Annotated in this window: 116 protein-coding genes; 66 read left to right on the top strand and 50 right to left on the bottom strand. The window is 41.4% G+C overall.

The window, feature by feature from the left end; translation table 11 throughout:
* Positions 1-30: 30 nt before the first annotated feature.
* From FUA25_RS08310 to FUA25_RS08290, 5 genes are all read left to right on the top strand, one after another.
* A complete protein-coding gene (locus FUA25_RS08310) occupies positions 31-477 on the top strand; it encodes an energy transducer TonB (RefSeq protein ID WP_228411677.1) in 447 nt (148 codons plus the stop codon).
* A 112-nt stretch (positions 478-589) separates the two neighbouring features.
* Positions 590-2,038, top strand: a complete 1,449-nt coding sequence (miaB, locus tag FUA25_RS08305) for a tRNA (N6-isopentenyl adenosine(37)-C2)-methylthiotransferase MiaB (RefSeq protein WP_147756456.1) — start codon at positions 590-592, stop codon at positions 2,036-2,038.
* 64 nt (positions 2,039-2,102) lie between these two features.
* Positions 2,103-3,380 carry a sigma-54 interaction domain-containing protein gene (locus tag FUA25_RS08300; protein ID WP_147756455.1) on the top strand — a complete coding sequence of 426 codons (1,278 nt, stop codon included), beginning with the start codon at positions 2,103-2,105 and terminating at the stop codon, positions 3,378-3,380.
* A 1-nt stretch (position 3,381) separates the two neighbouring features.
* Complete coding sequence (locus FUA25_RS08295) at positions 3,382-3,918, top strand: LptE family protein (protein ID WP_147756454.1); 537 nt, start codon at positions 3,382-3,384, stop codon at positions 3,916-3,918.
* Between the two features lies 1 nt (position 3,919).
* On the top strand, positions 3,920-5,641 hold the full coding sequence (locus FUA25_RS08290; RefSeq protein WP_147756453.1) for a hypothetical protein: 1,722 nt from the start codon (positions 3,920-3,922) through the stop codon (positions 5,639-5,641).
* Positions 5,642-5,675: 34 nt separating this feature from the next.
* Here FUA25_RS08290 and FUA25_RS08285 read toward each other — a convergent pair whose 3' ends face one another.
* From FUA25_RS08285 to FUA25_RS08270, 4 genes are all read right to left on the bottom strand, one after another.
* The gene (locus FUA25_RS08285) at positions 5,676-6,290 is read right to left on the bottom strand and encodes a DUF4126 domain-containing protein (protein ID WP_147756452.1); all 615 of its coding nucleotides are present in this window, start codon (positions 6,288-6,290) and stop codon (positions 5,676-5,678) included.
* 61 nt (positions 6,291-6,351) lie between these two features.
* Positions 6,352-6,732, bottom strand: coding sequence for a ribonuclease P protein component (rnpA, locus tag FUA25_RS08280; RefSeq protein ID WP_147756451.1), 381 nt, complete (start codon positions 6,730-6,732; stop codon positions 6,352-6,354).
* The gene (locus FUA25_RS08275; protein ID WP_147756450.1) at positions 6,725-7,453 is read right to left on the bottom strand and encodes a ThiF family adenylyltransferase; all 729 of its coding nucleotides are present in this window, start codon (positions 7,451-7,453) and stop codon (positions 6,725-6,727) included. The genes rnpA and FUA25_RS08275 overlap by 8 nt, the downstream gene beginning before the upstream one ends.
* A gap of 1 nt (position 7,454) precedes the next feature.
* Positions 7,455-8,084, bottom strand: a complete 630-nt coding sequence (locus FUA25_RS08270; RefSeq protein ID WP_147756449.1) for a TatD family hydrolase — start codon at positions 8,082-8,084, stop codon at positions 7,455-7,457.
* An 87-nt stretch (positions 8,085-8,171) separates the two neighbouring features.
* On the opposite strand from FUA25_RS08270, the gene FUA25_RS08265 reads away from it, so the two are divergent.
* From FUA25_RS08265 to FUA25_RS08240, 6 genes are all read left to right on the top strand, one after another.
* Positions 8,172-8,801 (top strand): TetR/AcrR family transcriptional regulator, encoded by a 630-nt coding sequence (locus FUA25_RS08265; protein WP_147756448.1) that lies wholly within the window; start codon positions 8,172-8,174, stop codon positions 8,799-8,801.
* 103 nt (positions 8,802-8,904) lie between these two features.
* Positions 8,905-9,900: an outer membrane protein assembly factor BamD gene (locus FUA25_RS08260; protein ID WP_147756447.1), complete on the top strand. Its 996-nt coding sequence runs from the start codon at positions 8,905-8,907 to the stop codon at positions 9,898-9,900.
* Positions 9,901-9,939: 39 nt separating this feature from the next.
* On the top strand, positions 9,940-10,263 hold the full coding sequence (locus tag FUA25_RS08255) for a DNA-directed RNA polymerase subunit omega (protein ID WP_147756446.1): 324 nt from the start codon (positions 9,940-9,942) through the stop codon (positions 10,261-10,263).
* A 114-nt stretch (positions 10,264-10,377) separates the two neighbouring features.
* Positions 10,378-11,580 carry a bifunctional phosphopantothenoylcysteine decarboxylase/phosphopantothenate--cysteine ligase CoaBC gene (gene coaBC, locus FUA25_RS08250; protein ID WP_147756445.1) on the top strand — a complete coding sequence of 401 codons (1,203 nt, stop codon included), beginning with the start codon at positions 10,378-10,380 and terminating at the stop codon, positions 11,578-11,580.
* A 37-nt stretch (positions 11,581-11,617) separates the two neighbouring features.
* Positions 11,618-12,520 carry a DUF4835 family protein gene (locus tag FUA25_RS08245; RefSeq protein ID WP_147756444.1) on the top strand — a complete coding sequence of 301 codons (903 nt, stop codon included), beginning with the start codon at positions 11,618-11,620 and terminating at the stop codon, positions 12,518-12,520.
* 124 nt (positions 12,521-12,644) lie between these two features.
* On the top strand, positions 12,645-14,297 hold the full coding sequence (locus FUA25_RS08240) for a DNA repair protein RecN (RefSeq protein ID WP_147756443.1): 1,653 nt from the start codon (positions 12,645-12,647) through the stop codon (positions 14,295-14,297).
* Here FUA25_RS08240 and mnmA read toward each other — a convergent pair.
* Positions 14,294-15,481: a tRNA 2-thiouridine(34) synthase MnmA gene (mnmA, locus tag FUA25_RS08235; protein ID WP_147756442.1), complete on the bottom strand. Its 1,188-nt coding sequence runs from the start codon at positions 15,479-15,481 to the stop codon at positions 14,294-14,296. The two genes, FUA25_RS08240 and mnmA, sit on opposite strands and share 4 nt — an antisense overlap.
* A gap of 131 nt (positions 15,482-15,612) precedes the next feature.
* On the bottom strand, positions 15,613-16,821 hold the full coding sequence (locus FUA25_RS08230; protein WP_147756441.1) for an NAD(P)/FAD-dependent oxidoreductase: 1,209 nt from the start codon (positions 16,819-16,821) through the stop codon (positions 15,613-15,615).
* Positions 16,822-16,894: 73 nt separating this feature from the next.
* On the opposite strand from FUA25_RS08230, the gene FUA25_RS08225 reads away from it, so the two are divergent.
* The gene (locus FUA25_RS08225) at positions 16,895-17,389 is read left to right on the top strand and encodes an acyl-CoA thioesterase (protein WP_147756440.1); all 495 of its coding nucleotides are present in this window, start codon (positions 16,895-16,897) and stop codon (positions 17,387-17,389) included.
* Between the two features lie 42 nt (positions 17,390-17,431).
* A complete protein-coding gene (thiL, locus tag FUA25_RS08220) occupies positions 17,432-18,484 on the top strand; it encodes a thiamine-phosphate kinase (protein WP_147756439.1) in 1,053 nt (350 codons plus the stop codon).
* Positions 18,485-18,492: 8 nt separating this feature from the next.
* Here thiL and FUA25_RS08215 read toward each other — a convergent pair whose 3' ends face one another.
* Both FUA25_RS08215 and pepT read right to left on the bottom strand, forming a co-directional pair.
* The gene (locus FUA25_RS08215; RefSeq protein WP_147756438.1) at positions 18,493-19,338 is read right to left on the bottom strand and encodes a UDP-2,3-diacylglucosamine diphosphatase; all 846 of its coding nucleotides are present in this window, start codon (positions 19,336-19,338) and stop codon (positions 18,493-18,495) included.
* Between the two features lie 174 nt (positions 19,339-19,512).
* Positions 19,513-20,769 carry a peptidase T gene (pepT, locus tag FUA25_RS08210; protein WP_147756437.1) on the bottom strand — a complete coding sequence of 419 codons (1,257 nt, stop codon included), beginning with the start codon at positions 20,767-20,769 and terminating at the stop codon, positions 19,513-19,515.
* 179 nt (positions 20,770-20,948) lie between these two features.
* Here pepT and FUA25_RS08205 point away from each other — a divergent pair, with 179 nt between their 5' ends.
* Both FUA25_RS08205 and FUA25_RS08200 read left to right on the top strand, forming a co-directional pair.
* The gene (locus FUA25_RS08205) at positions 20,949-21,797 is read left to right on the top strand and encodes a hydroxymethylglutaryl-CoA lyase (RefSeq protein ID WP_147756436.1); all 849 of its coding nucleotides are present in this window, start codon (positions 20,949-20,951) and stop codon (positions 21,795-21,797) included.
* Between the two features lie 9 nt (positions 21,798-21,806).
* Positions 21,807-22,208, top strand: coding sequence for an OsmC family protein (locus FUA25_RS08200; protein WP_147756435.1), 402 nt, complete (start codon positions 21,807-21,809; stop codon positions 22,206-22,208).
* Positions 22,209-22,213: 5 nt separating this feature from the next.
* Here the strand turns inward: FUA25_RS08200 and FUA25_RS08195 are convergent, their stop codons facing one another.
* The 4 genes from FUA25_RS08195 to FUA25_RS08180 are packed head-to-tail and all read right to left on the bottom strand — an operon-like array spanning position 22,214 to position 24,186.
* On the bottom strand, positions 22,214-22,540 hold the full coding sequence (locus FUA25_RS08195; protein WP_147756434.1) for an SUF system Fe-S cluster assembly protein: 327 nt from the start codon (positions 22,538-22,540) through the stop codon (positions 22,214-22,216).
* A 55-nt stretch (positions 22,541-22,595) separates the two neighbouring features.
* Entirely contained in the window at positions 22,596-23,294 is a 699-nt protein-coding gene (locus tag FUA25_RS08190) for a 3'-5' exonuclease (protein ID WP_147756433.1), read from the bottom strand.
* Positions 23,295-23,335: 41 nt separating this feature from the next.
* Entirely contained in the window at positions 23,336-23,677 is a 342-nt protein-coding gene (locus FUA25_RS08185; protein ID WP_147756432.1) for a tRNA-binding protein, read from the bottom strand.
* A complete protein-coding gene (locus tag FUA25_RS08180) occupies positions 23,674-24,186 on the bottom strand; it encodes a hypothetical protein (protein WP_147756431.1) in 513 nt (170 codons plus the stop codon). Before FUA25_RS08180 ends, FUA25_RS08185 begins: the two co-directional genes overlap by 4 nt.
* Before the next feature lie 94 nt (positions 24,187-24,280).
* On the opposite strand from FUA25_RS08180, the gene FUA25_RS08175 reads away from it, so the two are divergent.
* Positions 24,281-25,816: a YifB family Mg chelatase-like AAA ATPase gene (locus FUA25_RS08175; RefSeq protein ID WP_147756430.1), complete on the top strand. Its 1,536-nt coding sequence runs from the start codon at positions 24,281-24,283 to the stop codon at positions 25,814-25,816.
* A 275-nt stretch (positions 25,817-26,091) separates the two neighbouring features.
* Here the strand turns inward: FUA25_RS08175 and FUA25_RS08170 are convergent, their stop codons facing one another.
* Positions 26,092-26,382 (bottom strand): cytochrome C, encoded by a 291-nt coding sequence (locus FUA25_RS08170; protein ID WP_147756429.1) that lies wholly within the window; start codon positions 26,380-26,382, stop codon positions 26,092-26,094.
* A 235-nt stretch (positions 26,383-26,617) separates the two neighbouring features.
* On the opposite strand from FUA25_RS08170, the gene trpS reads away from it, so the two are divergent.
* Genes trpS through FUA25_RS08155 form a run of 3 tightly spaced genes read left to right on the top strand, consistent with a single transcriptional unit; the run spans position 26,618 to position 28,468 of the window.
* Positions 26,618-27,586, top strand: a complete 969-nt coding sequence (trpS, locus tag FUA25_RS08165; RefSeq protein WP_147756428.1) for a tryptophan--tRNA ligase — start codon at positions 26,618-26,620, stop codon at positions 27,584-27,586.
* Positions 27,587-27,617: 31 nt separating this feature from the next.
* Positions 27,618-27,986, top strand: coding sequence for a 3-hydroxyacyl-ACP dehydratase (locus FUA25_RS08160; RefSeq protein WP_147756427.1), 369 nt, complete (start codon positions 27,618-27,620; stop codon positions 27,984-27,986).
* Complete coding sequence (locus FUA25_RS08155; protein WP_147756426.1) at positions 27,986-28,468, top strand: hypothetical protein; 483 nt, start codon at positions 27,986-27,988, stop codon at positions 28,466-28,468. Before FUA25_RS08160 ends, FUA25_RS08155 begins: the two co-directional genes overlap by 1 nt.
* Here FUA25_RS08155 and fabG read toward each other — a convergent pair whose 3' ends face one another.
* Both fabG and hutH read right to left on the bottom strand, forming a co-directional pair.
* The gene (gene fabG, locus FUA25_RS08150; protein WP_147756425.1) at positions 28,469-29,203 is read right to left on the bottom strand and encodes a 3-oxoacyl-ACP reductase FabG; all 735 of its coding nucleotides are present in this window, start codon (positions 29,201-29,203) and stop codon (positions 28,469-28,471) included.
* 4 nt (positions 29,204-29,207) lie between these two features.
* The gene (gene hutH / locus FUA25_RS08145) at positions 29,208-30,731 is read right to left on the bottom strand and encodes a histidine ammonia-lyase (protein ID WP_147756424.1); all 1,524 of its coding nucleotides are present in this window, start codon (positions 30,729-30,731) and stop codon (positions 29,208-29,210) included.
* A 76-nt stretch (positions 30,732-30,807) separates the two neighbouring features.
* Here hutH and FUA25_RS08140 point away from each other — a divergent pair, with 76 nt between their 5' ends.
* Entirely contained in the window at positions 30,808-32,034 is a 1,227-nt protein-coding gene (locus tag FUA25_RS08140; RefSeq protein ID WP_147756423.1) for an NAD(P)/FAD-dependent oxidoreductase, read from the top strand.
* A gap of 61 nt (positions 32,035-32,095) precedes the next feature.
* Here FUA25_RS08140 and FUA25_RS08135 read toward each other — a convergent pair whose 3' ends face one another.
* Both FUA25_RS08135 and FUA25_RS08130 read right to left on the bottom strand, forming a co-directional pair.
* A complete protein-coding gene (locus FUA25_RS08135; RefSeq protein ID WP_147756422.1) occupies positions 32,096-32,404 on the bottom strand; it encodes a lipopolysaccharide assembly protein LapA domain-containing protein in 309 nt (102 codons plus the stop codon).
* A gap of 70 nt (positions 32,405-32,474) precedes the next feature.
* Positions 32,475-33,281 (bottom strand): M48 family metallopeptidase, encoded by an 807-nt coding sequence (locus FUA25_RS08130; RefSeq protein ID WP_147756421.1) that lies wholly within the window; start codon positions 33,279-33,281, stop codon positions 32,475-32,477.
* Positions 33,282-33,388: 107 nt separating this feature from the next.
* On the opposite strand from FUA25_RS08130, the gene FUA25_RS08125 reads away from it, so the two are divergent.
* On the top strand, positions 33,389-33,913 hold the full coding sequence (locus tag FUA25_RS08125; RefSeq protein ID WP_147756420.1) for a DUF4251 domain-containing protein: 525 nt from the start codon (positions 33,389-33,391) through the stop codon (positions 33,911-33,913).
* Here FUA25_RS08125 and meaB read toward each other — a convergent pair.
* The 6 genes from meaB to ileS form a co-directional block, all read right to left on the bottom strand.
* The gene (gene meaB, locus FUA25_RS08120) at positions 33,906-34,889 is read right to left on the bottom strand and encodes a methylmalonyl Co-A mutase-associated GTPase MeaB (RefSeq protein ID WP_147756419.1); all 984 of its coding nucleotides are present in this window, start codon (positions 34,887-34,889) and stop codon (positions 33,906-33,908) included. The genes FUA25_RS08125 and meaB overlap by 8 nt on opposite strands.
* A 55-nt stretch (positions 34,890-34,944) precedes the next feature.
* Positions 34,945-35,583: a lipoprotein signal peptidase gene (locus FUA25_RS08115; protein WP_147756418.1), complete on the bottom strand. Its 639-nt coding sequence runs from the start codon at positions 35,581-35,583 to the stop codon at positions 34,945-34,947.
* Positions 35,583-35,783, bottom strand: coding sequence for a DUF2683 family protein (locus FUA25_RS08110; RefSeq protein ID WP_147756417.1), 201 nt, complete (start codon positions 35,781-35,783; stop codon positions 35,583-35,585). Before FUA25_RS08110 ends, FUA25_RS08115 begins: the two co-directional genes overlap by 1 nt.
* Positions 35,784-35,809: 26 nt before the next feature.
* Entirely contained in the window at positions 35,810-36,043 is a 234-nt protein-coding gene (locus tag FUA25_RS08105; RefSeq protein WP_228411688.1) for a DUF6576 domain-containing protein, read from the bottom strand.
* Positions 36,044-36,141: 98 nt separating this feature from the next.
* Positions 36,142-36,522 (bottom strand): TraR/DksA family transcriptional regulator, encoded by a 381-nt coding sequence (locus FUA25_RS08100; protein WP_147756415.1) that lies wholly within the window; start codon positions 36,520-36,522, stop codon positions 36,142-36,144.
* 81 nt (positions 36,523-36,603) lie between these two features.
* On the bottom strand, positions 36,604-40,026 hold the full coding sequence (gene ileS / locus FUA25_RS08095; protein WP_147756414.1) for an isoleucine--tRNA ligase: 3,423 nt from the start codon (positions 40,024-40,026) through the stop codon (positions 36,604-36,606).
* Positions 40,027-40,198: 172 nt separating this feature from the next.
* On the opposite strand from ileS, the gene FUA25_RS08090 reads away from it, so the two are divergent.
* The 3 genes from FUA25_RS08090 to FUA25_RS08080 all read left to right on the top strand — a co-directional run bounded on the left by FUA25_RS08090 (position 40,199) and on the right by FUA25_RS08080 (position 44,237).
* Positions 40,199-41,494 carry a phenylacetate--CoA ligase family protein gene (locus FUA25_RS08090; protein ID WP_147756945.1) on the top strand — a complete coding sequence of 432 codons (1,296 nt, stop codon included), beginning with the start codon at positions 40,199-40,201 and terminating at the stop codon, positions 41,492-41,494.
* Between the two features lie 70 nt (positions 41,495-41,564).
* Positions 41,565-43,409, top strand: a complete 1,845-nt coding sequence (locus FUA25_RS08085) for a M1 family metallopeptidase (RefSeq protein ID WP_147756413.1) — start codon at positions 41,565-41,567, stop codon at positions 43,407-43,409.
* Positions 43,410-43,478: 69 nt separating this feature from the next.
* Positions 43,479-44,237, top strand: a complete 759-nt coding sequence (locus FUA25_RS08080; RefSeq protein WP_147756412.1) for a type III pantothenate kinase — start codon at positions 43,479-43,481, stop codon at positions 44,235-44,237.
* 40 nt (positions 44,238-44,277) lie between these two features.
* On the opposite strand, the gene FUA25_RS08075 is transcribed toward FUA25_RS08080, so the two are convergent.
* The 6 genes from FUA25_RS08075 to FUA25_RS08050 all read right to left on the bottom strand — a co-directional run bounded on the left by FUA25_RS08075 (position 44,278) and on the right by FUA25_RS08050 (position 49,409).
* Positions 44,278-44,709 (bottom strand): nucleoside deaminase, encoded by a 432-nt coding sequence (locus FUA25_RS08075; RefSeq protein WP_147756411.1) that lies wholly within the window; start codon positions 44,707-44,709, stop codon positions 44,278-44,280.
* Between the two features lie 61 nt (positions 44,710-44,770).
* The gene (locus FUA25_RS08070; protein WP_147756410.1) at positions 44,771-45,316 is read right to left on the bottom strand and encodes a DUF3575 domain-containing protein; all 546 of its coding nucleotides are present in this window, start codon (positions 45,314-45,316) and stop codon (positions 44,771-44,773) included.
* Positions 45,317-45,660: 344 nt separating this feature from the next.
* A complete protein-coding gene (locus FUA25_RS08065) occupies positions 45,661-46,251 on the bottom strand; it encodes an RNA polymerase sigma factor (protein WP_147756409.1) in 591 nt (196 codons plus the stop codon).
* A 178-nt stretch (positions 46,252-46,429) separates the two neighbouring features.
* Positions 46,430-46,915, bottom strand: a complete 486-nt coding sequence (locus tag FUA25_RS08060; RefSeq protein ID WP_147756408.1) for a hypothetical protein — start codon at positions 46,913-46,915, stop codon at positions 46,430-46,432.
* 83 nt (positions 46,916-46,998) lie between these two features.
* Positions 46,999-48,279 (bottom strand): methionine adenosyltransferase, encoded by a 1,281-nt coding sequence (metK, locus tag FUA25_RS08055; RefSeq protein ID WP_147756407.1) that lies wholly within the window; start codon positions 48,277-48,279, stop codon positions 46,999-47,001.
* Positions 48,280-48,461: 182 nt separating this feature from the next.
* Positions 48,462-49,409 (bottom strand): hydrogen peroxide-inducible genes activator, encoded by a 948-nt coding sequence (locus tag FUA25_RS08050; protein WP_147756406.1) that lies wholly within the window; start codon positions 49,407-49,409, stop codon positions 48,462-48,464.
* A gap of 112 nt (positions 49,410-49,521) precedes the next feature.
* Between FUA25_RS08050 and FUA25_RS08045 the strand changes: the two genes are divergently transcribed.
* From FUA25_RS08045 to FUA25_RS08025, 5 genes are all read left to right on the top strand, one after another.
* Complete coding sequence (locus FUA25_RS08045) at positions 49,522-51,009, top strand: catalase (RefSeq protein WP_147756405.1); 1,488 nt, start codon at positions 49,522-49,524, stop codon at positions 51,007-51,009.
* Positions 51,010-51,107: 98 nt separating this feature from the next.
* Positions 51,108-51,875 (top strand): enoyl-CoA hydratase/isomerase family protein, encoded by a 768-nt coding sequence (locus tag FUA25_RS08040; RefSeq protein ID WP_147756404.1) that lies wholly within the window; start codon positions 51,108-51,110, stop codon positions 51,873-51,875.
* 2 nt (positions 51,876-51,877) lie between these two features.
* The gene (locus FUA25_RS08035) at positions 51,878-52,309 is read left to right on the top strand and encodes a deoxycytidylate deaminase (protein WP_147756403.1); all 432 of its coding nucleotides are present in this window, start codon (positions 51,878-51,880) and stop codon (positions 52,307-52,309) included.
* Positions 52,310-52,338: 29 nt separating this feature from the next.
* Positions 52,339-53,250, top strand: coding sequence for a site-specific tyrosine recombinase XerD (gene xerD, locus FUA25_RS08030; RefSeq protein WP_147756402.1), 912 nt, complete (start codon positions 52,339-52,341; stop codon positions 53,248-53,250).
* 3 nt (positions 53,251-53,253) lie between these two features.
* Positions 53,254-53,763 (top strand): NUDIX hydrolase, encoded by a 510-nt coding sequence (locus tag FUA25_RS08025; RefSeq protein WP_147756401.1) that lies wholly within the window; start codon positions 53,254-53,256, stop codon positions 53,761-53,763.
* 7 nt (positions 53,764-53,770) lie between these two features.
* Here FUA25_RS08025 and FUA25_RS08020 read toward each other — a convergent pair whose 3' ends face one another.
* From FUA25_RS08020 to FUA25_RS08010, 3 genes are all read right to left on the bottom strand, one after another.
* A complete protein-coding gene (locus FUA25_RS08020; protein ID WP_147756400.1) occupies positions 53,771-54,484 on the bottom strand; it encodes a YjjG family noncanonical pyrimidine nucleotidase in 714 nt (237 codons plus the stop codon).
* A gap of 97 nt (positions 54,485-54,581) precedes the next feature.
* Entirely contained in the window at positions 54,582-56,033 is a 1,452-nt protein-coding gene (locus tag FUA25_RS08015) for an SGNH/GDSL hydrolase family protein (RefSeq protein ID WP_147756399.1), read from the bottom strand.
* Between the two features lie 14 nt (positions 56,034-56,047).
* On the bottom strand, positions 56,048-57,286 hold the full coding sequence (locus FUA25_RS08010; protein ID WP_147756398.1) for an OmpP1/FadL family transporter: 1,239 nt from the start codon (positions 57,284-57,286) through the stop codon (positions 56,048-56,050).
* Positions 57,287-57,602: 316 nt separating this feature from the next.
* Between FUA25_RS08010 and FUA25_RS08005 the strand changes: the two genes are divergently transcribed.
* The 5 genes from FUA25_RS08005 to FUA25_RS07985 all read left to right on the top strand — a co-directional run bounded on the left by FUA25_RS08005 (position 57,603) and on the right by FUA25_RS07985 (position 64,665).
* Positions 57,603-58,898: a stage 0 sporulation family protein gene (locus FUA25_RS08005; protein ID WP_147756397.1), complete on the top strand. Its 1,296-nt coding sequence runs from the start codon at positions 57,603-57,605 to the stop codon at positions 58,896-58,898.
* Positions 58,891-59,355, top strand: a complete 465-nt coding sequence (locus tag FUA25_RS08000) for a gliding motility lipoprotein GldH (RefSeq protein ID WP_147756396.1) — start codon at positions 58,891-58,893, stop codon at positions 59,353-59,355. The genes FUA25_RS08005 and FUA25_RS08000 overlap by 8 nt, the downstream gene beginning before the upstream one ends.
* Before the next feature lie 6 nt (positions 59,356-59,361).
* Positions 59,362-61,734 (top strand): transglycosylase domain-containing protein, encoded by a 2,373-nt coding sequence (locus FUA25_RS07995; protein ID WP_147756395.1) that lies wholly within the window; start codon positions 59,362-59,364, stop codon positions 61,732-61,734.
* An 84-nt stretch (positions 61,735-61,818) separates the two neighbouring features.
* Entirely contained in the window at positions 61,819-63,360 is a 1,542-nt protein-coding gene (locus tag FUA25_RS07990) for a protein adenylyltransferase SelO (RefSeq protein ID WP_147756394.1), read from the top strand.
* 30 nt (positions 63,361-63,390) lie between these two features.
* The gene (locus FUA25_RS07985) at positions 63,391-64,665 is read left to right on the top strand and encodes a DUF6080 domain-containing protein (RefSeq protein WP_147756393.1); all 1,275 of its coding nucleotides are present in this window, start codon (positions 63,391-63,393) and stop codon (positions 64,663-64,665) included.
* A 45-nt stretch (positions 64,666-64,710) separates the two neighbouring features.
* On the opposite strand, the gene FUA25_RS07980 is transcribed toward FUA25_RS07985, so the two are convergent.
* Positions 64,711-65,238, bottom strand: a complete 528-nt coding sequence (locus FUA25_RS07980; protein WP_147756392.1) for an SPOR domain-containing protein — start codon at positions 65,236-65,238, stop codon at positions 64,711-64,713.
* A 186-nt stretch (positions 65,239-65,424) separates the two neighbouring features.
* On the opposite strand from FUA25_RS07980, the gene FUA25_RS07975 reads away from it, so the two are divergent.
* The 12 genes from FUA25_RS07975 to FUA25_RS07920 all read left to right on the top strand — a co-directional run bounded on the left by FUA25_RS07975 (position 65,425) and on the right by FUA25_RS07920 (position 80,134).
* The gene (locus tag FUA25_RS07975; protein ID WP_147756391.1) at positions 65,425-66,792 is read left to right on the top strand and encodes a c-type cytochrome; all 1,368 of its coding nucleotides are present in this window, start codon (positions 65,425-65,427) and stop codon (positions 66,790-66,792) included.
* Between the two features lie 22 nt (positions 66,793-66,814).
* The gene (locus tag FUA25_RS07970) at positions 66,815-69,871 is read left to right on the top strand and encodes a TAT-variant-translocated molybdopterin oxidoreductase (RefSeq protein ID WP_147756390.1); all 3,057 of its coding nucleotides are present in this window, start codon (positions 66,815-66,817) and stop codon (positions 69,869-69,871) included.
* An 18-nt stretch (positions 69,872-69,889) separates the two neighbouring features.
* Positions 69,890-71,284, top strand: a complete 1,395-nt coding sequence (gene nrfD / locus FUA25_RS07965; RefSeq protein ID WP_147756389.1) for an NrfD/PsrC family molybdoenzyme membrane anchor subunit — start codon at positions 69,890-69,892, stop codon at positions 71,282-71,284.
* The gene (locus FUA25_RS07960; RefSeq protein WP_147756388.1) at positions 71,271-71,801 is read left to right on the top strand and encodes a DUF3341 domain-containing protein; all 531 of its coding nucleotides are present in this window, start codon (positions 71,271-71,273) and stop codon (positions 71,799-71,801) included. Before nrfD ends, FUA25_RS07960 begins: the two co-directional genes overlap by 14 nt.
* Positions 71,794-72,492, top strand: coding sequence for a c-type cytochrome (locus FUA25_RS07955; RefSeq protein ID WP_147756387.1), 699 nt, complete (start codon positions 71,794-71,796; stop codon positions 72,490-72,492). Before FUA25_RS07960 ends, FUA25_RS07955 begins: the two co-directional genes overlap by 8 nt.
* An 11-nt stretch (positions 72,493-72,503) precedes the next feature.
* Positions 72,504-73,838 carry a quinol:cytochrome C oxidoreductase gene (locus FUA25_RS07950; RefSeq protein WP_147756386.1) on the top strand — a complete coding sequence of 445 codons (1,335 nt, stop codon included), beginning with the start codon at positions 72,504-72,506 and terminating at the stop codon, positions 73,836-73,838.
* 70 nt (positions 73,839-73,908) lie between these two features.
* A complete protein-coding gene (locus FUA25_RS07945; protein ID WP_147756385.1) occupies positions 73,909-74,931 on the top strand; it encodes a hypothetical protein in 1,023 nt (340 codons plus the stop codon).
* 63 nt (positions 74,932-74,994) lie between these two features.
* Positions 74,995-76,149 carry a hypothetical protein gene (locus FUA25_RS07940; protein ID WP_147756384.1) on the top strand — a complete coding sequence of 385 codons (1,155 nt, stop codon included), beginning with the start codon at positions 74,995-74,997 and terminating at the stop codon, positions 76,147-76,149.
* Positions 76,150-76,686, top strand: a complete 537-nt coding sequence (locus FUA25_RS07935; protein ID WP_147756383.1) for an adenine phosphoribosyltransferase — start codon at positions 76,150-76,152, stop codon at positions 76,684-76,686.
* A gap of 104 nt (positions 76,687-76,790) precedes the next feature.
* Entirely contained in the window at positions 76,791-77,498 is a 708-nt protein-coding gene (locus FUA25_RS07930) for a tetratricopeptide repeat protein (protein WP_147756382.1), read from the top strand.
* 4 nt (positions 77,499-77,502) lie between these two features.
* Entirely contained in the window at positions 77,503-78,021 is a 519-nt protein-coding gene (ribH, locus tag FUA25_RS07925; protein WP_147756381.1) for a 6,7-dimethyl-8-ribityllumazine synthase, read from the top strand.
* A 34-nt stretch (positions 78,022-78,055) separates the two neighbouring features.
* Positions 78,056-80,134, top strand: coding sequence for an LTA synthase family protein (locus FUA25_RS07920; protein ID WP_147756380.1), 2,079 nt, complete (start codon positions 78,056-78,058; stop codon positions 80,132-80,134).
* A 1-nt stretch (position 80,135) separates the two neighbouring features.
* Here FUA25_RS07920 and FUA25_RS07915 read toward each other — a convergent pair whose 3' ends face one another.
* From FUA25_RS07915 to FUA25_RS07905, 3 genes are read right to left on the bottom strand one after another with little or no spacing between them, the layout of a single operon-like run.
* Positions 80,136-81,263 (bottom strand): glutathionylspermidine synthase family protein, encoded by a 1,128-nt coding sequence (locus tag FUA25_RS07915; RefSeq protein WP_147756379.1) that lies wholly within the window; start codon positions 81,261-81,263, stop codon positions 80,136-80,138.
* A 1-nt stretch (position 81,264) separates the two neighbouring features.
* Complete coding sequence (locus tag FUA25_RS07910; protein WP_147756378.1) at positions 81,265-81,594, bottom strand: hypothetical protein; 330 nt, start codon at positions 81,592-81,594, stop codon at positions 81,265-81,267.
* Between the two features lie 8 nt (positions 81,595-81,602).
* Positions 81,603-81,932 carry a hypothetical protein gene (locus FUA25_RS07905; RefSeq protein WP_147756377.1) on the bottom strand — a complete coding sequence of 110 codons (330 nt, stop codon included), beginning with the start codon at positions 81,930-81,932 and terminating at the stop codon, positions 81,603-81,605.
* A 150-nt stretch (positions 81,933-82,082) separates the two neighbouring features.
* Here FUA25_RS07905 and FUA25_RS07900 point away from each other — a divergent pair, with 150 nt between their 5' ends.
* Positions 82,083-82,937, top strand: coding sequence for a neutral zinc metallopeptidase (locus tag FUA25_RS07900; protein WP_147756376.1), 855 nt, complete (start codon positions 82,083-82,085; stop codon positions 82,935-82,937).
* 89 nt (positions 82,938-83,026) lie between these two features.
* Positions 83,027-83,560, top strand: a complete 534-nt coding sequence (locus FUA25_RS07895; protein ID WP_147756375.1) for a 2'-5' RNA ligase family protein — start codon at positions 83,027-83,029, stop codon at positions 83,558-83,560.
* Positions 83,561-83,580: 20 nt separating this feature from the next.
* On the opposite strand, the gene FUA25_RS07890 is transcribed toward FUA25_RS07895, so the two are convergent.
* On the bottom strand, positions 83,581-84,423 hold the full coding sequence (locus FUA25_RS07890; protein ID WP_147756374.1) for a GLPGLI family protein: 843 nt from the start codon (positions 84,421-84,423) through the stop codon (positions 83,581-83,583).
* Positions 84,424-84,574: 151 nt separating this feature from the next.
* Here FUA25_RS07890 and FUA25_RS07885 point away from each other — a divergent pair, with 151 nt between their 5' ends.
* The 4 genes from FUA25_RS07885 (at position 84,575) to sufD (ending at position 88,567) form a co-directional block, all read left to right on the top strand.
* Positions 84,575-84,904 carry a HesB/IscA family protein gene (locus FUA25_RS07885; RefSeq protein ID WP_147756373.1) on the top strand — a complete coding sequence of 110 codons (330 nt, stop codon included), beginning with the start codon at positions 84,575-84,577 and terminating at the stop codon, positions 84,902-84,904.
* A 3-nt stretch (positions 84,905-84,907) separates the two neighbouring features.
* Positions 84,908-86,356, top strand: coding sequence for a Fe-S cluster assembly protein SufB (gene sufB / locus FUA25_RS07880; protein ID WP_147756372.1), 1,449 nt, complete (start codon positions 84,908-84,910; stop codon positions 86,354-86,356).
* Positions 86,357-86,431: 75 nt separating this feature from the next.
* Positions 86,432-87,175, top strand: a complete 744-nt coding sequence (sufC, locus tag FUA25_RS07875) for a Fe-S cluster assembly ATPase SufC (protein WP_147756371.1) — start codon at positions 86,432-86,434, stop codon at positions 87,173-87,175.
* A gap of 87 nt (positions 87,176-87,262) precedes the next feature.
* Complete coding sequence (gene sufD, locus FUA25_RS07870) at positions 87,263-88,567, top strand: Fe-S cluster assembly protein SufD (RefSeq protein ID WP_147756370.1); 1,305 nt, start codon at positions 87,263-87,265, stop codon at positions 88,565-88,567.
* Positions 88,568-88,645: 78 nt separating this feature from the next.
* On the opposite strand, the gene FUA25_RS07865 is transcribed toward sufD, so the two are convergent.
* From FUA25_RS07865 to FUA25_RS07855, 3 genes are read right to left on the bottom strand one after another with little or no spacing between them, the layout of a single operon-like run.
* Entirely contained in the window at positions 88,646-89,707 is a 1,062-nt protein-coding gene (locus tag FUA25_RS07865; protein ID WP_147756369.1) for a beta-ketoacyl synthase chain length factor, read from the bottom strand.
* Positions 89,704-90,903: a beta-ketoacyl-[acyl-carrier-protein] synthase family protein gene (locus tag FUA25_RS07860; RefSeq protein WP_147756368.1), complete on the bottom strand. Its 1,200-nt coding sequence runs from the start codon at positions 90,901-90,903 to the stop codon at positions 89,704-89,706. Before FUA25_RS07860 ends, FUA25_RS07865 begins: the two co-directional genes overlap by 4 nt.
* A 3-nt stretch (positions 90,904-90,906) precedes the next feature.
* Complete coding sequence (locus tag FUA25_RS07855; RefSeq protein WP_147756367.1) at positions 90,907-91,164, bottom strand: phosphopantetheine-binding protein; 258 nt, start codon at positions 91,162-91,164, stop codon at positions 90,907-90,909.
* Positions 91,165-91,639: 475 nt separating this feature from the next.
* On the opposite strand from FUA25_RS07855, the gene FUA25_RS07850 reads away from it, so the two are divergent.
* The 4 genes from FUA25_RS07850 to FUA25_RS07835 all read left to right on the top strand — a co-directional run bounded on the left by FUA25_RS07850 (position 91,640) and on the right by FUA25_RS07835 (position 94,789).
* Positions 91,640-92,338, top strand: coding sequence for a hypothetical protein (locus FUA25_RS07850; RefSeq protein ID WP_147756366.1), 699 nt, complete (start codon positions 91,640-91,642; stop codon positions 92,336-92,338).
* 71 nt (positions 92,339-92,409) lie between these two features.
* The gene (locus FUA25_RS07845; protein ID WP_147756365.1) at positions 92,410-92,928 is read left to right on the top strand and encodes a hypothetical protein; all 519 of its coding nucleotides are present in this window, start codon (positions 92,410-92,412) and stop codon (positions 92,926-92,928) included.
* Positions 92,929-93,326: 398 nt separating this feature from the next.
* A complete protein-coding gene (locus FUA25_RS07840; RefSeq protein ID WP_147756364.1) occupies positions 93,327-93,866 on the top strand; it encodes a hypothetical protein in 540 nt (179 codons plus the stop codon).
* 59 nt (positions 93,867-93,925) lie between these two features.
* A complete protein-coding gene (locus tag FUA25_RS07835) occupies positions 93,926-94,789 on the top strand; it encodes a GLPGLI family protein (RefSeq protein ID WP_147756363.1) in 864 nt (287 codons plus the stop codon).
* 15 nt (positions 94,790-94,804) lie between these two features.
* Here FUA25_RS07835 and FUA25_RS07830 read toward each other — a convergent pair whose 3' ends face one another.
* Genes FUA25_RS07830 through FUA25_RS07785 form a run of 10 tightly spaced genes read right to left on the bottom strand, consistent with a single transcriptional unit; the run spans position 94,805 to position 102,867 of the window.
* Positions 94,805-95,347 (bottom strand): 3-oxoacyl-ACP synthase, encoded by a 543-nt coding sequence (locus FUA25_RS07830; protein ID WP_147756362.1) that lies wholly within the window; start codon positions 95,345-95,347, stop codon positions 94,805-94,807.
* Positions 95,344-96,507 carry a beta-ketoacyl synthase N-terminal-like domain-containing protein gene (locus FUA25_RS07825; RefSeq protein ID WP_228411676.1) on the bottom strand — a complete coding sequence of 388 codons (1,164 nt, stop codon included), beginning with the start codon at positions 96,505-96,507 and terminating at the stop codon, positions 95,344-95,346. Before FUA25_RS07825 ends, FUA25_RS07830 begins: the two co-directional genes overlap by 4 nt.
* On the bottom strand, positions 96,483-96,920 hold the full coding sequence (locus FUA25_RS07820; RefSeq protein ID WP_228411675.1) for an acyl-CoA thioesterase: 438 nt from the start codon (positions 96,918-96,920) through the stop codon (positions 96,483-96,485). Before FUA25_RS07820 ends, FUA25_RS07825 begins: the two co-directional genes overlap by 25 nt.
* Positions 96,895-98,166: an ABC transporter permease gene (locus FUA25_RS07815; protein WP_185146679.1), complete on the bottom strand. Its 1,272-nt coding sequence runs from the start codon at positions 98,164-98,166 to the stop codon at positions 96,895-96,897. Before FUA25_RS07815 ends, FUA25_RS07820 begins: the two co-directional genes overlap by 26 nt.
* Entirely contained in the window at positions 98,156-98,911 is a 756-nt protein-coding gene (locus FUA25_RS07810; RefSeq protein WP_147756360.1) for an ABC transporter ATP-binding protein, read from the bottom strand. The genes FUA25_RS07815 and FUA25_RS07810 overlap by 11 nt, the downstream gene beginning before the upstream one ends.
* The gene (locus FUA25_RS07805) at positions 98,911-99,906 is read right to left on the bottom strand and encodes a BtrH N-terminal domain-containing protein (protein WP_147756359.1); all 996 of its coding nucleotides are present in this window, start codon (positions 99,904-99,906) and stop codon (positions 98,911-98,913) included. The genes FUA25_RS07810 and FUA25_RS07805 overlap by 1 nt, the downstream gene beginning before the upstream one ends.
* Positions 99,903-100,310: a hypothetical protein gene (locus FUA25_RS07800; RefSeq protein ID WP_147756358.1), complete on the bottom strand. Its 408-nt coding sequence runs from the start codon at positions 100,308-100,310 to the stop codon at positions 99,903-99,905. The genes FUA25_RS07805 and FUA25_RS07800 overlap by 4 nt, the downstream gene beginning before the upstream one ends.
* Before the next feature lie 48 nt (positions 100,311-100,358).
* On the bottom strand, positions 100,359-100,781 hold the full coding sequence (locus tag FUA25_RS07795; protein ID WP_228411674.1) for a hypothetical protein: 423 nt from the start codon (positions 100,779-100,781) through the stop codon (positions 100,359-100,361).
* 11 nt (positions 100,782-100,792) lie between these two features.
* Positions 100,793-101,932 carry a beta-ketoacyl-ACP synthase III gene (locus FUA25_RS07790; protein WP_147756357.1) on the bottom strand — a complete coding sequence of 380 codons (1,140 nt, stop codon included), beginning with the start codon at positions 101,930-101,932 and terminating at the stop codon, positions 100,793-100,795.
* A gap of 17 nt (positions 101,933-101,949) precedes the next feature.
* Positions 101,950-102,867, bottom strand: a complete 918-nt coding sequence (locus FUA25_RS07785) for a dialkylrecorsinol condensing enzyme DarA (RefSeq protein ID WP_147756356.1) — start codon at positions 102,865-102,867, stop codon at positions 101,950-101,952.
* 221 nt (positions 102,868-103,088) lie between these two features.
* On the opposite strand from FUA25_RS07785, the gene topA reads away from it, so the two are divergent.
* The 10 genes from topA to FUA25_RS07735 all read left to right on the top strand — a co-directional run bounded on the left by topA (position 103,089) and on the right by FUA25_RS07735 (position 114,473).
* Entirely contained in the window at positions 103,089-105,668 is a 2,580-nt protein-coding gene (topA, locus tag FUA25_RS07780) for a type I DNA topoisomerase (protein WP_147756355.1), read from the top strand.
* Between the two features lie 95 nt (positions 105,669-105,763).
* Complete coding sequence (locus tag FUA25_RS07775) at positions 105,764-106,840, top strand: formimidoylglutamase (protein ID WP_147756354.1); 1,077 nt, start codon at positions 105,764-105,766, stop codon at positions 106,838-106,840.
* A gap of 221 nt (positions 106,841-107,061) precedes the next feature.
* Entirely contained in the window at positions 107,062-107,949 is an 888-nt protein-coding gene (locus tag FUA25_RS07770) for a DUF6089 family protein (RefSeq protein WP_147756353.1), read from the top strand.
* A 1-nt stretch (position 107,950) separates the two neighbouring features.
* Positions 107,951-108,706: a polyprenyl diphosphate synthase gene (gene uppS, locus FUA25_RS07765; protein WP_147756352.1), complete on the top strand. Its 756-nt coding sequence runs from the start codon at positions 107,951-107,953 to the stop codon at positions 108,704-108,706.
* A 21-nt stretch (positions 108,707-108,727) separates the two neighbouring features.
* Entirely contained in the window at positions 108,728-111,256 is a 2,529-nt protein-coding gene (gene bamA / locus FUA25_RS07760) for an outer membrane protein assembly factor BamA (RefSeq protein WP_147756351.1), read from the top strand.
* Positions 111,257-111,267: 11 nt separating this feature from the next.
* Positions 111,268-111,810, top strand: coding sequence for an OmpH family outer membrane protein (locus FUA25_RS07755; RefSeq protein ID WP_147756941.1), 543 nt, complete (start codon positions 111,268-111,270; stop codon positions 111,808-111,810).
* A 75-nt stretch (positions 111,811-111,885) separates the two neighbouring features.
* Positions 111,886-112,380 (top strand): OmpH family outer membrane protein, encoded by a 495-nt coding sequence (locus FUA25_RS07750; protein ID WP_147756350.1) that lies wholly within the window; start codon positions 111,886-111,888, stop codon positions 112,378-112,380.
* A gap of 75 nt (positions 112,381-112,455) precedes the next feature.
* Positions 112,456-112,926, top strand: a complete 471-nt coding sequence (locus tag FUA25_RS07745; protein ID WP_147756349.1) for an acyl-CoA thioesterase — start codon at positions 112,456-112,458, stop codon at positions 112,924-112,926.
* A 4-nt stretch (positions 112,927-112,930) separates the two neighbouring features.
* On the top strand, positions 112,931-113,800 hold the full coding sequence (gene rfbD / locus FUA25_RS07740) for a dTDP-4-dehydrorhamnose reductase (RefSeq protein ID WP_147756348.1): 870 nt from the start codon (positions 112,931-112,933) through the stop codon (positions 113,798-113,800).
* Positions 113,793-114,473, top strand: coding sequence for a hypothetical protein (locus FUA25_RS07735; protein WP_147756347.1), 681 nt, complete (start codon positions 113,793-113,795; stop codon positions 114,471-114,473). Before rfbD ends, FUA25_RS07735 begins: the two co-directional genes overlap by 8 nt.
* The last annotated feature ends 235 nt before the right edge of the window (positions 114,474-114,708 follow it).

Genomic DNA, 114,708 nt, shown 5'->3' with positions numbered 1-114,708 from the left:
TCTTCACAGGATAACAAATGTTCTTACGAGATGACAAAAGAAGTGATAAAAGATATGGATAAATGGATTCCTGCGAAAATTGATGGAAAACCAACCGCCTCCATTGCACGAATATTACTTTATCCCGATGACCTATTTGAAAATTACAAAAAGGATTATGTGCTTACAGATTACATGAAACCTTCTACATTTGATATTGAAAATTTTCGTAAGGAAGTTGTAAAAAAGATTGATTTTTCTGATTTTGGATTTAAAGGCAAAGGCACATTAAAAATTCAGACGACGTTTTATATTAACCAGTTAGGGGAATTGGAAAATCTGGAAATGGTGGAGAGTTCGGGACTGAAAGAATTTGATGAAATGATTTTAGGTGCAATAAAACGGACAATCAAAAAAACTAAGGTGGAACCTGCCAGAATTCACGACTATCCTATCAGGGCAAAATTTAGATTTCCAATTGCCATACCAATACCCTAAGACTCTCTTCCGTTGCCTGCCATTCTGTCATAAAAATTCTTATCTTTGCACTTTAAAAATTGCGGTGATTTTATTAAATTATTTCGCTTAATCACCCATAAAAACTTACAGCGTGCAGGACAAATATATAGACGAGACCAAACAGGGTGAAGCCTTTGCCATCGCAGAGAAACCCGCCAATTCCAAAAAACTTTTTCTGGAAAGCTACGGCTGCCAGATGAATTTCTCCGATTCCGAAATCGTGGCGTCCATCCTTAACGAACAGGGCTACAACACGACGTTAAAGCCGGAAGAAGCAGATCTTATTCTTTTAAATACCTGCTCAATCCGCGAAAAAGCAGAACAGACTGTAAGGATGAGGCTTTCCCAATTTAAAAATCTGAAAAAAGAAAGACCCAACCTTACTGTTGGAGTACTCGGATGCATGGCCGAACGACTCAAAACAAAATTTCTTGAAGAAGAACAGCTTGTGGATCTCGTGGTTGGTCCAGATGCGTACAGAGATTTGCCGAATTTATTAAAAGAAACCGACGACGGAAGAGATGCCATCAACGTTATTCTTTCGAAGGAAGAAACTTATGCTGACATCAATCCTGTCCGTTTGGGCGGAAACGGCGTTACTGCTTTTGTAACGATCACGCGTGGCTGCGACAATATGTGCACATTCTGCGTGGTTCCTTTTACGCGCGGCCGGGAGCGAAGCCGCGATCCACATTCGATTATTGAAGAATGTAAAGGATTGTGGAACAGTGGTTACAAAGAAATTACACTTCTCGGACAGAACGTAGATTCGTATCTATGGTACGGTGGCGGTGCGAAAAAAGATTTTAAAAACGCCACGGAAATGCAGAAACTTACCGCAGTGAGTTTTGCAAAACTCCTTGAAATGGTTGCTGTTGCGGTTCCAGAGATGCGCATCCGTTTTTCAACATCGAATCCGCATGATATGACGACAGAGGTGTTTAAAGTAATGGCAGAACACGCCAATATCTGCAAATACATTCACCTTCCTGTGCAAAGCGGAAGCAATACGATGCTCGAAAAAATGAACAGACAACATACGCGCGAGGAATACCTCAGTTTGATCAGTAAAGCCAAAGAACTGGTTCCTGATATTTCATTTTCCCAGGATATGATCATCGGATTTTGTGGCGAAACCGAAGAAGATCATCAGCTCACCTTATCTTTAATGAGAGAAGTGGAATATGATTACGGTTATATGTTTGCCTATTCTGAAAGACCCGGAACTCCGGCCCATAAAAAAATGGAAGATGATATTCCGGCCGATGTGAAACAGAGAAGATTAGCCGAAGTAATCGCGCTGCAGGGCGAACTTTCCCGGAAAAGAATGGAGGGTTATGTAGGCAGAAGCCACGAAATCCTTATTGAAGGCACTTCCAGAAAAAATGAAAACCAGTGGAAAGGCAGGAATTCCCAGAACGCCGTCTGTGTTTTTGATAAACAGGTAGGCCAGAAATTAGGCGACATGGTGTCAGTTTTTGTGTACGGAAATACCCAGGGCACACTTTTGGGGACGCAAGCTACTTCAGCCGTGGTTTAAATATTCTGCTTTAAAGGAAATTGAACCTCTTAAACGTCTTCGGAATCATAGAAAATTTAGAAAAATGACAGATTTACAATCCATTAAAACCCGTTTCGGCATCATCGGAAATTTCCCGGCACTTAACCGCGCCCTTGAAAAAGCCAATCAGGTGGCTCCAACCGATATTTCTGTTTTAGTAATGGGGGAATCGGGTGTTGGAAAAGAATTTATTCCGAAAATCATCCATTCCGAATCGCGCAGAAAACACCAGCCGTATATTGTCGTAAACTGTGGTGCAATTCCTGAAGGAACCATTGATTCTGAACTTTTCGGACACGAAAAAGGAGCATTTACAGGGGCAACTTCTACCAGAAAAGGATATTTTGAAGTGGCAGATGGCGGAACCATTTTTCTGGATGAGGTGGGCGAACTGCCTTTGCAGACTCAGGTCAGACTGCTCCGCGTTCTGGAAAGCGGCGAATTTATGAAAGTGGGATCTTCCCAGATTCAGAAAACCAATGTGAGAATTGTCGCGGCCACCAACGTGAATATGCTGAAGGCGATTGATGACAGCCGCTTCCGTGAGGATTTATATTACCGGTTGAATACGGTACAGATTGATATGCCGCCTTTGCGCGAAAGAAAAGGAGATATTCACTTGCTTTTCCGGAAATTTGCCATTGATTTTGCCGAAAAATACAGGATGCCGGAACTGGTTTTAACTGAAGATGCTGTAACATATCTTGAAAATTACCCATTTCCCGGAAATATCCGTCAGTTGCGAAACCTCGTGGAACAGATGACGGTGGTTGAACAAAACAGAACCGTAAATTCTGTAAAACTTAGTGAATATATTCCGATGCAGGCTCAGCTTCCTGCTGTTATTCAAAGGGGAAATGCAGTCTCTTCAAATGAATTTCATTCGGAAAGGGAAATCATGTACAAGATCCTTTTCGACATGCGCAATGACCTTAATGATTTAAAATCCCTAACTTCCGAACTTATTAAAAACCGCGGCAACGGGGACTTGAGCAATCAGGAAAAAAACCTTATCAACAGGGTCTTCACGCCCGAAACGCAGTCCCAGAATCCGAATTCGCTGCTGTATTTTGAAAACAACAAACCTCAGGTGCACAATCCGGCTATTTTTTCCGATACCAATGAGGAATATGATGATGTGGAAGACATTGAAATGGAGGAGGCAAAGCCCGACTCACTTTCGCTTCAGAATAATGAAAGGGAACTTATTGTGAAGGCACTCGAAAAACATAAAGGACGCAGAAACAAAGCAGCCGACGAACTCGGAATTTCACAGCGGACCCTTTACCGAAAAATCAAACAGTATAATCTTGACGATTAATATGAATTTTAACATCAGAAAATTTACAGCTTTCACGGGATTCTTATTCCTTTTTACCATTCTTTTCCAGTCGTGTTACAGTTTCACGGGTTCATCACTCAGTCCGGAAACCAAAACCATTCAGATCAGCGATTTTCCCAATAATGCAGCTCTGGTAAACCCGAGTCTGGCGCAGCAGTTTTCAACCGATATCCAAAACCGTTTTCTGCAACGAACCACCTTAAAGGGAACCAAGGAAAATCCGGATATCTTAATTGAAGGGGAAATTTCCGATTATATCATTTCGCCGACTACTATTTCAAGTCCCGTAGATTCTCCGGGCGGGAATATTCAGGCGGCCCAGAACAAACTTACCATAACCGTGAAAGTGCATTACGAAAATAAAATTGAGCCGGAAAAAAGTTTCGACCGGACTTATTCTGATGAAGCGGTGTTCAGCAGCGATCTCGACATCAATCAGATAGAAGTTTCACAGGTTAAATTAGTGAATGAAAGAATCATCAACAAAATTTTTAACGATATTGTAGCCAATTGGTAACATGATAAATACCAGAATTTTAGAAGTAATCAGAAATCCCGAAAACCTCCGTTCCGAAGATATAAACACCTTCGAACAGGAAATCGGTAAGTTTCCATATATCCAGAATATCAGGGCCCTGCATTTATTCGCAACCCGGAAATTCAGTCCTGAAAATTATCAGGCAGAACTTTCCAGGACAGCGGCTTACACCACCGATAAAAAAATACTGTATCAGTTCATCACGAAAAACTTCCAGGAGAAAAACATTCCGGAAGAAAGCGTTATTCAAAAATCCGAAGCAAAGACATCGGGAATTATAGAAGAGCAAAGCGAAGAGCAGCCGAAAACAGTTTACGAAGAGATTAAAGCTGTACCCGTTATTGCGCCGGAACCTGTATTTGTTAAAGGCGCCCTGAACCGGATTTTATTTGAAGGGGAAGAAGATTTTATGGAAAGGGAGAATGAAGTAATTGATATCGAATCCACAAAAGAATCCGGACAGATTGTTACACAAAATCCAACTGCAGCGAAGATTCCGGAAGCGGAAAAACCTTTTGTTGAAGAAGTCTCGCAGGAAATCAAAAGCGAACCTCTTCAGGTGCAGCCTGATCAGAGTTCAGAAGTGGTAAAGCCTGAAACTTTTTCAACTGAAACGGTTATTCATCCGGGTACAATTTCTGCTGTCGTAGGAACGGTTGAGAATGCTGCTGAACTGAGTTTTCATGGTCTCGACGAATTTCTGCCGGAAATTAAAATTTCTGCCGGTTCAAATTCGGAGACGTATAAAATTCCGAAACCTCAAACGGATAAAAATGATGAGGAAATGAAGCGCCTGATTGCAGAGGTGGAAGCAAAAGTCCAGCGCACTAAAAAAGAACCGGCTAAGAAAGAAGAAGAACCTGTTCAGAATACCGATGTGAATTTCTCCGACATCCAAAGTTTCGAAATTACGACTCCAAAGGCGGCGGTATCTGAAAGTGAAGGGAAAGACAGCCTAAAAGTTCCTGAAAAACCGGAAAATTCTGATGAAAATAACCTCATTAAAACAGAAAAACCTGCTGAAACCAATATTAATACTGTTGATTCTGAAAAACCAGTCTGGAAACCGATGCAATTTTCCAATAACATTCCGGATTCATTAATCAGTAAAGCTCAGGTTTCAGAAGACAAACCTGTCGAAAAACCGGTCATTTCCGCACCAATTAACACTAAATCGGAGCCACAAATCGCTCCTCCAGCGGAAGCCAAATCCGATGAAAGACCTGTTTTCAATGTATCTTTTTTCACGCAGAACGTCTCGGCAATTGATTCAAAAAAAGAAGATAACGAGGATAAGAAGGAAGCAAAAGCAGTTTCAGAACCTGCTGCACTTCCTGATAGCAATGTTCCCACTTTCATCAATACCTGGCAAAACTGGCTGAAAATCGACAGGAATTCTTCAAAAAATGAAGAAAAGGGGGAGGTTTCAAGAGAAGAGATCAAAACTAAAGTGATCGAAAACTTTATTGAGAAAGAACCGAGAATCTCTCAGCTGAAAGAAGAATCTACTTTTGTGGTTAAGGAAAAAGGAGATGATATTTCCCATCTCATGACTGAAACGCTGGCGAAAATTTATACAGACCAGAAACTCTTTTCGAAAGCCATCAAAGCATACGGAATCTTATCTGAAAAACATCCGGAAAAGAAAGTGATTTTCGATACCCGGATTCAGGAAATCAAAGAATTGAGAAAAAATCAATAAAAAAACGCTCAGCAATGGGCGTTTTTTTTATCTACTATGTTGGATTCGGAGCATTATCCTTACCAGTACGGCGCAGACGTCGCCAAATTTTTTTGCCTAAAACAAATACAGTAATCAGCAGAAGTAACGTTGCAACAAATGCGATCACCGGTGCTGCCAATGCTAAAAACGACATGATTCCGGCTCCCGCGGTCTCTGTTGTCGCCACCACCGAATTCCCCAAACCTCCTGTGGTAGCGGTCGACGCAGCGCGCGTTCCTGCGAACCCCGAACTGATGACCGCTGCGGTACCACCACCAGCAATCAAAGCCAAAGCCCATTGCGGAAAAGTTCCGATATCCGCAAACTGACTCGCAAACATCACCGAACCTGCAATGGTCGCCAACGGAACCGACATCGTATCTAAAAGATGATCTACAAATGGAATGTAATATGCCAGAATTTCCACGACCGTCGCAATTCCTGTCGTGATCAGTATAGGAAGTCCTGCCAACCAGTCAAAATTTTCATGCATCGGGATCCAGCCCATAAATGAAGCCAGACTCACGGCGAACATGGGAAGAAAAACCCTGAAGCCGGTTGCTGCGGCCAAACCAATGCCGATGAAAGCGCTGATTGCGTAAGGTAAATAGGGAATATTTTCCAGCATTTGCGTAAATTTAATGGTTAAGTCTAACCAAATTTACAAAAAGCAGGTGAGTCTCTGGAAATTATTTTTTTGATTTACAGAGGTTTACAAAATTATCTTCAAGAGATTTTAGATCGGATGGCTTTTCGCCGGAAACCCAGAAAAGCATGGAAACAGAATGAAGACCAAAATGTTCCAGAAACAGATCTTTGTTATGGCGGTAAACTTCGCGCAACAGTCTTTTGATGCGGTTCCGGTCAGTGGCTCTTTTGAAATATTTTTTTGAAACCGATACTCCAAATTTTTGATTGGCAATTTCAAAATCTTCCTGCGGATTTTTGTCCAGATCAATCGAAATGATCCTCAGATTTTCAAGGGAAAGCCACTTTCCTTTCGCAAAAAGCAAATCGATTTCCCTTTTTTGTTTCAGTTTTTCTGCTTTGGGAAATTTAAAATCAGTCATGCTTTTTAATTAGATGATTAATGACTTCCGCAGCTGCATAAAGTCCGAAAATGGCAGGCATAAAGCTCACGGTACCGTAAAAAGAACGTTTATAATTGGTTCCGTCGGTCATTTTCAGGCTTTCCTCATCCTGAATTTCATTTGAAAAAACGCAGCGTATTCCCTTATTGATATTGTCTTTTTTCAATCGTTTCCGGACATTTTTTGCCAGATAACAATTGTATGTTTTGCTGATGTCACGAACCATGACCTTTGCCGGATCCATTTTCCCACCCGCTCCCATACAGCTTACGATTTTGATTTTTTTACGCTTTGCGGTCTTGATGAGTGTGATTTTCGGCGTCACACTGTCGATACAGTCTAATATATAATCGAATTTCTGGGAATCAATGATTTCTTCCATGCGTTCCGGATTCAGGAATTCATTGATTTTTGTTAAACTTAACCGGGGATTGATGTCAAGAATCCTTTCGGCAACAATTTCAACTTTTGCCTTTCCAACCGTTGAATGAAGAGCGGGAAGCTGACGGTTAATATTCGTAATATCGACGGTATCTCCATCCACAATCGTCATAAATCCGACTCCCGCTCTTGCCAGAAATTCTGCCGCGAAAGACCCAACTCCGCCTAAACCGATGACAAGCAGGTTAGCATTCTGAAGTTTCTCAAGACCTTTTTCTTTAATGAGGAGTTCGGTTCGTTCGAGCCAGATGTTTTGCATTTTATATGGTAATTTTTAAAAACTCAAGGTTGTCTTTTATTTTTTTACTCAGTTCTTCCGGAGTTGTGTTTTTCAAACGGGCGGTGAGTTCATATAATTCCCTGAGGTCGAAGTCAGCGGTATCGGTTTCCAGGAATAATTTTTCAGTTGGGACTTCGCTTAAAAAATCCTGCAAATTTACATTATACAAAGCAGATTTTCCGAAACTCAAAAAAAAATCATTTTTCAGCAGTTCCAGACCAATCGTTTTTCTTTTGTTGAAACCGTGTACGATCATGGGTACATTAGCTTTTTTTTTCAAACGAATAAGATCTGAAAACATTTTCACACAGTGAATGATGAGCGGTTTCTTGATTTCATTGGCCCATTCGATCTGTTTTACAAAAACCTCTTCCTGAATTTGACGGTCAGGTTTTATTATTCCGTCAAGCCCGCATTCACCGATGGCGACACATTTATCATTTTTTGAAACTTCTTTTAACCACCTAAATTTTTCCTCCATATTTTCTGCAGTTTCACTGGGATGAATTCCTGCCGAAAAAAGAGCGGGGGGTAATTCTTCGCCACAGCCCAGATTATAAATGCCTGAAACGCTATTGAAATAGTGATGATGGAAATCAAATAAAAGCATTCCCAAATTTAAGAAAATTTGGCTTTAATGCTTTAAACGCTTGTTTATCTGTTAAAAAAACGTTAATTTTACTTCAACGGAAACAATATGGGTAAGAAATTTACAGATAAACAGATACATATACTAGAGGTAGCGGAAGAACTGATTGCCCAAAAAAGTTTTGAAGGCACATCGGTACGGGATATTTCGGCGAAAGCGGGCATTAATGTGGCGATGATTTCCTATTATTTCGGTTCCAAGGAAAAAATGATGGTGTATCTGTATCAGTACAGGGTTCAGAAAACGCGCGCGAATTTTTCAGAGTTTACCGAAACCATCAAAGACGGGAAACCAGAAATGCAAATGAAAGAAATTCTGAAATACATTGTTTCTCAGCTTTTTAAGTATAATTATTTTCACGGTTTTGTCACGCAGGAATTCCGGCATACAGATCATCTGAAAGATGAACTCCTGGATTTTTATCAGCTTGCAGTCATGAAAATTGATGAAGTCATTAAAAAAGGAGTGGCATCGGGCGTTTTCACATTTGCCGTTAAGCCTGAAGATGTCCTGACAAATGTAATGGGAGCCACACTTTTTGTTATCCGGAATCCGAAGTTCTACGAAATTTATCTTCCCAATTCTAAAGATTCTAATTATCTAAAAGAGGCAGAAAAAAAAGTGAAAGCCAATATTCTGATATCCGTTTTTATGAATTTGGGGTTCACACAGGAATAAAAAGAGTTAAATATTCATAAAACAAAAGCAATTGGCAAAAAAGTTATATTTTTGCAGGCGGAGAACTTAAAATTTTTTAAAAGGTCTCTTTACAGTGAAGTCTATGAAAAAGTATATATTGATTCTTGTTGCTGTTATAGTAGTTTCAGCCTGCAGATCGCAACAGGATATGGCTATGAAAAGTGCCGACAAGAATTTTATTCTGAAAGTTGCCAACGAAAAATTTGCGAACAAGAAATGGGCCGACGCCCTAGCTCTTTATGAGCGCGTTACCAATCTGGTTGCTGGTACTGATGATTTGGCAAATGTTATATTTAACTCAGCGTACGCGAATTATTACGACAAAAATTATAAATTGGCGGGGCATCAGTTCAAAAATTTTGCGGTGAGTTTTCCTAAAGAACCCCGAAAAGAAGAAGCTGCATACATGTCTGCACTCTGCTATTACGAAGGTTCCATGGATTATAACCTGGATCAGACGAGTACAGAACTGGCTATTAATGAGCTCCAGGATTTTCTGAATAATTATCCCGATTCCGAAAGGTCTAAGAACATTGGTCAGTTAATTGACGAATTGACGTATAAACTTGAATTTAAAGCATACCAAAACGCCAGTCAGTATTATAAAATGGGATCTTATAAAGCGGCAAATGTTGCTTTGGAGAATGTGCTGAACGATTTTCCAAGCACGAAACTTCGTCCGAAGATTTATGATTATATAATGAAGTCGCGGTATGAACTTGCCGTAAATTCAGTGTATGAACTAAAAAAAGAAAGACTGGAGAATGCCGTGGCCTTTACAAAAACGGTTGAAAAAGAATTGCCGGATAGTGAATATTCGAAAACAGCTTTGGACTTAAGAGACAAACTGGTTAAAGAACAGGCAAATTTTGCAAAACTTCAACAGGATATAGAAGCTAGAAGAACTGCGTTTACAGCAAAACAGAAACGTGAGGAAGAGCGGTTAGCAGAGAAAAATATGACTCAGCAACAGCTAAACAAACAGGAAGATGATCAGAAAGCCGCAGAACAAATCCAGAGAGACAGTGCTGCCCTTGCAACGCCGCCACCTGCTGCCGTTTTCGATATCAAAAAATAATTTGTATTTTTGCAGATTAAATTAAGTAAAATACTGAAGATGAACATAAAAGAAAGTAAGGCAGAGTTAAGCACGATCACTTACGACAAAGATAAGATTGAGGAAAAAGTGGATTCTATCTATGAAGCCATCGTAATAATGGGTAAAAGAGCAGAACAGATCAATGCGGAAATCCGCAGCGAACTGCACGGAAAACTCGACGAATTTGCGGTACACAATTCAACTCTGGAAGAAGTTTTTGAAAACAGAGAGCAGATTGAAATCTCCAAGCATTATGAAAAGCTTCCGAAACCTACTTCCATTGCTATTGATGAATTTCTGAATGATGAAATTTATTTCAGAAAAACAGAGGAAAAAATTTAATACTATTAAATATCTGCAAAAGTCACAAACGGGTTTTCTCTTTTGTGACTTTTGTTTTTTATGACCTCAGAGGTTTTAAATAAAATAAGTAAATTCGTAACATAAAATTCTAAAATGAATCTTTCCGGGAAAAAGATACTGATTGCCGTTTCGGGCGGAATCGCTGCCTATAAGATTAATCTCCTGATCCGCGATCTTGTTAAAAAAGGTGCAGAAGTTCAGATCCTGATGACTCCTTCAGCAGAGCAGTTTGTGTCGAAACTCACCCTTTCTGTGCTTTCAAAAAATCCGGTATACTCTGATTTTTATGATCAAAACGGGACTTGGAACAATCATGTGGAATTTGCACTTTGGGCAGATGTCATAATAATGGCTCCCTGCACCGCAAACACCCTGGGAAAGATGGTTCATGGGATTTGTGACAACCTGGTCATCGCAACGTATATGTCGGCGAGATGTCCAGTATTCATTGTGCCGGCAATGGATCTTGAAATGTACCAGCATCCGTCCACCAAACAGAATCTTGAAATTGCTGAAGATTTCGGACATTTTATTATTCCTGCCGAAAGCGGTGAATTGGCAAGCGGTCTTGTCGGACAGGGAAGGATGGCAGAACCCGAAACAATTGCCCGAACTATTGAAGATTTCTTCACTACAAGTAGCAGTAAAAATTTAGTTGGAAAAACGGTTCTTATAACCGCGGGTCCAACGTATGAAGCCATTGATCCTGTTCGTTTTATCGGAAATCATTCTTCCGGAAAAATGGGGTTTGCATTGGCTGAAGAAGCGGCAAAACGCGGGGCATCCGTGATTTTAATTTCCGGGCCCAGCGCAGAGAAGGTAGTTCATGAAAATATTGAACTCTTCCGCATCAATACGGCAAAGGAAATGTTTGATGAAGTTTTCAGACATTATGAAAACTCGGATATCGCAATAGCAAGTGCTGCTGTAGCAGATTATGCTCCAAAAGAAACCGCGACTGAAAAGATCAAGAAAAGTGGAAACTCTCTGACCATTGAATTGGTGAAGAACCCTGATATTTTAGCGACGATGGGCGAAAGAAAAACCCATCAGTTCCTAGTAGGGTTTGCCCTGGAAACCCAAAATGAAGAGGAAAATGCCGCTGGAAAACTTCAGAAGAAAAATCTGGATATGATTGTGCTGAATTCGCTCCGCGACCAAGGCGCCGGTTTTAGGGGCGACACCAATAAAATAAAAATTCTCACATCAACGGAAAAGCAGGAGTTTTCTTTAAAATCAAAAGATGAGGTCGCAAAAGATATCCTCAATTTTGTGGAAATCAAAATTTTAAAATAAACGGCGCGAATTCCCGTTTTCAAATTATAAAACCATTATGAAGAAATTTTTTACAATATTCATCCTCCTGCTTAGTGCAAATCTTGCTTTTTCGCAGGAAATATTTGCAACCGTTCAGGTTAACTCACAGGTGATGGGCGGAAGTAACCAGCAGGTGTATAAATCTCTGGAGAAGAACCTCCGTGATTTCATCAACAACACGAGCTGGACAGGGAAAAAACTTCAGAATTTCGAGAAAATAAAATCCAATTTTGCCCTCGTCATTACAGAACGTAACGGAAATGTCTTTAAAGGGAGTATTGTTGTTCAGGCAGTAAGACCGGTTTTCAATTCCAGTTATGAATCGCCGCTTCTGAATTTAAACGACACCAAATTTTCTTTCGAATATGTGGAAAATGAAAATCTGATCTTCAACGAAAGACAGTTTTCAGGGAAAAATCTCATCGATGTAATCAGTTTTTACGTTTATTTAGTGCTTGGCTATGATGCTGACGGTTTTCAGGTAAACGGTGGCCAGCAGTGGTTCACAAAATCGCAGCTGATTTCCCAAAACTCCCAGAACAGAGGTTATGAAGGCTGGGCCGAAGTTGAAGGTCCCAGAACCAGGGCTTCCCTAGTTAACGGTCTTTTAAACCCCAATTCAAACACGCTTCGCAATGTTTATTACACCTATCACAGAGCCGGTCTGGATAATTTAGGTAATCAGGATCAGACTCAGGCGAAAAAAATTATTGCCGATGCGCTTCTTCAGCTTAAATACTATGAAAATAATTTTCAGATGAATTATCCCATCAATCTTTTCGTGGATACGAAGAATGATGAAATTTACAACATCTTCGCCGAAGGGAATAACGGGGCAGCCAACATGGCAGATCTGAAGCAGCTGATGATTACTTTGGTGCCGAAATATACCGACACTAAATGGAACAAATGGAAATAACTGAATGGCAATAGTCTGAATTCGACTGTTATTTTTATCTCCATCTTCGGGAGGCAATTCTCCAATTTATCCCTAAATTCGCGATTCATTAAACGTTTCTAATTTGTAATCCGTCCTCCAACCCATGCTTTCAAGAATATTTATTCAGAATTTTGCGCTCATCGATTCCCTCGAAATTACTTTGAACAAAGGTTTACAGGTGATTACAGGAGAAACCGGGGCCGGAAAATCCATTATTTTGGGAGCTTTACGCCTTATTTTAGGGGAAAGAGCCGATGCAAAATCGTTACAGAACAGCGATAAAAAGAGCATTGTGGAAGCCGAATTTTCTTTGAATGACCATTTTAAAGATTTTTTTGAGCAGAATGATCTCGATTTTGAAAACCAGACGGTTATCCGCCGCGAAATCCTGCCAACCGGGAAATCCAGGGCTTTTATCAACGATGTTCCCGTGACTTTGGAAATCCTGAAAACCCTTTCTGAAAGGCTCGTCGATATCCATTCCCAGTTCGAGACATCCAATCTTTTTGATGAAGAATACCAGTTCAGGATTCTGGATGCACTATCCGAAAACAAAACATTAATTCTCCAATATCAATCTGAATTCTCTGACTTCCAGAAACTTAAAAAAGAACTGGAACATCTTAAATCACAACTCCTTGAAGGAAATAAGGAAGCAGATTACCGCAATTTTCTTTTGAATGAACTCGAAGAAAACCATCTCGAAGACATTGATCTGGAAGAACTGCAGAATCAACTGAATACCCAGGAAAATCTCGGAACGATTTCTGAAAACCTGGCCCAGATTTTCACCAGAACCGATTCGGATGAGGTGGGAATCATCGATTCTTTGGTTGATGTGCGTTCCAGGCTTTCAAAAATTGCGGAACTTTCACACCAGTTCACCGCGTTTCACCAACGGTTGGAAGAGAATTTTCTCGAATTCAAGGATATTATTCTCGAACTTTCCGATGAAGCCGAGGATCTGATCACCAATCCAACCCTTGTCGAAGAACTGAATGCCAAAATTAATCAAATCAATGCGCTGTTCCTGAAACATCATGTAAATTCGGTGGATGAACTCATTGAAATCCGCGAAAAACTTTCCGGTGAACAGCAGGGATTCTCGGAAGTGGAAGTTTTTATTTCTGAAACCGAAAAGAAAATTTTGATGCTGGAAAAGAGTCTGACACAACTGACCGATCAGCTTTCAAAAAACCGCAGAAAATCGGCACCTGTATTCATCAGCAAAATTGAAAGTCTTCTGAAGCAACTCGGACTCGAAAAGGCAAAAGTGGAAGTACAGCTCACGGAAAATAAAAATTTCACGTCTTTCGGGAAGGAAAATATTCAGTTGCTGTTTCAGGCGAATGCCGGTTTCCCTTTGAAACCGATACAGTCAGCAATTTCGGGCGGTGAACGTTCCAGGGTAATGCTTTCCGTTAAAAAGCTTATGGCGGAAAATGCTGAACTTCCCACGCTGATCCTGGATGAAATCGACACCGGAGTTTCCGGAAAAGTTGCCGAAGAAATGGGCAATGTGATGCGTGAAATGTCCGAAAACATGCAGCTCATCGTCATCACTCACCTTGCGCAGGTCGCTGCGAAAGGAAATGATAATTATAAAGTGGTAAAAGAAGAAATTTCGAATAAAACGCAGACGAATATTATTTCTCTGAATTCAGAAGAGAAACTGCAGGAAATAGCGCAGCTGCTTTCGGGAAGTAAAATCACGGATGCTGCGGTTTCCCAGGCCAGGGAACTGATGAAGAATTAAGAAATTACGCCGCTTCCCAACAATTCGTCGTCCAGATACCACGCTGCAAACTGTCCTTCGGCAATGGCAGACTGCGGGTTTTCAAACTCGATATAAAAACCTTCCTCAAACTGATACAGCACCGCGTTTTCGAGTGCCTGACGGTAACGGATTCTGGCTTTTACAGCCAACTGTTCTCCGTTTTTCAGTCTTAAATCGTCGCGGACCCAATGTACATCACTATTTTCAATTTTTAAAGCTTTCCGGAAAAGTCCCGGAAAATTTTTCCCTTCGCCAACAAAAATAATGTTGTCCTCCATATTTCTGGAGATGATGAAGCATGACTCCTTATGGCCGCCAATGCCGAGACCTTTGCTTTGGCCGATCGTAAAATAATGGGCGCCCTGGTGTTTTCCGATGACTTTTCCATCGGATTTCTTATAGACTGTTTTTTTTGACAGGAATTGGAGCTCTTCCAATTTTGAAGAAAACTCAGGCAAATTTTGCTGAAATCCTTCAAAATCGTTGAAAATTTCAACAATTTCTCCTTCTTTTGGTTCGAGTTGCTGCTGAAGGAATATCGGCAAACTTACTTTCCCGATAAAACAGAGACCTTGGGAATCCTTTTTGTCGGCAGTGACCAAGCCTATTTCTTTTGCGATTTCCCTGACTTCCGGTTTGGTGAGTTCACCAATCGGAAACAGTGATTTTGAAAGCTGATCCTGATTCAGCTGACAAAGGAAATACGACTGATCTTTATTGTTATCTTTTCCGGCTAAGAGGTGAAATGTTTCCTTTCCGTTTTCATCAACAGTAGAATCCACCCTAGCGTAATGACCAGTTGCGACTTTATCGGCACCGAGCGAAAGTGCAGTTTTCATAAAAACATCGAATTTTACCTCGCGGTTGCAGAGCACATCCGGATTCGGAGTCCGGCCGCTTTTATATTCTGCAAACATGTAATCAACGATTCTTTCTTTGTAAAGATCGCTCATATCAATCACCTGAAAAGGAATTCCCAGTTTTTTGGCAACAAGAAGCGCATCATTGCTGTCTTCGATCCACGGACATTCATCTTCCAGCGTTACGGAAGCATCATTCCAGTTGCGCATAAAAAGAGCAACCACTTCATGACCCTGCTGCTGAAGCAAATACGCTGCAACACTTGAATCTACACCTCCCGACAGACCGACAACAACTTTCATATTTTTTGGTAATAATGAAGACGGATAAAATCCGCCTAATTTTCTGCAAATTTAAGATATTCTGTCAGATTTTTATCCGCTTCAAAATACATGGTTTGAATGGAAGAAATAGAAGAATAATTAAAGTTAATTTAGGCATCGTTGAGATCTTCCGCGATGAGCCAGGCTTCACTCCAGCACGCCTGAAAATTAAAACCTCCTGTCACAGCATCTATATTCAGCACTTCTCCGGCGAGATAGAAGTTATCGAGGATTTTCGACCTCATGTTTTTGAAATTGATTTCCTTTAAATCCACACCGCCGGCAGTTACAAACTCATCTTTATAGGTAGATTTTCCGGAAACCGTCATCAGATTTTTACAGAGGTTCTGTAGAATCAGCTGAAGTTCTTTAGCAGAAATATTGGAAATGTTCTTGTCAAGGTCTACCTTCGAGAGCCATAGAATACGGTGCCAGAATCTTGTGGTAATATCGAATATTTTTGAAGTCCCAATTGATTTCTTAGGATTTTCTTCTCTGAAATTTCTGAAAATTTCTTCCGCTGTTTGGGTATCCATTCCGATGAAATTCACCAGAATATCGAAACGGTATTTCAAATCGGCAAGTTCGCGCGCTTTCCAGGCGGAAATTTTAAGAATTGCCGGTCCCGAAAGTCCCCAATGCGTAATCAGCATCGGTCCGCTTTCCTCCATTTTCAGCTGTGGAATTGAGACTTCAGCATAAGGAAAACTGGTTCCCATCAGGTCTTTCAAGGCTTCGTTTTTAATATTGAAAGTAAAAAGCGAAGGAACGGGTTCCACAATTTTATGTCCAAGATTTTGAATCAGTTTCAAAGATTTTGGTGAGCTGCCGGTCGCGTACACCACGAAATCAGCGTAATACACTCCTGAATTTGTTCTGATGATATACTGGTGCTCTTTTTTTTCGATCTCTACCACAACTGACTGGGTTTTAACCGCGAAATTCCTGTTTAAAACCTCGTTTACCATCGCATCGATGATGGATTGAGAGGAATTGCTTTCGGGAAAAACGCGGTTGTCATCTTCAATCTTTAGCGGAACGTTTCGTTGGTCGAACCATTCCATCGTGTCGCCCGGCTGAAATTTGTGAAAAACACTCAAAAGTTCCTTATTTCCACGCGGATAAAAACGCGCCAGTTCTTTCGGATCGAAGCAGGCATGAGTCACATTGCACCTTCCGCCGCCGGAAATTTCTACTTTCTGCAGTACGTCGGTATTCTGTTCCAGTATCGTTACACTGAATTTGTTCTCGTCCAGATTTGCTGCACAAAAAAAACCTGCTGCGCCGCCCCCAATTATTATAACTGATTTTTTCTCCATATTAATCCGGCAAAAATACGATTTTTCTAAACCACCTTTAATCCGTAAATTTGGCCTTCCAAAAAAACATTAAATGTCTGTATATCATTATAAATTTGAAGTGCGCTGGAGCGATATTGATGCAAACCGCCATCTCGCCAATTCCACTTATGTTGAATATTGTGCCCAAACCCGGATGGCTTTCATGAATACCCACAAAATGGGGCTTAAGGAACTCAACAGATGGGGAATAGGACCAGTGATGCTGCATGAAAGGTATTCGTTTTTTAAGGAAATTCTTCCGGACCAAACCATTTATGTAAGCCTTGAGATCTCCGGAATGTCTGAAGATGCAAGCATTTACCAGTTTGTGCATAAATTTTATCATGAAGACGGTACCCATTGTGCTACTTCTGAAGCAACAGGAGTCTGGATTGATATGATGCTGCGAAAAACCACCACACCACCGGATGATATCCTGGAAGTCATGAAGGAATTCAGCACCGAAAACACCAAAGTTCTGACCAGAGAAGACCTGAAAAACCTTCCCTTCCGACCGGAAAACACGGACCCCTCACAATTTCTTTAATTTTTTACCCTCGCCATTAACACCGTTTAAACACCCATCACCATGCTCGAAGATAAAGCTCCACAACTCACTCCCATTTCCGCTTTTGGCGAATTCGGACTGATCAAACATTTAACCGAAAATTTTAGTTTTGAGAATGAATCTACTGAAGTTTCCATCGGGGATGATGCAGCCGTCATCAATCCAAAAGGACAAAAAGTGGTCGTAACGACTGATGTTTTGGCGGAAGGTGTTCATTTTAATCTCGGCTATGTTCCTTTGAAACATTTGGGTTACAAAGCAGTGGTCGTGAATCTGAGCGATATTGCGGCCATGAATGCAGTTCCGACGCAGATTCTGGTCTCATTGGCCATTTCCAACCGCTTTCCGGTAGAAGCGCTTGAAGAAATTTATGCAGGAATTGCTTTGGCCTGTAAACGCTACAAAGTTGATCTGGTGGGCGGAGATACAACAAGCTCCACTTCAGGGTTGGTCATGAGCATTACCGCTATCGGTCTTGAAAATTCAGAAAATATCGTGAGAAGAAACGGAGCAAAACCGAATGATTTATTGGTAGTAACCGGAGATTTGGGGGGCGCTTATTTGGGACTCCAGATTCTGGAACGCGAACATTCTGTATTTCTCGCCAATCCGAATATGCAGCCTGAAATGGAAGGCTATGATTATATTCTTGAAAAACAGCTGAAACCGGAAGCGAGAACCGACATTAAAAAAACACTGAAAGAACTCGACGTGATGCCGACTTCAATGATTGATGTTTCAGACGGACTTTCTTCTGAAATTCTGCATCTTTCTGATCAGAGTAAAGTAGGTTTCAGACTTTATGAAGAAAAAATACCAATGGATTCACTGACGATATCCACTGCGGATGAACTCAACCTGAATCCTGTGATGTGCGCCATGAATGGCGGTGAGGATTTTGAGTTGCTCTTCACGATTTCTCCGGAGGATTTCGAAAAAATTAAAAACCACCCCGATTTCAGCATTATTGGCCACGCGGTGGATTTGGAACAGGGTAATTTTCTCGTGGCCAGAGGCAGCGGTGAACTGATTGCCCTGAACGCACAGGGTTGGGATGCTTTTCTGAAGAAATAATTTAAATTTTATACTTTCTGCCCAACAAAAGCGGCAAAAACATTCGGATGAATGAGTTCATCCACATTTACAGAGATGTCATTTTCCTCGATTGTAGGTTTCTCAAATTTGGTTTCATCAAAATACAGGAGTTTCCATTCGCCGTTATCATATTCCAGATAACTTAGATTTTCGATCCAGTCACCCGAATTCAGGTAGCGCACAGAACCTTTTTCTGTTGTAACCGTCCGGTCTGCAGGCTGATGAATGTGCCCGCAGATCACGAAATCGTATTTGTTTTCGATGGCGAGTTCAATTGCTTTTTCTTCGAAATCACCGATAAATTTCACTGCATTTTTAACAGAATTCTTGATTTTTTTGGAAAGGGAAACTTTTTTCTGACCCATACTTTCGAGCAGGAAGTTGATTGCCCTGTTCACCAGGATGAGCCAGTCGTAACCAATCCCGCCGATTTTCGCGATGAATTTTGCGCCGCCTTTGGTCGTATTATCGAAAATATCGCCATGAAACAGCCAGTGTTTTTTACCGTTGATTTCCAGCAGGTATTTATCGGTCAGGAAGAGGTTTCCCATCGTGAGGTCTGAATATTTTCTCAGAAATTCGTCGTGGTTTCCGGTAATGTAAATGATCTGGGTTTCGCTTTTCATCATCCTGAAGAATTCACTCAGAACCGCCATATGCGAATTGGGGAAGTACTTTTTGGAAAAAGCCCAGCCATCGATGATGTCGCCGTTCAGAATCAGCAGCTTCGGATTGATGCTTTTCAGATAAGCCACCAGTTCCGAGGCGTGACAGCCGTACGTCGCCAAATGGATATCTGAAAGAACAACGATTTCTACATTGCGTTTTTCCATTAAAGTTTTTTCAAAGTTAATTGTTCGTATTGAAATGCAGATGAATTTAAATTTAATTTTTCAAAAGTCCGTTAACGGAAGTTTAATTCTGAAAACAAAGAAGTGAAGACCTCAGAAAAAAAGATGCTCCACTTCGTTGAAATTTATAATTTGAGTGATTATCAGTGAATTTTATCAGCTTTTTTTCGCTTTTGCAATATTGATGATCACTTCAACTGCCTTTTCCATGCTTTCGAGCGCTACATATTCGTAAGGTCCGTGAAAATTCAGGCCGCCGGCAAAAATATTCGGGCAAGGCAATCCCATATAAGAAAGCTGTGCACCGTCGGTACCACCGCGGATGGCTTTTATTTTCGGTTCAATATTCGCCTCTTTCATCGCCTGTTCAGCAAGATCCACAATGTGCATTTTGCCTTCAAACTGCTGTTTCATGTTGCGGTACTGCTCCTTGATCTCAATTTCAGCGGTACCTTCTCCAAATTTTTCGTTGAATTCCGCTACTTTATCGATCATGAATTTTTTTCTGGCTTCAAATTTTTCTTCATCGTGGTCCCGGATGATATATTGAATTTTCCCTTCAGAAACATCTGATTTTAAATCGGTCAGGTGATAAAACCCGTCAAAGCCTTTTGTGGTGGAAGGCGTTTCGTTTTCCGGAAGCATTTTTATAAATTCAGCCGCCAGAAGACTTGCATTCACCATCTGTCCGAATGCATAACCAGGGTGAACACTCAATCCGTGGATTTTTACAACTGCACCTGCAGCGTTGAAATTTTCGTATTCGAGTTCGCCCACTACACCACCATCCATCGTATACGCCCAGTCGGCACCGAAGTTTTTCACATCAAATTTATGTGCACCGCGGCCGATTTCTTCGTCAGGAGTAAAACCTATGGCAATTTTCCCATGTTTGATTTCCGGATGTGCGAGAAGATATTCTGCGGCGGTAACGATTTCCGCCAAACCGGCTTTGTCATCGGCACCGAGAAGTGTGGTTCCGTCGGTCGTAATCAGCGTTTTTCCGATATAATCTTTAAGGCTTTTGAATTTTGAAGAAGAAAGCGTGAATCCTGTTTCTTTGTTCAAAACAAGATCTTCGCCGTTATACTCTTTCCAAATCTGAGGATTTACATTCTCGCCGCTGAAATCCGGCGAAGTGTCATAATGGGAAATAAATCCTACAACCGGTTCACTGTCATTTTCTGTATTTGAAGGAACGTAGGCATAAATATAACCGTTACCGTCGAGTTTTACATCGCTTAAACCCAATGCTTTCAGCTCTTCAAAAATATATTTGGCAATATCCCACTGTCTTTCTGTAGACGGAGTGGCTTCGCTTTCGGGATCGCTGGTTGAATAAATTTTAACGTAAGAAAGGAAACGGTTCAACAGTTTTGTTTTCCATTCCTGGCTGAATTCAATTGTCTGCATAAAATAAAATTTTAACAAAGTTAAAATTTTCGGTGGAGGTAAGGATAAAAGGAGAAGCTTATTTTTAGCTGTACATCAGGGAAGAGGTCAACTGATTAATACTCAAATAATTATTTCAGCTGTGCCTTTCTATATTATTTTTTAAAGTTTTGCTATCTTTGAGAAAATCAAAAACCAAAATGTTTTTAACCGAATGTCCGCGAGATGCCATGCAAGGCTGGAATGAAATGATTCCGACCCAACAGAAAATCGACTATATCAATGCCTTGATGGAAGTGGGTTTCGATGTGCTGGATTGCGGAAGTTTTGTCTCCCCAAAAGCCATTCCGCAAATGGCAGATTCCGGGCAGGTGATTGATGAAATTGACAAAACGCTTTCAGACACGAAACTTTCTGTGATTGTGGCCAATTTCCGTGGCGCCGAAAAAGCGCTTGAACATCAGAATGTCGATATTCTGGGTTTTCCTTTTTCGATTTCCGAAACTTTTCAGTACCGCAACACGAATAAAAATCAGGAGGAGGCTTTTCAGGATATCCTGAGGATATTTGAACTTACAGGAAGTCAGAATAAGCAACTGAATATATATTTTTCAATGGCTTTCGGCAATCCTTACGGAGAGAAATGGGACTGGCAGGAAGTGGATTTCTGGACGAACCGTTTCAGTGAAATCGGGATAAAAAACATCTTGCTTTCAGACACAACCGGTGTTGCTGATACCGCGAGTATTGAAGTTCTTTTTGAAAAAATTCCGGCAAAATATCCTGAGATCGACTTCGGAGCGCATTTTCACAACCGGTACGAAGATTCTTACCGAAAACTCAAATCAGCATACGACAAAGGCTGCAGAAGATTTGATTCGGCCATTAAAGGAATTGGCGGCTGCCCGATGGCGAAGGATGATCTGGTAGGAAATATGCCGACGGAACAGGTGATCAACTTTATGGCGACAGAAAAGATTAACCATTCGCTGAATCTGCTTAACTTTGAAAGTGCTTACAACCAGGCGAAAGATATTTTTCATTTTTAAACATCCATCATGACTTCAAAAATAACCTACCTCGGCGATCTGCGCTGCGAATCTGAACATGTACAGTCAGGAAACGTCATTTTAACCGACGCACCTACCGATAATCACGGGAAAGGAGCCGCTTTTTCACCCACAGATCTCTGTGCAACTTCGCTGGCGCAGTGTATGCTGACAACAGTCGCGATCCTGGGAAAAGATAAAGGAATTGTTATTGACGGATCGTATGCGGAGCTTCAGAAAATCATGAATCCAAAGCCGAGAAAAATCGGGGAAATTGTCTGTGACCTTTATTTTAAAGGAAATTTTTCAGAGGATGAAAAAGAATTTATAAAGGAAACGGCACTGAACTGTCCGGTTGCGCTTTCTCTACATCCTGATGTGAAAAAAACCGTCAGTTTTAATTATAAATAGGATAATTAAACCATTCCCAACTCAAAACGGGCCTCTTCGCTCATCATGTCCTTGTTCCATGATGGTTCGAAAGTAAGTTCCAGATCTACATTTTTTACGCCTTCCACTTCAGCGATTCTTTCCCGGACTTCAGCAGGTAAACTTTCAGCAACCGGACAGTTTGGTGTGGTTAGAGTCATGATTACTTTCACTTCGCCTTCCTCAGAAATCTGCACATCATAAATAAGTCCGAGTTCATAAATGTCAACCGGGATCTCGGGATCGTAGACCGTTTTTAAGTTTTTGATGATATTTTCGCCGATGTCGGCAATTTGGTCGTCGGTAAAAGCCATTTTTTTTGTTTTTTCATACCAAATTCACTTTAGTGAACAGGTTCTTTTCTTTAAATTAATCAGATTTTCGTTCCAGTAATTCTTCCTGACGGAGACGCCTGAAAACGTTTGCCAAAGTTAAGACATCTTTTTCACAATATTGAACTATTCTAAATAAGTCTTTTTCTATATGATAGATCGACGAAACCATAGAGCCGTCGATGTCATCTTTCGGCGTAGGAATTCCGAAAACATGCGCCAAAAGTTCCAGTGAAATGAATGATTTGTAATCCCCGAATTTCCAGAGTTCCATCGTGTCGAGATGCGGGATTTCCCAAGGTTTTTTACCGAACATCTGAAACGGTTTCGGTGGCTGCATTCCGTTAATGAGAAAACGTCTGGCAATCCAAGGGAAGTCAAATTCCTTTCCGTTGTGCGCGCAGAGAATAACATCGCGGAGTTTCGGGCGGTTGAAGATTTCTCCGAATTCCTGCAGAAGCATTTTTTCATCGTCTCCAAAAAAACTTCTGATCATCAGTTTTTCACTCTTCTCGAGTATTCCAACCGAAATACAGATGATCTTACCGAATTCCGCCATAATTCCGCCTCTTTCACCGTAAAATTCTTCGGCCGTAAAATCTTCTTTGCGCTGCATTCTGGTTTTCTTGTCCCAGAGATACTGGTCGGTTTCATTCAAATCTTCCCACTTCCCCGATTGCGGTACCGTTTCAATGTCGAGGAAGAGGACTTTTTCTAAAGGGATTTGCTGGATCATCTTAAACGGAAATTAAGGATTTGTAAAACGAAGTTAATAAATTATCCAACTTCAAGCCCATTTTTCACCGGTAAAGAAGTGGTTAAAAGCGTCACCTCTTTGTTTTCCCCATAAACACCCAGAACCAGACATTCGCTGAAAAAATTGGCGATCTGTTTTTTCGGAAAGTTCACGACAGCCAGAATCTGCATCCCGGTCAAAGCTTCTTTTGAATAAAGTTCGGTGATTTGCGCGGAAGATTTTTTAATTCCGAGGTCCCCAAAATCAATTTCCAGTTTGTAAGATGGGTTTCGGGCTTCCAGGAAATCTTTAGCGGAAATGATGGTTCCGCTTCTGAGATCTATTTTTTCAAAATCGCTCCAGGATATTTCAGGTTTTGTCATTTTGGTAAAGAATTGATTAAATTTTCTGTTTTGAGTTTGCTTTCAGCATATTTTTTCTGAAGGACAGAATTTTCACCCATCCTGCGGTAATATTCAAGCGCTTTTTCGCCGAACTGTTTTTTATGGAAGTCGGAAGCCTCAGGAATCTGCGGAAAGATTTCATGGAACATCATTTCATAGTACGCCTGAAATTCCCTTTCATTTTTATCCTCCACCACATTTCCGGGAGCTTTCTGGCGCACATGCAGCATTTCGTGCGCCATCATATTCGCTACTAGAACCAAATCGAAATCAAAAAGGTTTTTGGGAATCATGACTTTCTGTTGTTCGCCGAGCCTGCCTTCTGCGGTCAGCAGTAATGATTTTGATGAAAGTTCTTCGCGAAATCCAAAACCACCGAAATTCTCGTGATCAAGTCCGAAATTTCTGATGAGAAACGCTGCCGCATCCAGAATCTGGTCATTCGCCCGGTACGCTTCAAGATGTGATTTTATATATTCCAGATTCATATTTCAGACAAAATTAATGTTTAGCAGGTGTAAAAGTAAAAATGTCATTCAAATAAAAGAAATTTTTTAAATTTACTCATCAAAATAACCCGGAATGTTGGTCAAAATCTACGGAAGTGCCATTCACGGAGTTTCTGCTCAGATCATCACCATAGAGGTGAATGTTGATACTGCAGGAGTAGGCTATCATTTGGTTGGTCTGCCTGATAATGCCATTAAGGAAAGCAGTTACCGGATTTCTGCTGCACTCAAAAATGGCGGTTTTAAAATTCCCGGAAAAAAAATCACGATCAATATGGCTCCTGCCGACCTCAGAAAAGAGGGATCCGCTTATGATTTAAGCATTGCGCTCGGAATTTTGGTGGCTTCTGATCAGATTGTTGCAGAAAATATCGGAGACTATATCATTATGGGCGAATTGTCGCTAGACGGCAGCCTTCAGCCGATAAAGGGGGTGCTTCCCATTGCTATAAAAGCGCGGGAAGACGGTTTCAAAGGCATCATTCTGCCAAAACAGAATACGCGGGAAGCCGCCATCGTGAATAGCCTTGAAGTGTATGGTGTTGAAAATATTAAGGAAGTCATTGATTTTTTTAATGAAGGAATTCCACTGGAAAGAACGGAAATTGATACGAGAAAAGAATTTCAGGATAGAATCAACTATTTCCCTTTTGATTTTTCTGAAGTCAAAGGTCAGGAAACTGCAAAACGTGCCATGGAAGTCGCAGCAGCTGGCGGACACAACATTATTCTCATCGGCCCGCCAGGAAGCGGGAAAACCATGCTCGCCAAAAGAGTTCCGAGTATTTTGCCGCCCCTAACCCTTAAAGAAGCGCTGGAAACAACAAAAATTCATTCTGTAGCCGGAAAAATCGGAACGGAAACCTCGCTTATGACCATTCGTCCTTTCCGAAGTCCACATCATACGATTTCAGATGTGGCTCTGGTTGGTGGCGGAAGTTATCCGCAGCCCGGAGAAATTTCTCTGGCGCACAACGGGGTTCTGTTTCTGGATGAGATGCCGGAATTTAAAAGAACGGTGCTCGAAGTGATGCGGCAGCCGCTCGAAGACCGTGAAGTTACCATTTCCCGTGCAAAATTCTCGGTGAACTACCCGGCAAGTTTTATGCTGATTGCGAGTATGAATCCTAGTCCGAGCGGATATTTTCCCGATGATCCGAACAATACTTCTTCCGCCTTGGAGATGCAGCGCTATATGAACAAGCTTTCGGGACCGCTTCTGGACAGGATCGATATCCATATTGAAGTCCAGAAAGTGGAATTTGAGCAGCTTTCTGACCGGAGGAAAGGAGAGCAGAGTGAGGCCATCAGACAGCGGGTTCTGAAGGCGCGTGAAAAGCAGACAGAAAGGTATCAGGATTTGGAAATGAGTTATAACGCTCAGATGGGTCCGAAAGAAATCGAAAAATTCTGCGAGCTCGATGAAACTTCGAAAAATCTCATCAAAACAGCGATGGAAAAACTCAACCTTTCAGCCAGAGCGTACGACAGGATCCTGAAAGTTTCCAGAACCATTGCCGATCTGGAAGATTCAGAAAAAATCAATTCCGAACATATTTCAGAAGCCATCCAATACCGAAGTCTGGACCGGGAATTCTGGAATGTATGAGCGGTCTGATTCCGGATTTTTTTTCCGTGAAAATCCAACTAGAAAACAAATTTTTCCAAAAAATCCAACTGCTGTTTAACTTTCTTACCGTCCATTTAAGCCTTGGAAAATCCATCCGAGGAGGATATAGGTTGCATATAGAATCCTTATAGGATCCATATAGGATCGCATCACAAATATTAACTCCTGAAACCAAAAAGGAGAATCATAAAAAGAAAGAGTGTTTAATTTTTAAGCGTTCGGCACACTTTTAAATTCATCAGAATTCGATACCATCACTTTTTAGCTCCTGCTGCCACAAAATCATAGACCAGCTGATGCTGCTCGTCACTCAGTTTTGCCTTTGGGGCCATTCTGTTCAAAATTCCCACCCAGTCCTGTGCAGAATGGTCTGCTGGATTCGGCAGATCATGACAACGTTTGCAGGAATTATCGAAAATGGTTTTCCCCTGAGCCAGTTTGTCTGAAGTATTGGTGTTCACAGTCGTAACCGTCGTCACTTTCGGGGTGCATGAAATTAAAAACAGGGTTATTCCGCAGGTGGCGGCCATCACATTCTTTATCATTATTTTAAATTATTTAGGCGCGTTTCTTTCTAGGAATGAAACCACTTCTGTTAGAAATCAAAAATAACTAAAAAATGTTTATACTTTTTAACTGCGCTGAAATTTTTCAGATGAAGGTGAAGGACGGTAACTTGCTCATCTAAAAAAAGTCCGTAATAATTGTTATTTTTGCTGCACTGAATTTTGAGTGATCGCAAATTGCCCAAATATTTAAATTCTAATTCAATCGAATCTTATGGCAAGAATCCTAACCGGAATACAGGCAACAGGAACCCCGCATCTCGGAAATCTTTTGGGAGCGATTATTCCCGCAATAGAACTTTCGAAAAAACCTGAAAACGAATCATTTCTTTTTATCGCAAACATGCATTCCTTAACGCAGATTAAAGATGCAGCAGCACTTAAACAGAATACTTACGAAATCGCGGCAGCATGGCTCGCGTGTGGTTTGGATACCGGTAAAACTTTTTTTTACCGCCAGAGCGACATTCCCGAGGTCTGTGAACTTTCCTGGTATCTTTCGTGTTTCTATCCGTACCAAAGGCTTACTTTGGCGCATTCTTTTAAAGATAAAGCCGACCGTCTGGATGATGTTAACGCAGGACTTTTTACCTATCCGGTTCTAATGGCTGCAGATATTCTGCTGTATGATGCCGAAATTGTTCCTGTTGGGAAAGACCAGCTTCAGCATCTGGAAATGGCACGTGATATGGGTGCAAGATTCAACCACCAGATGGGAGAGGTTTTTGTGCTTCCGCAGGCTGAACTTCAGGAAGACACGAAATATGTTCCCGGAACCGACGGCCAGAAAATGTCGAAATCCAGAGGAAATATCATTAATATTTTTCTTCCGGAAAAAGAACTGAAAAAGCAGGTAATGGGTATTGAAACCGATTCCAAATCCCTGGAAGAGCCGAAAGATCCGGCCTCCGACAAAGTTTTTGCGCTGTACGAACTCATTGCTTCCAGTGAAGAAACGGAAGTTTTAAGACAGAAATACCTCGCCGGAAATTTTGGGTATGGCCATGCAAAAAAGGAATTACTTGATCTGATCTTGGTTAGATTTTCAAAAGACCGCGAACTTTTTACGTATTACATGAACAACCTTCCCGAATTGGAAGAAAAACTTCAGTCCGGAGCCGGAAAAACACGCGAAATAGCTACAGAGACGTTGAAAAGAGTCCGTACAAGTCTGGGAATGTAAAAATCCTGTAAAAATTCCTGAATATAAACCAATGGCTGCTTTAAAGGATTTTTATACCGTAAAGTCTACGGAAAAAACGGAAACCGGGATTTTTCTGGTTCATGTGTTCCTGAACAAAAATCACGAAATCTACAAAGGGCATTTTCCCGAAAATCCGGTGGTTCCTGGTGTCTGCATGCTGCAGATGGTGAAGGAGTTAACAGAAGAGATTCTGCAGAAAAAACTGTTTTTCACTTCCGCATCCAACGTAAAATTCATCTCGTTCATCAACCCGGAATTAACGCCGGGATTGGTGCTGACGCTGGATATCTCGGAAGACGAAGAGATCAAAGTAAAAAGTACGGCCTCTTTTGGTCAGACTATTGCATTAAAGATGTCGGTAAAATATAAAATACAATAATGAAAACCCTTTTTCTTCTCCTGACTTCTTTCCTTCTCTTTTTTCAGACCCATGATCTTCAGACGGTCAGAAATAATTATCCGGCTGCAAATCTTTCAAAAGCAAATGCAGATTCTTTCAAAACCATGGTGGCAAAAACTTCCTCGTCCGATCCTGTTTTTAGGGGCTATAGGGCGGCATCGGAGATTATCTCAGCAAAATTTATGAAAGGCAGTGAGCGCAAAACGGCACTGACAGCGGGAATAAAATTACTGGAAAGCACTATCGCTGCGAATCCTGCGCAGGCGGAACTTCGCTTTATCCGTTTTAGTATTCAGGAAAACCTGCCGAAAATCGTGAATTACAGATCCAAAATCACAGAAGATAAAAATTTCATCCTTAAAAATTATTCAAGACAGAATTCGGGACTGAAAAATTATATGAGGGAATATTTAAAATCTTCGAAAGGTCTTACTGCTGCCGAAAAAGCTTCTTTAAAATAATTACGAGTAAATTCCGCCGTTGATGTTGATAATTTCACCTGTAATGTAGGAGGATTTTCTGCCTGCCAGAAAAGCAACCAGATCCGCAACTTCTTCAGCTTCTCCGAAACGGTTCGCCGGAATCATGGCTTTGAGTTCATTTTCGTTAAAATCTGCAGTCATTTCTGTTTTAATAAAACCCGGAGCTACTGCGTTTACCGTAATATTTCTTTTTGCGACTTCCTGAGCCAGGGCTTTTGTGGCGCCGATTACAGCACTTTTCGCGGCAGAATAATTGGTTTGTCCTGCAGTTCCCTTCAATCCGGAAACGGAAACCATGTTGATGATTCTTCCGTATTTGTTTCTCAGCATTTTCTGGATAAAAAAACGCGTGACATTGAAGAAGCCGTTCACACTAGTATTCATAACCGAATTCCAGTCATCAGGACTCATCCACATAAAAAGACCGTCGCGCGTGATTCCGGCATTATTAATGATGACTTCTACAATTGAATCCGGATTTTTTTCTTCCCAATTTTCAAGTGTTTTCTGCGTTTCTTCTGCGTTTCCGACATCAAATCTGAGAATTTCTCCGGTGGAACCAAGTTTTTCAACGGCTTCCAAAGTTTCAAGGGCAGCCGCTTCATTCGACTGATAATTGATGAGAAGGTGATAGTTCTTTTCTTCCGCAAGCTTAAGACATACTGCTCTTCCGATTCCTCTGGATCCTCCTGTAACAATGGCACATTTCCGCATAATTCTAGAATTCGTTTTCCATTAAATAATTTTTCACTTTTTCGATATACGGATACATGATCATATCCTCTGAAAAAGCCGGAATAATTTCCCTGATTTCTTCATAGATTTTTCTCGTGGAAGCAGAAATTTTGTCCTGAGAACCCATAAATTCGACTGCCTGAACGATCGTTACTGCTTCAATAGCCAACACTTCGAATGCATTGACGATGGTTTTGCTGCAGATGAGGGCCGCATTGGTTCCCATGCTTACAATATCCTGGTTGTCGTTATTATTTGGGATGCTGTGAACGTACATGGAGTTCGAGAGCATTTGGTTCTCTGCTGTTGTAGAAGTGGCCGTGAACTGCACGCCCTGCATTCCAAAATTGAATCCCAGTTTCCCCAGATTCATAAAGGGTGGAAAAATTTCGTTTATTTTCGAATTTAATAGGTAATTCAGCTGCCTTTCGGCCAGCATGGTGAGTTTGGTGACTACAAGTTTAAGTTTGTCCATTTCCAGGGAAATATAATCACCATGAAAGTTTCCACCGTGATACACATGGTTGTCTTCTGAAATGATAATCGGGTTGTCGTTTGCCGAATTAATTTCTCTTTCCAACACATTTTCTGCATTTTCAAGGGTTTCGAGGACTGGGCCCAGAATCTGGGGAACGCAGCGCAACGAATAATATTCCTGAACTTTGTCTTTAAAAATATCTTCCTGCGTCTCGTTTTGGTAAAGGTGGTCTTCTCTTTTGCGGATCAATTGGCTGTCGGAAAGGTAATCCCGCATCTTTTCTGCAATTTTGTGCTGTCCTGCGTGTTTCTTGGTGGCATTTAAAGCTTCCGAGAAATGATCATCATACGCCTGAACGAGTTCATTGATGGCGCATGAGAGTTTTATAGAAATTTTCAGAAGTTTTCGGGCATGGTAAGTGTTGATGATGCCAATTCCTGACATTGCTGAAGTACCGTTCATCAGTCCGAGTCCTTCACGGATTTCGACCTTAATAGGCTTTAGATTTTCGATTGCGAAAACTTCCTGGGTAGATTTTCGTTCCCCTTTGTAAAAAACTTCGCCTTCGCCGATCAGTACGAGCGCCAAATGAGCCAGCTGCACCAGATCGCCGCTTGCGCCAACACCTCCGTGTTCAAAAATCAGCGGAGTGATGTCTCGGTTAATGAGCTCGCGCAGTAAAAAAACTACTGAAGTATGAATTCCGGAATTTCCCAAAGAAAGGGTATTGAGCCTTGCCAACATCACCGCCTTTACTACCGTAGGAGAAAGTGGGTTTCCGATACCTGAAGAATGGCTTCTGATCAGATTATACTGGAGCTGTAAGCGGTCTTCTTCCGAAATGCGGTACTGCGCCATGGGCCCGAAACCGGTATTTACCCCGTAAATAACTTTATTTTTTGAAAAGTCTTTAAGAAACTGAAAACTTTCATCCACCCTTTTTACCAAAGCCTCATCCAGATCAACCGGAACTTTTCTGAAAACAACTTCCTGGAAATCTTCGATTTTCAAATCTCTATTTAATCTCATTGATCATTCTTTAAAAGAAAACTTATTATAAATCAAATATTTGTATATTTAATTTGGTTTACAAATATAAAAAAATATGACGAAAGAATCTGTAGATGTGTTGGTCATCGGAGCCGGACCCTCCGGCTGTGTCTCCTCTGCTTTTCTTCACCGTAACGGCATGAAAGTGAAGGTCGTGGAAAAATCAAAATTCCCCCGTTTGGTGGTAGGCGAAAGCCTGATCCCAAGAGTGATGGATCATTTTGAAGAGGCCGGTCTTTTTCCTGCACTCAACGCGATGGGTTTTGAAAAAAAACACAGCGCCAGATTCTTGAAAGGTAACGATGTTTGTCAGTTTGATTTCAACGATAAATTCGGCGAAGGATGGGACTGGACGTGGCAGGTGCCGAGAGCTGATTTTGATGATGCTTTGGCCAAAGAAATTTTAAAACAGGGGGTTGATCTGGAATTTGAAACTGAATTGATCGCTATTGAGTTCAACGGAACAGATTCGGTTTCCATCGTCAGAACTAAAAATGGGGAAACTAAGGAAATCCATGCAAAATTTATCCTCGATTCCAGTGGCTACGGCAGGGTATTGGCACGGTTGCTTGATTTGGAAAACCCTTCAAAACTGGATCCCCATTCCGCCATATTTTCTCATGTTAAAGACTTACAAAGACAGGGAAATACTGAAGGAACGCAGATTTCCTTCGATATCATCGATACTGAGGTATGGCTTTGGGTCATTCCGTTCTCCAACGGAAATACAAGCATCGGAATTGTAGGACCTACAGCGTATATTGAAAACCTTTCTGCTTCGGGAAACACCACGGAAGCATTGCAGAATGCCATTGATTCGTCCAATTATTACGCGGAAAGGTTTAAAAATGCTGAATTTCTTTTTGAACCCTGGAAAATGTCCAATTATTCCTGTTCTGTAAAAAAACTTTATGGCGACGGGTTTGCTTTAACCGGAAATGCTGCGGAATTTTTGGATCCAGTTTTTTCGTCAGGAATGGCATTCGCTACTGAGTCAGGGATGCTCGCGGCAAAACTGGCGATACGGCAGATTAGGGGAGAAAAAGTAGACTGGCAAAAAGATTATGCAGAGTACATCCTCTCCGGTGTGGATGTTTTTTCAACTTATGTGCGGGAGTGGTATACCGGGAATCTTCAGAAACTTTTCTTTCACTCCGAAGAAAATAAAGACATTAAGCAGAAAATCTGTGCAGTATTGGCGGGATATGTCTGGGATCAGAATAATCCCTTTGTGACCAGACATAAAAATTTAATCAAAAACCTGGCTTCTCTGATTGATTGAAAGTCGCGGTTTACCTAAATAAATAAGAAAGACCCACAATTGCTGAGTCTTTTCTTATTTATCAATAAAATCTGCCGGAATCTGGAGGGATTTCCGATTGCTGTCTTTCTAAATCGGCAGTCTGTTTTTCCAGTTCTGCTTTTTCTTTTTTCAGTTGTAGGAGTTCTTTTCTTCGCTGATCTTCTTTCATCGCCGAGCCTTTACTCATATAACCTACCATTCCGCCAATGATCAGACCGATTCCAATGCCTCCTAAAATGCCCATGACATGGGAAAGGGTGAATTTATCGATGAGAAAATCTGTAGTCAGATAAAATAAAATGGAAGCAATTGCCAGCAGTACAAATCCTACAGTTGTTAAACTTTTCATAATCTTAAAATTAAAAACCTTCCCAAATTTAATGAAAATTCAGGAAGGTTTGATATTAATTGAAGATTTATTATTTTCCGCCTGCTGCGCGGTAATACGTCATCGCCTTATCCATATTTTCGTTCAAAGCGGCCATTCTGTTTTCAGGTCCCGGGTGAGTTGATAAAAACTCCGGTGGTCTTGACGAACCTTGAGATGCAGCTTCCATTCTGTTCCAGAAAGGGAGTGACTGTCTAGGATCATATCCCGCCATTCCCATTAGATATAAACCCATCTGATCTGCTTCAAGTTCCTGTTTTCTGCCGTATGCGAGCAAGCCAACCTGTGCGCCAATAGGATATACCTGCTGAAAGATTGCCGCGATCTGTCCGTTTGAAATGCTGCTGCCTAAAATTGCACCACCATATTGAGCAACCATTGCCTGTGAAATTCTTTCATTTCCGTGACCTGCAAGAGCATGGGAAATTTCATGGCCCATTACTACTGCCAGACCGGTATCGTTCTGGGAAATCGGTAAAAGGCCTGTATACACCGCAACTTTACCGCCAGGCATACACCAGGCATTTACCTGTTTGTCTTGAATCAGATTGAATTCCCACTTATATCCAGCCAAATCGGCCTCTCTTCCGATTCCTTTATAATAATTATTGGCTGCATTTTTTATTCTCAGACCAACATTCTGCACGCTTTTGGCCGCTGTCGTTCCTTTGATCACCTTAGAAGTGGAGAGTGTTTGTTTGTACTGCTGCAATGCCATTGCTTCAATTTCGGAATTGTTTGCAATCTGCAGGGATTTTCTACCGGTAATTGGATTGGTTGTGCAGGCAGCTACCGTAAGGGTTAAAGCTGTCATTCCAAGTAGTTGTGTAATTTTCATAATAGTTTCTTATTTAATGAATCATTTTAAACAATTTTTATTCCAAAGATTTTTTAAGATCTCATTAGCACTAAATTTGTATTGTTAAAAAAGAAATACATGATGCTATGAAAAAAATAATAATGATAATTTGTGGAGTCCTTTTTTTTATTCAGGGCTGTACTTCACAGACTTATATGGATCCAAAATCTCTGGAAACAGCAATTAATAATGATGAATTCACCTTTATGGCACAAAAAGCAATTCCCACGAATTACGATGTCATCAATGTCATGAATTCTATTCCCAATTCAACCTCATCAAGAATCCTGAATTTAAGTTACGGAAATGCTGTAATTTTAAAAAAATCTGTTTTGGAAGTAAATCTTCCTTATTTCGGCAGAAGCTTCAGTGCAAGTAGGGATCTCTCCAAAAACGGATATACCTTCACCTCCAAAGATTTTGCGGTTAAAAAGAACACCGGTAAAAAAGGAAAAACTGTAGTTCAGATTGAAACCAACGATCAGCAGCCTGCCAAAACGATCATCATTGAAGTGTATAAGAACGGAAAAGCTTTTGTATCGGTCAATTCCAGTGACCGGCAGCCAATATCCTATGACGGATATATCATGAAAAACGAAGCGGTTAAATAGATGGGCCGAGAAGTTTCTGAACGAAATTTTTTGCTTCCGAACTGGGATTCGATTTCAGACCGGAAGCATTTTTTTTGTGTTCTTCAAATAATGTTTCCAGGTCCTTATTCTGAGTAGAAGCCTTTAAGATATATTCCTGAACCCAATACTGGAAACGTTTTTCAGCCTGCTCCTGTCTCACTTTCAGAAAGCGGCCGCTTTTGATTTTAACCTCAATAAATTCGTTAATTGCGGAGTAAACCTCATGCAGCCCTTCGTTATTCAAAGCTGATCCCATGAGTACGGGAATTTTCCAGCCCTTTTCTTTTGGCGTTAAAAACTGTAGTGCGCGAATCAGTTCCAATCTCGTGTTTTTGGCTTTACTGCGGTTTTCAGCTTCCACTTTGTTGATGAAGATGAGGTCTACCATCTCCATAATTCCGCGTTTGATTCCCTGAAGTTCATCGCCACCTCCGATGATTTTTAAAAACAGAAAAACATCAGTGATATCTGCAACGAGGGTTTCGCTCTGTCCGACGCCGACGGTTTCGATCAGAATATAATCGTAACCTGCCGCTTCACACAGCAACATCGTTTCGAAAGTCGTATTTGCGACGCCGCCCAGAAATCCGGAACTCGGGCTTGGACGGATAAATGCATTGACTTCCTTCGAAAGATCCTCCATCCTGGTTTTGTCACCCAAAATAGAGCCTTTGTTGATTGTTGAACTGGGATCTATGGCGAGAACAGCCACTCTTTTGCCTTTTTCAAGAGCCACTTTTCCAAAATTTTCAATAAAAGTGGATTTTCCCGCGCCCGGCACGCCAGTAATACCGATGCGTATGGATTTTCCGGTAAACGGAAGGATTTCTTTCAGCAGTTCTTCAGCCTGTTCGCGGTGTTCAGACTTTTTGCTTTCAATCAAAGTGATGGCCTTCCCGAGGAGACGTTTGTCACCGGATTTAATTCCGTCCAGAAGTTCTTTGGTTGTTGGCATTTTCACTTTAAAAAATTATTTTATACAGGAAAATCTGCAGCAAAATGAAATTTCTTTAAAAATCCAGACCGTTCGGGAAAGCTTTTTTTCTGAAAATAATCAGCAAAACTGCACCTAGGGTAATCGCAGAATCGGCTACATTAAAGATATATTTAAAAAATTCAAGATGTTTGCCGCCGATTAAAGGCCAGCTTTCAGGAACATTCCAGTCTACAAGCGGGAAATGGAGCATGTCGACTACGCAACCCTTCATAAAAGTTGAGTAACCGTTCCCGAATTCCACCACTTTTGAAATTCCGCCATAATCAATCCAACGTTCAATACTTGCATCAAACACGGTTCCGCTGTCGAAAATGAGTCCGTAAAACATTCCGTCGATTAAATTCCCAATGGCGCCGGCAAAAATCATCGACATCGGAATAAGCAGATAATTGGAAGCCCCTTCTTTCAGCCATTTTCTGAACAGGTACACCATTCCCCCGATCAGGAAAATCCTTACCAGAACAAGGAAATATTTACCAATAAGACCACCAAAGTGAAATCCGTAGGCCATTCCTGGGTTTTCGACAAAAGTCAGTTTGAAACCGGGGAGAACATCTACACTCTCGCCCAGATTAAAGTGGGTTTTGATGTAAAATTTAGAAACCTGATCAATTAAAAGGATGATGAAAGTGATTAAAGCTATTTTCTTCATTACTCGTCGCGCTTGGGTTTGTCTTTAAAGTTTCTTGCAGGTTTGGTTGTTTTTTTCGCCGCATCTCTCGGTTCGAATTTTTGAGGATTCAGGGTATTTCTGGTGTGAAACTTTTCATATCTGATGCCCATATCTTTCATAACGCCTTTCAGCGCGTTGAGTTCCATCTGGTTTTTCGGGTGAACGATTAAGGATTCCATTTTTTTAACTGGTTTTAAAAGAAAGATTATTTTTTGGAGAGTTCATTGAGGCGTTTTCTGTCTTTTTCGCTGAGGTCATCGAGTCCGTTTCTGCCCATTTTACTAAGCAGGCTATCAATTTCTATTTCCCGGTTTTTCCTTTCGGCATTGAACCTGTCATCGATGGATTGGTATTTTTCCGGCGGCGGAAGGATTTTCTTACGCAACCTGTCCCTGAAAAAATACAGGATCAAACCGATTCCCAAAACAGCAAATAACACTTCCAAATCACTGAAATTTTTAAAATTCAAATAGGTTTACAATGCACCGTTTGCCGGAAACATTATAAACCTAAATAATATGTTGTAATGAACAGCTTTTACCGCTGTAAATTTTTTGCCTCGATACTTAAAGTAGCATGCGGAACAGCTCTCAAGCGGTCTTTCCCGATGAGTTTTCCGGTAACTCTGCAGATTCCGTAGGTTTTGTTTTCGATCCGGATGAGCGCATTTTTAAGGTCGCGCACGAATTTCTCCTGCCTTCCGGCTAAGATCGCGTTCTGTTCTTTGCTCAGAGTTTCAGCGCCTTCTTCAAATGCCTTGAAGGTTGGCGAAGTATCATCGGTCCCGTTGTTCTGGTCGTTGATGAAGCTTTCACGAATGAGCATCAGGTCTCTTTCCGCTTTCTCTATTTTTGCCTGAATAAGTTCCTTGAACTCCTTCAAATCAGCATCACTGTATCGTTGTCTTTCTTCCGACATTTCGTAATAATTTAATTATGATAACTTAATAATGAGAGATTTAGTATTAGTTCTTTGGGAATTAATGCCTGATCCGTCATGTCATATTTTTTCCACTTTTATTTTGAACTTCACTTCATCGATCTCAATGGTATCGAAAACTGAGAGTGAATTTACAATTTCTATTTTATCCGACAATACTTCTGCAGAAATATATTGATTATTGTTCTGGAGTTCTTTTTCGAACGGAGAATTGTTTTCAATCTGGATCGAAATCCGGTCAATCAGGTCAAAATCCTTCTCTTTTCTTAAATTCTGTACCCGGTTGATGAATTCTCTGGCGATTCCTTCAGCTTTCAGTTCATCGGTAAGAGTCAAATCCAGTGCCACCGTCATTTTGCCTTCGCTGGCCACCGTCCAGCCCGGAATGTCTTTTGTGAAGATTTCCACATCGGCAGTTGAAATTTCATAACCTGAAATCATCATTTTTCCTTCTTTTTCAAGCGTGGAAATCTGTTCTGCTGTGAAGTTTGCAATTTCTGCACCCACAGTTTTCATATCCTTGCCGAGTCTTGAACCTAAGGTTTTAAAATTCGGTTTGATCTGTTTTACAATGAGATGTGAGGCCTCATCGGCATTGATGAGCTGAAGTTCTTTCACGTTCACTTCCTGTTTGATGAGTTCAGAAACCGCGAGAATCTGTGCTTCGCTTTTCGCGTCCAGAACAGGAATCATCACTTTCTGAAGTGGCTGGCGGACCTTGATGTTTTCTTTTTTTCTTAAGGAGAAAACCATCGAAGTGATTTGCTGAGCCAAATGGGTTTTTTCCACCAAATCCTGATCGATAAGGCTTTCATCAGCAACCGGGAAATCTGTTAAATGGACTGATTCTGCGGCATTTTTACCTGTAATACTGTTCAGATCCTGGAAAAGCTGATCCATAAAGAACGGGGCAACCGGCGCGGAAATTTTCGCCACCGTTTCAAGACAGGTATACAAAGTCTGATAAGCTGAAATTTTATCTTCAGAATAATCGCCTTTCCAGAAACGTCTTCTGCAAAGCCGTACATACCAGTTACTTAAATTATCATTCACGAAATTATTGATGGCTCTTGCCACTTTCGTAGGTTCGTAATCGTTGTAAAATTCTGTAACATCTTTCACTAATAGATTAAGTTCAGAAAGAATCCAGCGGTCGATTTCCGGACGGTTTTCAACATCTTTTTCTGAATAGTTGAAATTGTCCACATTCGCGTAAAGCGCAAAAAACGAGTAGGTATTGTATAAAGTCCCGAAGAATTTTCTTCGTACTTCATCAATTCCTTCCAGATCGAATTTCAGATTTTCCCACGGATTCGCGTTCGCGATCATGTACCAGCGCGTCGCGTCGGGACCGTATTTTTTCAACGTTTCGAATGGGTCTACAGCATTTCCAAGGCGTTTGGACATTTTCTGGCCGTTTTTGTCCAAAACCAAGCCGTTCGACATCACATTTTTGTACGCAACCGAATCAAAAACTGCGGTTCCGATGGCATGAAGCGTGTAAAACCAACCTCTTGTCTGGTCAACTCCTTCTGCGATAAAATCTGCAGGAAACGCTTTTCTTTCGTCGATCAGTTCTTTATTTTCGAAAGGGTAATGAAGTTGGGCATAAGGCATAGAGCCGGAATCAAACCAAACATCGATCAGATCAGATTCGCGTTTCATTGGTTTTCCCGAATCTGAAACGAGGATGATTTCATCCACAATATTTTTATGCAGATCAATCTGTGCGTAATTTTCTATGGACATGTTTCCGGTTTCAAAACCTTCAAAAGGATTTGCCGACATGAATCCTGCAGAAACAGATTTTTCAATTTCAGCCATCAGTTCTTCAACCGAACCAATGATGATTTCTTCCTTTAAATCTTCCGTTCTCCAGATCGGCAACGGAATTCCCCAGTATCTTGAACGGGAAAGATTCCAGTCGTTTACATTTTCGAGCCAGTTTGCAAAACGGCCTTCACCAGTAGATTTCGGCTTCCAGTTGATGGTTTCGTTGAGTTCTACAAGACGGTCTTTTACGGCCGTCATCTTCACAAACCAGGAATCCAAAGGATAATAGAGGACCGGTTTATCGGTTCTCCAGCAATGCGGATAGCTGTGGACGTATTTTTCAACTTTAAAGGCTTTGTTCTCCGTTTTTAGAAGGATGGCAAGTTCAACATCCCAGGATTTTTCGGGAGCGGTTCCTTCCTCGTAATATTCGTTTTTGATATATTTTCCGGCAAAAATTTCCGGCGTGTTTCCACCGGTGATAAATTTTCCCTGCAGATCAACCAAAGGAACGAGATTATCGTTTTCATCCTTGATCAGCATCGGCGAAATGCCGCTTTCTTTTGCAACACGCGCATCATCGGCACCAAAAGTGGGTGCAATGTGTACGATTCCGGTTCCGTCTTCTGTCGTCACAAAATCTCCGAGAATGACTTTAAAAGCATTTTTTTCCCTCCGGTCAAGATACGCTTCGCTTGATTCAGGATTTTCCGCAGGTAAAAACCACGGAATTAATTGCTCGTAATCTGTTCCGGCCAGATCGGCACCGGTGAATTCCTTTAGAATCTGATAAGGAATTACTTTGCTTTCGGGAGTATAATTCTGGAAATCTTTATCAGTTCCTTCAGCATATTTTTTGCCGAAGTTTTTCTGAAGAAGAACACTTGCCAAAATAACATTTACAGGCTCAAAAGTATATTGGTTAAAGGTTTTTACCAAAACATATTCAATATCTTTTCCTACAGCCAGTGCGGTATTGGAAGGTAAAGTCCACGGTGTGGTCGTCCAGGCTAAGATGTGAACATCTCCGGAAATTTCATCAAATAATTTTGATGACTCTTTTTTTACCTTAAACTGTGCAACAACCGTGGTGTCCGACACATCACGGTATGTTCCGGGCTGGTTCAGTTCATGCGAACTCAGGCCGGTTCCTGCAGCCGGAGAATATGGCTGAATCGTGTATCCTTTGTACAGCAATTTTTTATCGTAAAGCTGCTTCAGAAGCCACCAAACGGTTTCCATGTATTTGGGTTCGTAAGTGATGTACGGATCATCCAAATCTACCCAGTAGCCGATTTTTTCAGTCAAATCATTCCATACATCGGTATAACGCATCACTGCATTTCTACAGGCCTGATTGTATTCTTCAACAGAGATTTTCTTTCCGATATCTTCCTTGGTGATTCCGAGTTCTTTTTCAACACCGAGTTCGATAGGCAAACCGTGCGTGTCCCAACCGGCTTTCCGGAAAACCTGTTTCCCGTTCTGCGTCTGATAACGGCAGAAAATGTCCTTCAGGGCTCTCGCCATCACATGGTGAATTCCCGGCATTCCGTTCGCAGAAGGCGGACCTTCATAAAAAACATATTCAGGTTTCCCCTGGCGGATTTCCACGGATTTTTTAAAGGTCTGATGCTCATTCCAGAAACCGGAAACATTTTCAGCAACAGCGGTAAGGTCGAGGTTTTTATATTCGTTAAACTTCTTCATTTTCAGTCAGTTCAAAAAGAATTATCCTTATAAATTAAGTTTGCGAATATAAGGAATTTTGTGCAAAAAAAGAACCGCTCCTGCATATGAATCGGGTATTGGCAAATGTTTTCATGAAAATTTTGTACGAACCACTTTGATTGATACATTTGTAAATAAAAACAGATTGCAGATTTACCCCACAATAGAATATGCCTCGCCCGAAGAGATCAAAGCTTTTCAGGAAAAAAAATTACAGGAACTGCTGATTTATTTAAGCACAAATTCTAAATTCTATCAGACTCTTTTTGCCAGAGAAAATATTCAAATTGAGGAGATCAGGACTTTGGAAGATCTGGGCATAATTCCTACGACCAGCAAGGAAGATCTGCAGCAGTTCAATCAGGATTTTTTCTGTGTTTCCAAAGATAAAATTGCCGATTTCAGCACGACTTCGGGCACTTTGGGTGATCCTGTGAGTTTCGGCCTGTCGGATGCTGACCTTGACCGGTTGGCCTATAACGAAGCGATCTCTTTTGCCTGTGCCGGAATAAAAAAAGGAGATCTCGTACAGACCATGACCACCATCGACAAACGTTTTATGGCTGGGTTGGCGTATTTTTTAGGACTTAGAAAACTTGGCGCGGGAATCATCCGGATGGGTCCCGGAATTCCGGAACTCCAGTGGGATTCTATTCTCCGTTATGAACCGAAATTCTTAATTACAGTTCCTTCTTTTTTACTGAAACTTATCGAATATGCTGAAAATCATGGAATTGATTATCGGAATTCTTCAGTTTTCGGCGCGGTTTGTATCGGCGAAAGCCTGCGAAATCAGGATTTCAGTCCGAGTCTTCTGGCAAAAAAAATCACTGAAAAATGGGACATCAAGCTTTATTCCACATACGCGTCCACAGAAATGAGCACCGCTTTTACGGAATGTGAACATCAGAAAGGTGGTCATCAGCATCCGGAACTCATCATCACCGAAATTTTAGATGAAAATCTCAAACCTGTAAAGGAAGGCGAAAGCGGGGAATTGGTGATTACAACACTGGGCGTGGAAGCATTGCCACTGCTGCGTTTCCGGACCGGCGATATTGTAAAAGCGCACCTTGAACCATGCGAATGTGGCAGAACAACTCTGAGACTTGGACCAGTGATCGGCAGAAAACAGCAGATGATCAAATATAAGGGTACCACCCTTTATCCCACCGCATTCGATGATCTTCTGAATACGTATGAAGGGATTTCTGCCTACCAGATTATTATCAGAACGAATGAAATCGGCACTGATGAAATTTTAGTCAAAATCAGTTGTGTAGAGGAATCGGAAAAGTTCATCAAAGAACTGAAGGATCATTTCCGGGCAAAACTGCGGGTGACACCGGAAGTCCGGGTATATGAGCATCAGGAACTTCTAACGATGATCCATGACCTTAAAAGCCGGAAACCTATTCATTTCATTGATTTAAGGGAACGTTTTTAGTTTTTTAAACACAAATTAAATCAGCCATAAAAACTAAAATTCCTATCTTTCGGTTTCAAAAAATTCAACTATGAACAAAGGATTTCTTATTGCACTCATTTTTATTTTCGGAACTTTATCTGCCCAGCAAAAAGCTTATTACCAGCAAGCGGCGAAATATCAGATGGATATTGATGTGGATGCGAAGAATTTCACATACGCGGGAAATCAAACACTCACTTACACCAATAATTCACCGGATGAGCTGAATGTGGTATATTTTCATTTGTACTGGAATGCTTTCAAACCGGGTTCAATGATGGATCAGCGTGTACAGAATCAGGGAAAGAATGGCGATTCCCGACTTCAGAGTAACGGAGTTTCGCATCTGGCTTCCATTCCAAAAAATGAAGAAGGCGCTCAGAATATTCACTGGATAAAACAGAACGGAAAAGACCTGAAATTTGAAATCCAGGAAACAATAATGAAAGTGGAACTGGCAACTCCGATTAAGCCCAATTCTTCCACCACCTTTACCATGAAGTGGGATGCGGTGATTCCGCAGCAGATCCGCCGGTCCGGACGAAATAACAGAGAAGGTATCGACATGACCATGACTCAGTGGTACCCGAAAATTGCAGAGTACGATTATGACGGATGGGCGACTTTCGATTATATCGGAAGAGAATTTCATGCGCCTTTCGCTGATTTTGATGTCAGTATTAAAATAGATAAAGATTATGTGATCGGCGCCGGAGGAATTCTGGAAAATCCATCAGAAGTTAAAGGTTACGACTCAAATGCAAACCCTAAAACGGACAGTAAAAATAAAACGACCTGGAAATGGAGCGCCAAAAACATGCTGGATTTTGCTTGGGCAGCCGACAGAGATTACTCGGTAGAGTCGTTCACGGTGCTAGACGGACCGAGAGTTTTTTTGGTTTACCAAAAATCTGAGAAAACAAAGTTCTGGAACGAATCAAAACCTTATATCACGAAATTTTTTCAGCTGATGAATGCCTCCTACGGCAGGTATGTTTATCCTTCTTACTCCTTTATTCAGGGAGGGGACGGCGGTATGGAATACGGCATGTGTACGATGATTCTGGGCGAATCCACTTCCCTGGAAGGTTTGATGGGACTGATGGTTCATGAAGGCGGCCATTCCTGGAACCAGCAGATCATGGCTTACAACGAAAGCATGAGGCCGTGGATGGATGAGGGCTTTACAAGTTATTACGAAAGCATCGTGATGCATCAGCTTTTTCCTCCAAAGGAACCCGCTGCAAATCCGTTTGTGGGAAGTCTGAACGGTTACCGCAATTTTGTAAAAAGAGGAATCGAAGAACCTGCAGTATGGTTCGGCGATCACCACGATAACGGAACTGCCTATTCGTTCGCTTCTTATGTTAAAGGGGAACTTTTCCTGGTTCAGCTCGGTTACATTATGGGTGAACAGAATCTTTCCTTAACCATGAAAGAATTTTACAACCAGTGGAAACTTAAACATCCCACCGACCGTGATCTGATGCATATTGCACAGAAAGTTTCAGGCATGGATCTGAAATGGTTCCACAATTACTGGATCAACACAACTAAAACCATCGATTACGCGGTTAAAGAGGTGAAATATGATAAAAATTCCACTACCATTACGCTGGAAAACAATGGTCAGGTCCCAATGCCAATTGATTTTTCCATATTAACGACCGATAAAAAAGTGGTGAATTACCAGATCCCGCTTAATATGACTCATGAATGGAAGGAAAAGGATATTTACGGTGATTTCAAAACCTTAAATTACTGGCCGTGGACACAAAAGGAATATACCTTCACCATTCCCTATAATAAGTCCCAGATTTCTGCTTTGGGAATTGACTTCTCTCAACGGCTGGCGGATGTGAATCCGGAAGACAATATGGTTGAAGTTAAATAAGAGTCAAGAATCAAGTAGAAAGAGCCAGTAAAAAAGGGGGCATGATTTCCTTCAATTAAATCAGATTTAATGAATTCAATTGTAATTAACATCGGGAATACGAACATCCGGTTCGGACTTTTTAATGGGGAAAAATGCGAGGTTTCCTGGATTCTGAATACCAAACCTTACCGCACGAGCGACGAACTGCAGATGCAGTTTATGATGATGTACCAAACCCATCAGGTTGATGCTGCGAAGATTGACAAAGTCATCATCGGTTCGGTGGTGCCGCAGCTGACGTATGACATTACAAGAGCAATTGAAAAAATTCACGGTCAGAAACCGGTAACGGTTGATCGGAATACGCCTTCGGCAGTTCAACCCAAATCTAAACAGATGGGAACCGATATTTACGCGAACCTGGTTGCGGCACATCATCTTTACCCAGAAGGAAAAAAAATAATCTTTGATTTCGGAACGGCTTTAACGGCGAGCTGTATTGATGAAAACGGCGAAACCTTGGGTGTGATCATCGCTCCGGGAATCATCACTTCCCTGAATTCTTTAATTCACGATACGGCCCAGCTTCCCGAAATTGAACTCGTGAAACCCAAAATGGTTCTGGGATTGGATACGGTTTCCTGCATGCAGAGCGGAATGGTTTACGGATATTTGGGAATGGTGGAAGGATTTATTGACCGCATCAATGCTGAGGTGGCAGACAATTGCTTTGTCATAGCAACCGGGGGCGTTTCGCACGTGTACAAACCTTTAACGGAGAAAATTAATGTTGCAGACCGACTTCATACCCTTAAGGGTTTATATTATTTGGGGAAAGACCTGTAGTTTGTTACTCAAAATTTTCCGACTCAGGTTTCTTAAATTTCTACCTTTTGCTTTTAAAAAACTCCTTCACGATTGCGGAGCAGTCATGCTCCATGATGCCGGTGATCATTTCTGTTTTGGGATGAAGCGTGAGGTTTTTATTAATGAAACCGCGCTGTTCGTCCCGTGCGCCAATCACTACTTTCGAAATCTGAGCCCAGTTCAGGGCACCGCAACACATTACACAAGGTTCCAGCGTCACATAAAGTGTGCAGTTTTGCAGGTATTTTCCGCCCAAGAAATTGGCAGCAGCAGTAATGGCCTGCATTTCTGCATGAGCCGTAACATCATTCAGTGTTTCGGTTAGATTGTGGGCTTTTGCAATGACGCGGTTATGCGAAACAATCACGCAGCCAATGGGAACTTCGTCCTTTTCCAAAGCGGTTTCAGCTTCCTGAAGTGCCATCTTCATAAAATATTCGTCAGAAAACATTAGGTAGTTTTTAAGAAAAAGGTTTAGCGGAATGGCAAAACTTCTTCAGAATTTTTATTCCTTAGAATCGGTAACCGATACCGAGCATCCATTTAGCTGTGATGGAGGAGAACATATCACTATTTCCCGCAAATCTCCGGGCAATTCCGGCACTTGCTTCAAAGATAATATTCCTCTTTGTCACCCACTTTCCGCCTGCTCCAAATCCCAAACCCAGGGTAGTTTCAGTGTCTTCTGTTTCCGAATAATAGTTCGGGTTTACAGGCTCATAGTAATAATAACTGTCTTTAATGGTAGTAATTGGCAAGAAGGCTTCTATAAAAAATCCGGAAGCATATTTCTTACCGAAATACATACGGTAAAAAGGTGAAATCTGCATAAAACGGTAATTGTCATAATCATCTTCGTTTCCCAGATAAAAGAAGCCGTGAATACCCACTCCGCTGTCCTGATTAAGTAACCTTTCATAAGATAAACTTCCCATTCCGGCAATAGTGGTTATGGGATCAAGAATAATATCATTCTGTCGCGTAGGAACTTCCGTTTCCTGGGCAGAAACATGAGCGAACACAAGAATTAAAAAGGAGCTAAGTAGTAATGTCTTCATGCAATTTTTTTCAAATATAGAATTATTTTTGAAAACGGGAAGAAAGAGCTAACTACAAAAGGGATTCTTTGCAATGATCCCTAAAAAAATTTTAACGGTTATCTGTAAGTGAGGGTAGGCGAAAAAAAATGCTGTACAAAATACAGCATTAATAAAGAAAAAATCAGTTTTTTGAAACCAGATAATTTTTTGAACGGCCATTCAGGACCTTGAGGTTACGCGAATAATTTAAAAGAAAATCGACAGTGGCTTTTTTCGGTTTCAAAAGTTTTTCGTTTAGAGTGTCATTTTTTTTCATAGGCTGAAGCATTTCACTCAAAACGTGCCATCTTATCGATTTATTGTTACCGCGTTAATATTATTTTATTTTCCCCCATTATTTTGCGAAGATTAATGAGCGCATAACGTACTCTCCCTAATGTGGTGTTGATGCTTGAGTCGGTTTGTTCAGCTATTTCCTTAAAACTCAGGTTGTCGAAAAAACGCAGTTTTATTACTTCGCGCTGGTTTTCGGGCAAAAGCTCAAGCATTTTAAAGAGATCGCTGTGGATTTGCTGGGAAACCAAGCGGTCCTCAATATTCTCTTCCTGCTCGCGGATGAGGTCGAAAATCGAAAATTCCTCATTATCGTAGGAAGTTTCCGAAACCTTGATGTGTTTCGATTTAAGCCGGTAATGGTCAATGATTAAATTGTGTGCGATGCGTTTTGCCCAGAGAATGAATTTTCCTTCTTCGTTATAACGGCCCTCTTTAAGAGTCACGATAATTTTCATGAAAGTATCCTGGAAAATATCATTCGCAAGATCTTCATCCATGAGTTTATAGAATATAAAAGAAAAGAGGTCTTTTTGGTGTCGTTCTATGAGGCAGGCTAATGCCTGTTCACTTCCACCGCGGTAGTCGGTTATCAACAGGCTGTCTGATTTTGTTTTCATTACTTTTTATTTATAAATCACATCCAGCAGCACCCGAAGGGTGAGCATGATTGTTATCTGTTTAAAAAGTAAAGTTTAAAATCTATAGGTGTTGTTTATATCGTGTAAAAATAATAAAAAAGTTAATACTTTGTTATTTTTATTATAAAAAAATCAAAATAATGCAATATTGATTCAATTAATCCGTTAAATCGCTGATCACAACAATAGGAATGTTCAGCGTAAAATTGATGTTCAGGCCCTTCAGCTGCTTCCCGTTGATACCGCTTTCACCGATCGGAAAAGCATAACCACCCGTCAAATCAACCAGCCCAAAAAGAGAAACGCCAATTTTTGGGGCGATATATTTGGTGGTAGCTTCCGCACCCGCCAGAAAATAATAGGAATGGTAGATGTCTACATTTCTCTCGAAATTGATCAAAACATCTCCCTGAACCTTCGGTAAAACGGCAAACTTACCATTTGCGGCGCCCATTAATGCTGAAGCTCCGATTCTGTAAATCACATCATCTGTTTTCAGAAAAAGAAGTCTCCCGCCAATTTCCCCGAAACTTTGATTCTGATAAACGTAACCGGCATGAACCGTTTTATGCATGGTCAGCTGTGCCGTAGCAAAATGGGTAATGAGCAGTAAAAAAAAGGAAAAAATAAACGTCTTTTTCATAGTTGAGATCTGTTTCTGGAGGTAAAGTTAAAAAAAACTGCCTTATCCGTTCAGATAAAGCAGTTTTATTGTTTTCTGGAAATTTAAATATTAAATTCCTTTTTAATTTCTTCGATCTTATCAAGCTTTTCCCAGGTAAAGAACTCGAGGTTTTCAATTGTTTTTTCATTCTTTTTTCCTTTGTTAAAGGTTTTATCAGCAACAAAATATTCTCTTCCCATGTGGCCGTAAGATGCGGTGATCTGATAAATCGGGTTTCTGAGTTTTAAATTCTGCTCAATGGCATAAGGCCTCAAATCAAATATCTTTTGAATCCTTTCAGAAATTTCTCCGTCGTGAAGATTTACTTTTCCGGTCCCGTAGGTATTGATGTACAGACCGCAAGGTTCAGCAACGCCAATTGCGTAAGATACCTGTACCAGAACTTCATCTGCAACACCTGCAGCCACGAGGTTCTTGGCAATGTGTCTCGTGGCGTAAGCCGCACTGCGATCGACTTTAGAAGGATCTTTTCCTGAAAATGCACCGCCTCCGTGCGCGCCTTTTCCGCCGTAAGTATCTACAATGATTTTTCTTCCGGTTAAACCGGTATCTCCGTGTGGGCCGCCGATTACAAATTTACCGGTTGGGTTGATGTGGTATTTGATCTGATCATTGAAAAGTTCCTGGATTTCTCTTTTCTGGGCCGCCTTCACTTTTGGGATCAGCATTTCAATAATGTCTTTTTTGATTTTTGCCAGCATCGCTTCTTCGCTTCCGAAATCATCATGCTGGGTGGAAACCACGATAGAATCGATTCTGATTGGTTTGTGATCATCAGAATATTCAATGGTTACCTGTGATTTGGCATCCGGACGAAGATATTGAATGGCATTATTTTCCCGTCTAAGAACCGACAGTTCTTTCAGGATCGAGTGCGCAAGATCCAAAGCCAGCGGCATATAATTTTCGGTTTCATTGGTCGCGTAACCGAACATCATTCCCTGATCTCCTGCTCCCTGTGAATTGGCTTTTGTTTCAAAATCTTCATCTCCGGTAACCCGGTCAACGCCTTGGTTGATATCTGATGACTGTTCATGGATCGCAGAAATCACGCCACATGAATCTCCGTTGAACATGTATTCGCCTTTCGTATAACCGATTTCATTGATGACATCCCGCGCAATCGTCTGCACATCAAGATATGCTTCCGATTTCACTTCTCCTGCCAACACAACCTGACCGGTGGTCACAAGCGTTTCACAAGCTACTTTTGAACTGGGATCATAGGCTAAAAAATGATCGATTAATGCATCTGAGATCTGGTCGGCAATTTTATCTGGGTGTCCTTCTGAAACAGATTCGGACGTAAATAGGTATGACATACTTCTTTTGTTTTTTAATTTTGTTGATGAAAAAACGGCTGATTACAAAAGAAACTAAAATAGAAGTTCTGTTTTAGCATTTTTTTAAAGAGGTTGCAATCAGTTCAAATTTTTCCTCGGATATTTTCCGGTTGCAAATTTAGTCAGTTTAAATGGATCTCAAAAATTTTTGAAGGTTTTAATTATTCCGGTTTTACTCCCACGTAATTTTCGGGATTCTTTGTAAAATTTAGTTTTTCCTTCAGCGAGTTTTTAATGAATGCAGTCATTTCATCCAGAATTTTCTGCTTATAGGTGGGTTTGTAATAAATAAGGCTGATTTCCCGGTATGGGAAAGGTTTCAGGAAGCGTGCAACTTTTGTTTTCTGTACATCGGAAAGTTGAGCGGTGGCCAGTTCCGGCAAAATGGTAATGCCGCCGATTTTATCCACCATCTGTATTAAAGTATTGATGCTGGATGAGCTGAAATCAAGGTTTTTTGGCTTTACCGAATTTTCCTTGAGATGGCAGATGTTCTGAAATTGGTTTCGCAGACAGTTTCCTTCTTCAAGAAGCCAGGCTTTTGAAGTGTCAATTTCTTCGGGAGCTACAAAACAGTCCTTTTTTTCGAGGAAGTCGGGCGAATAGAGCATCAGTTCTTCATTAAAGAGGAAATCCTGATAAAATTCCTCGGCAGCTTCGTATGGCGTTGAAATGATTCCCGCATCCAGTTCGCCGGCTTTCAGGGCTTTGATGATTCCGTCGGTGGTCATTTCTTTTACATTGAGTTCGATTTTCGGGTTTTTTTCCAGAAAATCAAAAATCTCAGTGGGCAATATAAAACCCGAAACGGTCGGAATGATTCCCAGATTTACCTTTCCGGCAAGAACATTGTTCAGCAGACTGGCCTTATTGCGCAGTTCGTTTACCGAATCCACCACTTTGCGGGCTTCATCAATAATCTGTATTCCCACATCCGTCGTACGGATTGGGTGGGTTGTTCTGTCGAAAATTTTAACATCCAGTTCATCCTCAAATTTCTGAATCATCGCACTGAGGGTTGGCTGTGTAATAAAGCAGGAAAGGGCCGCTTTCCCGAAATGTTTATATTTGTCAACCGCGATGAGGTATTCCAATTGCTGAATGTTCATTTATTTAAAATTTATCTTCAACAAAATTAGTTCTTTTTGTTTTACGTTATATACCTTATGGCAATTTATGCAACTTTATGTAAATTTGTTTACCCTTAAAATAGACTGAAAAATGGATCACAATAAACTCACCAACAGCTCCGGAGCCCCGTATTTTGAGCATCAGGATTCTCAGACGGTAGGTGCGCGAGGCCCTGTTTTGCTTCAGGATTTTATTCTGCAGGAAAATCTGGCCCATTTTGTACGGGAAAGGATTCCCGAAAGGATTGTGCACGCAAAAGGAACAGGAGTGTACGGTAAATTTACCGTGACTCATGACCTTTCGAAATATACAAAAGCCAAACTTTTTTCAAAAGCCGGCAACACCTGCAAAATTTTTGCAAGGTTTTCAACTGTAGCCGGCGAAAGAGGCAGCGCGGATACCGAACGCGACCCGCGCGGTTTTGCACTGAAGTTTTACACAGAGGAAGGAAACTGGGATCTGGTTGGCAATAATACGCCTGTATTTTTTATAAAAGATGCGAAAAAATTTCCTGATTTTATCCATTCACAGAAACGCGTGCCCAAAACGAATTTAAGGGACAAAACCATGATGTGGGATTTCTGGAGCCTGAATCCCGAAAGTCTGCATCAGGTCATGATTCTGATGTCGGATCGCGGAACACCTTATGGTTTCAGGCATATGCATGGCTTTGGATCTCATACTTTTTCGATGATCAATGAGAACAACGAAAGAACCTGGGTGAAATTTCATTTTAAAACACAGCAGGAGATTAAAAATTTTACGGATGAGGAAGCCGAGAGAATGAAAGGTGAAAACCCGGATTTTGCTCAGGAAGATATGGTAAAGGCCATTGAAAGAGGAGATTTTCCGAAATGGAAGATGTACATCCAGACCATGACCGAAGAGCAGGCGAAAGATTTTCGCTGGAACCCTTTTGACGTTACCAAAGTGTGGTTTCAGGAAGAATTTCCTCTGATGGAAGTCGGGGAAATGGAACTTAACGAAATTCCTGTGAATTATTTTACCCATGTAGAACAGGCGGCTTTTTCGCCGAGTAATCTCATCAACGGAATCAGTTTTTCTCCGGATAAAATGCTGCAGGGTCGGCTCTTTTCCTATCCCGACGCACAGCGTTACCGAATTGGTGTAAATGCGCACCAGCTCCCTGTAAATGCCTGTCCGTTTGGTTTCAACAATTATCAGCGGGATGGGGCTATGGCATTCAATGAAGCGGGTGACGCTCCCAATTATTTCCCGAACAGTTTCGACAGAGTAAAACCAGATCCGGATTATAAAAACTTTGAGTACGAGATCACCAGCATGCACGTTGCGAACTTTAACAGAAATGAATTCGATGACGACCATTATACCCAACCTGGTCTTTTTTACACCAAGGCCCTGAATGAAAATGACCGGCAACACCTTATAAAGAATATTGTTAAGCACATGCAGGGAATTTCCGGTCCGAAAAGAGAAGAAATTATCGGCCGTCAGCTCTGTCATTTTTTCCGTGCGAATATTGAATTAGGGATGAAGATTGCCATGGGTCTGCAAATCAACATTGACGCGAATATGATGAGCCATATGAAGACATAATTAAATTTAAAATGTTAAAAAATGAATTTTTATAGATATTTTTCATTTTTCTACATAGATTTTTAGTAATTTGCATTTTTTAAAGACATTGATAACACATGAATTTTGACAATATTGTTGTAGAGAAGGAAAACAGAACCGCAGTCCTCACCATCAGAAGGCCGCAAAGTTTGAACGCACTGAACTCAGCTACTATAAAGGAGTTGAGTACCGCATTTGAAATCCTTAATGAAGATCAGGAAGTAAGAGTCATTATTTTAATCGGCGACGGTCCAAAATCTTTTGTAGCTGGTGCCGATATAAAAGAATTTTCAGATTTCGGGCAGGAAAAAGCAGAAGAACTTGCACGTAACGGGCAAAGCTTCCTTTTCAATAAAATTGAAAATTTAAAGAAACCCGTGATCGCTGCTGTAAACGGTTTCGCTTTGGGTGGTGGTCTGGAACTGGCTTTAGCCTGCCACATCCGCTATGCTTCAGAAAATGCCAGACTTGGACTTCCGGAAGTTACTTTAGGCTTGATTCCCGGTTACGGCGGCACGCAGAGGCTTGCAAAAATCGTTGGAAAAGGTCTTGCAAATGAGATGATCTTTTCAGCAAAAATGATTGACGCTAAAAAAGCGAAAGAAATCGGTCTTGTAAATGAAGTTTTCCCTTTGGAAGATCTTTTATCGAAAGCGAAAGAACTGGCTACCACTATTTCATATAATTCTCCCATGGCCATTGAAAAAGCCATTAAAGCCATTAATCTATCTGACACTGATAAAGGTTATGATGCCGAAATACAGTTTTTTGGAGAACTTTTCGATATGCCCGATAAGAAAGAAGGGGTTTCAGCGTTTCTGGAAAAGAGAAAACCCACATTTTAGTTTTGGAACCGAACAAATTTGATATCGCCTATTTAAAAATGGCGCAGGAATGGGCAAAACTTTCGTATTGTGAGCGTAAGAAAGTAGGAGCCCTTATTGTAAAAGACCGGATGATCATTTCTGATGGTTATAACGGTACACCTTCGGGCTTTGATAATTGCTGCGAAGATGAGAGTGGAAGCACACACTGGTATGTTTTGCATGCAGAAGCCAATGCAATCTTAAAACTTGCCAGTTCAACACAGTCTGCAAAAGGGGCAACGCTATATTTAACACTTTCGCCCTGTAAAGAATGCAGTAAACTGGTTTTACAGTCAGGAATCTCGAAAATCGTTTATATTCACGAGTATTCTGACGAAGAGGGAATAAGTTTTTTAAAAAACCACAACATTGAAACCGTTCAGATCCATGAAAATGAACTCTTGTCAATGTAAACCAATAACCAAAACAAAAAAGAGGAATTATGAAATGGGATGAAAAAATTAAGGAGTTTGAAAATTACCTTAAGTTTGAACGGAATTTTTCAGACAACACGCTGGATGCTTACCTTCGGGACATCAGAAAACTCAAGACTTTTGCAGAAGATTTCCTTGATAATGTTCTACCGGAACATATCACTTATGAACAGCTTCAGGAATATCTCTATCAGGTTTCCAAACAGAAATTCAGTGAAAGATCGCAGGCAAGATGGATTTCGTCTATCAAAGCATTTTTTAAATTTCTGCAGCAGGACGAAATGCGCGAAGACAATCCTTCAACCCTTCTAGAAGGACCCAAACTGGGACTTTATCTGCCCGATACACTCAGTTTTGAAGATGTGGAAAGAATCATTAAAGCCATCAATGTTACTACAGATCTCGGACAGAGAAACCGATGCATGATAGAAGTGCTTTACGGTTGTGGACTCCGGGTTTCTGAACTCATCGACCTGAGAATTTCCGACATCAATTTTAAAGAGAACTATCTTAAGGTTATTGGAAAAGGCGATAAATCGCGTCTGGTTCCGCTTGCAGACATTACGTCTCACCTCATCAAAGAATATATTCAGAATGTGCGGAGCCATTATAAAATCAATAAAAAGCACGAGGATATTCTGTTTTTGAACAGCAGGGGTTCTTCTATGTCACGCGTTATTGTCTTCATCATCATCAAGGAGCTTACCGAAAAAGCTGGAATCAGCAAAAAGATTTCTCCACATACGTTCCGCCACTCATTTGCCACTCATTTGCTTCAGAACGGTGCAGATCTTCGGTATATTCAGGAGATGTTGGGTCATTCGAGCATTACCACAACTGAAATTTATACTCATCTTAAAACTGATGAGCTCCGGAATGTTATTTTAAACTATCATCCACGAAACAAAGCGGTCTCCTAATCGATGGATGACTTAAAATACTGTCCTAAATGCGGAGAAAAAACATTGATTTGGGATGGCGAAAGGAAGTGGACCTGCGGTGCATGCGATTTTGTGCTGTATAATAATATTGCAGCTGCAGTGGCTGTGGTGATCAGGTGTGGTGATGAGATTTTATTCACGAAGAGAAACCAGATGCCCAAAAAGGGAAAACTGGATTTGGCAGGCGGTTTTGTAGATCCTGAGGAAAGTGCTGAGGAAGCCTGTGTCCGTGAGCTTTTTGAAGAACTGCAGCTTCACCTTCAGCCTTCTGACCTTAAATATCTTGGAAGTTTTCCCAATACTTATCTTTACAAAGAGATTGATTATCGCACGCTCGATCTTTTTTACGAATACAACGTCTCAGAAAAATTTGCAGTTAGCCTGGAAATCTCTGAGATTTCTGAAATCTTATGGATTCCTTTAAAAGAGATAAATCCGGATGACCTGGCTTTTGATTCCCAAAAACACTTTTTTCAGCACCTTTACCGATAATTTCCCACTAAAGAAATGTGGTAATTTCCTTGAGTTTTTTAATGACTTTTACTTCTTCAGCCTCAAAATTATCGTTGAAAACATCGAAGAACACCACCTGAAGGCCAAATGCTTTTGCGCCTTCCACATCAGCAATCCAGTCGTCGCCAATCATCATGGATTCTTCTCTGTTTGCACCGGCTTTTTTTAAAGCGTATTCATAAATTTCCGGCTTCGGTTTCCTGATGTTGATCTCATCGGCACTTGTAATGGTTTCAAAAAAGCTGCTGATGCCTGAAAGTTCGCATTTCCGGTCAGTGACTTCCTGAAATCCGTTGGAAAGGATGTGCAGTCTATATTTTCTTTCGGTAAGATATTCCAGAAGTTCCATCGCCCCTGCTACAAGGTCATTGTAATTAAGGATTTCATCCAGAAAATTGTGCTCAAAAATCTGGGCAAGCTCAAAATCATCAATCCCAAAAAACAGAAATGCATCATAAAAACGGTGTTTACGCAGGTATTCCTTATCAATATCGCCATCTCTGATCTGTGCCCAAAGTCTTTCGTTGATCGTGAAATATTCTCTGTGGAAATCTTCAAAATCAATTGAGTATTTTTTTTCGACTTTTTCTCTTTTATAAATTTCCTTGAGGGTTAGGTAAGCGTTTTTACGGTGATCCCAAAGGGTATTGTCGAGATCAAAGAAGATATGTTTGGGTTTTTCAGCAAATAATGAAGTCATAATAATATATAAACGCGCAAAAATAGCATAAAAAAAACCAAAGCAAACGAATTTGCTTTGGCAAAAGAATGGTTATTAATTTCCTTTTTTAGAACAATTACGGAAACTTAACACCGGAATAACTGTTAACGTTAACCTGCGGTAAAGTTGAGTTGTATTTTGCATTGATGGCTTTAATGAATTCGTTTGCAATCAGCGCATAGCCTCTTCCGGTAAGGTGAACCCCGTCAAGTGAGAACGTTCCGCCTGTAACAAATGTTGCTGAATATTTAACGCCGTCATACTGGATCCCAGATGCTCCTGATAGTTCAACCATTTTTGTATTGGCATCAACGAAAGCAAGACCTTTTGCATCTGCGATTGATTTAAGTGCTGTATTATAAGCCATGGTAGCGGTAAGAACCTTTGCGGTTTCTTTTTCGGTAAGAACATACTTGTCCTCTAATGCCATTACAGTACCACCCCCAATAGTTGGATTTAAAACCGCTGAGGCGGTCAGCAAAATAAGGTCTTTAGAGGTCGTTTGTCTGTATTTAGGAAGTCCAGGAACGGTACTTAGATCTTTGTCTGTGATAACAGCACCGTTTGCTGTTCCAGCAGTGAATTTTATCAGTCTCTTTTGATATTCTGCGTCGGTAATGGCACCTAAAGCTTTAGCCTGCGCTAAACCGCCATTGTATTGAGCATAGCCTCCGTTAAGTTGGGTAACTTGCAAATCAGTCAATCCTGCGATTGGCATTGCGGGAACTCTTGTGAAGTATGGTATCGAGGTAACATTCGGAATATTTGCCAAAACTCCTTTAGCGCCGTTTGCAGTTAATGCGGTTACATAACTGTTAATAACAGATGCGAATACAGTTGGATCTGTAATATCATTTGCGCCGTACGTTGTAGGATTTAAGTTGCCTGTCTGATCAGTTCCTATCCCTCCACTTGTGGAATAAGACAAAACATCATTATTTCCAATCCAAAGTGAGAAAAATGTTGGCGACTGACTCACAGCATCAGCAATTATCGAACTCGTAGCACTTGTTGCGAATCTTACATAATATGGATTTGCTAATCCCGCGCTAAGTCCCGCTGCATTCCCATAACCAGCAGCTCCCAAATGGAATGATTTTGCTCCAGGAACACCTAAATTTTGGTAAGGTCCCGAAGACACTACATTATCTAATGCTGCAGCGGCAGGCGAAGCAACAGGTGTTAAAGCACCATTCACTACCTGTAAAGTAAGCTTGCCAGAAAAACCAGGAAGGTTTGTAAATCCACCTACATTGTTTGGCATTAATGGTTGTTTGAAGGCACCTCCTCCTGCAAGCATCATTTGTTTAGCAATCATAGACGGGTAAGATTCGTTTTGCCCATCACTGTATAATGCGTTATCCCGATAGCCGGAAGTCAAAGAATTGCCTAAAGCTACATATTTTGTGAAATTGGCATCTCCGTTCGTTACTGAAATACTGCTTACGTCCTGATCGAAATCTGTTTTACAGCCAGTCGTAAATAATAAAGCTGAAACAGCGACTGTTGATATTAATATTTTTTTCATAATTTTAATTAAATCTAAAATGCATTATAAGAAAGACCTAAACCGAAGTAAAATGCCTTCGCTTTCGCCTGTCCAAAGAAATTACTGTTAGAATTCTCCACTTTTCTGCTTTGCGGCATCGCCCAGGCTCCTGCAACGTCAAGTCCGAAACCTTTTGCAAATTTAAATCCTAAACCTCCGGTAATCACATTGGTGTCAAATGATGGTGTTTCCGGAATAAAATTCTCATCTTCGTAAGGAGATTCATCATAATACCAACCTAATCTTCCGGCAATCATATCCGTTAACTGATACTGAGTTCCCAATCTAAAAGTTTTAGTGTTATGGAAATTCTTTGGTGAAACCAAAATCGTTGGATCTGATGCTTGATTACCGATCGGGGCTTTTTCAAAATCGAGGGTGAGTTTGCTGTAACGTTCCCATCCGTGATAGTTGAAATCTGCAGAAAGTAACCATTTAGGGGTTACTTTATAGGTCAAACCAACAGTATATTCTTCCACCAAAGGAAGTGTAGCCTTAAAGTTATCCTGGCCGTTCGCATCCAATCCGAGAGATGAATATAATGCGGGAGAAATAGCGAATGTTGCCTTACCTTCTTCAGCTTCCATGTCAACCGGTGAGCGGTATGCTACACTGATGTCCCATTTGGCATCCGGCTGAAAATAAAATCCAAAACCAAATCCTTGTCCCGTAGCTTTTTCGTCTTTCAGGTTAAGCGTTCCATCTAATTGGGTTACCGCCTTGTCCCAGTTTACAGAGCCTTTAGCGTAAATGTAACTGGCTCCCAAAGATGCCCATGGTGCAAGTTTTACTGAAACCATCGGCTGGAAATAAAACGATTTCAATTCCAGTCTCTGAACAATTTCTCTTCCTGCCCAATCTTCTGGCCATTCAATTGTACTTCCAAATGGCGTGGAAAAGTTAAACCCAACTGATAAATTCGGCATTACTTTATAGGCAATAGCTGCATAAAGTGGGGTCCCGATCGGGCTGTCGGTTGTATAGGATTCAAGGGTATTCAGATTTTGGTATGTTACTTCTGATTTGGCACCAAATCCGCCTGCAACAACACTCAGTTTCGAAGGAATAAATGACATTCCCGCAGGATTGAAAAATGTAACACTCGCGTCTTCCGCGTGAGCACTCGTGTGAGCCATCGCCAACTGCTTAATACCCTGAAGCGATACCCTGAATCCCCCAGCAAACAGCATACTGCCTGCCAATAGGGATGAGGAAATTAAGATCTTTTTCATAAAAAAATGATTATTATTGTTCAAATATAAAATTATTTTCATCACAAATGTTAATTAATTTTAACATTTTAAACTAAACGTCTATTTGTTGCTATGTTTAAAATAGTATCTAAAATTTAATATACTGATTTTCAAATAATTAGCACTGAAATAATGTCATTAATAATGAAGGTACAGCGGACTGTTTATTTCAAACACTCCTTTAAATATTAAAAGCAAACTCAGGTTGGTTTTATTTTTTAAATACAGTCAAAAAAAATCAATTTTAAATATTAAATAAAATTTATACTAAATTTGCACATTAAATAAAAAAATTATGAGTTGTGGATGCAAAACATCCGGCGATTCTTCCCATTCATGCGGAACCAAATCTGCGAATGGCTGCGAAAGTGTAAATACCTGCGGTAATAGCTATAAATTAAGTGTATTCGACTGGCTTTCTGACATCAATAACCCCGTTTCCAACCAATGTGATTTTGTGGAAGTGAGATTTAAAAATGACAGAAAGTGTTTCTATAAAAATATACACCGTTTACCGCTTCACATAGGAAGCATTGTAACAGTAGAATCTAGTCCCGGACATGATGTTGGTGTGGTAAGTCTCACCGGTGAACTGGTGAAAATTCAGATGAAGAAGAAACATTTTCCTGATGAAACGCCACTGAAAATTTACCGTTTAGCCAATCAAAAAGATATTGAAACATGGCAGGAGGTTCGTAAAAAGGAAGAAACCGTAAAAGTGGATGCCCGAAAAATCTCGCATGCACTGAATCTTCAGATGAAAATCACCGATGTGGAATTTCAGGGAGACAATTCGAAAGTTACTTTTTACTATACAGCTGATAACCGTGTCGATTTCCGTCTGCTGATTAAAGAATTTGCGGCTACATTCCGTACAAAAATTGACATGAAACAGATCGGTTTCCGCCAGGAAGCCGCGAAAATCGGTGGAATAGGCTCATGCGGACGTGAACTCTGCTGCTCCAGCTGGCTTACCGATTTCAGATCCGTCAACACCAATGCCGCCCGTTACCAGCAGTTGAGCATCAATCCTCAAAAACTGGCCGGCCAGTGCGGGAAACTCAAATGCTGTCTAAATTATGAACTCGACAGTTATCTGGATACTTTAAGCGCATTTCCGCCCTCATCAACCAATCTCGATACCGAAAGAGGAAGGGCATTCTGTATTAAAATCGATGTTTTCAAAAGAAAAATGTGGTTCGCGTATGCCGACAATTCTATGGCGTGGTATGACTTCGACATTGAAGACGTCAAAAAAATGATTGCGAAAAACAAGAACGGAGAGAAAATAATTCCTCTGGAAGATTTAAAGGTGACTGAACACGCCTATAAAACAAATGACCTGATTCAGGAAAGCAGTCTGGACCGTTTTGAGAAGGACCGCAAACCCAATCAGAACAGAAACCGCAATCAGAAACAGGATAAAAGATCAACCAGACCTGATCAGGCCAAAGCTCCGCAGGGCCAGAAAAACAATCCTCCGAAAGCGAGAACAGCGCCTGAAAATCAAACTGCAAACCCAACGGGACAAAACCCGCCGAAAAAGAAATTTAAAAAGAAATTTCCTCCAAAAAAAGACAATAATGTATAAGATTTCAGCAGTTTTTGCCATTTTGGTTTTGTTTGTAAGCTGTTCAGATGCAGGTGATCACACCCAAATGAACGCAGTAAACGGTAAATGGAATAAAAAAACAGAACAGCAGTTCCGTTTTGAAATTAAAGACGCGCAAAATCCTAAAAATATTATATTTGTGGTAAGAAACAATAACACCTATCCGTACAGCAACCTGCGGATGATTGTTAATCTTACCAATTTAAAAACGAAGAAAAAAATAACGGATACACTGAACTGTGTACTCGCAAATCCGAACGGAGAATGGATTGGTAAAGGTTTCGGTGAAACAAAAGAAATCCTTTTCCAGTACAGGCTTAACTACAAATTTCCTGAAAACGCCCCGTATAACATTGGGATTACACAGGCAATGCGCAGGGATGTACTTCCGGGAATTGAGGACATCGGAGTAAAAATAGAACCGGCAAAACCATAATTATTGATGGAAAACAAACAGAACAGTGGGAGCAGACCGAATTTTCCGCTTCCTCCAAAAAATAATAAAACCAAAAGAACCGGCTGGCGCAAATGGGTCAGAATGATCTGGATTGGTCTTATTGCTTTGGTTGTAGGAATTGCAGCGCTCTTTTTTGCAGTTTCCCAGGGATTTGTGGGTGAAATGCCCGATGTTCAACAGCTGGAGAATCCTGATATTTTTGTCGCTTCAGAAATATATTCTTCCGATGGTGTGAAACTGGGAACTTTTGAGAAAGAAAAAACAATGCCGGTTACCTATAAAGAGCTGCCGCCTTATTTGGTGTATGCTTTGCAGGCGAAGGAAGATGAACGTTTCAAGGAACACTCCGGTATCGATATTTGGTCCGTAGCAAGGGCTGTTGCATACGGAGGGCAACGCGGTGGAGGGTCGACGATTTCTCAACAGCTCGCCAAACTGCTTTTTACAGAGCAGGTATCTCATAACAAGATTGGTCGCGCCTTTCAGAAACTGAAGGAATGGGTCGTAGCGGTAAGTCTGGAAAAAAGATATACCAAGGAAGAAATCATTGAGAAATACTTCAATAAATTCGATTTCGTAAACAATGCTAATGGGATAGAGATGGCCTCGCGTATTTATTTTAATAAATCCACACCGCAGCTTACGCTTCCCGAAGCGGCAACTTTTGTTGCAATGCTTGAGAATCCTGTAAAAAACAATCCCAAAAGATATCCCGAAAGAGCAAAACAAAGAAGAGATGTAGTGCTCGAACAAATGCTTAAGACCGGATATCTGGATCAGGAAAATTATGAAAAGGCAGTCAACACTCCAGTAAAAATTGATTATCAGCCGGTAAAAAGTGTAGACGAAGGCTATTCAGCGTATTATAAATTTTACTTACGGAAAGAAATAGACCGCTATCTGAAAGATTATGAAAAACAAACCGGAAAAAGCCTGAACCTTTTTCGCGACGGACTAAAAATTTATGTTACCCTTGATTCTAAAATGCAGAATTACGCCGAAGAATCTATCAGGGAACATTTGACCGAACTTCAGAGCAGATTTGATTCGGAACAGCGCGGCAGGAAGGAAGCTCCTTTTTATTTTCTGGATGATACTCAGATCAATTCGATAATGATGCAGGCCGTAAAACGAACTGGCCGCTATAAACAACAGAAGGCAGCGGGTGTTTCAGAAGACTCCATTATGATGGATTTTAGAACTCCGACCAAAATGTCCAGGTTTACGTGGGGCGGCGAAGAGGAAGTGGAGATGACTCCATGGGATTCCATCCGTTATCACAAGCAGATTGCACAGGCAGGTTTAATGTCGATGGTGCCCGGAACCGGAGAAATAAAAGCCTGGGTGGGCGGAATCAACTGGCAGCATTTCCAGTACGACCACATCAAACAGGGAAAAAGACAGGTTGGATCTACCTTTAAACCTTTTGTATACGCAACGGCGATTATGAAATTGGGTTTAACACCATGTTCAACAATTTCCAACGCCACTTACAGAAAGGGAACCTGGACTGTTGAAGGGTCAGGAGGAAGTTTGACTTTGAGAGACGCTCTTGCTCATTCTAAAAACCCCGTCGCAGTGCGGCTGATTGAGATGGCTACTCCAAAAAGTGTCATCCAGACCGCCAGAGATTTGGGAGTTACAGAAGAAATTCCGAACGAATACGCAGTAGCTTTAGGTTCGTCGGATATTACCATTTTTGAAATGTTGGGTGCATACAGCACGTTTGCCAATTACGGGAATTATATTAAACCGGAGATGATCTGGCGTATTGAAGATGCAAACGGCAGAGTGATAAAAGAAGTGAAGCCGGAAATGAAAGAAGTCATGAATGAGCTGTATGCTTACACGATGATTGACCTGATGAAAGGCGTTGCATCTTATGGCACCGCTTCAGGAGAACTCCGTAGAAAAGGAATTCCTGCAGAAGTAGAAATTGCCGGAAAAACCGGAACGACCCAGAATAATTCTGACGGTTGGTTTATGGGAATCACTCCTAATCTCGCAACCGGGGTTTGGGTAGGCTGGGAAGACCGTGCCACTCACTTCCGCGGAACCGGCGAAGGTCAGGGAGCGAAAATGGCACTTCCGATTTGGGCCATATTTATGAAAAAAGTCTGGGCCGATAAAACCCTTGGGGTGGCGCCTGATGATAAGTTTGTAAAACCTTCCGAATGGAAAGGGGACTGTTCAGATCTTCGTGGTCTTGGCGGTTATGGCGACGATGGTGGTCTGCAGACAATCGATGAGCTCAAGAATCCTGAGCCCGAACCCGAGCAGCCAAAACAGAATGCGAAAAAAGAAGAAAATGTAAATGAAGTCATTAACAGCGGCGAAGACATTGATTTCAACAAATAGTAATTATTCAACAAGATTTATAAGGCCCTTCCGTTTACGGAAGGGCCTTTTCTTTACCCGGAATATATTCAGTAATTTTGAACCATGAAGCTGAACAATATTACGCAGAACTTTACCAAATTATTCCCAGGAGATTTTTCGGGAAACAATATGCAGCGGCAGACCCCCAAAATCCTGTTTGCTGCTGTAAAACCAGCCGGATTTCCGCATCCTGAACTTCTTGATTTCAATGAAAACCTTGCTGAAGAAATTGGTTTGGGAAAATTGGAGAAAAATGATCTGGATTTTCTCGTGGGCAATAGCCTCCCTGAAAACTGGGTGACTTATGCTACTGCTTATGCGGGACACCAATTCGGAAACTGGGCCGGACAGTTGGGGGACGGAAGAGCCATTTATGCCGGAGAAATCCAAAATGATGAAGGAAAAACAACAGAAATACAATGGAAAGGAGCCGGAGCAACTCCGTATTCGCGTCATGCCGATGGCAGGGCAGTGCTTAGGTCTTCCGTAAGGGAATATCTGATGAGCGAAGCCATGTTTTTCCTCAATATTCCGACCACGAGATCGTTGAGTCTTTGTCTGACGGGCGAAAAAGTGATGCGCGATATGATGTACGACGGAAATCCTGCTCCGGAAAAGGGTGCAGTAATGATCAGAACCGCAGAAAGTTTCCTGCGTTTCGGTCATTTTGAATTGATTTCTGCCCAGAAGGAAACGGCTCTTCTTAAAAAACTCACCGATTTCGCCATTATCAACTATTTTCCGGAAATAAATGCGGAGAGCGAGAACAAATACCGGGATTTTTTTGAAAATATCGCCCTTAGAACTGCCGATCTGATGGTCGAATGGTACCGCGTCGGTTTTGTGCACGGCGTCATGAATACCGATAACATGTCGGTTCTGGGGCTGACCATTGATTACGGGCCTTTTTCTTTTCTGGATGAATACGACCTGAATTTTACACCCAACACCACCGATTTACCGGGACGCAGATATGCGTTCGGCAAACAGGCGCAGATAGCACAGTGGAATCTTTGGCAGCTCGCCAACGCCCTTTTTCCTTTAATTAATGATGAAGCTTTTCTGGAAAAAGTGCTTAATGATTTCAGCCCCACCTTCTGGAAAAAACATGATGAAATGCTCGCGCGTAAGTTTGGATTTGAAAATCTTATTGAAGGTGACAGCGAATTCTTCACGAACTGGCAGAAACTGATGGAAGATTTAAAGATCGACCATACCTTATTTTTCAGTCAGCTGGAAAAACTGGATGAAAACAACGATCTGAAAATTCTTTTTGAAAATACGTTTTATGATGGAATCACTGAGGTTCAGCTAAAGGAACTGACTGATTTTATTGATCTTTATAGAAAAAGAAGAACTGAAAATGCCATTTCAATGGACGTTTCTCTAGCAATGATGAAGGCAAACAATCCGAAATTCATCCTGAGGAATTTTATTCTTTTCGAATGCATTGAAGAACTCGAAAACGGGAAAAAGGAGATGTTCAACAAAATTTTAAGCGCCCTCCGGAATCCATATGAGGAAATTTATCCGGAATTTTCGCAGAAAAGACCTTCCGTGTATGATGACCGGTCCGGCTGCAGCATGCTTTCGTGCAGTTCCTGATTTTGTTTACTTTTGCAGAAAACCAATCCCTTGAAACTTCAAACCAAATTAAAGCATTTCGTCAGCCTCATTTTCCCCTCAACTGTCGCGGAATGGCTGGTTTTCTTATTTTTTCTTGCGGTTTATGGCCTTTTGGCGGGAACAATCGCCCTGAATTACCGCATCGTTTTCGATAACCGGATTCCATGGGATGCGTATTTCAGTTTCGATAACCGTTCGGTTGTGCTTACCGGCGGTGGTTTCGAGAGGCATCCGCTTTCCAATTATTTTTTTGAGGTGCTCAGGAATATTGCATTCTTTTTTTCTGACGGCAAAAGAGATGTGAATTTCCGTTTGGTTCTTGCCCTTGCCAGCGCTTTTACGGTGAGCCTTAACATTGTGCAGATCTTTAAATATCTGAAGAATATCATTCGGCTTCCGCTGGTGGTTTCACTATTGATTCTGTCTTTTTTCGGCGTTTTTTCGACCAATATCCTGCTCTCTTTCACTCCGGAAACGTATACGTATACGCTTTTTCTGCTCGTTCTTTTCAATTATTATGCAGCGCTGAAACTGAGGAATGAACAAAAAATCCCCGCTGCTGCGCTTGCGCTTTCGGCTGTTACTTTGGGCGGACTGACCATCACCAATATCGTGAAAGCTTATATTCCGCTGCTTTTTGAGAAAAATGTGTTCCGTGACCTGAAGAAATTCGGAAATATGGCGCTCAGAGTTCTGATTTCGGCAGGCTGCTTTGTGCTGCTTTATCTTTACCGCATTGATTTCAATTATCTTAAAATCTTTGAAAAGACGGGCGAACAGTATGAGAAATTCTCGAAACCGAAGGTCACGCCACTGTGGGATATGATTTCTTCGTGGTTTTTTGGCGGGAACATTCTGTTTCCATCATTCGTCATGAGGGATTATCACAATAAAAAAGGTTTTGAGTACAAGGCGCTTTTTATGGATGTTTATTCGAGCGAAATTTCTTACATCTTGATTGGAATGGTTCTTTCACTTGTCATTTGGAGCTATGCAAGGAACTTCAGGAATAAGTTTGTACAGATTCTGATGATTTCTTTTCTTTTCGATGTGATCATTCACTGTGTTCTGAAATTTGGGCTTCATACCTCTTACATTTATGGTGGGCATTTTGTTTTTGTGTATCCGCTGATGATTGGCTGGCTGTTTTTCTCATACCGTGATTCCCCGAAAGTGCTTTCTTCAATGATGGCGATTCTTACCGTTATTTTTGTGTACACTGCAATGAACAACATCATCAGGATGGAGGAGTTTTTCACTTTTCTGGATACTTATTACCGCTAAAAAAGCCGGAACTTAATTCCGGCTTTCTCATTTTTGTATGAAAATTTATTTTGCCTCAACACAGAAAACCCTGTACTGAACGGCAATCGCGGATTTAAAATATTCTCTGATTCTGGCAAGATCTGAAGCCGCGCTCTGTTTGGTAAAGTAACTTCCGGCCAAGATCTTATAGTTTGGCCTTAAAGAAGCATCGGTTTCCACTTTCAGGTTCGGGAACCTTCTGCGGAAATAGGCTTTTACTTCGTTGGCTTCTTCGTTGCTTCTTACAGTATTGATCTGAATTTTATATCCTAAAATTCTTGGGTTTTGCCGGCATATTTCTGCATTGGTTAACGCTCTGCTCGGCACAACAACGGTTGATCTTCCGGGTTTGGGATGGTCATTATCGTTTGAATTCATGGCCAGCCGTTCACAGTTATCTTCAATTTTCGTTAAAGCATCATTAATCCGCGTATCCATTGCCATGCTGAGTTCTGTGCCAGACAAGGTGTCTTTTTTAACAACCTGTTGAGCATCAATATGATAAAATAAAGCTGTAAAAAAAACCAGGTTTATTTTGATAAAATTTTTCATTCCGTAGTATTTCAGGCAAATTTAAACAAATAAAAATTATACCACACTTTGTTATTTAGAACCAATACAAATTACCGTCAAATCGGCATTTGCTTTATTTATCTGCTGTTAATTTTCTGTTAAATGTGCTATTTTTGCCAAATTGAAAAAGCATTCAATACAATTTACTAACCCAAGATTTTATAAATGATTAGTTGGAGAAAGCATTACAAAAGAGGTCTTATCGCAATAGGTCTGTTGCTGTCGACCAGTGCTTCTATTTACGCTCAGGGAGATGCCAAAAACGGTGAAAAACTTTTCAAAGCAAACTGTACTGCTTGTCACGCATTAGACAAACAAGTGGTGGGTCCTGCTTTAGGAGGCGTAGTAGACAGACTTAAGAAGGAACAGAATCTGGACACAGATTGGCTTCACAAATGGATTAAAGACAACAAGGCATTCCGGGCTTCCGGCGACAAATATGCCAATGAAGTCTTTGAAAAATTCAACAAAACTGAAATGCTGCAGTTTCCTAATCTTACCGATCAGGACATTAACGACATTTTAGAATACACGACAAACCCACCTGCACCGGAGCCTGCCGCAGCAGATGCAACCGCAACCGGAACCGACGCAAATTCTATTGCAGCGATTGAAGCCGCTAAAAAAGACTCTGTGAATTCGAAGATCATCCTTATTTCACTGTTGGCCATTGGCGGACTTTTACTTTGGATGTTGTTCAAACTCAGACAGCTCGTTAAACTTCAGCAATCAGACGAATTAACAGGACTGAATTCTTCAAGAGCTTATTCTTTCGCAGATTTATACAGAAAATATAGTTATATCGGGAAAGGGATTCTTGGTCTTCTCGCTATTTTTGCCGCTTACGGAATCTGGAACTGGATGATGTGGATTGGGGTTTACAAAGGCTACAAGCCGGAGCAGCCGATCTATTTCTCCCACAAGATTCACGCTGGTGAGAATAAAATCGACTGTCAGTTATGTCACTCCTCCGCCAAATACGGAAAGGTTTCAGAAATACCTTCCATGAATGTATGTATGAACTGTCACCGTATGATTTCTGAGTATAAAGGAAAATATATCGAACCAGGGAAAGACAGGGATTTCTACACAGGAGAGATTCAGAAAATTTATGCCGCTACCGGTTGGGATCCTGCAAAACAGCAGTACACCGGAAAAACGCAGCCTGTAGAATGGACGCGGATTCACAACATGCCGGATTTCGTTTACTTCAACCACTCGCAGCACGTTGTTGCAGGAGAACAGGCAATTATTACTTCATTCAACAAAAAGAATCCGGAAAGCAAGATTGATGTGGTTTGTAAAGCCTGTCACGGAAAAATTGATACCATGAATGTGGTACAGATGGCCAATGACTTCACGATGGGATGGTGTATCGAATGTCACCGGACAACAGAAGTGGATATGACCAATGGTTATAATAAAGAATACTTCAAAAATCTGCATGACAAACTAAAAAAACAGTACGGTTCAGGAACCAAGGTCACCGTAGCAGCAATTGGAGGTCTTGAGTGTGGTAAATGTCATTATTAATAACTAAAAATTAGAAGTATCAATGGCTTCAAACAAAATACAATTCAGAAGTATTCATGAACTGAAAGATCCGGCTTTGAACACCAAGCTGGCTCAGAAAGAATTTCAAAATGAAATTCCTGTAGATGAATTCTCGGGTGATTCCGAAAAAGACTCGGGTACGTCCAGAAGAGATTTTCTTAAACTTCTCGGATTTTCTACGGCGGCCGTTACTTTGGCAGCATGTGAGGCACCTGTAATTAAAACAATTCCTTATGTAGTGAAACCTCACGACATTATTCCCGGAATCCCTAATTACTATGCTTCCACCTATTTCGACGGGTACGATTTTGCCAGTGTGCTGGTAAAAACCCGCGAAGGAAGACCGATTAAAATAGAGCCGAATCCTGCTGCCAACGAATTGGGTAGAACCAATGCAAGAACGCAGGCTGCAGTCCTTTCACTTTATGATAACGATAAAGTAAAACAGCCAAAACTCGACGGAAAGGATGAAACCTTTGATAAAGTGGATGATTTTGTGCTGAAAGGTCTTACAGAAGCACAGGCTGGCGGAAAAAGAATCGTGGTTTTATCACACTCTTTCGCTTCTCCAACTTTCAAGAAACTGTTCGCAGATTTCAAAACCAAATATCCAACCGCTGAACTTGTTACTTACGATGCGCTTCCACATGCTGCGGCGTTAGATGCTGCACAGGAAGTATTCGGACAGCGCGCTTTACCGGTTTACGACCTTGCTAAAACACAGTTGGTGGTTTCTTTCCAGGCAGATTTCCTTTCCGATTTTAACGGAGGATCTTTGGAGAGTTCTTACGCAATTGCAAGAAAACCAGGTCCGCAAATGATGCGTCATATTCAGGTAGAGTCGAACATGTCTTTAGCCGGAGCCAACGCCGATACAAGAATTAAATTAAAACCAAGCTTAGTAAATAAGACTTTGGTTGAAGTATACAACGGACTGAACGGAGGTACTTCTGATAAAATCGCTGCAGGAATTGTAAAAGAACTTCAGGAAAAAGGCAGCAACGCTGTTGTTTTTGCTGACGGTTCCAAAGGAGCGCAGGTTTTAGCACACTTAATCAATCAGAAATTAGCGTCAACTGCTTTCACAGGAAAAGCAAACTTCCTGAAAGAATTCGACGGAGCAAGATATCAGGAATTTTTAGGGTGGATGAATGCAGGCCAGGTTGGCGTGTTGATCACGAATAATGTAAACCCGATTTATTCCAGCAATAAAGGAGAAGATTTCAGAAAAGCTTTGGCAAAAGTACCGTATGTGGTTGCAGTTGCCGATAAGAAAAATGAAATGTACAAAGCTGCAAAAGCAGTGATTCCTGTTGCAAACTGGCTTGAATCATGGGGTGATATGTCTCCGCAGACCGGAGTGTACACTTTGATGCAGCCTACCATTCAGAAAATTTACAAATCAAGACAGATTGAAGAATCCCTATTGGTTTGGATGAACGGTAAAAACAACGCAGCCAACAATTATTACGATTATTTAAAAGCGAATGCTGCCGGATTGATTGGCGGAACAACTTTCAATAAAGCCCTTTACGGCGGAATTATTGCAGGTGGAAACACTGCATCCCTGTCGTACGCCGGCGGAAACGCTGCTCAGGCGGTTGCTGAATTGGGGAATTTCAAAGCTTCTGAGATGGAGTTGGTGCTTTACACCAAAACTTCCATGGGAGACGGAACCCAGGCAAACAATCCTTGGTTGCAGGAACTTCCGGATCCAATTTCCAGACTTTCCTGGGACAATTACCTGACCATTTCTCCAAAAGATGCCGAAAGACTGGGTCTGGAGAATGACCTGAATGCAAGAATGCAGCTCGACGGTTCTGTGGTAAACCTTACCGCAAACGGAGTAACGCTGAAAGATGTTCCTGTATTCATTCAGCCAGGACAGGCTGAAGGTTCTGTTGGACTGGCACTGGGTTACGGTAAAAAGGATTCAGGTGCAGTTGCAGATAACGGAGTAAACGCTTATCCGCTGTTTGACGGATCAAACTTAATTGTTTCCAATATAAAACTCGATAAAACAGGCGAAGACCATGAATTTGCAGGAATGCAGCTTCAGAATACCTTGATGGGACGTTATGAAATCGCAAGAGAAGTTCCTTTGGAATCTTATCTGAATGTAGATTTCAATGATGAAGAATTAGGATGGAACAAGCCATTGGAATACCACACCATCGGAGGTGCTTTACCGGCAGGTAAAATTGACCTTTGGGATGCTTTTGATGATACTGATGGGCCTCACTTTAACCTTTCTGTGGATCTGAATTCATGTACAGGCTGCGGAGCATGTATCATCGCTTGTCAGGCTGAAAACAACGTTCCTGTTGTTGGTAAAGCTGAAATCAGAATGTCTCGTGATATGTACTGGTTAAGAATCGACCGTTACTATTCAGCAATTGAAAAACTGGAAACCCGTGAAGTGGTGGACAGAGGCTTGAATGCCGCAGAACTTTACGGTGGACCTTTCACCGAAGGAATCCTGAATCATCCTGCAGATAACCCGGACGTAATCTTCCAGCCGGTAATGTGTCAGCACTGTAACCACGCTCCATGTGAAACAGTTTGTCCGGTAGCGGCCACTTCACACGGTAAGCAGGGTCAGAATCAAATGGCATACAACAGATGTATCGGTACAAGATACTGTGCAAACAACTGTCCGTACAAAGTAAGAAGATTCAACTGGTTTACATATAACCTGAATGATAAATTCGATTTCCACCAGAACAACGATCTGGGAAGAATGGTGCTGAATCCTGACGTTGTTGTTAGAACAAGAGGGGTGATGGAAAAATGTTCAATGTGTATCCAAATGACTCAGAACACCATTCTTGAAGCCAAAAAAGAAGGAAGAGTCATAAAAGACGGCGAATTCTCTACAGCTTGTGTGAACGCTTGTCCGACAGGAGCAATGAAATTTGGAGATATGAACGATAAATCTTCGAAAGTAAGAGCGCTGTATAACGACAACAGAAGATATACACTGCTCGAAGAAATCGGTACAAAACCAAACGTCTTCTATCACACGAAGGTGAGAAACAGAAAAGAAAACATAGTTTAAATAATAATAAGGTAAAAAATGTCACATTACGAAGCACCGATAAGGGAACCTTTAATTATTGGTCACAAGACTTATCACGATATTTCTGAAGATATCGCAAGACCTATCGAAGAAAGAGCCGGAAAACTATGGTGGATTTCTTTATTTGTAGCCTTAGCTCTTTTTTTATATGGTTTCGGCTGTATTGCTTATACCATCGGTACAGGTATCGGAGCTTGGGGACTTAACAGAACCATTAACTGGGGTTGGGATATTACCAATTTCGTTTGGTGGGTAGGTATCGGTCACGCGGGAACGCTGATCTCTGCCGTACTGTTACTCTTCAGACAGCGCTGGAGAATGTCCGTAAACCGTTCCGCAGAGGCGATGACGATTTTTGCCGTTGTACAGGCTGCTATTTTCCCTGTAATTCACATGGGTAGAGTTTGGGTAGGCTATTGGGTGTTCCCTTTGCCAAACCAGTTCGGTTCTCTGTGGGGGAATTTCAACTCACCTTTGCTTTGGGATGTATTTGCAATCTCCACTTATTTCTCTGTGTCAACCGTATTCTGGTTCATGGGTCTGATTCCTGACTTTGCAATGATCAGAGACAGGGCCAAAACACCTTGGACAAAAAAAATATACACCTTCCTGGCCTTCGGTTGGGGCGGTAAAGCAAAACACTGGCAGCGTTTCGAAGAACTTTCTTTGGTTCTGGCAGGTTTGGCAACCCCATTGGTATTCTCGGTTCACACCACGGTATCCTTTGACTTTGCTACTTCAGTAATTAAAGGATGGCACTCCACCATTTATCCACCGTATTTCGTTGCGGGTGCGATTTTCTCCGGATTTGCAATGGTACAGACGCTTTTGCTTGTTGCGAGAAAAGTATGTCACCTTGAAGATTACATCACCATGTATCATATTGAGATCATGAATATCGTAATCATTGTAACAGGTGGGATGGTAACGGTAGCGTATGCAACCGAATATTTCATCGGATGGTATTCCGGATCAAGATTTGAAGATTTTACGTATCTCTCTCCGGGAGCAGCAACCGGTCCTTACTGGTGGGCTTTCTGGGCACTGATTACATGTAACCTCATCATTCCAGCATCATTCTGGTTCAAGAAACTGAGAACAAACATCATCTGGACTTTCATCGTGGCATTGATCATCAATATCGGGATGTGGTTCGAAAGATTCGACATTATCGTAATCAACCTTTCAAGAGATTATTTGCCGGGATCATGGACGATGTTTAAACCGACAATTATTGACGTAGGAGTTTACCTCGGAACCATTGGTTTCTTCTCGGTACTATTCCTGCTGTATGCAAGAACATTCCCTGTGATTGCACAGGCCGAATTAAAAAGTATTCTGAAAATTTCAGGTGAAACCTATAAAGCAAAAGAAGGAGATGAGCACCACTAAAATAATTTACGGTCTTTATGCCGACGACGATGATTTAATACAGGGTGTTAAAGCATTCAACGATAAAGGAATTAAAATTAATGAGGTTTATACGCCTTTCCCGGTTCACGGGCTCGATAAACTTTTGGGTTTCAAAAAAACCAGAATATCCGATGCCGCTTTCATTTATGCCGTGTATGGAGTAACCATTGGGTCGCTCGTTACATGGTACACCATGAACCACGACTGGCCGCAGAATATCGGTGGTAAACCTGCATTCGACTGGGCGCACAACATGCCCGCGTTTGTGGTACCGATGTTTGAACTCATGGTTTTCTGTGCAGCACACATGATGTCGCTTACATTCCTCATCAGAAACAAAATGTATCCTGGCGCGGCCCCGCAGAATCCTGATCCAAGAACTACGGATGATAAATTTATGATGGAGTTTGCACCGCAGAGTGATGATGAGTTCAATGCAATCAAGCAGACTTTAATTGATACAGGTGTTGAAGAAATAACGGTAAAAGATGCTTAGAATGAAAAAGAATTTATTAAAAATTACGGCGCTTTTAGGTTTGACCACAGTTTTGCTTAACTCTTGCGGTCCCAAAGACACTCCGCCGCTGGTATATTTTCCTGATATGTATTATCCGGTAGCGTATGATCCTTTGATGAAAGCAGAAGATGCTTATTCTGATCATGAAAATGAAATCCCGGCTTTCGTTAAAAACGGTGGAGCAACAGGTTTAGGTCCGGTTGAAGGAACTGTGGCCCAAAATAAAGACGGCGTTTTCGAAGAACGATTGCTTCCGAAAACACCGGATGAATATAATGCTGGATATGACGCTTCCAAAGCAATGACGGCTTCCCCTTTAAACCCGGCCAATCAGGCAAAAGATATTGCAAGAGGTAAAATTCTGTTTGATCATACCTGTTCTGCCTGTCACGGTGTTGCCGGAGACGGTCAGGGTCCGATTGTATTAAGCGGTGCCTATTCCGGAGTTCCTAAATATGCTGACCGTCAAATTACAGTTGGTTCCGTACATTATGTGCTCACCAATGGTAGAAATGCAATGGGTTCCTATGCCGGAATGTTATCAGCAGGTGACCGGTGGAGAGTTGCCATGTATGTCATGAGTGCCTTTAAAGGCGGAGCGGCTGCACCAGTTGCCGCCACTGCTTCTGCGACGGCTGCAACAACCGATTCAACCGCAACTAAAAAATAAAAAGAAAAAAAATGTATAGTTTTTCACCCAAATTAAGATTAATTTCTATTATACTTCTCATTTCCGGATTGGTTCTTTTTGGCATCGGTTATTTTATGAACCACGGAATTGATGAAACCAGAATAGAACAGATGATGGAGTCTATTCATTCGAGCGGGCATGAAATCCGTCCTACCCATTCCAGTGAAATGGTGGGGCCTCAGGATCATGCTGCACATTTGGAACACGCTACAATGCAGGTTCACAATCAGCCTTTGGCTGCCATTCATTTGGTTGCGGTCTTTTTCTTTGGATTAAGCTGCGCGGTCCTGTTCTTTTACTGTATTCAGCATGTTGCTCATGCCGGATGGTCAATTATCGTAACGAGGGTGATGGAAGGTATTGCTTCTTACATTCCCTGGGGTGGCGCAATCCTGATCATCATGATGCTGATCAATATCACGCACAATGGTCATCTGTTCCATTGGATGGATCCGGATCTTACTGATCCCACTTCTCCTCATTTCGATTCCATTCTTTATGAAAAGAGTACATTCTTAAATATTCCTTTTTATGCTTTCAGAACATTCTTGTATGTAATCGGAGCTTCGTTCTTCGTTTGGAAACTTAAAAGAATGTCCAAAAAAGTAGATGAAACAAAATCCAGAGTCGATTATCAGAATCTGTATAAGTGGGCAGTTGGTTATATCGTGTTTTTCGGTTTCTGTTCTGCAGCCTGGGCTTGGGACTGGTTGATGTCTATTGACCCTCACTGGTATTCAACCATGTATATCTGGTACTCTATGGTAAGCTGTTTGGCAAGTGCTGTAGCAATGATCATCCTTGTGAGTGTGTATTTAAAGAAAAAAGGATTCCTTCCTCAGTTTAATGACAATCACCTGCATGATTTAGGAGTTTTCCTTTTTGCAACAAGTATGCTTTGGACTTATACCTGGTTTGCACAGTTCATGCTTTACTGGTATGCCAACGTTCCGGAAGAGGTGAATTATTTCTTCGGAAGATTCGAATATTATGCACCGACTTTCCTTCCGATGCTTGTTATTAATTTCCTTTTACCTTTATTGGTGTTGGTAAGTTCAAGCATCAAAAGAAACTACACTGTAGTAACTGTGATGGCGGTTGTGGTAATTTGCGGACATATCTTGGACTATTTCAATATGGTAATGCCGGGAACGGTTGGACCCTACTGGAAGACACCGGAAGTATTGCTGCTGGTTTTAGGCTCAGTTCTGTTTATTGTGGGTCTGTTTACCTTTGTGGTGATGACGGCTTTATCAAAACTCAAACTGATCCCAACCGGAAATCCATTCCTCAAAGAATCAGAGATTTATGAATATCCGTTCTAACAGGTAACAAAATAATTAAAATTCCGACTAACTTTTTTAGTCGGAATTTTTTTATTTAAAAACCATAACTATGAAAAAACTAATTCTATTTTTTGCCGTTTTTACGGCATTTGCGTTTCAGGCTCAGAGAATAACTTTTGTCTCGGAGAAAACCGGGAAACCGCTGCCGAAAGTGATGATCTTCAGCAATTCCGGTGAACTGGTCACAACTTCCAATATCGATGGGAGTTTCGAGAAAGACTCTTTGAAACCGTTTCAGAATGAATACGCCATGGTGTATGAAAACGAATCGTTGGGAACCCTGCAACTTCAGGACCTCAATAAGGCTACAATTAAACTGAGAGATAACGTTATCGACATAGAACCCGTTGTAGTCACTAACAATAAAGCCGACGCAAAATATATTTTACTGAAGGGAAATTTCAACACCTATATTTTCCTGAACAATAAACTCAACAGTTATGCTGACGGAATTGTTACCTATATCTTCAACAACAAAACAAAAAAACTGAAAGACATCAGGATTGAACAGTACCGGATTTTTGAACTGATTAATTCCGGCAATAACCGTAAAGTAGTGGCCGACTGGAATTATAAAAGCGGTCTTCGGGCCCCCGACCTCAAAAGTTTGTCTCAGATTGATGATTTTAGAAAAAATAAGAGACTCACCTTCAGAGAAGTCTCAACGTCTACCAAGGATGCGGTAGAAGTTAGTGCTGAAGCCCTTCAGGACAAAGAACTCTCTCTTTTCGGTTACAGGATTTATGATGTGAGAACGGGAGTGGATGTTTCATTCGAAAAGGACAGCAAAAAAGCGCTGCGTGATCTCCTGGAATACAAAAAAATGAACACTTTTAAGCTGAAACATAAATCTGAGCCTGCTTATAACAAAGTAACGGAATACCAGAATTTTTACCCTTCTGACCTGAGTTACACCGACAGTGATGACGTTCCTTCCGTAAAGCTCAACGAAGACAGGAGTTCCTATAAAAATGCTTATTGGAATGAGCCAGGTTTCCCGAATATGCAGACTGTATTCGCCAATTTTTTTAAAAATGACCTGAAAGAAGTGCAGAATAACGGCTCAAAATAAATGGCAAACATCTGTCCCGGCTTTTGTCGGGATTTTTTCTAAATTTGTATAAAACCATTTAAGATGAAACGTTTTACCCTTTTCCTGATTTCAATACTCTTTTTCTTCACCGGCTGTAAAAAAGATTCAGTGGATGCTACCACAACACAGTCGCTGCAGTCGAGTATAAACGATATGGCTTCGAGCCTTTCCACACTGCAGCAGGTAAAATTTAACGAGGCGCTTTATATCCTGAAAACTTTCGGGGTGGAAGCGGAAGGGGATATGAACGAGCTGAAAGCACTCGGAAAGCTCATCAACGGGAAGAAAGTGCCGGAAATTTTCGCTTTGGCGGACAAAACTGCTCAGGAGAACGGAATTGATTGGTCAAGTACCGGTCCACCTTCTTTGGGTGAAATGAACATTTTCGGAAATGATGCTGCTAAAGAATCTGACCCAAACGATATCTCAGCGAACAGTTTGAGCATCGTGACCAATCCGGTTGCTATGGACAGTATTTTAGGCCCCAAATCGCTTCAGGTAATTCCACGGTTATTGGATGGTTCCGGGAAGCCCGTGTCATTCTCAGGCGCTGGATTGGAAGCAGTAATGGAAGTTTTCAGTAACGGTAACCGCATCATGACCTCTAAAAACCTGATGCAGGACAATAATTTCAAAGGGTTCAATCTGAAATTTGCCTCCTTGCCGGCAGAAAAAATCAATAACAATAAAATCGATATCACGGTAACCGTAAAAACATCCGCAAAGACTTTCAAAATGTCGAAAATCGGAGTGTTAGTCAATCCGAAAGCGCTGCTGATGCCGGAAGGAACTCCTAAAAACCCGGAAGAAATGGTAGACCCTGCAACAATCGGTGAAAATGGCGCCGTGGTTACCGACCCTTCCTCCACAATTCCCGCAGCAGGAGATCCGAAAACCACGGTGACGAAATTCCTGAATAATTTAAGCACCCAGAATCTTCGCGGTGCTTACGAAACTTCCGATAATCCGAACTGGGGCTCCTACGAGAATTTTGCAAATCCTACTTCCGGTTTTGGGGCGGTTAAAAATGTTACGGTGAAAAATATTTCGGGTGGTTCTGCCGCAGGAACCACATCAAATGTGAACGCAACGTACGACGTAACCGATAAAAATGGGAAAACGACCGCATTACAGGTAACTTTCGGCCTGAAAAATGTGAACGGAGAATGGAAAATTTCTAGTTATAAAATCAATTAAATGAGTTCAACCACCCTTATCAGAAAATTAGAAAGTACGATCGAGAACATTTCCGATTTCCCCATTCCCGGAATTGAGTTTAAAGACATTACACCCATCTTTCTCGACCCGAAACTCTACGAGGAAGTGATTGCCGATCTGGCTGATTTCAGCCGCGGGAAAGTGGATGCCGTCTGCGGGATTGAAAGCCGCGGCTATCTTTTCGGAATCGCAGTGGCTGTTGCGCTTGAGGTACCATTCATACTCATCAGAAAAAAAGGAAAACTTCCGCCGCCATTTATCAGCGAAAAATATGATCTTGAGTACGGAACTGCAGAAATTGAGATGCGCGAAGGGCAACTGAAGCCCGGACAAAGGGTTTTGGTACATGACGATCTCCTTGCAACCGGCGGCACCACCGAAGCAGCGGCAAAACTCGTTGAAAAACAGGGCGCAAAAGTAACCCAGTTCAGTTTTTTAATTGCATTGAAAGACCTTTCCGGAGAAAAAAAACTGTCAAAATTTCAGGCTGAAATTCATAAAATTCTGGAATATTAAGCCGCCTGATGACGATTCTTCTTTAAAATCATCATTAAAGTAAAAATACTATTTTGTAAATCGCTCAAAAACAGTTAAATTTGCACTTCAATTTTTAAAATATTATGGCAAAACAGCAGCATACGAACAAGCATGACATGGAAGGTAAGGAAACAGTAGAAGTTTTCAGAGACCTGGACAGAAGTGCACTGGATACGGAACGATTTATTGAAAAACATGCTAAAACCCTCATCGGGGTTTTTGTAGCCCTTGTCTTAGGCGTTTTGGTGTATTTTCTTTATCAGAATTTTATCGTTGCCCCTAGAAATACAGAAGCAATGATGGGTTATCTTGCTGCCCAGAGCAAACTTGCCGAAGGCAAAGATGCAGAAGCGCTCGGCGGAAAATCTGCTGCAAACCCAGGCTTTTTAGGAACCTATAACGAATTCACGAACACGAAAGTGGGGAAACTTTCTGCGTATAATGCAGGTCTTCTGAAATTCAAAGAAGGCAAATATCAGGAAGCTTTTGATTTGCTGGATAAATTTTCATCAGACAATAAAGTGCTGATGGCGTTGAAGTACGGCGCAATGGCCGATTGCCAGTCTAACCTCAACAAAGATGGTGAAGCATTTTCACTGTTGGATAAAGCTGCATCTGCATCTGATGATCCTTATACTTCTTATTATTTTACAAGAAAAGCGGGCATGTTGGCTCTGGCTTTGAAAAAGAAAGCGGAAGCAAAGAAATATTTCGCGACAATTGATGAGAAATACCAGGATTATGACAACGGCATGTCTGATGCTTATATCGAAATGACCAAATATTATTAAAAACATGGCAACTGTAAATCTTTCAGATTACAAACCATTACAAATACAACATGCTGATTCTTTTAGAGTCGGCATTGTTGTTTCAGAATGGAACGATTTTGTAACCCATAACCTGCGCGATGCGGCCTTGGACATTTTAACCGCCGAAGGCGTAAAAGAGGAAAACATCAGAGTTTTTAAAGTCCCGGGCGCATTCGAACTCAGTTATGCGTCGATGCAGCTCTGCAAAGAAAGAAAATACGATGCGGTGATTGCCATCGGTTGTGTGATCCGCGGAGAAACTCCGCATTTTGAATTCGTGTGTTCCGCCGTAGCGCAGGGAATTAAAGACTGCAATATCCTAAGTGATACGCCCACTGTTTTCTGTGTTTTAACCGATAATACAAAAGAGCACTCCATCGCCAGAAGTGGCGGAAATTGGGGTAACAAAGGGGTAGAAGCTGCAGTTACCGCCCTTCAGATGATTGATTTTAAGAAAAATCTTTCCGAGAAGAAAGGCAATATCGGTTTCGGCACTCTTTAAGTCTGAAATATTAGCTCAAATTTAAACCTTTAAAATGCTCCTCTCCAAACTTAAACCTTTTCTGCACCTCGGAATTTTCTATGTGATGATTTCCCTGATGTTAAGAGTCGTTTTTATTTTCCATCCGATTACAGCGGCTACGTTTGGTTTTATGGAAGTTTTAAAAATCCTTACTGTCGGCCTGTTGAATGATATTTTGGTGTTCATTTTGGCAAGCAGTGTTCTGGCACTGTATTTCCTTTTTCTTTCAGATTCAAAGTTCAGGAGACCTTCTGGCTATCTGATTTTCGGACTGTTGATATTAGCCTTCATCTATACCGCTTTTGTCCCCGGAAATATATTTAAACAGTACGGAGGTTCAGTAGCCATAATCGCGATGATTTTTCTAGGGCTTAAAGCGCTGCTTTTCGGACTGATGCTTTTTCTGCCGGAAAAGCGGGTGAAAATCAGGAATGTTTTATATTTCATCACCATTTTTCTTTATACTGTTCTCATTATTTTCAATGCGGTAAGCGAATATTTTTTCTGGAATGAATTTGGCGTCCGGTATAATTTCATCGCGGTCGATTATTTAATCTACACGAACGAAGTCATCGGAAATATTCTGGAAAGTTATCCGGTGGTTCCTTTATTCCTTGCAATCTTTTCATTGAGCCTTGGCGTGACATGGTTTATTTATAAAAAGACAAAGGCCGGACTGCTGACTCTTCCAAATTTTACACAGAAACTGTGGCTTCTGGCCTCATTTGTTTTCCTTTGTGGACTGAGTTTGATGCTGCTTCCGAAAATGGGAGAAATTAAATCTGAGAATACTTTTGGATCGGAAATTCAGGCCAATGGTTTTCCTAAATTCTTTCATGCATTTACACATAACGAACTCGATTATTTTCAGTTTTATCCTGTATTAAACCAGAAACTGGCTGAACAGAATTTCCTGCAACAGTTCGAGCCCCAGCTTTTATCAAGACCGGTGACTTCTGAAACCCCGGAACTTAAAAAAAACGTGGTGCTCATTTCTATTGAAAGTCTTTCTGCAGATTTCCTCGAGCATTATGGGAATAACCAGAAAATCATGCCTTTTATGGACAGCCTCGCCGACCGCTCTTTAATGTTCACGAATCTTTATGCCACCGGAAACAGAACTGTTCGCGGTCTGGAAGCTTTAACACTCTGTATTCCGCCGACTGCGGGGGAAAGCATCATTAAAAGGATCGATAACAAAAACAAATTTACGACTGGAAGTGTTTTTAAATCAAAAGGATATGATGTAAAATTCCTCTACGGCGGATACAGCTATTTCGATAATATGGCCGATTTTTACCAAGGAAACGGTTATGAAATTGTTGACCGCAATAATTTTAAGCCCGAAGAGGTCTCGTTCGCCAATGTTTGGGGTGTAGCAGATGAAGACATGGCGAAAAAGGCAATTTCTGAGATGAATCAGGAAGCCAAAGCAGGTAAATTGTTCTTTCATCACTGGATGACGGTGTCCAATCACCGCCCTTTTACGTATCCTGAAGGCAGGATCGACATTCCCGGCACAGCAAAATCACGCGAAGGAGGCGTAAAATACACCGATTATTCACTGCGGAAGTTTTTTGAGATGGCCAAAAAAGAAGATTGGTATAAAAACACGGTTTTTGTAATTATTGCCGATCACTGTGCCTCCAGTGCGGGAAAAACGGAACTTCCGTTGGAAAAGTACAGGATTCCGGCGCTTATTTTTTCGGAAGGTTTCATCAAGCCCCAAAAATTTGACGCACTGATGTCGCAGATCGATGTGATGCCTACCTTATTCGGCTTGCTTCACTTCAGTTATCAGTCTAAATTCTTAGGTCAGGATGTTTTCGCGAAGCAGTTTGTACCAAAGGCTTATATTGCAACTTATCAGGATTTGGGTTTAATAAAAGATAATTATCTGACATTGATTTCACCTACCAAAAAAGTAAAACAGTATGCGTTAAATCTGCAGAAATCAGACCTGCCGGCAAATTTCAAACTCTATTACGATGAAAATGCGGTGAAAGTTCCCAAAAAATCTTTGGTGGACGACTGTATTTCGGTCTATCAGTCAACGAGTTTCTGGCTGAAAAACAAATTGCTGAACAAGTAATTTAAGAAATAAGATGCGGCACAAACCGGCTCTGGTTGTTTGTGATTAAATTTACGCTTTCCCGCACTCCGATTCCTGCAGGTTCCTGTCCAACGATCCAGCTGCCGATGACCGGATAATTATCGCTGAAATTCGGCAGGTCGAAAAACTGCTGGTAAATAAATCCTTCTTTGCCGTAAATGCCACTGTTCTGTTCAACCGGAATGTGGTTTTTAAACAAAGAAATATTGGCGCCTTCACGCGAATAAACCGGTTTTTTTGCGTAATTCAATAAATGTCTGGGTTCCGTATAACTTTCCAGCAGATAAGGATGGTGCGGAAAAAGTTCCCATAAAACCGGAAGCATGGCTTTGGAAGAAGCCAGAATTTTCCAAGGCGGTTCGATCCATTGTGTCTTGTCGATATTCTCCGCGATTTTTTTACCGAAATCTTCCTCCAGAATCCATTCATAGGGATACAGTTTGAAAATTACCTTCATGAGGCCGCGGTTTTCATCGATAAATTCCTTGATCTCTTCGGCCCATCCGATATCCTGAACAGCGATAAAAGCCGTTTCCAGGCCGGCCTGCGAAGCACAGTCGCGCATATACTCCACATTCGTAACGTCTTCAATATTCGTTAGCGATGCGAAATGGACAAAATCACTTTTTAGAAAAGGTTTCAGGTATTTCCAGTAGTCAATGAGTTTTTCATGAATGGAATTGAATTGGTCCTTCTGCGGAAACTGATCCTTGAGCCAGTACCACTGCACCACAGATCCTTCAAAAAGGGAAGTTGGTGTGTCTGCGTTGAATTCGAGAAGTTTGAGATTCTGTCCGTCGAATCCCAGATCGAATCTGCCGTAAAGAGAAGGGAAATCCTGTTCCCAGCTTTGGACTATGGAATTCCGGAACCATTCCGGAATGCTGAATTTAAAAAAAAGATTTTTTGAAATCACATGCTCCACCGCTTCCAGATACATCTGCCACAGTTCTGCAGTCGCTTTTTCGATATGGTTGATTTCCTGAAGTTCAAATTCGTAATATGCCGTTTCGTCCCAATACTGGTCATCGATGGAATGATATCCGAAACCTAAATTCTCCAGTTTTTCCTGCCAGTTATCACGCGGCGTAATTGGAATTCTTTTCATTTTATGAAGAAGCCCTGAAGCCTGATTTTCCCATTCCACCTCTAACTACATTGCCTTTGTAGGCATTTTTGCCGACATTAGATTTTGCAGAAACGGCATCGCTGTAGTAGCCTCTCTGAAAACCTTTCGTGCCGTAGTAACCGTAAGGCCGGAACGCATGAAACAGCAAAAGTCCGGTTATAAAACCGTGAGACCTGGTATATTGCGCCGTGGAATCAGATCTCATATATACTTTTTTCTCTCCTTCCCAGGTTTTTTCTTCCGGCTTTGTGCTGCAGCTGGCTAAAATTCCGGTAACGAAAACGAGCGTGATCTTTTTGCTTCTTTTCATCTCAAAAATTATTGAACAGTGATATAGAATTCATAGTCCTTTTTTACGGTTTGCTTCACATCGTTGCCATTATTTGAAACGGACACAACTGTATCGCCCAGAACAGGAATGGTATCCCGCTTGATGATCTCTCTTGCGAGGCTGTTTTTGACCCACACCTTATGCCGGGTAACCAGAATATCGGCAGAATCAGCATGTTCCACAGAAACCACAGTTTCTATGGAACCGTTTTTTGAAACGGAGGCTACGGCATCTTCTTTGTCATTTTCTTCGTTACACGAAATTAAAAATACCAAAGCAAACACAACGGAACCGAATCGGCTTATTTTTTGTATCATGGGTTTTTTGAATAGGCATCAAAATTAAGAAAATTGTTTATTTATTTGCCAAAATATTTAACTTTGCCCGAATAATGCTTGAATAAAATTCAGCAATTAAATAAATCATTCTTAGATAATTAAAAGACATTAAAAATTAAAGAAGAGCATATGAAATGGACAAATGACAGGAGTGGTAATGTGGATGACCGGCGCGGAAGCGGGGGTGGTGGCGGAATGTTGGTGGGAGGCGGTCTCGGAAGCCTCATTATTGCAGCCATTGTGTTTTTTCTGGGCGGTGATCCTTCAGCGATTCTTTCGTCCGGAAACAGTGGCGGTGCGCAGACCGAACAACGTGATTTAACGCCTGAAGAAATGAAGGTGAAAGAGTTTGTTTCCATGGTTACTGCAGAAAACGACCAGACCTGGAACAAAATTTTTGCTGAAAACGGAATGGAATACACACCTGCAAAAGTCGTGATGTTCGAAAGTGTAACCCAGTCCGGCTGCGGAACTGCGCAGGCTGCAATGGGACCTTTTTACTGTCCGGCAGACCAAACGGTTTATATGGATATGAGCTTCTTTAAAGAACTGGAACAGAGATTCGGCGCACAGGTAACAGAATTTTCAATTGCTTACGTCATGGCCCACGAAATCGGACATCACGTTCAGACGCTTCTGGGAACTACGCAAAAAGTGGATCAGTTAAGAAACAACGGTCAGTATTCTGAATCTGAAATGAACAAAGTTTCAGTGGCTACGGAGCTTCAGGCTGACTTTTATGCCGGATTATGGGCAAAACAGACTGATAACCGCGAGAATATTCTGGAACCGGGCGATATCGAATCTGCTATTTCTGCCGCAGAAGCGGTTGGTGATGATAATATCCAGAAACGCTCTCAGGGATATGTAAACCAGGAAGGTTTCACCCACGGAAGTTCGGCCCAGAGAAGAGAATGGTTTATGAAAGGCTACAATACCGGTGACATCAAACAGGGCGACACCTTCAATGCACTGTTAAAATAAATCAAATTTTTTAAAAATCTAAATCCATTTCTGGAAAGAAATGGATTTTTTATCGTGTGTTTTTTTTAACTTTAATTGAAAATTCAGCTATGAGTTTATATTTTGTTGCCATTGCGCCAGATTCGGAACTGAGTGATAAAATCCGGACGATCAGCCGGGATTTTTTGGAACGGTTTGAATCCTCGAAGGCATATAAAAACTTTCCGCATATTACGGTGATACCGCCTTTTCAGTATGATGGCGATAAAGAAAGCGAAGTGGTGGGTAAATTTCTGAAAATGAACCTGAATGCTTCTCCCTTTCATATAAAGCTTTGCGGCTTCTCCTGTTTTCCGAATAAAAATCATCCGGTAATATTTATCAAACCGGAAAATTCAGCAGAACTGAAGGAAGTTTACAGACAGATAAATCCTGCGATGCCGTTTAACTATATCAGTAATTTCAATCCTCATCTTACCGTCGCTTATCGGGATCTGAGCACTGCAAATTTTGAAAAAGCCTGGAAGGAATATGAGACCAAACCCTTCGATGAATCTTTTCTGGTCGAGAAAATAGGCTTATACAAACATTTTAACGGAAAGTGGAATCTGATTTCCGAGAAAGAATTACATAAAAAATCCTGAAACCAGGTTCAGGATTTTTTCTATTTCAGTTCAATCGGATTGTTATTCTTTTTCTGCTCCTCCTTCACTCTTTCCTCTATTCTTTTTCTAATTTCAGGATCATTGGGATTCATAGCACGTCCTGACGAATTTCCTCCTCCTATCATTACTCTTCCTCCGCCCGAAGCTCCCTGGCTCATGAAGGACATCGGGTCTTTCTTGTATTTTTCCATTTGCTTGGTGAAAGCATCTCTTTTCACTTTAATAGTGGTTCCGCGTTGCACGAGCGACGGTAATTCTGTGATTTTTTTTGATTCCTTTAAGTCGAAAGAATAATCTCCTTTCGAATCCTCTGCCTTCACAATTAATCCCGGTAGTCCGGAAAATTTATACGGTCCGTCCTGAAACGGAATGTCAGATGTAAACCAGGCAAACCAGGTTCGTCCGGCAAAGTTCGTTTCTGCTTTCTGTGTTTTGTAGTCGCCTATTTTAGCGGTTTCCGGAAGGATTTTCCATTCCATCGGGCGGTCTTCTTCGTATGCGTACTGGTCTCTTGCGATTCTGGATTTGTAGGTTTTGGTGCCGGTTTTTAAATCTTTTTCAACAGTAAAATCGATGTTCGAACGAAGGTTTTCCATTTGGCTGCGGTCAAAATTGAAACTTCCGGTTTGCATCATTTTGCCCATAATGGAATCCCTTTTCAGCTGTTTTTCTCCATAAAAAAGAGATTTCTGAGAATCGATGTCCAGATAGGCCATTTCGCTTTTAGATGCTTCGGGATGAATGGAATCTGTTCTCATGGTGACCTGATAAATGAAGCGGTTTGCCTGAGCAAAAAATATTTGTGAACAAAGGGCGACTGAGAACAAAAGAATTTTTTTCATGGGATAAATTTTGGTGCCTTTTTGATGACCGAAGCCGCGCAAAGTTAAACCGCTGCATCTATTTACATCATAGACAAATATACCGCCACAAATTTGATTTTCGTTTTATTATTAGTAATTTTGCAATCTAAAATAAGTCTAAATAAAAACAATGATAAAAGTCAGTGATGAAGCAAAAGCAAAAGCCATTCAGTTAATGACTGAAGAGGGTTTCAGGCCTTTTGAGGATTATATCAGAGTCGGCGTTAAAAGCGGCGGTTGCTCAGGGCTTGAGTATGTTCTTAAATTCGATAAGGATAAAACAGAGACCGATCAGGTTTTTGAAGATAACGGAATTAAAATTATTATTGATAAAAAATCAATCCTTTATCTTGCCGGTACCGTGCTTGAATTTTCAGGCGGTCTGAACGGGAAAGGGTTTGTATTCAACAATCCGAACGCCAACAGAACCTGTGGCTGCGGAGAATCCTTTAGTTTATAAATTATGTCAAAATATACCGAAGACGATTTAAGAGTCGATCTCGAAAATAAAAAATACGAATTCGGCTGGGAAACAGAAATTGAATATGAAGATTTTCCGACCGGACTGAACGAAGATGTCGTTCGCGCCATTTCTGCCAAAAAAAATGAGCCGGAATGGATGACAGAATGGCGTCTGGAATCCTACCGCATCTGGCAGAAAATGGAAGAACCCGACTGGGCCAATGTTTCTTACCAGAAACCCGATTTTCAGGGCATTAAATATTATGCTGCCCCGAAAAAAAAGCCCGAACTCGCCAGTCTTGACGAAGTGGATCCTGAACTTCTGAAGACCTTCGCAAAACTCGGAATCAACATCGATGAGCAGAAAAGACTTTCCGGAGTTGCTGTTGATATTGTGATCGATTCTGTTTCCGTAAAAACGACTTTCCAGAAAACGCTGAAAGAAAAAGGAATTATTTTCTGTGCCATCTCCGAAGCGATCCAGGATCATCCGGATCTCGTGCGCAAATATCTTGGAAAAATAGTTCCGAGAGGCGATAATTTTTATGCCGCCTTAAATTCCGCTGTTTTTTCAGACGGAAGTTTCTGCTACATTCCAAAAGGCGTGAAATGTCCAATGGAGTTGTCCACTTATTTCCGGATCAACCAGTCAGGAAGCGGACAGTTCGAAAGAACACTGCTGATTGCCGATGAAGGAAGTTATGTTTCCTATCTCGAAGGATGTACTGCACCCGCAAGAGATGAAAATCAGCTTCACGCAGCTGTTGTGGAACTTTTCGCGCTGGACAATGCCGAAATCAAATATTCAACCGTTCAGAACTGGTTTCCCGGTGATGAAAGCGGTAAAGGAGGGGTTTTCAATTTCGTGACCAAAAGAGGGATTTGTGAAAAAAACGCGAAAATCTCCTGGACTCAGGTAGAAACAGGCTCTGCCGTTACCTGGAAATATCCGAGCTGTATTCTGAAAGGCGATAATTCTATTGGCGAATTTTATTCGATAGCCGTTACGAACAATCATCAGTATGCTGATACAGGGACAAAAATGATTCATATCGGGAAAAACACCCGTTCAACAATAATTTCCAAAGGAATTTCTGCCGGAAAATCGAACAACTCTTACCGTGGTCTGGTGAAAGTGATGCCTTCAGCAAAGGGAGCGCGGAACTTTTCTCAGTGCGATTCCCTTTTAATGGGGAATGAATGCGGTGCCCATACTTTTCCGTATATCGAAATCAAGGATCCGACGGCACAGCTTGAGCACGAAGCGACAACCTCAAAAATCGGTGAAGACCAAATCTTCTACTGCAACCAGAGAGGAATTGATACCGAAAGGGCAATTGCACTGATCGTAAACGGTTTCAGCAAAGAAGTCCTGAACAAATTACCGATGGAATTCGCGATCGAAGCACAGAAACTGCTTGAAATTTCGCTTGAAGGTTCAGTAGGATAATTCATAAATAATAAACATTAAAAGCAATTCGTAATTACGGTCATCTGACGAGCTAATTACCTTATTCACAACAGCATGCTGAAAATAAATAACTTACACGCCGGAATTGAAGACGGTGCAGAAATTCTAAAGGGAATCAACTTACAGATCAATCCGGGCGAGGTTCACGCGATCATGGGACCGAACGGTGCCGGAAAATCCACGCTTTCATCCGTCATTGCCGGAAAAGAAGAATATGTGGTTACCGCTGGTGAAATTCTTTACCAGGGTCAGGACATTCAGGAAGATGCTCCGGAAGAAAGAGCCCACAAAGGGATTTTTCTTTCGTTTCAGTATCCGGTAGAAATTCCGGGAGTCTCCGTAACAAACTTCATCAAAGCTGCTCTGAATGCTACAAGACAGGCCAACGGTCTGGAAGACATGCCTGCGCGTGAAATGATGGCGCTCATCCGCGAAAATTCAGAAAAACTCGGAATCAAAAAAGATTTTCTTTCCCGCTCCCTCAACGAAGGTTTTTCCGGAGGTGAAAAAAAGAGAAATGAAATCTTTCAGATGATGATGCTGAATCCGAAACTGGCCATCCTTGATGAAACCGATTCCGGTTTGGATATCGATGCCCTCAGAATTGTAGCCGACGGCGTGAACTCTTTCCGAAACGAAGGAAATGCCGTTTTACTTATCACGCATTACCAAAGACTTCTCGATTATATTGAGCCTGATTTCGTTCACGTTTTGGCCGACGGAAAAATCATCCGTACCGGAGACAAAAGTCTTGCGCTGGAACTCGAAGAAAAAGGGTACGACTGGCTTTTGAACTAGTTTGAAACGCCTGAAGACGCAGTATTCTGAACGTTATATACATCAGAAGCACTTCAGGTCTGCTCAAACCGCACCAAACATTAAAATATGGCATTACTAGAAAATATACAGCATCACCACTCCGCTTTTTTGGAGACCCTGCATCACCGCTTTCTGGATCAGAAACGGATTTCATCGCTTCAGAAGTTCTTTGAACAGGGAATCCCGACTAAAAAAGACGAAGAATACAAATACACCAATCTGAAGGAAATTACCGAAAAGGATTATAATTTTTTCCCGACAGAGCACCACAACATTACAAAAGAGCAGATTGATACCCTTCATCTGGGTGAAGAGAATTTCGACTGGATTGTTTTTATCAACGGACGCCTGCACAAGGAACTTTCAAAGATTTCGATCGAGAACGTTGAATTCCTTTCCTTTAACTACGCGCTGAACGATCCCAATCACAAAGAGGTTTTTGATACGTATTTCAATACCATTTCTGCAGATCTGGCCTTCACGAACCTGAATACCGCCTACTGCAGACACGGGTTTTTCCTGAAAGTTCCGAAGAACATCGTGATCGAAAAGCCGATCCACGTTTTTTACATCTCCCAGAATCAGGAAGAGAATACATTCTACAACACCCGTAATCTCTTAATTGCAGAAGAAGGGTCGAAAGTGGAAATCATTGAAAGCCACCACAATTTCGATGAATCGTACGTCTTCACAAACTCGGTGACGGAAATCTTCACCGCCCGAAATGCAAAAGCCGACTGGCATAAGCTGCAGAACGACAGCGACACGTCTTATCTCATGGATCATACTTTCGCCAAGCAGGAACGCGACAGCCTTACAACGGTCAATACATTCTCTTTCGGTGGGAAACTGGTTCGTAACAACCTTGATTTCATCCACAACGGCGAGAATATCAATTCTTATATGAATGGGATTACGATTATCGGAAAGGAACAGACCGTAGATCATCACACGGCCGTTCATCATAAAACCCCGAACTGCGAATCGTACCAGAACTACAAAGGCGTTTATAAAGACAAATCCCACGGAATCTTCAACGGGAAGATTTTTGTGGATAAAATCGCTCAGAAGACCAATGCCTATCAGCAGAACAACAACATCCTGCTCAATGAAGGCGCTACGATCGATACCAAACCTCAGCTCGAGATCTTTGCAGATGATGTAAAATGTTCTCACGGCTGTACAGTGGGTCAGTTGAATGACGATGCACTCTTTTACCTCCGTGCACGAGGAATTTCCAAAAAAGAAGCACAGGCTTTGCTGCTTTATGCTTTTGCGAATGACGCGATGCAGAATATTGATATCGAACCTTTAAAGGCGAAAATATCCGGTATTCTGGCTGAAAAACTGGAAGTAAGCATGGAATTCTAAACTTTCATTCAGAAGAAATAATACAAAAAGCGTCGGTATAAATTACCGACGCTTTTTTATGTGGAATGTTGCTAATTTTTACACCTTCTGGAGCAGAACCAGGCTGTGGTCTTTCCCTGACATTTGATTGTAAATAAGAATATTATTGATTTCTTTCTTTTCAACAGTATTGATTTTCATGACCTCCGGAATCTGCTGATTTTTGAGGATATGATTCGCCATAAAAAAGGAAAATCCGCTCGAGGTATTGAATTCCCCGCTCAGATGTTTGAAGTACAGTTGTGCTGATTCGGCAAACTGTGGGAGCATTTCGTGATAATAACGGTCCGAATCCAGGTCTCCGCTGAATCCGAGAATTACGGCATCGATATTGGTATGCTGAAGTCCGTTCTTTTGGATAAAACTGCCGATAAAACTCTGTATTTCATCTATTTCAACGGTGTTCTGAATTTTGATGTCTCTCAGTCGCGAATAGGAATTCCCGGTCTGTTCTGTGCTTACAACAAAGAATGAAGCGCCCTCACCCCAAATCACACCGGCGGATCCGGAATGCAGATAATCAGTGGGCAGGTCTTCTTCTTTTTTAATGACGCCGTTCATCCGGTAGAGTTCCAGTGTTCTTTCAGCAGCTTCATCGGCCACGCCAACGAGGATATTCTCCGCGTCTTCATGCTCCAGCTGCAGTTTCGCATCAAGCAGAGAAAATTCCAGTGAAGAAGAAGTGTTCACGTAAGTAAAGTTATAGGCGTGACACTGTATCGCCAAGGCGATCTGTCCCGCAACGGTGTTGTGCGTGCTCTGGATAAAATGCGTCGGTGTCAGGAATTCTTCATGGTTCTGTACCACATTCTTCAGGAATTTCTCCGAATCCTCCGTGCAGCCCATTCCCGTTCCGACAATAATGGCATCAGGATCTTCAATATGTGCTTCGGTTAGGGCTTTCTGCGCAGCCACTGAACTCATTTTCACGACCGTCGACATTCTTCTGAGCTGACCTGCAGGAATGTATTCCTTATAGGCTGGTTCTTCTGCAGGAATGAAATCCTCTTCACCATTGGCTTTCAGTTCTACGAAAAAGGAATCATTCAGTGTGTTTTGGGACGAGATGCATGAAGCACTGTTGATGTAAACGGGTCTCATGATTTCGAAAATATTAAGGTGGAACAGTTGCCGCCGAACCCAAACGAGTTCGACAGGACGTGGTTGATGTCCTTCTTAAGGAGAGCAGTCGTGGGAATCAGGTTAAATTCCTCCATCTTAGTCGTAAAGTTCAGGTTCGGGAAAATAATATTGTGCTGAAGCGCGAGAAGCGAATAGACCGCTTCAATGCCGGCTGCCGCAGCGAGCGTGTGACCCGTGAATGCTTTCGTGGAACTGAAATCCGGGACACCGTCTTCCCCGAAGATCCTGATCATGGCCTTTCCTTCTGAAAGGTCATTGTTCGGAGTGGCAGTGCCGTGAACGTTGATATAATCGATGTCTGTTTTATTGAGTCCTGACTTTTTAAGCGCCTTCTCCATCGCGAGATAGGCGCCTTCTCCGTTTTCCGAAGAAGCCGTCTGATGGTGCGCATCGTTGGCATTTCCGAAACCTGAGAGGTAACCGAGTACTTTTTTTCCGCTTTTCTGCACCGATGCTTCGGATTCCAATACGAGGAAACCGGCCGCTTCACCCAGGTTCAGGCCTTTTCGGTTGTGATCAAAGGGTGTATTGTAGGAATCGGTGAGGATCATAAGGGTTTTGAAACCGTTCAGCGTAAACTTCGATAGCGAATCGGCACCTCCGACGATCACGCGGTCCAGCGTTCCGCTCTGGATGAGTTTTGCGCCCATCATAATCGCGTTTGCGGCCGAGGAACAGGCCGTACTAATTGTGGAAACCAAGCCTTTCAGCCCGAAATAATCTGCAATGCACATGGTGGAATAACCAGCGTCGTGCGAAGAAATGTATTTCTGTTTCTCCGGATGATTTTCATAATCGAAGAAATACTTTTCAGTCATATCCATTCCTCCTACACTTGTCGAGGAAATAAGCCCGGTAGGGATTTCGTTGAGGTCTGTAATACCGGCACTGGCCAAAGCCTCCTTCACAGCGGTAATCGCCAGGAAAGTGGTGCGGGTGTAATTGTTATCAGCGGGAAGACCAAGCCTTTGAATAAACGCTTCGTTGGTGACTTTGATCTCACCGACTTTGATTTCCCCTTTGTGGCGGGTTTCCAGCAGGTCAATGTCGGAAATTCCGTGCCTGCCCGAAAGCAGGGACCGGTAATTCTCCTCCGTATTGAGTCCTATGGAAGAAATCACGCCCATTCCAGTGACGGCCACTTTCTGATTCATGAATTATTTTGTTCGGTTAGCTTCGATGAAGGCTGCCATGGTATCGATGGATTCGAAGATTTCCTTGCCTTTTTTAGGATCGGCCAGCTTGATGCCGTATTCCTTGTCGAGGAGGACGATGAGTTCGAGCGCATCGATGGAGTCGAGGCCGAGACCGCCTCCAAAAAGGGGATCTGAAGTGTTGACGCTTTCCGGGGAAACGTCTTCCAGGTTCAGTACTTCGATGATTTTATGCTTCAATTCTTCTTTCAGACTGTCCATTATCGTGTGTGTTTTTTATCGTTTAAGACAAAGCAAATATACAAAAGCTTTGCCAATCGCTGACAGGATGATCCGGGGTTTGGGTTTTGGAGTCTTCCATTCCGTTGCTGTTTCGCCTCCGTTTGAAAGATCGGGTTGAAGCACGGGTTTATGACATTTTGACGTAAAATAAAATGTATTACAGATCCGGAGATCCTATATGGATCCTATATGCAAACCGTGCTTTTGAGCAAAGGTTGAGAACCTGAAGGTCAGGATATTATGGCAGAATAAAATTTCGGTTTTATATAAGTTCCAATGTTCATAAAATAACCTTTGTTAGTTAAGTTATTATATTTGCTATATTTGAAGGTATGTGCAATGTACCACAAGGGTATGTGCAATTTGTTTTGCTCAATTTAACTATTCGGTGATATTTATGACAAGATGTTATGAACAATATATTTTCAAGAAATTTCAGGAAAAATATATAAACATGCCTACCGGAATCGCTAAATTTAGTGACAAACCAGATGTTATTTTCACATCTTCAAATGGCCAAATCATAGGGATCGAAATTACTGAATGCATTTACAATCAAAATTTAAAGCAATATAGCGAGTTCATGATCAACTTTAATAATGAAGTAATACAACATCTTAATGATAAAATAGCTTTTAAATTTCTGTTGGATATTGAGTTAGATAAAGAATATTCTTTAAGAAAAAGTCAAAGGAAATCGACGATTAATAAATTGTTAGAAATTTGTACTAAAGAGTTTAGTACTCTAGCACCATATGAGTCTAAAAGCATTGAAAACTTGGATTTTGATTTGAACGATCTAAGTATTGAAGTTCAAGAATCTATTCTTGCAAATGGATATCGCAATTTGCCTAAGGGGATTTCAACTATTAATATCACAAGGTACCATGATCTTAATAAGTCCGCTCATTTTGAATCAAACTTTGGAGTAGTTCCCGAGTTCACAGATGAAGACTTAGGTGCCATTCTAACTAAAAAGAATAAAGCCTTGGAAAATTACACAAAGTGTGATAAGTATTGGTTACTAATAGCAGAAGGGTTAGACTTTTACAGTTATATAAGTGCAGTAAATATTACAAGTGAGATTCAAACTAAGTTTGATAGAATATTTATGTACCGAAGATTTAGTTCAGAGGTGATTTCACTTAAATGAATCCACTTCTCAAGTCCCCGCGGGCTTCAAATAGCCACAGCAATTACTTAGTTAATTTACTTCCAAGCGATATGAAAAGAATTAATTTATCTCGTATAATAATGTTTGTCCTGTTGTCTTGCATTGGCAATAAGGCCAGTGGACAGGATGTCAACAAGACTGAAAGCGTTACTATTAAACCTTTTGAGGTAACCATTTTAGACAGTGATTATTCGAGGGCATATTCAGTTCTGACAATTCTAACGAATAAGGAATTGAAAATAGTTTTCAAAAGTGACCTAGTTGGTGGGAAAGATTCAGTTCTTTTTTCACGCCCATTACAACCATCAGATATATTGCAACAAATTAGCATCATCAATCTTGATTCTCTAAAAGAATATTATTCCAACGACTGCATAGCGGATGGTTCTCAAGTGACAGTTACTTTTAAGAAGAATGGAACAGGGAAAACGGTTCACCTGAGCAATTTTTATCAGGAGGATGTTGGAAAAATAATTGGTCTAATAAATTCTTTGGTTCCTGACAAATACAAAGTATGGTATGATAAGAAAGAATTAATTACAGATTATAAAAGATGCAAAGGAAATTAAGCACATTCAAAATTACAGACCATGCAAAAGATTCGCGCGGTAGCTGGAGGAAAGACAAGACGTAATTTATAAATTTGACGTTTACATTTTTTAATCCACGGACTGGAAAATTTACTGAAAAGAAGAAGATGAAATCGATAGAAGAATATGGGAAATTAAGTGGTTATACAACAGGACTTTTACCTGATGTGGAATAAAACAACTTGGTAGCCTTTGCGAACTCCTCATTCCTTCCGACTTGATCCTTCAGTTCAGCCAACATTTAGCCTTCTCTTGACTTTGAATACTCCACTGCTTCCACTACTTTGCACATGAATCCTACTATTCCAAACCATTAAATTATTTGCTAACTTTAGCTTAGAAAAATTACAATGTACCTAAACGCTAAATACTGACCAATGAAAAAATTAATTTTGATTCTTCTGGGAATGTTTTTCATTTCCTGTACTCAGGATAAACCCGCGGACGAAGGTGACATCAGACTGAACAAAGAAACATTTGATTCATTTGCTTCACAACTTAAATTAGACAGTAATTTTTCCGTGCCCATTACCTCGGCAAATAAAAGCACGAAGGGGGCAGAGATTTCATCTATCCTCCTGAAATTGTTAGAGGATGTACAGAAAAAAATAAAGAGTAACCCTGAAATTGGGATGATTATATTTGAGGTGTATCATGACGGAACCTATTTAAATTTTCAAAATTTCAGAGAAATTGCGACTGCTGAACGCTCAAAATATGGCTTGGTTTCTTCAGAGGGATGGTTTGATCACTGGAAGTGTCCAGCAGGTCAAACACTGTCAAATAAATGCTATACACAATCCTGCGCTCAGCAAACTTTGTCGGCACTGGCTCCGGATTTTTCCTCAGGTGAGACAATAACCATTCACGATGGAGGCATTGGGGGTGTGAAGATTTGTTCAAATGTAAAACCTTAAAAAATACTGTGTGGCATCTTTAATTCGTGATAATTCATCTGAATAATAAAAATCTGGCTATGAAAAAAATACCTCTTATACTCGTGCTCACGCTATTTTCGGTGATGTCCTATTCCCAGAGCCAAAGGATCCTGTACGAATATACCTTTAAGCTCGATTCCACCGACCGCGGCAATGCTGAAAAGGAAATGATGGTGCTTGATATCGGTAAAGACGGCTCCCATTTCTACAGTTACCAGAAATTCGTGTACGATTCACTGGTTGCAGCCGAACTCAAAAAGTCTGCCGCTACGATGTCTACGCATATCGACCTTTCCAAAATGAGGAACACTTCCAAAATCGGATCCAGGGTTACCAAGAAATATCCCGGTTTCGAAACAATACTGCACACTTCGGTGGGAGGTGAGCCGTTCACGATCGCCGAACAGCGTAAGATGCAGTGGAATATCCTGCCTGAAACCAAAAATATTGGAGGATTCAAAGCTCAAAAGGCCACTACGGAGTTTGGCGGCAGAAAATGGACCGGCTGGTTTACCGATGAAATTCAGATCCAGGACGGGCCTTACAAATTTTCTAGTCTTCCGGGTCTGATTTTGGAGGTAGGGGATGAGAAAGGTGACCATGTATTTCGCTTTGCGGGAAGCAGTAAACGCAGTACGGCCGCAGCATCCGAAAACGAAGATCAGGAAAAGGGAATTCCGATTACCGAAGAGAAGTTCCGCCAGCTTTGGAATGAATATCTCCGAGATCCTGCGAAGAAACTCCGTCAGATGTTTTCCGGTTCCGATGCTGTACTATTGAGCGTTACCGATGCCAGCGGAAAGCAGCTTTCTCAGGCCGAGATCATCAGAGGCAGGGAGCAGATGCTTCGGGAAAAACTCAAGAAAACGAATAATTTTCTCGAACTCACGCTTTACAGGTAAGTTAAGCGGGATATATTAATCACTCTCAATCGTCCACAATTCCGCCTTATATTCCTCCCCTAAAAGCTCCGTCCAGCCGCAGAGCACTTTTTCGGCTTTACCGGAAAGAATAAGCTGTTCGCTGTAACGGTTCAGGAAATCTTCACTGAATTCATCGAGGACAAAAAAAGCGTTTTCAGTCTGCAGGCCGTGACGGATCGCAACCTCACCCATGCAGATATTCGGCAAAGTATAGACAAAAACCGCAGGGCTCGGGAAGAAATTGTCGGGCGAACTGATGCTTTCCTCATATTTCAGGTCGGTATCCAGACTCGAGGAGCGGTTCGCAAAAACGAGGGCGATGTCTTTCGAGGTTTCATCTTTAAGTATTACTTCCGAGGCCAGGAGCGCCAGTTTGCTCAGCGCATCCATTTTATGGAATTTCGGATAGTTAAGGTCAAAATGCTGATAGGCAGCCTTTGCAAAAGCCTGGAAATCTGCTGAAGGTGATTCAAAAAGAAGAATACCGTCTTTCGTGATGCGCGAATTTTCGATGATGCAGGTATTCGTCTTCTTCATAGATTTCCTTTTTTTAAAACCAAAGCGGCGTTGCAGCCTCCGAATCCGGACGCAGTTTTCAAAATCGTGGTGATCTCTGCAGGTGTGTTTTCTCTGATAATGTTGATGTCCTTCGAAATGCCTGATGTTTCGAAGTTTTTGGAAGGCAGCAAAATTCCCTGCCTTGCACATTCCATGGAGATCACCGTTTCGAGCAGTCCCGACGCACCGAGGCAGTGTCCGTAATACCCTTTCATACTGTTGAGCGGAACTTCCTGCAGATTCATTCTTGAAAATGCGATGGCTTCCATTTCATCATTGTATGGCGTCGCGGTACCGTGCGCGGAAATAAAACTGAGATTTTCCGGATTCACTTCCGCTTCTGCCATGGCTTTCTGTACACTTTTGAAAAGCCCTTCCCCGGTCCGCGAAGGGCCAGAAATATGATTCGCGTCATTCATCGCCGCGTCGCCGGCGATTTCAAACTTAAACTCTTCTTTTCCGGAAAGGTCAGTGGTGATATACACCGCAGCTGCGGCTTCGCCAAGGGAAATTCCGGTGCGGTTGGCGTCGTAAGGTCTGCAGGGTTCACCGCTCATGGCCTGGAACGAGTTGAAGCCGGAAATCACGAATTCCGAGACCTCATCTCCTGCAATCACGAAAGCGTCTTTGGCCAAGCCGGATTTCAGGAGGTTTTTGGCGACTGAAACCGCCAGCACTCCGGAGACACAGGCATTGGAAACCACAATGGGTTTCGTTCTGAAGCCGTAAAAATCTGCGATTTTCTGTGCCAGCTGTGCCAGATAAGCACTTTCAGGCGGCGTTTTCTGATCTTTTAAAGCCGTGATATTTCCTTTCGTTGTCGACAGGATGAGTAAAGTATCTTCGGAGACCTGCTGTTTCTCCATCAAAGGCTTCAGTGCGAGAAGCAGCATTTTCTCCAACCGTGTAAAATCTTTCTCTCCGAATCCTGCTTCAAATTTTTCATTCAGCAAACGGTCATCGATGACCGAAGCGAAGAAATTCTCCCGCCCGCCGAAAAAAGAATGGGATTTAATACCAGATTCGCCTTTCAATAAAGCATTGAAATTCGATTCCACCTCGAAACCCAAAGGCGTCATGATATTGTATTCGGTGATATAGGCAGAAGCGGGCTTCATAAGCCCATCGTGTTTTTCCATTCCTGAAAGAAAGGCGGATTATAGAAAGAAAGATTGCCGTCGGAATCCAGAAATACCTGCACGGTCTCGCCACTGCACACGAGCTGCTCCGCCTCGTTAAAAAGGCGGTATCTGAAAATGAGTTTTGCGGAGTCGGATGGGATAAAGGTCGTTTCAATCGTAAAGGTATCGCCGTATTTCAGCGGCAGGAAATGTTCGCACATGCTTTTCACAATCGGAGTGGCAAAGCCCTGTTTCTGAACATCAAGGTAAGAAAGTCCCCATTTGCGGCCGAAAGCCTCACGACCTTCTTCAAAATAGGTGATATAATGGCCGTGCCACACAATTCCCAACGGATCCGTTTCGTTGAAACGCACCCTTAAGGTTTCTTTAATCTTTAAATCTTTATCAGGAAGCATGTTTTCGGTTTTCATAAACTAAAGCGATCAATACCGTGGCCAGATAAAACAGGAAAAGATACACACACCATTCCAGCACTCCGGAAATGGAAGCGTTTCTCAGGATAATATCGTAATAGGCGTTCAGTCCCCAGTTCATCGGGGAGAATTTCGAGATCGTCTGCATGAATTCGGGCATCATAAATACTGGAACCCAGATGCCGCCGATCGCTGCAAGAATAACCACCGACGTGGCTCCAAACGGCGCCGACTGTTCCTGCGTGTCGGCTAAAGTTCCGAGCAATACCCCGAAACCGATGGCGGCAAGTCCGGCAAAGAAGGTTACGAAGAGCATCGGAAGCAGTTTTCCGTCGATTTCGAAAACAGGTAAATGAAAGAACGGAAACAGATAAATCCCGACTGCCACCATGAGCAGGAACTGCACAAGGCAGATCATCAGATACGTCACCGTTTTGCCGAATACGTGAATGAAATACGGTGTCGGACTGGTATTTAAGCGGATGATCGTTCCCTGATTCTTTTCTTTCACGAGATTGATGGAGAGCGGAACGACAATAAAGAAAATGGCAAAAAGCGCCCATGCCGGAACATTGTGCTGCACCGAGTTTGGTAAAATTTCTTTGTCTGCCTTTTTCGGAACCATTTCCTTGAACGTGATGAAGTTTTTGGTATTGTCGAGTTCTTCGCCGGTGCCCAGTTCTTCCTGAAATGCTTTGTAAATCTTTTTGTTTTCGATCTTGAAAACCATCTTGTCTACGGTATTGATGATGCCGCTTTTGAATCCGGGATTGGTGGCCGGATCAAAATAGAGATGGATTTCCTTTGCCGCAGTGGCAGGTGCGGTAACGGAAGTGCTGTCATCAGTTCCAGCACCAAGGGAACTTACAATCGTCTGCACTTTTTGGGAAATTCCGGTATTCAGATCCTTCGACAGGTCTTTTGGAATGACTACAGCCAGCTGATATTCGCCGTTGAAAACCGCTTCCCGGGCCGCAGCTTCGTCATGTTTTCCGGTAATGATTTCGAAGGTGTTGCCGTGCTGGAGTTCTTCAATGATGGTTTTGGAAACTTCGCCTTTGTCATTATCCACCAAAACCATGGGCAGTTTCGTGCCTTCCAGTGTTTTGAAGGATGAATCCTGAATAAGCGTGATGGTTACGATCAGAATCAGGGGCATGAGAAAAATGATGACGATGCCGCCGATGTCCCGCTTCAGCAGGAGCATTTCCTTCCAGATAGCGCGCCAGAGTTTATACAGCATCACGAAGTTCTTTTCCGGTTAAAGCAATGAAAACATCCTCCAGGTTTTTGGCGTTTTCGGTTTGCGCAATGAGTTCTTTCGGGCTGCCGATGGCGAAAATCCTTCCCTGGTCAATGATTGCGATCCGTGTGCAGAAATCTTCGGCTTCGGATAGATGGTGCGACGTATAGATGATAGTTGTACCTTTTCTGTTGAGTTCCTGCAGGTATTCTATGATGACGTTTCTTGACTGCACATCAACGCCAACCGTAGGTTCATCCAGGAAAAGGACTTTCGGGTTGTGCAGGATTCCGGAGATGAGGTTGCATCTTCTCTTCATTCCGCCGGAAAAATGACCAATTTCTTTACCGGCAAAGTTCGTAAGTCCCACTTTTTCAAGCGCATCGGCAATTTTCTTTCGGAGATCGTTGTGCTTCAGGCCGTATAAACTGCCGAGGAACATGAGGTTTTCTTTTGCCGTCAGTGTCGGATAAAGCGCATACTCCTGTGGCACAATTCCGATCTGTTTCTGAATGGCGACTCGGTCGATTTTCGGTGAGAGTCCGCTGATCTTATACGTTCCGGAGGTGGGCTTGATGAGACCGCAAAGCATGGAGATCAGCGTGGTTTTTCCGGCGCCGTTGGGTCCAAGGATGCCGAAGATCTCGTTTTCGGCGATCTCCAGAGAAATATTGTTCACTGAGAAATCATCTGCGGTTTTGTATTTCTTATAGAGCTGGCTGATTTCAATAACAGGCTTCTCCATTAAATCGCTTTTTTAAGTTTTTTGTAAAAGGCTTCCTCCAGATCTGCAATATGTAGCATTGATTTGGAGAGGTCATCATACACATTGGTTTTCGTGCTGCGGTTTTTATAAACGCGCGCAATATCTACCGCAAAATCCCGCCACAGGTCACCGATCATCGTGATTTCTTTCGAGAGTTCCCGCAGTTTTTCATTCTGAAGAACATCAGCAGCTTCCTGAAGGAAAGCACCGTAAATAAAGCGGAAACCGCCGCCGCCGGTCCCGATCTCTTCCTGCATCCTGATGAGCTGACCAAGGTAATGGTTCGTGGTCTTCGTTCCTTTTTTCGTGGCCCACTTTGGAATGCTTCTGGCTACCCAACGGATGGCATTTACGCCAATCAGCGGAACAGGTGCGAGCATTTTGCTGCAGGTTTCGCGGATTCCTTTTTTAATGGCGTCCTCGAGTTCAAGTTTTTCAGGAACGAACACTGGGTAGTACATATGGCCTTTCGGGGCGAGCGCGCCTTTAGCATAACGGACTTTTTCCAGCTCCGCCTCAGAAAGCGTGGTCGTGAAATCCATGACCGGATCGCTGATCAGAAAACGGCCTTCGTGTTTTCCGTACACCACGAGATTATGCGCATTGAAGTGGAATTTATATTCTTCCGGAAAATAAGTCAGGTTAAAAACCCCAACCTGAAGTCCGGTGGGGATGTTGTTTGCGAGATTTCTTTCCAGCGCGAGCTGTGCTTCCTTTGGGTTCGAGAATTTCTCTCTCTTTATTTTGATGCCGAGGCGTTTTGCTGCTTTTGTAAAAATGGTTCCAGGCATCGGACGGTAACTGAAACCGGGCGCAAAATTGATCTTCAGGAATGGCAGGTACACAAAAAAAAGTCCGGAGCCGATCCCGAAAACCATCGGTTCGCTGAGGTGGAGGCCTTTATTCCGGAGGAGATTGGAGGCAACGCCGTTTTCGCAGTGGGCGGTTTGATGATGTTCAAAATCTACTTTCATGAGTTTCCGTCAAAATTTTTTAATTCCTCTGCATCGATCTCAAATGCCTTTGCGTATTTTTCGAGCGTTTTGGCGCTCAGTTTCTTAAAACCCGTGGGTTTCAGATGTCTTTTTACAAAAAAGCTCCAGATTCCGACGTACGCGGAAAGCACGCCGACATCCATCTTGTTTTTTTCCATAAAGTAAAGAATAGGGCTTGCCGTTCCCGCCGCAACATCTTTCTTCGCCTGATCAACCTTTTCCTGAATGAGTTCCAGGGATTCTTCCAGCGCGAGTTTCTTGGCTTCCCAGCCGGTGCTGTTCGCTGTGGTATATTGATCGTTTTCGTCAGTTACATACACCACTTCCGTCATATTGGCTTTTTTCAGCGTACTTTCGTCCTGCGGAAGATCCTGTTTTTTCATATCTGTTTATTGAAAGACCGGAGATTTCCGGTCACATTTTTTTGATCCCTATGATTTCAGCACGGTCATGATTTCGCCGGTAGCCATGATTTCCCCGTTTGTTTTTGTGGTGACCTTCACCATTGAAATTCCGGAGACACTGCTCAGTATTTCCACGTCGGAAATCAGTTTTTCACCGACTATAGGTAAAAAAATGACTTCAAAATGTTTCACCGAACCGATATAGCCTTCAACGGGCGCCTGTTTCATTAAAAATCCAGCGTATCCCGAATGCAGTGCAACACTCTGCGCCTGATGTTCGAGGATTCCCGAGGCCTGAAAATAACCGTTTTCAACGAGAAGATTTTCTTCATTCACCATTAACGCTGAGGTTAAATGAGCTTCGGAAAAAGACAGCAGTTCATCCACCATCACAAAAGGTTTCTTTTGTGGGATGAGACTCTCTACAAATTCAGCATCCGAAGAAATCATTTCTCTTCTGATTAACACACCGTGAGTAATGCGCATGAATAGGCAAACCGCCCGCTTTCGGGGATACAAAGGAGAATTTTCTCCCCCTTCTTCAGTTTTCCTGAGTTCATCAGTTCTGCTGTTGCTATAAAGATGGAACCTGCACCGATGTTTCCGACTTCAGCGAGGTTGTAATACCACTTTTCCGCTGGAAAATCCATTCCTTTATCTGCAAAAGCATCTTTCAGTCCGTCTTTAAAATAATAGGAAGAAATGTGCGCAAGTACATAATCCATATCATCCGGATTGAGGTTGTGCCTGTCGAAAGAGGCACGTAAAGCCTGCGCTCCTTTTTTAAGGATATATTCATCCAGAAGTCTGGTATCCTGTTTCAAAGAAAATATGGACTGTTTCAACCATTCGTCAGACGGATAATCGGCCCATGATTTCAGGCTTCCGTCTTCCTGTTTTTCCGCGCCTGCATACATACAGGCTTCAATTTCGTGAGCGTAAGAATAGAAATCAATGAATTCGATCTTGAGGTTAACGTCTCCCTCACGCGGTTTGTTTTCCAGACGGAAAGCACCTGCTCCGTCGGAAAGCATCCATCGGAGAAATTCTCTTTTGAAGGCAACAATTGGTTTTTCTTCCAGCTGCTTCAGATTCTCCACTTCATGGTCGAATTTATCTGCGGTCATCCACGCTGAGAATCTTTCAGAACCGGTACAGACTGCATTTTCCGAAGCACCCGCTTTTACGGATAAAAACCCGTAGTTGAAAGCATTCATTCCGGCATTGCAAAGTCCCATCGAGGTGTTGATCTCAATAGATTTTCCATTATTCAGGAGTCCGTGAACCATGGACGCGTGCGACGGCTGGATCTGATCTGCAGAAGTGGTTCCGCAGGAAAGCAGCTGAAGGTCTTCTTTTTTGAAATTTTCATCAAAAAGGCCATTAATTGCTTTTGCAGTGATTTCAGCGTTGGTATGGGTAGGCTTCTGGTTTTTGTCCAGCGCGTAATATCGGGTTTTGATTCCGTTGTTTCTGAGGATCAGCGATCTTGCCTTTGAACTTTTGTTGTTAACAAGTCCTAAGTAATCTTCCATTTCGTCATTTTCAACTGGCCCATTTGGAAGGTAAATTGATGATTTTGTTATAAATACGTCGTTCATTGTATGATAAATTGATGTTAAGGGTTTGATATTCCCTGAAAATATTTTTTTTGTTTGATTCTTTTATTCCAGAATACAGGCGTTATTAAATGATGCAGCACCAATGCAATGGGTGAAATTACCCAAATGGCAAAAAACAGATAATAGCTGAAGGCTTTCACCCATTTTTCCCGGCTTTCGCCGTGTTTCGTAATGATCTTTCCTGACCAGATGCGGAACATCTTGTTCGCGATTCTGTCCATTTTTATAAGGAAACTGCGGACTTCTACAGCACCGTTTTTTACAAGATCAGGTTGCAGCTGGTCAAAATTTCCGGTTTCTAAATGATCTCTTATAATCACTCCGAATTTTGATGCCCCTGCGATTTCTTCATCGGCAATGCCCGCTTTTGGAAGCAGCGCCGTTTTTTCTTTGTCACCGGTCATCAGCCATCTTAAAATGGTGATGACGCTGGTGTAATTGTCGTGTCGGTCAGTCAATGCGATATTCCCGACCAGTTTTGCTCCGTTTTCCTTGAAAAGGATTTTTAATTTTTCCTGTGCCATCGCCCACATATTCCGCGATCCGGAAACGGTAACCAACGGTGTGTTCTGAAGAATCTGTTTCGCATAAATGCTTTTCAGAAAGGAGTTGATCGGTATTGATGGTGACAGGTACCACACCTGATAACCGAAAATGATAAGGTCATATTTGGTGTTCAGCACTTCTTCCGGCGGTGACAGGATTTCTGAAGGGATCTGGCGGAAGGTTTCAGGGAACGTATTGAAAAATACTTCGCTCTTCCAAGGGAAAGCGAATTCTTTTTTCATTTTTATTTCATAAAAGGTAACAGCATATTCCTCTTTTTTTTCCTCGAACGGTTTTGAAATGTTTTTCAGAATTTCTTCCAGCTGACCGGTTTGGGAATAGTAAATAAAAAGTATGTTTTTAGGCATTATTTCTTTGGAGATTTATGCAAAAATATCATTTTTTTATAAATGTAAGTTTTTTAAAAAATATACTGATATTGATGCAGCTATTTTGGTGAGCAAATGTTACGGATTACAGGTAAATAAAAATATTGATTTTTCTATATCAAAATTAATGCTGAATTCTCAAAAACCTTTAAATATCTTGGTATTTAAAAAAAACTTCTACTTTTGCAAAAATTTTCTTGATGTCAAAAAATTTAGTAATAGTAGAATCACCGGCGAAAGCAAAAACCATTCAGAAGTATCTGGGGAAAGATTTCGAAGTGAAATCCAGTTTCGGCCACATCCGGGATTTACCCAAAAAAGGGATGGGAATCGATCTGGCTACCTTCACACCCGATTATGAAGTTTCTGCAGATAAAAAGAAACTCGTAACCGACCTGAAGGCCGCGGTGAAGAAAGCTGACATGGTATGGCTCGCTTCCGATGAGGACCGGGAAGGGGAAGCTATCGCGTGGCACCTGGCTCAGGAACTGAAACTGAATGATGACAACACAAAAAGAATTGTTTTTCATGAAATTACCAAGAATGCCATTCTGAAAGCAATTGAAAATCCAAGAAAAATAGACCAGAATCTAGTAAATGCGCAGCAGGCACGACGAATTTTGGACCGGATTGTGGGTTTCGAAATGTCGCCTGTTCTCTGGAAAAAAGTAAAAACAGGACTTTCTGCAGGGAGGGTTCAGTCGGTTGCAGTACGTTTGGTGGTGGAAAGGGAACTTGAGATCAGGAATTTTCAACCGAAATCGGCCTTTAAAGTGGAAGGCATCTTCCTAAACAGCGATAAACAGGAAATAGCAGCTAAACTTAAAAAAGATTTTGCTAAAGAAGGTGAAGCCGAAGATTTTCTGAAACTCTGCCAAAACACGGAATTCAAGGTGTTGAATGTTGAAAAGAAACCCGGAACCCGTTCCGCTTCTGCACCTTTCACAACGTCTACTTTGCAGCAGGAAGCCAGTAACCGTTTGGGCTATGGCGTTACCGGAACCATGCGGGTTGCGCAAAGACTTTATGAAGAAGGGTATATCACTTATATGAGAACTGATTCCGTGAACCTTTCCCAGGAAGCCATCAACGGAGCAAAAGCACAGATTATTTCTGAATTTGGCGAGCAATATTCGAACCCGAGAAATTATACGACTAAATCAGCCTCAGCACAGGAAGCCCACGAAGCCATCCGTCCGACAGATTTTTCAGTGAAAAGAATTGGAGACGATCAGTTGAATAAATTATATCAGCTTATTTATAAAAGGACTTTAGCCAGTCAGATGACGAATGCCAAAATAGAGAAAACCGTCATTGAGATTGGCAGCCCTAAGCTTTCCCAACATTTTGAAGCACAGGGCGAAGTCATTGTTTTTGACGGTTTCCTGAAAGTGTACGGCATTACAAAAACGGAAGATGACGAGGAAGAAAACAACGAAAAACTGTTACCGAAAGTTTCTGCAGGAGAAATCCTCGATTATAAAAAAATAGAAGCGACTGAGAAGTTTACGAGACCTTCAGCCCGCTATACAGAAGCCGGTCTGGTGAAAAAGCTCGAAGAACTCGGAATCGGGAGACCTTCCACGTATGCGCCGACCATTCAGACTATACAGAACCGCGAATATGTTGACAAGCGCGAACTTCTGCCGCAGGAAAGAGAGATCATGAAGATGACACTGGGGAAAACCGACCTCAAAAAAGAAATTTTAACCGAGAAATTCGGCGGCGATAAAAATAAATTTCTTCCAACCGATATCGGAGAAGTAGTTAATGATTTCCTCACCCAGAATTTTGCAGAGATCCTCGATTATGGATTTACGGCAAAAGTGGAGCGGGATTTTGATGAAATCGCCAACGGTTCGGAAAAATGGAAAGACGTTTTACAGGGTTTTTATAAAGATTTCCATCCTAAAATAGAGGATGTGGAAGAAAATGCTGACCGGGCCAATGGCGAAAGAATCCTTGGAGTTGATCCGAAAAGCGGCAAAAATGTGATTACGAGAATAGGAAGATTCGGCCCGATGGTGCAGATAGGAGAGCAGGATGATGAAGAAAAGCCGGTTTTTGCGAGCCTGATGCCATCACAGAATATCGCCACGATTACGCTTGAGGAAGCGTTGGAACTCTTTAAAGTTCCTTTCGATCTGAAAGATTTTGAAGGAAAAACCGTGATGATTGGGGTGGGAAGATTCGGCCCTTATGTAAAATGGGGAGAGGAATTCATCAGCATTCCGCGAGGGGAAGAGCCGCTTTCTGTAACCCAGGAAAGAGCAGAAGAAATCATAGGGGAGAAAAAAATTGCTGATGCGCCGATTGCCACTTACAAAGGCGAACCGGTGACAAAAGGAACCGGAAGATTCGGACCTTTCATCAAATATCAATCGATTTTCATCAATGTGCCAAAGCGGTATGATTTCGACAATCTTTCGCAAAACGACATCAATGATCTTATTGATGCGAAACTTGAAAAAGAAGCCAACCGTTACATTCAGCAGTGGGAAAAGGAAAAAATTTCCCTTGAGAACGGCAGATGGGGACCATTTATAAAATTCGGGAAAGCGATGTTCAAAATCCCGAAGACTAAAAATGATGAAAAATACACCGCCGAAGATTTGGCAGAAGTCACCCTTGATGAAGTAAAAGCCTGGATTACCGCGCAGGATAAAAATGCCTTCAAGGAAAAAGCAAAAAAAGCACCGGCAAAAAAACCTGCCGCGAAGAAACCCGCAGTAAAAAAACCTGCCGCGAAAAAAGCGCCCGTAAAAAGAAATAAAGACTAAAAAAATAGTAAGAAAACGCTTTCCTGAATCAAATCCGGAAAGCGTTTTTTTATTGAGGCCTTTTTGTTATTTTTGTTGAAATTCCCACAGCAATCATGAACATAGAAGATATCCTTATTCCGCCCCGATCAATAAAAACAGAAAAATGGCAGCTTGGAAGCCTTGTTTCCTCTCAGATTCAGGAAAACGGAATTGTATTGGTTTTCTGTTCAGATTACCGCGGGCTGAGCAACGGTGAAGCAGAAATCCTTGATTTCCGGAAGGTTCGGAAAGAACTCTATCATCTCTCGAAACTGGATTTCGAAATTCCGGTCTGCGATTTGGGCGATCTGATTTCGGGAAAGTCACATGAAGACACCCATTACATTCTGCAGGAAGTGCTTTCGATGTGTCATTATAAAAACGCCATTCCTGTAATTATCGGCGGCAGCAACGATCTGGCTTTTTCCCTTTTTTCTGCGCTTAACTTTCACCATACAAACATCAGCTACACGCAGATATCAGATATTATTTCTTTGTCGAATGAGGGTGATGAGATCACCGAGAGAAATTTTCTGTCGAAAATTTTGGGATCTAAGACCATGAGTTTGAAAAACTATCATCATTTAGGCTATCAGAAGCATCTGAACGAGCTGGATTCGGTAAAACTCATGAAAGAGGTGGAGTTTGAAGTCGTGAGACTGGCAGAAATGATGAATTCGACAGAGAAAACAGAACCTTTTTTTCGGAAAGCAGATCTGTTCACCCTTAACTGCGATGCGGTGGAGAGCCGCGGCGATGGTTTTTCGTCCAATCCGCAGGTTAATGGACTGAACAGGCGTGAAATCTGTGCATTTATGAAAGAAGCCGGTTTAAGTGAAAACCTGAAATCGGTAGGAATTTTCAATTTTAATGCGCTGTCGGAAGATTTTTTGAACCACCAGCTGCTTGCACAAATGATCTGGTATCTGATTGAGGGAATCAATATTCAGAAATCCCATCCCGGGGAAAGAAATTTCGAAACGTTTTGGGTCCTGATTGATCAGGATAAATATGCCTTTAAACGTGATGTATTCCGCAATATGTGGTATTTCGGGGAGGATGAAAACCCCGACAAACTGATCCCATGCTCTGTTTCGGATTATGAAGAGGCAAAAAGAGGTAATCTGAACAGGAGATTTCTTAAAAATTAAGAAAATTTCAATTTTTCTTTGCTTATTTATCAGAAAATTCAAATAGAGATTATTCTTTGAAGTGAAAAATTTGAGAATAATTTCATTCTTTTAGCGTTTACTTTTAAAAATTTATATTTTTTTGTTTATATTTAACTAAACATTATGAATTTCAGTAATGTAAATTTGTTTTATATTTGCAAAAATTAAATACTAAAAATAACCATAATCTATATTCTCCTATGAATAAAAAATTATTACTTAGCTTGTTTGCCGTTCTAGTTACCATGGCAGGTTTAAAAGCACAAAGACATGAGGTGGGCGTTCGTTTTGGAACGAGCAATTTGGTAGGAGATATAGGCAGAACTAATTATATTTTACAAAAGCCGTTTGGTGACACAAAGAACTTTGGTTTGCCGGTGTATGCAGGACTTCAGTACCGTATGAACTTCAACCCGCATCAAACGGTGCGTTTTGATTTAGGGTACAACCATATACAGTTTGCAGATGCGGGGGCTAAGGAAGAGTACAGAAGAAACAGAAAACTTTTTGGAACCAATAATGTTTACGAAGCTGACGCCATTTTTGAGTACAACTTCTATCCTGTTAACAATGAGCAGAACGGAATGCTGAGCCCGTATATTTTTGGAGGTGTAGGTGCTCTGTTGCACGACGTAACGCAGGCTACGCTCAATCATGATTTCAGAAGAGATGCCAGCGGTGTTGCACAGGCTCCCTTGAATGAATTGGATTTTGTAAGTACTACTCAATATGAAACCGGGAAAAAAGTATCAATGAGTATTCCTTTCGGTGCTGGTTTGAAATATAAATTCAACCATAACTGGGCGATCAGTGGCGAGGTGATGTTCAGACCTACATTTACCGATCAGTTGGATCATAGTATTCTTTATAGAAAAGACGTAAAATCGACTTACAATCAGGATATTCTGCAGCCGGGATCAAATACTTCGCTCCTGCAGACCGGAGTGTATTATCTGGTATCACAGGATCGAGAAGAAGAATTAAGATATACCAGAAATGTAGGTGATTATAAAACCAAAGACTGGATGAACAGTGTTACTTTAGGGTTAACCTACTCGTTCGGAAGACCTCCGTGTTATTGTGATTAATATGTCGTTGATAAAAGAAAAAATAAACACTGATAATTTGCCTAAACACGTCGCCATCATCATGGATGGAAACGGCAGATGGGCAAAATCCCGGGGAGAAGAACGAACCTTTGGTCATAAAAATGCCATTAATGCAGTTAGAAACGCCATTAATGCTTGCAACGAAATTCACATTCCCTATCTTACTCTTTATACCTTTTCTTCAGAAAACTGGAGCCGGCCCGTTGATGAGGTGATTAGCCTGATGAATCTGCTGGCAGAAACTTTAATTCTGGAAGAGGAAGAAATTTTCAGTAAAGGTCTGCGGCTACACGTCATTGGTGATTTAGAAAAATTACCAGAACTTGTAAAGGACCAGCTGCTTCACATGATCGATGCAACTCAGCACCATACCAATGGAAATTTAATATTGGCTTTGAGTTACAGTTCCCAAGACGAGATCCTGAAAGCAGTTAAAGAGATAAGTACAGAAGTAAAGAACGGACAGTTAAATATTGATGACATCAACGCTTCTGTGTTCGAAAATCATCTGTACACAAAAGATTTCCCTCCCGTAGATTTACTTTTGAGAACAAGCGGCGAGGTGAGGATCAGCAATTTCCTTCTTTGGCAAATCGCCTATGCAGAACTGCAGTTTTTAGATATCCTTTGGCCTGATTTTACAAAAGACACTTTTTTCCAGTGCATCGTAGATTATCAGAATAAAGAAAGAAGATACGGCAAAACAAGCGAACAGCTTGAAAATAATAAAATTTAAGAAAGTTAGAACAAGTATACAATGAAGTTTAGATTTATTCCCATCATCATGTTTGTTGCTTCGGCACATTTTTACGGCCAGGTTGTACCCGAGCAGGATACCAATCCGGTGTATGCACAAAGCCAAACCGGAACCTATGTTCTGAAAGACATCGTGGTGGATGGTGTTAAAAAATATACTCCGGCCCAGGTTCTGAGATTCACGGGACTTAACAAGGGTGAAAGTGTTGACATTCCCGGACAGAAGATCAGCAATGCAATTAAAAAACTTTGGGAAACTCAGTCTTTTTCCGAAGTTGAGGTGTATGTTCAGAGTATTGACGGCGATAATGTTGTACTAAAGTTTCTGCTTCAAGATCTTAAAGAACTGGGAGAAGTTAATTTTAAAGGCAAGGGAATCGGAAAATCCAAAGCCGAAAAATTGGCTAAAGACAATAATCTGAAACCAGGTACCAAGATTACTGAAAACCTTGTCTCTACCCTTAAAACCAATATTCCGCAGGATTACGTTAAAAAGGGTTTTGCAGATGCTAAAATCACTATTCAGGATAAAGTAAATGCCAATGATCCAAATCTAATCGACTGGACCATTAATGTAGAAAAAGGCAAACGCATCAAGATTGACCATATTGAATTTGAAGGCAACCAAAATGTTACCGATAGCAAACTCAGAAAAAAAGCATTCAAAGAGACCAAACAGAAAAGATTTGGAATCGGCGGAATTCTGAAACCGTCTAAATTTCTAAAAGAAAAGTATGAAGATGACAAAGAAAGCCTTATTGATTACTATAACTCGCTTGGATACCGTGATGCGGTAATTGAATCTGATTCTGTTTGGAGAAACAAGAACAACAATTATGAAATAAATGTAAAACTGGCAGAAGGTAAAAAATACTATATTGGCGATATTTCTTTTATCGGAAACGCAGCCTTCTCATCAGATTATCTTTCAAAAATCCTCGGATACAACAAAGGAGATATTTATGATGCAGTAGGATTCAACAAAAAAGTAGGAGAAGATGGCGGAAAAGAAGATGATTCCGATATCAAATCCATGTATATGAACAACGGGTATCTTTTTTCTTCGGTAACACCCATAGAAAAGTCAGTATCCGGAGACTCCATCAATCTTGAAATCAGAATTTCGGAAGGCGAAAAAGCCACCTGGAACAAAGTAACGTGGAGCGGAAACACAACCACGCATGATCATGTAGTTCTCAGGTCTTTGCTAACAAAGCCGGGCGACCTTTTCTCTAAAAGCAATATCAAAAGAACTTATTTCGATCTGGCCTCAATGTCATTTTTCGATCCGCAACAGATCGGACAGGATATTAAGCCAAATCCGCAGGACAATACGGTAGATGTTCACTGGACTCTTGTTGAAAAAGGTTCTTCGCAGGTGCAGCTTCAGGCAGGTTATGGTGGAAACTCTTTCATCGGGACTCTCGGACTGACCTTTAATAATTTCTCCCTGAGAAATTTCCTGAAATTGAAAGATTTTAAACCCGTTCCTCAGGGCGACGGGCAAACGCTATCCATTCAGGCGCAGGCCGGTCAGAATTTTCAGAATTATGGGATCTCTTTTACTGAGCCTTGGTTGTTCGGTACAAAACCTACCGCACTTTCTGTTAGTTTGAACGATTCAAGAGTCAATTATTCAGATGGACTCGGAAGTTCTCAAAAACTGAATATTTTCTCAGCAAGTGCAGGTTTAAACAGTCGCTTAAGATGGCCTGATGATTATTTCTCTCTTTATACTGGAGTCCAGTTTCAGAGTTATAATTTTAGCAATTACCCTTTCCAGTTTGGAAATGAGACCGAATACAACGGATCTGCAAAAAATTTCAGTTTTAATGTAGGTTTAAGCAGAAATTCTGCTGGGATTGATCCTATCTTCCCGACTACAGGATCAAATATAGAAGCTTCCGTTAAATTTACACCGCCATATTCTGCCTTTAGAGACAGGGATTATTCTTCATTATCAAACGTAGAAAAGTATAAGTGGATGGAATTTTATAAAGTGAAGTTGAAAGGAGACATCTATAATGAAGTTATTGGGAAGCTTGTTTTAAGAACCACCGGAGAAATGGGCTTTATGGATGGCTACAACTCCCAGTTAGGAGCACCGCCTTTTGAGAGATTTTATGTAGGTGGAACAGGACTTTTCGGCGGAAGGTATGATGGCCGTGAACTTGTTCCTTTGAGAGGTTATGAAAACGCTTCCACTTCTGGTGGAACACTTGATGATATTACACAATATGGAGGAGGAACCATCTATAACAGGTTTGCACTTGAATTAAGATATCCTGTTTCAATGAACCAAACCGCCAAAATCTATGTGCTTAGCTTTCTTGAAGGAGGTAATGTATGGAATTCCTGGGGAACATATAATCCATTTCAGCTGAAAAGATCTGCAGGAGTCGGCATCAGAGTATATATGGGTGCCTTTGGTCTGATTGGATTTGATTTTGCTTATGGATTTGATAAAACAATCATGGGAAGTGAGCCAGCCGGCTGGAAAACACACTTCCTGATGAATCAGTCACTTTAATTAAAAACATGATGAAAAATTTCAAATTGGTTTTTACCTTATTTTTTTGTTTGGGTACTCTGTTTGCAAACGCCCAGAAAATCGGCGTTGTAGATACCGACTATATTCTGAATAAATTACCGCAGTATAAAGATGCTGAAAGCCGCCTGAATGCTCAGGTTGCAACATGGCAGACGGAAATTCAGAACCTGCAGTCGGAATTTGAAAGAAAAAGAACTGCGTTCGAGAATGAAAAAGTGCTTTTGGTAGGCGATCAGCTGCGCCAAAGAGAAAAGGAAGTGGCAGATTTGGACAAAAACATCAGAACAACCACCAGTTTAAGATTTGGCACCAACGGAGAGATCAGTAAGTTGAGGGCTAACCTAACACAACCTTTTCAGGATCAGATTTGGAACGCGATTCAGACCATGTCTGAAAAAAATGGCTTGGGCATAGTTCTTGATAAAAGTAACAATGTAAATGTTATTTTTCTGCAAAAAAGGTATGATTATACCGATAAAGTTCTGGATATTCTTCTTAAAGGTACAAGTGGAAAAAAAGATAAAAAGAAATAAACAGAACTGTAATATTTAACCTTTATAAAAACTATAAATCAAAAGAACAATTTTAAAATTTATTTAACCTCAATTATGAAAAAATTAAGTGTATTATTTGCAGCAGTGATGATGTTTTCAGCTGTAGGAGTTGCAAAAGCTCAAAAGTTAGCGTCATTAGATTATCAGGAAATGCTTTCCATGATGCCGGATGCTAAAAAAGTTTCCACAGATTTAGATACATTCAGCAAAACAAAGGAAGCCGAAATCAAGAAAATGGGAGAAGCTTTTCAGGCTGAAGTTCAAAAATATCAGGCTGAAGGAGCGAAGTTGACTGAAGCCCAAAGATCAGCGAAAGAAGCAGAACTTCAGAAAACACAGCAGAATCTTCAGCAAATCGCAACAACCGCACAAAATGATCTTCTTAAAAAAAGAGATACAATGTTAAAGCCGGTTATTGACAGATTAAATAATGCGATCGAAAAAGTAGCGAAGGCAAACGGTTGGGATTTTATTATCGACAGCAGTGCTTTGATTTACAAAAATGGCGTAGATGCTACCCCTTTAATCAAAAAAGAATTGGGTCTTTAATTTAAGAAAGATTTATAAGTCCAAAACCATCCTTATTCGGGGTGGTTTTTTATTTTTGCACCATAAACTAATTTAATGATTACATCATCAAAAGTAAAAATCCGGTTCATCGACTGCGACCCTCTCGGTCACCTTAATAATTCAAAATATCTGGATTATATGCTCAATGCCCGAGAAGATCATGTGGATGAACACTATGAAATCAATTATGCAGAACTGGTGAAGGAAACTGGATGTACTTTAATCGCCATTCAGAATGAAATTGCCTATTTAAAAGAAGTGCTATATAATGAAGTGTTGACGGTTTCAAGCAAAATTATAGAAATCCAGGGCAGGACTGCGAAAATTGAAATCATTATGGAGGATGATCAAAAAATACGGGCAGTACTTTGGTGCACTGTCATCTATTTCAATTTGAAAACCAGGGCTTCAGAAAATATCCCCGCAAAATATTTGGATATTTTCAAACAGTTCTTAATGGAAATCCCGGAAAAAGACTTCCAGTCCAGAGTATTAACTTTAAGAAAACACAATAAAAATGCTTAACGGTATGAAGAAAATACTGGTGACCGGATCCAGCGGGCAGCTTGGAAATTGTCTGCGAAAGATTTCAGACGATTTTTCAGAAAAGTATATTTTTGATTTTACAGATTCCGCTTCGCTCGACATTACCGATGCATCGCAGGTGGAAGAGTATTTTCGTGATTTGAAACCTGATTACTGCATAAACGCTGCGGCATATACCGACGTTGATGCAGCCGAAACCGATTCAGAAAGGGCCTTTGCAATTAACAGAGATGGCGTTGCCAATCTGGCGGAAGCCTGTAAAAATTATGGCGTGACCCTAATTCATGTTTCGACGGATTATGTTTTCGATGGAGATACCAATATTTCTTATGACGAAGACAACTTCACGAATCCGACAGGAGTTTACGGACTTTCGAAAAAGGAAGGTGAAGAAGCAGCGCTGGAAGCAAATCCGAGAACAATTATTTTAAGGACTTCGTGGCTTTACTCGGAATTCAATAAAAATTTCGTTAAAACAATGCTCAGCCTTTTTAAGACGAAGGTTGAACTCAATATTGTGGCGGATCAATACGGGCAGCCGACGAATGCCAACGATTTAGCGGAAGCGATCATGACAATTATCGAATATGAGCGTAAACAATACGGAATTTTCCATTTCTCAAATTATCCTGAAACTACCTGGTTTGATTTTGCCGCTAAGATTGCAGAATTATCCGGCTCGAAGATAGAACTGAAGCCGGTAAGTACGGATCAGTTTCCTACCGCTGCAAAACGGCCGGCAAGAAGTACGATGTCTTTAGACAAGATCGAACGGATCTATCATATACAACCAAACTATTGGGAAAACAGTCTTGAAGATTCCATTAAAACAATAATTCAGAATCATGAATAAAATACTGACCATCTCTTTACTGTTTTTTACCCATTTGCTGTTCGCGCAGAACATCTATCTGAACAAGGTGGTAAAAACGAATGCAAACACCGATAAGTTTTTCTATAAAATCACCGGTTCAGAAAAAAATGCTGAATACCTGGGAGAAATTGAAGTCCAGGGTTATTCAAATAATGATGTAGAGGTTTTTTCGAAAATCTACAAAAAAGCGAAACAGACAGGGGCTAATGCCTTTTCTTATGCTCTGCCCGAAACACTTGATGGCAAAACTGCGAAGTTTGATCCGTTCCACTATAAACTGAAGTTATATTATTTGCCTTCAACTGAATTTCCGAAAGAGGAAAATACCTTATATATTATCTCAGGAAACGATGAGCCACAAAAAATTAAGCTGAATGATAAAAGCATCACGCTTAATTCCAGGTCCTATATTAAACGGAATTTAGTTTTGGGCGAAGAAAATGAACTTTCGGCGGGGAAGTTATTGGGCTCAAGAATTAAATTGGCGGCAAAGGCAGGACAGCCTGCACTTTATTTCTCTGTAGATTCCTTTAATATTAAGGCAGATGATTCTGGAACTTCTGGTGGTTTGAACATAAAGTCCGGTGATATAATCGTTCTGGAGAAATCTTTTGCCAACTTCCTCATCACTGTATATGAAGAACAGAAGTAGTTTCTGCTGTTTGGGCTGATGCTGTCTGGAATTTTTTCCCTTTAATTTTCAGCAAGTTAAATGTTTCTTGAGAAAATGATGTGGATTAAATTTGGAAAGAGGGTAAAACATCCTATCTTTGCAAACCCAAATCGAGAGAAGCGGGGAGCGAAGTAGAAGATTGAAAAGATGGGATGTGAAGGGAGTTAGGGGCTTAAAAAAAGTTTCAGATTTTTCTCCGGAAACATTTGGTCAT

The sequence above is a fragment of the Chryseobacterium sp. genome (assembly GCF_008014695.1).
Classification (GTDB): domain Bacteria; phylum Bacteroidota; class Bacteroidia; order Flavobacteriales; family Weeksellaceae; genus Kaistella.
The sequence above is the reverse complement of the archived record's forward strand: the minus strand, read 5'-3'. Positions and strand labels throughout refer to the sequence as shown.

Excerpts from the sequence above, each read along its gene's own strand:
- FUA25_RS07915 (WP_147756379.1), bottom strand. The coding sequence starts at position 81,263 with ATGAAAAGAATTCCAATTACGCCGCGTGATAACTGGCAGGAAAAACTG.
- FUA25_RS08225 (WP_147756440.1), top strand. The coding sequence starts at position 16,895 with ATGTCTGTATATCATTATAAATTTGAAGTGCGCTGGAGCGATATTGAT.
- FUA25_RS08125 (WP_147756420.1), top strand. The coding sequence starts at position 33,389 with ATGAAAAAAATAATAATGATAATTTGTGGAGTCCTTTTTTTTATTCAG.
- FUA25_RS08215 (WP_147756438.1), bottom strand. The coding sequence starts at position 19,338 with ATGGAAAAACGCAATGTAGAAATCGTTGTTCTTTCAGATATCCATTTG.
- FUA25_RS08050 (WP_147756406.1), bottom strand. The coding sequence starts at position 49,409 with ATGAACATTCAGCAATTGGAATACCTCATCGCGGTTGACAAATATAAA.
- FUA25_RS07800 (WP_147756358.1), bottom strand. The coding sequence starts at position 100,310 with ATGAAAAAACAGGATCTTCCGCAGGACGAAAGTACGCTGAAAAAAGCC.
- FUA25_RS08045 (WP_147756405.1), top strand. The coding sequence starts at position 49,522 with ATGGATCACAATAAACTCACCAACAGCTCCGGAGCCCCGTATTTTGAG.
- FUA25_RS08100 (WP_147756415.1), bottom strand. The coding sequence starts at position 36,522 with ATGTCGGAAGAAAGACAACGATACAGTGATGCTGATTTGAAGGAGTTC.
- metK (WP_147756407.1), bottom strand. The coding sequence starts at position 48,279 with ATGTCATACCTATTTACGTCCGAATCTGTTTCAGAAGGACACCCAGAT.
- FUA25_RS08295 (WP_147756454.1), top strand. The coding sequence starts at position 3,382 with ATGAATTTTAACATCAGAAAATTTACAGCTTTCACGGGATTCTTATTC.
- FUA25_RS07785 (WP_147756356.1), bottom strand. The coding sequence starts at position 102,867 with ATGCCTAAAAACATACTTTTTATTTACTATTCCCAAACCGGTCAGCTG.
- ileS (WP_147756414.1), bottom strand. The coding sequence starts at position 40,026 with ATGAAGAAGTTTAACGAATATAAAAACCTCGACCTTACCGCTGTTGCT.
- FUA25_RS08080 (WP_147756412.1), top strand. The coding sequence starts at position 43,479 with ATGAATTCAATTGTAATTAACATCGGGAATACGAACATCCGGTTCGGA.
- FUA25_RS08020 (WP_147756400.1), bottom strand. The coding sequence starts at position 54,484 with ATGACTTCATTATTTGCTGAAAAACCCAAACATATCTTCTTTGATCTC.
- FUA25_RS07735 (WP_147756347.1), top strand. The coding sequence starts at position 113,793 with ATGAATAAAATACTGACCATCTCTTTACTGTTTTTTACCCATTTGCTG.
- rnpA (WP_147756451.1), bottom strand. The coding sequence starts at position 6,732 with ATGACTGATTTTAAATTTCCCAAAGCAGAAAAACTGAAACAAAAAAGG.
- FUA25_RS07950 (WP_147756386.1), top strand. The coding sequence starts at position 72,504 with ATGTATAGTTTTTCACCCAAATTAAGATTAATTTCTATTATACTTCTC.
- FUA25_RS08170 (WP_147756429.1), bottom strand. The coding sequence starts at position 26,382 with ATGATAAAGAATGTGATGGCCGCCACCTGCGGAATAACCCTGTTTTTA.
- FUA25_RS07745 (WP_147756349.1), top strand. The coding sequence starts at position 112,456 with ATGATTACATCATCAAAAGTAAAAATCCGGTTCATCGACTGCGACCCT.
- nrfD (WP_147756389.1), top strand. The coding sequence starts at position 69,890 with ATGTCACATTACGAAGCACCGATAAGGGAACCTTTAATTATTGGTCAC.
- FUA25_RS08015 (WP_147756399.1), bottom strand. The coding sequence starts at position 56,033 with ATGAAAAAAATATTAATATCAACAGTCGCTGTTTCAGCTTTATTATTT.
- FUA25_RS07975 (WP_147756391.1), top strand. The coding sequence starts at position 65,425 with ATGATTAGTTGGAGAAAGCATTACAAAAGAGGTCTTATCGCAATAGGT.
- sufB (WP_147756372.1), top strand. The coding sequence starts at position 84,908 with ATGTCAAAATATACCGAAGACGATTTAAGAGTCGATCTCGAAAATAAA.
- xerD (WP_147756402.1), top strand. The coding sequence starts at position 52,339 with ATGAAATGGGATGAAAAAATTAAGGAGTTTGAAAATTACCTTAAGTTT.
- FUA25_RS07865 (WP_147756369.1), bottom strand. The coding sequence starts at position 89,707 with ATGAGACCCGTTTACATCAACAGTGCTTCATGCATCTCGTCCCAAAAC.
- FUA25_RS07755 (WP_147756941.1), top strand. The coding sequence starts at position 111,268 with ATGAAAAATTTCAAATTGGTTTTTACCTTATTTTTTTGTTTGGGTACT.
- FUA25_RS07940 (WP_147756384.1), top strand. The coding sequence starts at position 74,995 with ATGAAACGTTTTACCCTTTTCCTGATTTCAATACTCTTTTTCTTCACC.
- FUA25_RS07810 (WP_147756360.1), bottom strand. The coding sequence starts at position 98,911 with ATGGAGAAGCCTGTTATTGAAATCAGCCAGCTCTATAAGAAATACAAA.
- meaB (WP_147756419.1), bottom strand. The coding sequence starts at position 34,889 with ATGCCAACAACCAAAGAACTTCTGGACGGAATTAAATCCGGTGACAAA.
- FUA25_RS08245 (WP_147756444.1), top strand. The coding sequence starts at position 11,618 with ATGAAGAAATTTTTTACAATATTCATCCTCCTGCTTAGTGCAAATCTT.
- FUA25_RS07750 (WP_147756350.1), top strand. The coding sequence starts at position 111,886 with ATGAAAAAATTAAGTGTATTATTTGCAGCAGTGATGATGTTTTCAGCT.
- uppS (WP_147756352.1), top strand. The coding sequence starts at position 107,951 with ATGTCGTTGATAAAAGAAAAAATAAACACTGATAATTTGCCTAAACAC.
- FUA25_RS08240 (WP_147756443.1), top strand. The coding sequence starts at position 12,645 with ATGCTTTCAAGAATATTTATTCAGAATTTTGCGCTCATCGATTCCCTC.
- topA (WP_147756355.1), top strand. The coding sequence starts at position 103,089 with ATGTCAAAAAATTTAGTAATAGTAGAATCACCGGCGAAAGCAAAAACC.
- FUA25_RS08135 (WP_147756422.1), bottom strand. The coding sequence starts at position 32,404 with ATGAAAAGTTTAACAACTGTAGGATTTGTACTGCTGGCAATTGCTTCC.
- FUA25_RS07820 (WP_228411675.1), bottom strand. The coding sequence starts at position 96,920 with ATGAAAACCGAAAACATGCTTCCTGATAAAGATTTAAAGATTAAAGAA.
- FUA25_RS08190 (WP_147756433.1), bottom strand. The coding sequence starts at position 23,294 with ATGATCCAGCAAATCCCTTTAGAAAAAGTCCTCTTCCTCGACATTGAA.
- FUA25_RS07805 (WP_147756359.1), bottom strand. The coding sequence starts at position 99,906 with ATGAAAGTAGATTTTGAACATCATCAAACCGCCCACTGCGAAAACGGC.
- FUA25_RS07900 (WP_147756376.1), top strand. The coding sequence starts at position 82,083 with ATGAAATGGACAAATGACAGGAGTGGTAATGTGGATGACCGGCGCGGA.
- sufD (WP_147756370.1), top strand. The coding sequence starts at position 87,263 with ATGGCATTACTAGAAAATATACAGCATCACCACTCCGCTTTTTTGGAG.
- FUA25_RS08075 (WP_147756411.1), bottom strand. The coding sequence starts at position 44,709 with ATGTTTTCTGACGAATATTTTATGAAGATGGCACTTCAGGAAGCTGAA.
- FUA25_RS07860 (WP_147756368.1), bottom strand. The coding sequence starts at position 90,903 with ATGAATCAGAAAGTGGCCGTCACTGGAATGGGCGTGATTTCTTCCATA.
- FUA25_RS08005 (WP_147756397.1), top strand. The coding sequence starts at position 57,603 with ATGAGTTGTGGATGCAAAACATCCGGCGATTCTTCCCATTCATGCGGA.
- FUA25_RS08040 (WP_147756404.1), top strand. The coding sequence starts at position 51,108 with ATGAATTTTGACAATATTGTTGTAGAGAAGGAAAACAGAACCGCAGTC.
- FUA25_RS07850 (WP_147756366.1), top strand. The coding sequence starts at position 91,640 with ATGCCTACCGGAATCGCTAAATTTAGTGACAAACCAGATGTTATTTTC.
- FUA25_RS07795 (WP_228411674.1), bottom strand. The coding sequence starts at position 100,781 with ATGATTTCTTCGGATGCTGAATTTGTAGAGAGTCTCATCCCACAAAAG.
- rfbD (WP_147756348.1), top strand. The coding sequence starts at position 112,931 with ATGAAGAAAATACTGGTGACCGGATCCAGCGGGCAGCTTGGAAATTGT.
- FUA25_RS08200 (WP_147756435.1), top strand. The coding sequence starts at position 21,807 with ATGACTTCAAAAATAACCTACCTCGGCGATCTGCGCTGCGAATCTGAA.
- FUA25_RS08290 (WP_147756453.1), top strand. The coding sequence starts at position 3,920 with ATGATAAATACCAGAATTTTAGAAGTAATCAGAAATCCCGAAAACCTC.
- FUA25_RS07905 (WP_147756377.1), bottom strand. The coding sequence starts at position 81,932 with ATGATACAAAAAATAAGCCGATTCGGTTCCGTTGTGTTTGCTTTGGTA.
- coaBC (WP_147756445.1), top strand. The coding sequence starts at position 10,378 with ATGAATCTTTCCGGGAAAAAGATACTGATTGCCGTTTCGGGCGGAATC.
- FUA25_RS08270 (WP_147756449.1), bottom strand. The coding sequence starts at position 8,084 with ATGCTTTTATTTGATTTCCATCATCACTATTTCAATAGCGTTTCAGGC.
- FUA25_RS07960 (WP_147756388.1), top strand. The coding sequence starts at position 71,271 with ATGAGCACCACTAAAATAATTTACGGTCTTTATGCCGACGACGATGAT.
- ribH (WP_147756381.1), top strand. The coding sequence starts at position 77,503 with ATGGCAACTGTAAATCTTTCAGATTACAAACCATTACAAATACAACAT.
- FUA25_RS08140 (WP_147756423.1), top strand. The coding sequence starts at position 30,808 with ATGACGAAAGAATCTGTAGATGTGTTGGTCATCGGAGCCGGACCCTCC.
- FUA25_RS07935 (WP_147756383.1), top strand. The coding sequence starts at position 76,150 with ATGAGTTCAACCACCCTTATCAGAAAATTAGAAAGTACGATCGAGAAC.
- fabG (WP_147756425.1), bottom strand. The coding sequence starts at position 29,203 with ATGCGGAAATGTGCCATTGTTACAGGAGGATCCAGAGGAATCGGAAGA.
- FUA25_RS07890 (WP_147756374.1), bottom strand. The coding sequence starts at position 84,423 with ATGAAAAAAATTCTTTTGTTCTCAGTCGCCCTTTGTTCACAAATATTT.
- FUA25_RS07980 (WP_147756392.1), bottom strand. The coding sequence starts at position 65,238 with ATGAAAAATTTTATCAAAATAAACCTGGTTTTTTTTACAGCTTTATTT.
- FUA25_RS08010 (WP_147756398.1), bottom strand. The coding sequence starts at position 57,286 with ATGAAAAAGATCTTAATTTCCTCATCCCTATTGGCAGGCAGTATGCTG.
- FUA25_RS08255 (WP_147756446.1), top strand. The coding sequence starts at position 9,940 with ATGAACATAAAAGAAAGTAAGGCAGAGTTAAGCACGATCACTTACGAC.
- FUA25_RS07990 (WP_147756394.1), top strand. The coding sequence starts at position 61,819 with ATGAAGCTGAACAATATTACGCAGAACTTTACCAAATTATTCCCAGGA.
- FUA25_RS08260 (WP_147756447.1), top strand. The coding sequence starts at position 8,905 with ATGAAAAAGTATATATTGATTCTTGTTGCTGTTATAGTAGTTTCAGCC.
- FUA25_RS08205 (WP_147756436.1), top strand. The coding sequence starts at position 20,949 with ATGTTTTTAACCGAATGTCCGCGAGATGCCATGCAAGGCTGGAATGAA.
- FUA25_RS07830 (WP_147756362.1), bottom strand. The coding sequence starts at position 95,347 with ATGAAGAAGACGAATACCTGCATCATCGAAAATTCGCGCATCACGAAA.
- FUA25_RS08195 (WP_147756434.1), bottom strand. The coding sequence starts at position 22,540 with ATGGCTTTTACCGACGACCAAATTGCCGACATCGGCGAAAATATCATC.
- FUA25_RS08310 (WP_228411677.1), top strand. The coding sequence starts at position 31 with ATGACAAAAGAAGTGATAAAAGATATGGATAAATGGATTCCTGCGAAA.
- FUA25_RS08060 (WP_147756408.1), bottom strand. The coding sequence starts at position 46,915 with ATGAAAAAGACGTTTATTTTTTCCTTTTTTTTACTGCTCATTACCCAT.
- bamA (WP_147756351.1), top strand. The coding sequence starts at position 108,728 with ATGAAGTTTAGATTTATTCCCATCATCATGTTTGTTGCTTCGGCACAT.
- pepT (WP_147756437.1), bottom strand. The coding sequence starts at position 20,769 with ATGCAGACAATTGAATTCAGCCAGGAATGGAAAACAAAACTGTTGAAC.
- mnmA (WP_147756442.1), bottom strand. The coding sequence starts at position 15,481 with ATGAAAGTTGTTGTCGGTCTGTCGGGAGGTGTAGATTCAAGTGTTGCA.
- FUA25_RS07855 (WP_147756367.1), bottom strand. The coding sequence starts at position 91,164 with ATGGACAGTCTGAAAGAAGAATTGAAGCATAAAATCATCGAAGTACTG.
- FUA25_RS08160 (WP_147756427.1), top strand. The coding sequence starts at position 27,618 with ATGGCTGCTTTAAAGGATTTTTATACCGTAAAGTCTACGGAAAAAACG.
- FUA25_RS08230 (WP_147756441.1), bottom strand. The coding sequence starts at position 16,821 with ATGGAGAAAAAATCAGTTATAATAATTGGGGGCGGCGCAGCAGGTTTT.
- FUA25_RS08300 (WP_147756455.1), top strand. The coding sequence starts at position 2,103 with ATGACAGATTTACAATCCATTAAAACCCGTTTCGGCATCATCGGAAAT.
- FUA25_RS08175 (WP_147756430.1), top strand. The coding sequence starts at position 24,281 with ATGTTGGTCAAAATCTACGGAAGTGCCATTCACGGAGTTTCTGCTCAG.
- FUA25_RS07790 (WP_147756357.1), bottom strand. The coding sequence starts at position 101,932 with ATGAACGACGTATTTATAACAAAATCATCAATTTACCTTCCAAATGGG.
- FUA25_RS08065 (WP_147756409.1), bottom strand. The coding sequence starts at position 46,251 with ATGAAAACAAAATCAGACAGCCTGTTGATAACCGACTACCGCGGTGGA.
- FUA25_RS07995 (WP_147756395.1), top strand. The coding sequence starts at position 59,362 with ATGGAAAACAAACAGAACAGTGGGAGCAGACCGAATTTTCCGCTTCCT.
- FUA25_RS07955 (WP_147756387.1), top strand. The coding sequence starts at position 71,794 with ATGCTTAGAATGAAAAAGAATTTATTAAAAATTACGGCGCTTTTAGGT.
- FUA25_RS08115 (WP_147756418.1), bottom strand. The coding sequence starts at position 35,583 with ATGAAGAAAATAGCTTTAATCACTTTCATCATCCTTTTAATTGATCAG.
- FUA25_RS07910 (WP_147756378.1), bottom strand. The coding sequence starts at position 81,594 with ATGAAAAGAAGCAAAAAGATCACGCTCGTTTTCGTTACCGGAATTTTA.
- FUA25_RS07885 (WP_147756373.1), top strand. The coding sequence starts at position 84,575 with ATGATAAAAGTCAGTGATGAAGCAAAAGCAAAAGCCATTCAGTTAATG.
- FUA25_RS07920 (WP_147756380.1), top strand. The coding sequence starts at position 78,056 with ATGCTCCTCTCCAAACTTAAACCTTTTCTGCACCTCGGAATTTTCTAT.
- FUA25_RS08070 (WP_147756410.1), bottom strand. The coding sequence starts at position 45,316 with ATGAAGACATTACTACTTAGCTCCTTTTTAATTCTTGTGTTCGCTCAT.
- FUA25_RS07945 (WP_147756385.1), top strand. The coding sequence starts at position 73,909 with ATGAAAAAACTAATTCTATTTTTTGCCGTTTTTACGGCATTTGCGTTT.
- FUA25_RS08110 (WP_147756417.1), bottom strand. The coding sequence starts at position 35,783 with ATGGAATCCTTAATCGTTCACCCGAAAAACCAGATGGAACTCAACGCG.
- FUA25_RS08265 (WP_147756448.1), top strand. The coding sequence starts at position 8,172 with ATGGGTAAGAAATTTACAGATAAACAGATACATATACTAGAGGTAGCG.
- FUA25_RS07895 (WP_147756375.1), top strand. The coding sequence starts at position 83,027 with ATGAGTTTATATTTTGTTGCCATTGCGCCAGATTCGGAACTGAGTGAT.
- FUA25_RS07825 (WP_228411676.1), bottom strand. The coding sequence starts at position 96,507 with ATGGAAAAACACGATGGGCTTATGAAGCCCGCTTCTGCCTATATCACC.
- FUA25_RS07815 (WP_185146679.1), bottom strand. The coding sequence starts at position 98,166 with ATGCTGTATAAACTCTGGCGCGCTATCTGGAAGGAAATGCTCCTGCTG.
- FUA25_RS07840 (WP_147756364.1), top strand. The coding sequence starts at position 93,327 with ATGAAAAAATTAATTTTGATTCTTCTGGGAATGTTTTTCATTTCCTGT.
- FUA25_RS08085 (WP_147756413.1), top strand. The coding sequence starts at position 41,565 with ATGAACAAAGGATTTCTTATTGCACTCATTTTTATTTTCGGAACTTTA.
- FUA25_RS07970 (WP_147756390.1), top strand. The coding sequence starts at position 66,815 with ATGGCTTCAAACAAAATACAATTCAGAAGTATTCATGAACTGAAAGAT.
- FUA25_RS08025 (WP_147756401.1), top strand. The coding sequence starts at position 53,254 with ATGGATGACTTAAAATACTGTCCTAAATGCGGAGAAAAAACATTGATT.
- FUA25_RS07845 (WP_147756365.1), top strand. The coding sequence starts at position 92,410 with ATGAAAAGAATTAATTTATCTCGTATAATAATGTTTGTCCTGTTGTCT.
- FUA25_RS07770 (WP_147756353.1), top strand. The coding sequence starts at position 107,062 with ATGAATAAAAAATTATTACTTAGCTTGTTTGCCGTTCTAGTTACCATG.
- FUA25_RS08275 (WP_147756450.1), bottom strand. The coding sequence starts at position 7,453 with ATGCAAAACATCTGGCTCGAACGAACCGAACTCCTCATTAAAGAAAAA.
- FUA25_RS08000 (WP_147756396.1), top strand. The coding sequence starts at position 58,891 with ATGTATAAGATTTCAGCAGTTTTTGCCATTTTGGTTTTGTTTGTAAGC.
- sufC (WP_147756371.1), top strand. The coding sequence starts at position 86,432 with ATGCTGAAAATAAATAACTTACACGCCGGAATTGAAGACGGTGCAGAA.
- FUA25_RS08155 (WP_147756426.1), top strand. The coding sequence starts at position 27,986 with ATGAAAACCCTTTTTCTTCTCCTGACTTCTTTCCTTCTCTTTTTTCAG.
- FUA25_RS07835 (WP_147756363.1), top strand. The coding sequence starts at position 93,926 with ATGAAAAAAATACCTCTTATACTCGTGCTCACGCTATTTTCGGTGATG.
- FUA25_RS08285 (WP_147756452.1), bottom strand. The coding sequence starts at position 6,290 with ATGCTGGAAAATATTCCCTATTTACCTTACGCAATCAGCGCTTTCATC.
- hutH (WP_147756424.1), bottom strand. The coding sequence starts at position 30,731 with ATGAGATTAAATAGAGATTTGAAAATCGAAGATTTCCAGGAAGTTGTT.
- FUA25_RS08180 (WP_147756431.1), bottom strand. The coding sequence starts at position 24,186 with ATGAATCTGGAATATATAAAATCACATCTTGAAGCGTACCGGGCGAAT.
- FUA25_RS08185 (WP_147756432.1), bottom strand. The coding sequence starts at position 23,677 with ATGACAAAACCTGAAATATCCTGGAGCGATTTTGAAAAAATAGATCTC.
- FUA25_RS07930 (WP_147756382.1), top strand. The coding sequence starts at position 76,791 with ATGGCAAAACAGCAGCATACGAACAAGCATGACATGGAAGGTAAGGAA.
- thiL (WP_147756439.1), top strand. The coding sequence starts at position 17,432 with ATGCTCGAAGATAAAGCTCCACAACTCACTCCCATTTCCGCTTTTGGC.
- trpS (WP_147756428.1), top strand. The coding sequence starts at position 26,618 with ATGGCAAGAATCCTAACCGGAATACAGGCAACAGGAACCCCGCATCTC.
- FUA25_RS08130 (WP_147756421.1), bottom strand. The coding sequence starts at position 33,281 with ATGAAAATTACACAACTACTTGGAATGACAGCTTTAACCCTTACGGTA.
- FUA25_RS07775 (WP_147756354.1), top strand. The coding sequence starts at position 105,764 with ATGAACATAGAAGATATCCTTATTCCGCCCCGATCAATAAAAACAGAA.